Genomic DNA, 115,343 nt, shown 5'->3' on the forward strand with positions numbered 1-115,343 from the left:
GGTCGCCCGCGTCGTCTGCGAGGAGAAGCACATGGGTTCGCGGGCGGTGGCCCTGGTGTGCCGGGACACGGAGGCGGCGCACCGGCGCTTCGGTGTCGCGCCCGGCCCCACCGGCTCCCTCTACACCCGCACCGGGCGTCCGTTCTTCGACGACGGGTCGGTCACGGAGGAGATCCTCGGCCGGATCCGCGCCGCAGCCGACGCGGCCGGACTCTGGGACGAACTCGGCACCGACTGGCTCCTGCTCGACGCCGAACTGCTGCCCTGGTCGCTCAAGGCCGGCGGTCTGCTGCGCACCCAGTACGCGGCCGTGGGCGCCGCCTCCGGCGCGGTGTTCCCGGGGGCGCTGGCCGCCCTGGAGCGTGCGGCGGAGCGCGGCGTGGACATCTCCGGGCTGCTCACCCGGCAGCGTGACCGCGCCGTTGACGCGGCCGCGTTCACCGACGCCTACCGCCAGTACTGCTGGACCACCGAGGGCCTGGAGGGGGTGCACCTCGCCCCGTTCCAGATCCTCGCGGTGCAGGGCCGCAGCCTCGCCACGCTCCCGCACGACGAACAGCTCGCCCTCCTGGACCGGCTGGTGGAGAACGATCCGACGGGCCTGCTCCGGACCACCCGGCGCCGGTACGTGGACACCGGGGACCCGGAGTCGGTGCGGGCCGGTGTGGACTGGTGGCTGGAGATGACCGGCCGGGGCGGCGAGGGCATGGTCGTCAAGCCGCTCGGCGCGATGGCACGCGACCCGAAGGGCCGGCTGGTCCAGCCCGGCATCAAGTGCCGGGGCCGCGAGTACCTGCGGATCATCTACGGTCCCGAGTACACCCGCCCCGACAACCTGACCCGCCTGCGGAACCGGTTCCTCAACCACAAGCGATCCCTGGCGATCCGCGAGTACGCGCTGGGCCTGGAGGCACTGGACCGCCTCGCGGACGGCGAGCCGCTGTGGCGGATCCACGAGGCGGTGTTCGGGGTGCTGGCGCTGGAGTCGGAGCCGGTCGACCCCCGGCTGTGAGGCCTGCCCGGCGCCCGGTTCAGCCGAGCAGCCGGAGCCGGTGGGCGCAGGCCCCGACCCGGACCGTCTGCCCCCAGGTCAGCTCCAGGGCGTCGGTCTCGATGCCGTCGCCGAAGGCGATCAGACGGTCCGACTCGACCGTGAGCGTCAGGGACGCCGAGGCGGTCAGCTCGCCTGCTACCAGGGAGGTCCCGGTCACCGGCGAGGGCCAGGCCTCCCGGACGAACCACAGCAGGCGGTCCTCGGTGGGGGAGGGCAGCGACAGCCGGGCGCCGCGCTCCTGCCACAGGGAGCGCAGCCAGCCGGTGGCACCCGTGCCGGTGCCCACCAGCACCCCGGAGGAGGCCTGGGCCTCGACGACACCCCCGTCGTTCTCGAGGCCCAGGCGGTATCGGGCGGTCTGATGACCGGCGGTTCCCAGATAGATCTCGTTGAGCGCCACGAGCCGCTGGGTGTCGTCGGCCACGGCCTCGACCATCGTCAGCTCGTCGGCGCCGGTGGCCTCGAACGAGGCCAGGAGCGTCGCCGTGTGCTCCGGCCGGTGCCGTACCAGCACGCCGGGGTTGCGGCCGGGGTCGGTGTCGATGCCGATCACCGGCTGGCCGTCCAGGTACTTGGCCACGTTCGCCACCAGCCCGTCCTGGCCGACCACCAGGACCACGTCCTCGGGTCCGAACAGGAAACGGTCCAGGTCGGTCCGCTCGACCCGGGCCTGACGCCAGGCCAGCGGAATCGCCGCGGTCACCTCAGCCAGTGCCCGCCCGGTCCGGCGGTGCCGCTCGGCGACCTCCTCGATGTCCCGCCCCCGGGTGGAGAGGAAGAAGGCGGCCTGCCCGTGGGTGCCGTGGTGGGCCACCAACCCCTCGTACTCCGTGGTCCGGTGCACGAGAACCACCCGGGGCGCGAGGCTCACGACACCGCCTCCGTCGGCCGGCCGGCGGAACTCGCCGGGCCGCCCGCCCCCGACTCCACGACCCACCGGCCGGCCACGCCTTCCACGGCGGCCCGGTGCCCCGCCGCTTCCTCGGACCCCCGGCGGCCTGTGTCGCCGGGGCCGCTCCCGGTGGGCCGGTGCGCCGCAGGGTTCGTGGGCCGCCGGGGCGGCGTGCCTGCCGGGGCCGCCCCGGTCGCGGGCCGCTGGGGCGTGGTCACGACCCCTCCGGCGAGCCCAGCTTGGCCAGCAGTCCGGTCAGCACGTCCGGCGAGACCGTCACGCTGTCGATGCGCGGCAGGTTCTCGGCGAGCCGCGTGCCGGTGAGGGCGTGCAGTGTGGCCACGTCCACCTCGCCGTGCACCCGCAGCCAGGCCGCCTGGGCCGCGGCCCGGGCCTCGCCGGTCTCCCGGACGCCCGCCGCCTCGGCCCGCGCGAGCGTGACGGCCCGGGCCGCCTCCGCCTCGCCCAGCTTCACCGTGCGGGCCGCCTCGGCCTCCGCCAGCCTCACCGACCGCGCGGCCTCCGCCTCCGCGCGCACCGCGTCGGCCGCCGCGTGCTCCTCCGCCTCGCGCCGCGCGTTGGTGCCCCGCTGCTCGACCAACTGCTCCTCGCGGCGGGCGAGTTCGATCTGGCTGGCCAGCTCGTTCTCGGCGATCGCCCGCTCCCGCTCGACGGCCACCGCCCGTCGCTCGTAGGTGGCGCGGTCGGCCTCCTGCTGGATCTGCTCGCGGGCCGGGGTGCGCAGGGCCCGCTCCACCTCCGGTTCGGGCCGCAGGGCCATCACCCGCACGGCCACCACCTCGATCCCGGTGGCCGGCAGCCGGGGCTCCGTGCCGAGGCCGTCGGCGATCCGCTCCCGGACCGCCGCCACCCCGTCGGCCAGCGCAGCCGCCAGCGGGGTCCGGGCCAGCACGGCCAGCGCGTGCTGCTGGGCCGTCTCGGTGAGCAGGGTGCCCAGCTGTTCCAGCGGGGTGCCGCGCCAGGCTCCGGTGCCGGGGTCGATCGAGAAGTCGAGGCGGGCGGCGGCCAGCGCCGGGTCGCCGATGCGGTAGGTGACCGTCGCCTGCACCGCCACGTCCTGGAAGTCCGCCGTACGGGCGTGGAAGGTCATCGCCAGTTCGCGGTCGTCGACCGGTATCTCGGAGATCGCCGCGGTCAGCGCACGGAACCAGAAGCTGATGCCGGTGCCGTCGTGCAGCAGCTTTCCGTCCCGGTGATGTCTGATGTGCGCCGTCGGGGTCCCGCGCAGGTGGCGCCGCCCCAGCCGCCGGGTGATGTCGGCCATGAAGTCCCCCTCGTGATTTAGAGTCAATATGACAATAATCGTGCCCGGCGCGTTTGTCGTCAAGAGGACGACAACAAGATTCGGTTGACCTGAGGGTGAACCCGGTCCGCGATGGTCAGGATGGAGTCATGGGATTCCATGTCGACTCCGAAGCCGGGCGGCTGCGCCGCGTCATCCTGCACCGGCCGGATCTGGAGCTCAAAAGGCTCACCCCCAGCAACAAGGACGCCCTTCTCTTCGACGACCTCCTGTGGGTGCGCCGGGCCAGGGCCGAACACGACGGCTTCGCGGACGTGCTCCGGGACCGCGGGGTCGCCGTCCACCTCTTCGGCGACCTGCTCACCGAGACGCTGGCGATCCCGGCGGCTCGCACCCTGGTCCTGGACCGGGTCTTCGACGAGAAGGAGTACGGCCCGCTCGCCACCGACCACCTGCGCGCGGCCTTCGAGAACCTGCCCGCGCCCCAGCTGGCCGAGGCGCTGGTCGGCGGCATGACCAAGCGGGAGTTCCTGGCCGGGCACGCCGAGCCCACCTCGGTCCGCTTCCACGTCATGGACCTCGACGACTTCCTCCTCCAGCCGCTCCCCAACCACCTCTTCACCCGGGACACCTCCGCCTGGGTCTACGACGGCGTCTCCATCAACGCCATGCGCTGGCCGGCCCGGCAGCGCGAGACGGTGCACTTCGAGGCGATCTACCGGCACCACCCGCTCTTCCGTGGCGAAACGTTCCGCGTCTGGTCGGAGGGGCAGGCCGCCTACCCCTCGACCATCGAGGGCGGCGACGTCCTGGTGATCGGCGGCGGCGCGGTCCTGATCGGGATGAGTGAGCGCACCACCCCACAGGCCGTGGAGATGCTCGCGCACAAACTGTTCGCGGCGGGCTCCGCGCGGACGATCGTGGCCCTGGACATGCCGAAGCGGCGCGCCTTCATGCACCTCGACACCGTGATGACGATGGTCGACGGCGACACCTTCACCCAGTACGCCGGGCTCGGCATGCTCCGCTCGTACACCATCGAACCGGGAAGCGGGGAGAAGGAGCTCAAGGTCACCGACCATCCGCCGGAGCACATGCACCGTGCGATCGCCGCCGCCCTCGGCCTCAGCGAGATCCGGGTCCTGACCGCCACCCAGGACGTGCACGCGGCCGAGCGGGAGCAGTGGGACGACGGCTGCAACGTCCTCGCCGTCGAACCCGGTGTGGTCGTCGCCTACGAACGCAACTCCACCACCAACACCCACCTGCGCAAGCAGGGCATCGAGGTGATCGAGATCCCGGGCAGCGAGCTGGGCCGGGGGCGGGGCGGTCCGCGCTGCATGAGCTGCCCGGTGGAGCGAGACCCCGTATGAGACCTCGTACGAGACCCGTGGGGACCCTGTATAGAAATGTGAAACATCGTATAGACTTCCAAAAGTCACCGCGTCGACCCCTACTGCTGGAGCGCCCCCATGGCGACAGTCCCGACCGCCCTCGCCGGCCGCCACTTCCTCAAGGAGCTGGACTTCACCGAGGAGGAGTTCCGCGGGCTGGTCGCGCTGGCCGCCGAGCTGAAGGCGGCCAAGAAGGCCGGGACCGAGACGCGGTACCTGCGCGGCAGGAACATCGCGCTGGTCTTCGAGAAGACCTCCACCCGCACCCGCTGTGCCTTCGAGGTCGCCGCGGCCGACCAGGGCGCCGTCACCACCTACCTCGACCCCTCGGGCTCGCAGATCGGGCACAAGGAGTCGGTGAAGGACACCGCCCGGGTGCTGGGCCGGATGTTCGACGCGATCGAGTACCGGGGGCACGGACAGGGCGTCGTGGAGGAACTGGCCGCCTTCGCCGGGGTACCGGTCTACAACGGCCTCACCGACGAGTGGCACCCCACCCAGATGCTCGCCGACGTGCTCACCATGACCGAGCACTGCGACAAGCCGCTCAGCAACATGGCCTTCGCCTACCTCGGCGACGCCCGCTACAACATGGGCAACTCCTACCTCGTCACCGGCGCCCTGCTCGGCATGGACGTGCGGATCGTGGCCCCCCGGCTGCTGTGGCCGGACGGCACCATCGTCGAGCTGGCCGAGCGGCTCGCCGAGGCGTCCGGCGCCCGGCTGACGCTCACCGACGACGTGAAGGAGGGCGTGCGGGGCGCCGACTTCATCGCCACCGACGTATGGGTGTCGATGGGTGAGCCCAAGGAGGTCTGGGACGAGCGGATCGCGCTGCTCGGCCCCTACGCCGTGACCATGGACGTGCTGCGCGCCAGCGGCAACCCCGACGTCAAGTTCCTGCACTGCCTCCCGGCCTTCCACGACCTGGGCACCGACGTCGGCCGGGAGATCTACGAGCGCCACGGACTGACCGAGCTGGAGGTCAGCGACGAGGTGTTCGAGTCCGAGCACTCGGTCGTCTTCGACGAGGCGGAGAACCGGATGCACACCATCAAGGCGGTGCTGGTGGCCACGCTCGGCTGACCGCCGCCGTATCGCGCAGGCCTCCACCAGGCCTTATTCTGTCCGGCGGCCCGGCGCCACCCCTGCCGCGGCCGCCCCGGCGACCGACCCGGATCGCACCCGCACCACCAGAAACGAGCACCACCCGCATGCCCCGCATCAAATCCCCCCACCTGCTGGTGGCCGAATCCGGCGCCGACCGCGCGGGCCACGGCCTCCGCCGCACCATGGGCCTCTTCCAGCTGCTCTGCTTCGGCATCGGCGCGATCGTCGGCACCGGCATCTTCGTCGGGCTCTCCGACTCGGTCGCCCAGGCCGGCCCGGCCGTCGTGGTCTCCTTCGTCCTGGCCGCGATCACCTGCGTCTTCACGGCCCTCTCCTTCGCCGAGCTGGGAGGCGCGATCCCGGTCTCCGGATCGTCGTACTCCTTCGCCTACGCCGGTCTCGGCGAGTCCACGGCCTTCCTGGTCGGCTGGTGCCTGCTGCTGGAGTACGGCATCTCCATCTCGGCCGTCGCGGTCGGCTGGAGCCAGTACGTCAACGAACTGCTGCACAGCCTCACCGGCCTCCAGCTCCCGCACGCCCTGTCCGCGGGCCCCGGCGACGGCGGGATCGTGAACCTCCCCGCGGTGGTCGTCATCGCGATGGCCGCCGTACTGCTGGTGCGCGGGGTCCGGGAGAGCGCCCGGGCGACCGCCGCGATGGCGGCCGTCAAGCTCGTCATCCTGATCATCTTCTGCGTGATCGGCTTCAGCGCCTTCAAGGACGGCAACCTCGTGCCGTTCTCCCCGGCGGGGCTCGGCGGCATCGGCGCCGGCACCACGGCCGCGTTCTTCTCCTACATCGGCTTCGACGCGATCACCACGGCCGGCGAGGAGGCCAAGAACCCGCGCCGGGACGTCCCGGTCGCGATCCTCGTCTGCATGGGCGTGGTCACGCTGCTCTACTGCGCGGTCGCGCTGGCCGCGACCGGCGCCATCGGCGGCGACCAGGTGGCCGGACGCCCCGCGGCCCTCTCCTACGTCGTCAACCAGGTCACCGGGTCCACGGTCGGCGGCGGCGTGATCGCCTTCGGCGCGGTCGTCGCCATCGCGTCCGTCGTCCTCGCGGTGATGTACGGCCAGACCCGCATCCTCATGTCCATGTCCCGGGACGGGCTGATCCCGCGCGTCTTCGAGAAGGTCTCCCCGAAGACCGCCACCCCGGTCGCGGGGACCCTGACCGTCGCGCTCGTCTTCGCGCTGCCGGCGGCCTTCGCCTCGCTGGACGCTGTGATGAACCTGTGCACCATCGGCACCCTCGCCATCATGGCCGTGGTGAACATCGTGGTGATCGCCCTGCGCCGCCGCGAACCGGGCCTCGCCCGCACCTTCCGGGTGCCGCTCTACCCGGTCGTGCCGCTGCTGGGCGTCGGTTTCTGCCTGTACCTGATGTACGAGACCGGGTGGACGACCTGGATCCAGTTCGCCGTCTTCCTGGCGGTGGGTCTGCTGGTCTACGTCGGCTACGGGCGCCGGAACTCCACGCTGGCCCGGCCGGAAAGCGGTGCGGTCACGCCGGACGCCACTGACGCGGTACTACAGGAAGCCTGAACCACACCGCCTTGCCGGACTCGGTGGGGCGGTGCCCGCAGGAGGCGCTGAGGGCGCGGATCAGCAGCAGACCGCGCCCGCCCTCCTCCATGGGGTCGGGCTCCTCGATCACCGGACGGGTGAGGTGGCCGGGCGGCGCCGGGTCCGGGTCGTGCACCTCGACCTTGCAGCCGCCCGGCATCAGCTCGACGACCAGCTCTATCGGCCCCCTGCCGGCGGTGTGCTCGACGGCGTTGGCGACCAGTTCCGCGGTGAGCAGCTCGGCGGTGTCGGGATCCGCCGCGTGGTCGGCCTCCTCCATCGCCGAGCGCACCAGGGCACGGGCGACCGGCACGGCCGCGACGGTGTGCGGCAGCGCGATGCGCCAGGAGGCGGCGGAAGGTGGTTCGTACACGGCGATTCCGTTCATGGCGCAGGCGATCACTGCTTGTCCTGCTTTCAACTGTAGGAATGGTACGGGTCCCGTCCCGAAGCCCTTCGGCGGGCCCCGGGCGGGACCTTCGTCCCGTCAACGGGCTGCTTACCCACCCCGGCAGGCCGTCCTGCACGAGCGGCCGGGCTGTTACCGCCTTATTGACGCGCTGTGACCTTGTGACCGGACACGCAGGCGCAGGAGCCCCCGGCGACTGCGGGGGGCTCCTGCGCGAGCGGCGGAAATCAGGCGAAGTCGACCACCCCCGCGGTCAGTGTCGCGCCGCCCGCCGGATCGATCAGGATGAACGCGCCGGTGCGCCGGTGCGCCGCGAGACCGCGTAGGCGTCCAGCGCCACCGGCTCGGCGCCGCGCAGGGTGATCCGGCCCAGGTCGTTGGCGGTGAGCTCGGCCGCGCCCGCCAGGTCCCGGACGATCGCCTTGACGGTCCGCGTGGTGTGCCTGAGCAGCACGCCGGTCGCCGACCCGGAGCGGCCGGTCGGCCAGATGGCACGCGGCCGCCGTGACGTCCCGGGTGAGCACGGGCGCCCCCGGCCCGGCCGTGATCATGTCGCCTCGGGACACGTCCCGCTGGTCGGTCAGCCGTACCCCGATGGACTGCGGGGCCGCGTAGTGCCGGACGTCACCGTGCCGGATGACGTACCCGGGAAGCGGGCCGGTGCGTCGGCCGCGTCCGCGGCGACCGGGACGCTCCCCGGGAACTCCGGCAGGGCCGGGCCGTCGTGCCGGTCCACGGCCGTGGACCGGTGGACGACGTTGTCGCCGACCAGCGCGGAGACCGGGATCGCGGTGACCTCCCAAAGCCCCGGCTCGGCGGTCTGCCAGGTGCAGCATGACGATGGAGTCCTTGCCGCCGGAGAACAGGATCACCCACCGCTCGAACTCACCCGCCACCTCGCGGAAGATGTGGACCGCCTCGGACTCCAGCGCGTGCAGGTGGGAGAGGGCGAAGCCGCTCATGCCAGCCCCCGCTCCACCAGCAGCGCGTGCACCGCGTCGGCCGACTCCTGCGGGTCTGGTCCTGGGTGCGCAGCACCAGCGCCGGGTCGGTGGGCGGCTCGTACGGGTCGTCGACACCGGTCAGCCCGGTCCGCCGGCCCGCGGCCTGCCGGGCGTAGATGCCCTTCACGTCGCGCTCGCCGCACACCTCGACCGGGGTGGTCCTCCCGGGAGAAGCCGAGGCCGGCCGAGAGGAAACGGCGTATCTCGTCGCCGTCGAGGACCTCCACGCGGTGTCCCTGGGCCCTGAGCCGATCCCCCGGGAGCCGGGCGATCGTCCTCTTGGTAAGAAGTCTGACAGGAGTGGTCGAGGAAGCTGAGGTTCGGCTGAGTGACTCGCGGTCCGCAAGAGGTCACGGAGTCCTGTAATGAACTTTTCGCAGGCGACCGCCCGTTCACGGTTCGCCCCCCCGTTCACTCACAGACCGACGAAGGCACCGCCCGCGTCCCGCAGCCGTTCGTGCAGCGCCCGGAAGACGGCGGCCGAACGGGTGCCCGGCCAGTCGGCGGGCAGCAGGCTCGTCGGCAGCCCGGGGTCGGTGTACGGCAGATGGCGCCAGGAGTCCAGGGCGAGGAGATAGTCGCGGTAGGCGTCCTCGGGCGGGGTGTCCGGCCGGTGCTCCCAGCCGCGCAGCACCGGTTCGTGGTCGTCGAGGAACCGCTCGTGCTGCTTGGCGATCGCGGTCAGGTCCCACCAGCGGGCGACCGCCTCGGTGGTGGGCGCGAACCCGAGGTGGTCGCCGCGGAAGAAGTCCACGTACGGATCGAGGCCGAGCCGGCGCAGGGTGTGCCGGGTCTCCTCGAACAGCCGGGCCGGGGCGATCCACACCCCGGGGGCGGCCGTGCCGAAGCCGAGTCCGGCGAGGCGGGAGCGCAGCACGTGCCGCTTCTGCCGTTCCGACTCGGGCACCGAGAACACCGCGAGCACCCAGCCCGCGCCCTCGGGTGCCGGCGCCGCGTACACACGGCGGTCGCCGTCGTCCAGCAACTGGCGGGCTTCGGCCGGGAGTTCGTAAGCGGCGGCGCCCTGCGCGGTACGCGTCGGCGCCAGCAGGCCGCGCCGTTTCAGCCGGGACACCGACGACCGTACGGAGGGCGCGTCCACGCCGACCGCGGCCAGCAGCCGGATCAGCTCGGCGACGGGCACCGGGCCGGGCAGGAAGCGACCGTACGCGCCGTAGAGCGTGACGATGAGGGACCTCGGGGCGTGTTGCTCGGACACGTTGATCATTTTAGGTCCCCGGCATCGCTGCTGGTCACCTCGACTGCACGCCTGAATGTGAGTCAGGATTGCGGGGGAGGGGACCGACGGGTGTCCGCGGGGCCGCCGGGGTTCGGTTCGCGCCCTCCCGCGGCGGGTCAGGCGGCGACGGCGAGCCGTCCTGCCGGGCCGCGGTGCGGCTCGGTCACGCTGCCGTCGGGGCGCAGCTCGCCCGTGTCGTCGAAGACGATCGCCCCGTCGCACAGCAGCGTCCAGCCCTGCTCGGGGTGGGCGGCGACGATGTGCGAGAGGCCGCGGTCGGCCGTCGCGCTCGGGAGCTGGTGGGAACACATGGCGCACCTCCACGGGTCTGCCTCCGGCACGGTCGCCGACCGGCATGACCAGACCATGCTCCCGTCGTGAACGCCGCGGAACCACCTGCCGCGACCTGTGACAACACACGGACAACTCCCGGACGCTCCCACGACGGTCGCCGCGCGTCCGCGACGCGGCCGGCGGCTCCGGCCCGGCGGGGACGCGCCACCGAAGGGGTGATGGTCACGCTTCCCGGGCGGGGCGCCCGGTATCCAGGGCATGCCTCACACCACCACCACCTGGGAGGGATGTCATGCCCCTACGCCCTGTCCTCGCCGCCGCGGCCCTCGGTTCCGCCGCCCTGCTCTGCGCCGCCGTGGTACCCGCGACCGCCGCCCCCGGGGCTCCCTCGGAGTCCGTGACCGTCTACTCGAACGGCCGTCTCACCGACGACGGCACGGTCACCCTCTCCGGCACCTACACCTGCACCGATGCCATCGGCCCGGTGTTCGTCAGCTCGTCGGTCAGCCAGGAGTCACCGAATCACCGCCACGGCGTCGGCGGCACACGGGCCGTGTGCGACGGCGTCGAGCACCACTGGGCGAACACCGGCGTGGTGACCTCGGAGAAGCTGAAGCCGGGCGCGGCCGATGTCGAGGCCACGATCATGGAGCTGCGCCCCCAGGGCGGCCTGCCGCTGCCGTTCTTCCACGCCGAGCGGCGGCAGGACGTCACCCTCGACAAGGCCTGAGGCGCGATCCAGGACGGCCCGGCACCTCGCCGGTGCCGGGCCGGACCGTCGTACGGATCAGCGGGCCAGCAGCTCGCGCAGTGCGGAGACGACCTGCTCCGGTGCCTCCTCCGCCATGAAGTGCCCGCAGTCCACCGTGTGGTGCTCGAGGTCCGGTGCCCAGGCCCGCCACAGTGCGGCCGCGTCGTAGCCCAGAGCGGCGCCCCAGTCCTGCTGGAGCACGGTCACCGGCATACCCAGCTCGGTCCCGGCGGCACGGTCGGCCAGGTCGTGCTCGGTGTCGATGCCGGCCGAGGCCCGGTAGTCGGCCACGATCGAGGGGACCGCCGCCCGGCAGGCCGCGAGGTAGTCGGCGCGGACGCCGGCGGGGATCGCCGAGGGGTCGCGGGTCCACAGGTCGAGGAAGTGCCCGAAGAAGAGGTCCGGGGCGGCACCGATCAGCTGCTCGGGCAGGCCCGGGGGTTGCGCCATCAGATAGAGGTGGAAGGCGACGGCGGCGGTGCTGCCGTGCAGCACCTCCCACATGTCCAGGGTCGGCAGTACGTCGAGAAGGGCCAGGTGCGTGACGGTGTCCGGGTGGTCCAGGCCGGCCCGGAAGGCGACCAGCGCGCCCCGGTCGTGCCCGGCCAGCGCGAACCTCTCGTGGCCGAGGGCGCGGGCGAGCGCCACGACGTCGGCGGCCATGGTCCGCTTCGCGTACGACAGCCCGTCCGCGTCGGCCGGCTTGTCGCTGGCGCCGTAGCCGCGCAGGTCGGGACAGAGCACGGTGTGAGCGGAGGCGAGGTCGGCCGCCACCCGCCGCCACATCAGGTGGGTCTGCGGGAAGCCGTGCAGCAGGACGACCGGACTGCCGGTACCGCCGACCGACGCGTGCAGGGACACGCCGTCGGCGACGGGGACACGGTGCGCCACCGAGACTCCCGCCCGCGAATCAGCAGTGGATCAGTAGGCGATGCCGGGGTGGGACGCGATGGAGCGCGGGCCGGGGCCGCCGGGTGTCCGGGGCGGTGTGGGGTGGGATCTACCGTGGGGTTGGTGAGGATGGATCAGGTCGGCTTCGGGGTGCTCGGGCCCGTGGTGGCCGAGCACGCCGGTGTCCCGCTCGCGCTGAAGGGCCCCCGGCACCGCGCGCTGCTGGCCCGGCTGATCGTGGCGCGCGGAAGGGTCGTGCCGGTGGCCCGTCTGGTCGCCGACCTCTGGGACGAGCCGCCGCCCACCGCCCTCGGCACCGTCCGCACCTTCGTCGGCGACCTGTGCCGTGCCCTCGAACCGGACCGCCCGTTCCGCGCCCCGGCCCGGCTCCTCGTCACGGAGGGACCCGGTTACGCCCTGCGTGCGCGGGCGGAGACGGTGGACGCCTGGCGGTTCGAGACGGCCGTCGAAAGCGCCCTACAGCAGCAGCCCGTGCGGGCCGCGCGGGGGCTCCATGAGGCACTGGAGCTGTGGCGGGGACCGGCCTACGCCGAGTTCGCCGACGAGGACTGGTGCGGGGCCGAGCGGGCCCGGCTGGCCGAGCTGCGGCTGCGGGCGGTGGAGCAGCGCGCCGAGGCGCTGCTCGCCGGCGGCCGGGCGGCCGAGGCGGTGCCCGACCTGGACGCCCACCTCACCGGGCACCCCTGGCGCGAGGAGGGCTGGCGGCTGCTGGCGCTCGCCCTCTACCGGACCGGCCGCCAGGGCGACGCCCTCGCGGTGCTGCGCCGGGCCCGCGCGACCCTCGCCGACCAGCTGGGGCTCGACCCCGGGCCCGCGCTGCGCCGACTGGAGGCCGGCATCCTCGCGCAGGACCCCGCCCTGGACGCGGAGCGAGAGGCCGCGGCGGCCCGGGTGTGGTCCCGGGCGGCCGCGGCGTACGACCGTACCGTCGCCGCGGGCGCCCGGGCCCGGCTCGAATCGACCGTGGGCCTGCTGCGCACTCTCGCGGTGACCGGCTCCGGCGGACTGGCCGCGGCCCGCGAACACCGCCTCGCGGCGATCACCGCGGCCGAGGAGTCCGGCGACCCGGAACTGACCGCGCGGGTCATCGGCGCCTACGACGTCCCGGCGATCTGGCCCCGCTCCGACGACCCGGCGGCCGCCCGCCAGGTGGCCGACGCCGCCGAACGCGCGCTGGCCCGGCTGTCCTCGGCCCCGGCCCAGGACGCCGCCCGCTGCCGGCTCCTCGCCACGATCGCCCTGGAGTCACGCGGCACCCGGTCGGCCCGTGCCGCGCGGGCCGCCACCGACGCGGAACAGCTGGCCCGCGGCCTCGACGATCCGGCGCTGCTCGCCTTCGCCCTCAACGGCGTCTTCATGCAGTCCTGCCCCCGGACCGGCCTCGCTCCGCGCCGCGACGCCCTCGGCACCGAACTGATCGCCCTGGGCGCCCGGCACGGCCTGGTCACCCACGAGGTGCTCGGCCATCTGATCCGGGTGCAGGCCCGCGCGGGCCTCGCCGACCTCACCACCGCCGACGTGCACGCCGAAGCGGCCGACCGGCTGGCCGACCGCCACGAACTCCCGCTGGTCCGCGTGTTCACGGACGGATACCGGGCGCTGCGGCTGGCCGCGACCGGACACCCGGGCCGCGCCGAAGCCGCCTACCGCGAGGTCGACCGGCTGCTGGACGGCCCGGGCATGCCCGGAGTGCGCGCCGGACTGCTCCCCCTCGCACTCCTGTGTCTCCGGATCGCCGGGCGGCCGTACGGCATCCGTGCGGCCCTCGAACCGGCCGCCGGCTGGGGGCCCTACCTCCCGTGGATCCGCCCGGCTCTCGCCCTCGCCGCCGACGGAGCGGGGGCGGCCCGCGACGCGCTGCGTGAGCTGCCCGAGCCGCCGGCGGACCTCGTGCAGGAGGCGCTGTGGTGTGTCGTGGCGGCGACCGCCCTGGCGGCCGGCGACCGCCCGGCCCTGCGTCGCTGCCACCAACGGCTGCGCCCGGCCGCCGGGCAACTCGCGGGCGCGGGAAGCGGGTTGCTGACGGCCGGCCCGGTCGACGACTGGCTGACCGCGATCGGGGAGGGGTTGCGCCGGGCGGCCGGCCCGTGACCCCTCACCGCGGACTGCACACCGTCCGTGGCGCCGCTCTGCCGGGCGCGCCCTGCGCGTCCTGCACCCGCTGAAGGTCCCGCAGCAGACCCGCGATGCCGGGGTCCTGACCGGCGGCGACCCGGGCGATGGTCTGCAGGACGGCCTCGTAGAAGGCGTCCCGCACGGCGGGCGCCATGACGTCCGAGGCGTCCAGGCAGCGCGGGCCCTCCCGGAGCCGGGAGGCGATCTCGTGTTCGACCTTGTGGTTCTGCGGAGTCACCTGCCGGTTCGCCGAGAAGAAGTCCGCCGACGCGGCCCACTCCTGCTGGCCGTCCCTGGAAGCCAGCCGTCGGACCAGCTCACGGGCCTGGGGACGGTCGCTGAACAGTGCCGCGAAGTCCCCGGTGACCTCATGGGCCCGCACCTGGCCGCCGCCGGGCAGCAGCGGAGCGGAGTCCGTCAGGTCCGCGTGCGGCGCCTCGGTCTTGTAGAAGGAGCGGGCGAACGACCCCTGATGCTCCAGACCGCAGCCGCCCCAGCCGTCGAACAGCAGCCCGTCGCTCTCCGGGGTGCCCCGGTGGTCGGTGAGCAGGGCGTGCCGGGCCCTGGTCCGGTCCTGCCCGAGCAGCCCGGCCCAGGCCTGCCAGGCGGAGCGCACGGCGGTGCTCCGCCACCACGGGGTGTCGCCGGTGCCGAGCGCCCACCGCTCGTAGGCAGCCGGGCCCGCCCGTTGCAGCACGAGGTCCTCGATCCAGTCCGTGCCGGGCCAGCCGGAGGCGCCGTCGTCCCCCATGCCGATGCACCAACTCCGCAGCGGAGCGGGCGAGTCGGCGGGCGTCCTGCCCTGCCGGAACCAGACGATGCTCTTCAGGTCCGCCTTGACCGGGACCCAGTACACGGACGTGGAGGCGGTGCCGGTGGCGTTCCACGGCGCGCCGTACTGCTCCGGGTCGTACAGCCCGTTCAGCGGCTTGAGACGGTTCTGCCCGGCGTACTCGGCGAGTTCACCGATACCCGGCATGATCACGATGTCCGGGGGCTCTCCCGACTGCACCTTGGAGAGCAGCACCTCGCGCTGGGCGGCGGTGCCCTGATAGCGGAAGGGGATCCCGAAGTCCCGCAGCACGGTCTCGAACTGTTCCGCCTGCTCCCCGGTCCAGGTCCCCAGGATGGTCACCGGCTCCCCGTCGTCGTGCCGTGCCCAGGCCGCCACCAGGCCGCCGGCGGCGATCAGCAGCAGGACCACGAGTACGACCAGCACCTTGAACCGCCGGGTCATCGCCGCCTCCAGTAGTCGCTGTCCAGCCGGAGCCCGAGGCCCAGCGCGGGCAGGACGACGACCAGCAGGCCGCCGACCACGGTGCCCCGGTACATCCGGTCCGTCCAGCCGCCGTCGGTGAGTTCCTGCCGGACCTCCTCCGACTTCTGTGCGACGCTCTGCTGCGCCGCGGCCAGCCCCGGGCCGGTGTGCCGGGACCGGGACACCTCGGTGATCCGTCCGAGGTCGCCGAGCGCCCTGTCCAGGCGGCCCTCGGTCGACGCCGTCGTCAGCAGCGGGAACACCGCGAGCAGCACGGTCAGGACGAACGCGGCGAGCAGATAGGGGTTCCAGTCGCGGCCGCACCGGTCGCGCAGTACGAACACCGCCGACAGCAGGGTCGACGCCATGACGGCCAGGGCGAGTTCGGCGAGCCACCAGCCGGCCCGCTGCCACCGTCCCATGGTGGCCGTGGTCTCCGCGTGCCGCATCTGGACCCGCTGCAGCGCGTCGAGGCGGGGCGCGAGACCGACCGTGCTGCGGGTGAGCAGCGAGTCCGCCTCGTCGAGTTTCTGTTCCCGCATCAGCGGCTGGTCGCGGTACATGGACGTACCCAGGCCGAGCGAGTTGCCGTAGGTGGCGAGCAGGCCGTTGACCGTGCCGAGGTCCTGGTCCGTGCGGTCGGCGATCCGGGACAGGCCCTGGTCGGCGGCGGACAGCTGGGACCGGTAGGTCTCGCCGGAGCCCGGCACGTCGACCAGGTGCGCCGTCACCAGGGCGTGCGCCTCCTGGTCGGCCCGCAGCGCCGCCAGCCGGGTGGCGGCCAGCCCCTGCACGGCCGGCGCCTCACGGGCGGCCAGGGCCGCGGCGCCGCGCTGGGTCTGCCGGTAGGAGAAGAACAAGGAGGTCGAGGCCACGGCCGCGCACAGGAAGAGCACCAGCAGATGCGTCTCCAGCAGCCGTCGGGTCCGCCGGCCGCTCAGTCGCCCGCGCCAGAACGCGGCGGGGGAGTACCGCCGTGAGAAGGCTGTCCACACGGTCGTCACAGCAGCTTCTCCCCGCAGACGATGCAGTAGCGGGCCTCACCGCCGGCCCGGCTCCGGCAGCTGCCGCAGCGCGGGCCCGGCGGTGCGGCGGCGACGTCGGCCACCGGTGCGCCCGGGTGGGAGCCGGCCCGCAGGATCATCGGGCCGAGGGTGCCGGTGTCCACGGTGCGCAGCCGGATCCGTCCCTCGGCCGCGTCCTCGATGTCGGCGACCGTACGGATCTCGTCCAGCACCCAGTCCGTGCCGAACCGGGCCGCCAGCTGGGCCGCCTGCGCCAGGCACTCGCGGGCGGTGTCGGGCCGGTGTCCCTGGAGCGCGGTGAGCCCCTCGCGCAACGCGCCGCGCATCCGGGCGGTGGCGTTGAGACTGCGCACACTGCCACCGCCCGTCGGACCCGGCGGCGCCGACTGCCGGGGATGGTGCCAGCGGGCGACCACCGGCGCGTGGACGCCGTCGACCGAGACCATGGCGAACTGCAGCTCGGTCTCCAGCGGGTCGTCCGCGGCGTTCGCGACCAGGGTGAGCAGGTAGTCGCGGCTGCCCTGCTCCCACTGGTGCGTGGGGAAGCTCCAGCAGTGCGGCCGGTCGGGCTCGGGCAGCCCCACCAGCCGGTGCGGCCGCGGCGCCTTCTCGCTGAGCGAGACCTGGCGCACCGAGGGCCGCAGGGTCACCTCGATCGCCAGCTGGGACGGGCCCACCCGGCGCAGTCGCGCGATGGCGTCGGTGATCGCCCGGCCGAGGCCCTCGTCCACGAACTGGGCCGTACCGTGGAGCCGTTCGGCGATGGCCAGCAGCGGATCGGGATTCCAGTCGGCGCCCACCGCGAACACATCGCAGGTGAACCTCCCGGCGCAGGCGTCGAGTTCCTCCTCCAGGCGGGTCTCGCCGCCGGCGCTGCTGCCGTCGGTGATCAGCACCAGGTGCGGTACGGACAGCGGCCGGTCGGCGAGCAGCGCCCGCGCCTCGGCGGCCCAGGGCGCGTATCCGGCGGGACGCGGACCGTCCCGGTGCAGCGGCAGCGAGCCCATCGCGAACGCGGCCCGGCGCCGCTGGTCCTGGTCGGCGACGGCCCACCTGTCGGCACCCCGCGGATAACACAGGACCGGCTCGGGTCCGCTGCCGAGCACGGCGAAGGAGATCCGGTCGGGCAGGGCGCGCAGCGCGGCCGGCAGGGCATGGCGCACGGCCGCCCGACCGGGCTCGGCCACGTCCACGGCGATGATCACCGCGAGTTCGACCGCGGGCAGGTCGGTGGGGGCGCGGTCGGCGGTGACGTCGACCCGCAGATGGGCCTCGATCTTCGCACTGCGGTGCGGGCGCCGGTCAGCGTCGAGATCGACGTGGAGCCGGACACCGGGCCGCGGGGGCCGGGTACGGCCGCTCATGTCCTCCGTCACCGTGCCTTCCCTTCGTTGCCGGGGACGTCACCCGTGCGGTGCCCTGCGACCGCGTCGCGCCGGGTGGTCCGGTCGTGCGGTTGCGTGCGGATCAGATCCGGGTCTGCGGTCGTACCGCGTGCACGAGGTCCACGAGGTGTTCGTGGGCGGCGGCCGACTCCCGGTGCCGGGCGGCCAGTTGCCGGTAGAGGGACTCCAGCCGCCTGCGCTGCTCGCGCTCGGGCGGGGTGAGACGTCTGAGCCGGCGGGCGTCGAGCCGGCCGGCCCCCGTGCCCGGGGCGCCGGTCCGGTCGCTCTGGTGGTGCAGCGCGTCCAGCTTCCATTCGTGCAGCTCGGTCCGCAGCCGCAGCGCCTCGTCCTCGGACAGGCTCGGTTCGCCCGCGCCCGGTCCCCGGCCCACCAGACCGGGCAGTTCGGCCAGCGCCGAGTCGACCTCGGCGGGCGCGGGCAGCGGAGCGAAGTGCTTCGGTGACGGACCGGCGGCACCGGGCAGCCGGGCCGCGCGGATCCGCAGGGAGGCGATCCGGGCGACGGTGTGGTCCAGGGTGCCGGGCCCCACCCGGGCAAGGACGTCGAGGGCCGCTCGCCGGTCGCCCGCGCGCAGCGCCAGCCTGGCCAGCCCCAGCGCGGCACCGCCGTGCGCGGGGTTGCGGGCGAACACCGCTTCGTACAGCTCCCTGGCGGTGGGCCCGTTGCCGCGGTCGCCGAGCCGCTCCCCGCAGTAGGCGAGGGCCAGCTTGGGGGCGTACTCGCCGGGCAGTTCGAGGTGGACCCGCAGGAAGTGGGTCTGGGCGTCGGTGACCTGGTGGGGCGTGTCGTGGAGACCGGCGTGCCGCAGCGCCAGCAGCGCGCGGTGCCACTCCAGCCGCCACCTGCGCACCGCGGACGGTCCGGGAATGGAGTCGGCGGTGTCCAGCTCCGCCTGGGCCAGCTCCAGGTCGTCCCGGGTGTTGCGGCTCAGCAGGACACGCACGTTGTGCAGGCAGATCTCCACCGAGGCCGGTTTCTCGTCCTCCTGGTCGAGGAGCAGCCCGGGGTCGTAGCCGCTGCTGACCTCGAACCGCGCGGTCTGCGGGTCGCCCGGATAGCGCCGCGGCACCGGCAGACACCCGGCGATCTCGGTGGGCGTGGGGGTCCCGAGGTCCAGTGCGGGGGCCACCGGCGGCGCGTACCGGTCGCGGCGGGGCCGCTGCAGCCAGTGCCCGATGCCCGGCACCGTGCCGAGCCGGGCGCCGAGCAGCTGCGGGGACGGACGGAAGTAGTCGGACGGCTCGGGCGGGTCGCTCTTGCCGCGCAGCGCCCGGATCTCCCGTAGCGCGCCCCGCAGCTGGCCGGCCATCTCGCGGGCGTCGGCGAAGCGCCGGCCGGGGTCGGTCCGCACGGCGCGCTCGACGACCTGCCAGAACGAGCCGGTGCCCAGACCGGGCACCTCGTCGACGGCCCAGTGGGCGAGTTCGCGCAGGGTGACGCCGACGGTGTGCAGGTCGTGGGCGACGGTGGGCAGGCCCGTGAACGCGGTCTCGGGGGCCATGTAGTCGGTGGTGACGTGGGCGGGCGGCCGGCTCTGGCCCTCCTCGCGCATTCCGCCGAGGTCGATGACCTTGACGCCGGCCCCGTGGTGCACGACGTTCGAGGGCTTCATGTCCCCGTACACGAAGACCCGTTCACCGCCGGCGTGCAGATGCACCAGCGCTTCGAGGATCTGGCAGCCGTACGCCGCCACGTGCTCGATGTCGAGCACCGACTCGCCCCGCCGGGTCTCCTCGACGACCTTCTCCAGGGTGCCGTCCCCGACGTCGTCCATGACGATGTAGCCGCCGGTGATCTCCCCGGTGCCGTCGCCGCGGGCGACGAAGTCGCGGATCTGGACGATCCGGGGGTGGCGCATGGCGACCAGGTTGCGGCGCTCGACGTCGGCGAGCCGGGCGCCGTCGTGCTCGTAGCGGTTGAGCAGTCCCTTGACGGCGACGACGTCCCCGAGATGGGTGTCCTCGGCGAGGTAGACCCAGCCCTGGCCGCCGTGATCGATGGCCCCCATGATCCGGTACTGGTCGCGCAGCAACTCGCCTTCGGTGAGCTCGGGTTCGTACGAGTACCGCTCGCCGCAGGCCGGGCAGTACCCGGAGAGGGGCACCGGGCCCTCGGTGTAGGGCGGGGCGAAGGTGATCCCGCAGTCGGCGGCCGAGCAGCCCATGCGCACGCGCAGCGGCGTCGCGGCACGGACCAGGCGGGCCTCGACGGCGCGCGGCGCGCGGTCGGGGAGCCTGAGGAGGTCGCGGGGGCCGAGGTCCCGCGGGTCCTCGGGCAGGGCGGGCAGGAAGGGGCCCTGTACCGCGCGGCCGCACCGGTCGCACCAGCCGGTGGGCAGGACGGAGCCCTGGCAGGGGGATCCGTCGAAGTTCCGGTGCGGGCAGCCGGTCACCCGCCGCTCGCCCTCGCCCTGGTCCGTGCGGCGCTCGCGCATCACCTGCCTCCCTGGCGGTCCAGGTCGGCGCGCAGGGTTCTGAGCAGCGCGCGCAGCGCCGGCAGCTGGCGCTGCGGGTCCGGTAACGCGCTGGTCCGGCGGAGCTCGGCCCGGCGCAGGTCGGCCGTCTCGGTGACGGAGCCCAGGGAGGCGCTGTCGACGACGTCGCGGCGGATCGCGTTGCCGAACTCGGCGAGTTCCAGCCGGCCGAGGAGGGCGTCCGCGTGCCTGAGGAGTGCGGGCCGCAGCAGGTCGTCGCGGGCGGCGTTCCAGCCGGTGCCGCCCTCGTGCCGGAAGACGAGCAGCAGCCGGAATCCCAGCGCCCCCAGCCGCGCGAGCAGTTCGAGCAGCGGGCCGGGCTGCGGATCCTCGTCGAGGCCGTCGACCACGACCGTCGCGGGCCGGGCGGGCGCGGGGGTCGCGCCCGCCGGGCGCCGGGCGGTGCCGAGCAGCCAGTCCCAGTACGCGAGGTACTCGCCGACCGGGAAGGAGATCCGGCCCAGCGCGTGGTCGGCGAGGTGCGGTCTGCTGTCACCGCCGCGATGGACGACGTCGGCACGGTGCAGCAGATGGCGCAGCGAACGGTCCTTGCCGCTGCCCGGGGGCACCACGGTGATCTTCACCGGGTCCTCGTCCGGATCGTCCCACCAGCGCTCCAGCCGCTCCCCGAAGGCGTGGTCCCAGGCGTCCGGGCTGGTCAACTCCTTCACGACGGGCGAGAGTCCGGCGATGCGGTCGACCGGGACCAGATAGGAGAAGGCGAGCCGGTTGCTCTCGGGCAGCAGCTCGCCCAGATCCCCGCGCCAGCTGACGACGAGGCCGACCACCCGCACCGGACAGCCCTCCCGGGGCCGTGTGCACACGGCGGCACCGCTGAACCCGGCGCGCACCACCTCCGCCTTGGTGACGGCGTCGAGCTGCACCCGCTCGCCGCTGGCGCCGCCGATCCGGCCCCACAGGCTCATGCCGTCGTCGAAGCCCTCCGCGTACCCGGTCGCGTACACCTCCGTACCCGCCCGGAGCGCGGGTTCCAACGGCGCGGGGCGTGCCCGCGGGCGCGGACTGTCGAGCCGTAACACGGCGACGTCCTCGCCATGTTCGCCCTCCGGGAGCCAGCCGCCCGCCATGACCCGGGCGGCCACCGGTTCCAGGGCGCTGTTCTCCGCGAACTCCAGCCACATCACGGCGTCCGGACGCCGCACCACGTGTGCGCAGGTCAACGCCGTGTGCTGGTCGACGAGTACACCGGCCCCGCAGACGGGGCCGTGCGCGTCCTCGCGCCGCAGCCTGAGTCTCCAGTCCGCACGCAGTTCCCCCATGCTGCCTCACCCTACGCGCGGGGCATCGCCCGTCCCTAGACTCATGACCAGGTTGGATCGGTCAAACAACGGAAACCGGCGGTGTGTTGTCATGGGGGATCGGGAACCGATCGGTCTCGCGGAGGCCATCGGCACGGTGCGTGCGGAGCTGGCCAGGGCTCAGGCGGAGGGCGCCGAGAGCGACTGGCGGTTCAGCGTCGAGCAGGTGAGTCTGGAGTTCTCGGTGCAGTTCCACCGGGCCGGCGAGGGCGGTGCGGGGCTGCGCCTGGGGGTCGTCGAGGCCCGGCTGGGCGGCTCGGTCAGTCATGACTCCACGCACCGCGTCCAGGTCGACCTCAAGCCGCTGCCGCGCCCCGACGGCCGCCACCACGAGGTGAGCCGGTAACCGCGGTCCCCCGGAGCGCCCGTCAGGGGACCACGTCCGGGGGCAGGGCGTGCATCCCGGAACCCGGCCTGCCCCGGTCCACGGGGCTCGGACCTGTGTGTTCGCCCCTTTTTCAGCCCTGACACGGGCGGTGTCCAGGACGACGCGGGTGACGTCGACGAGACCGGCGTCGTCGAGCCGTGCAGCACTGCCTCGTACAGGCGACCCCAGACACCGGCACTCGACCAGGTCAGGAACCGGCGGTGCGCGGTCGACTTCGATATTCCGGAGAAGGACGGCAGTTGGCGCCATGCGCAGCCACCGACCAGGATGCAGACGATGGCCGCGAACAGCGTCTCATCAGGCGTGTCCTGCGTTCCGCCGCCCTGCGGCCGCACCACGTTGGACACGGTCTCAGTCACTGGGCGACTCGGCCCGCTTCAAGGGGGATGGCCTTGCACACGCGGCTTGCCGCCGCAGCCGTCAGCGCCGTTCTCGTCGGCCTGGCCAAGGCCCTCGGCCGCTGACCAGCGGACCAGCTCACCAGGAACGCGCGGAGTTTTGGCAGACGGACAAAGGGATCGGTGGCGCGCCCCTGGGAGCACCAGTGCGGGGAAGGGCCCTCGCACCGGGCCGGCAACGAGGCGTCGTCATGGCGCGGCCCGCACCGGTCCCGTTACCCAGCACCCCGGGCCGGTGCCGAATCCGCACGGCTGGGGGATGAGGGCACCATCTGCACGTACCGGTTGACCGACACTAGCTACAGCCTTACAGTAGTGTCACGAGGAGGAGGAAAGGAGCGTTTCGACGGCTCATACGCGCACTGACGTTGCATTCCGGGCGCAGGGGGATGTGCCCCTGCGTGGTTGGCTGTATCAGCCCGAGGGGGTTGATTCGGTTCTGGACTCGCTCCCGCTCCCCCGAACCAACACGGCCAAGCCATTGCTCGCCCTAGCGACCGCTACCGAATATGCGGCTCAGTGCGAACGGCTGTCGGAGTACGGAATGATGTTGACCTTGGGGTCAACCCAAGTCGAGGGAGGTCTCGCATGGTGCAGTGGATCGCTACAGAGCGAATTTCCGGACTGGTTCCGGCTCCAGGAGGACTGGCCTTTGTCCAGGACCTCTTGAACTCCTCTTCTGACGGCCTGGAAGGTTCCAGACACACTCACGATGATCTTCTGTCCGACATCGTATCCGCGCGGAACTGGCTGAATTCGGCGGGAAGGGCACTGGCCGAGTCCTCGGGACTCGATTTCTCACTGCCCTCGTTGCCTGAGGAAGACCTCCCGGCCCTCAAGGAACTGCGAAGCGAGCTCCGTCTACTCGTTTCCGGGCAAGCAGACGCAGACGCTGATCGATCCGCTCCTCCGTCCCGACTTCGCTCGGCCGCGGTGACAGTAGCGACGACCTCGGGCCCTACGTTCGTCACCCTGCCGAGCGGATACGGCTGGCACTGGGTAGCTTCTGCGGTTCTTGCGGAATCCTTCAACGCACAGAAGGAGGGTACGTGGCGACGGCTAAAAGCTTGCCGAAATCCCGTATGCGTAGCCGTGTTCTATGACCGGACACGGAACAACATTGGGGTCTGGCACAGCCTCCGGTCATGTGGCAACCCGGCCAACCTACGCGCCTCGCGGGCCCGCAAGCGGGCGTCCGCGGAAGATCGAGCCATCTGAATTTCTAGGCTTCCGAGCAAATAAAATCGGCATATCCGGCATCCACTGCATCAGCCTCCAAGGCGCGTACACGCCCAGCTCATTCGGCGACGGCACCACGTCAACCCAACCGTGTGGACATACGGATCGCCGGTCACGCCCCTGACGTCGGCGCAGTGGCATGAAGATCCACCGTACGTATCGCATGTTCTGCGTGTCCTCATCACCGCTCGGCCACCCCGGCCTAATGGCCCGAGGACGATTCCAAGCGCCTTCACCTCAGCGCCAGGATGACTGACGATCCGGATGCGGGCCAGGTCCAGGACTATTCCACTTGTGGCACCGCGCTTTTACCCCTCGCGCGTCTTATCAATCACTGATCCATCTGGCAGGCCTGTCGAGTGCGTCACTTTTCCGTTGTTTCGATTCTGGCAGCGTTATTTTCTCGCATAGCCGTTGCGCCGCAGTAAGTCATCACCAAAACCATCGATCACTCATCAAAAAGAGGTAGTCATGTCCACGAACAGCGCTCTCGCGTACGAGGTTTTCACCGCCGACCCGATCCCGCTGAACGTTCCTGAACTCGTCCCCAACGGCGACCGGCGGATGTTCTCGCCCCTGTCCGTCACGCTCATCCACGGCGAGCGCGACGCCGTACTGGTCGACCCGCCCATGACCACCGTTCAGGGCGAGGCGGTCGCTCAGTGGGTTGAGACCAGCGGCAAGAACCTGACCCACATCTTCGTGACCCACGGTCACGGTGACCACTGGTTCGCCGCCAACCTCCTGGCCGAGCGGTTCGGCGCCCAGGTCGTTGCGACGGAGGGCACGATCAAACAGATGCACCACAACGTGGCGATCCGTGCGGGCTTCTGGGACAAGCTCCTCCCCGGCCAGATCCCCGACTCTCCCGTCACGGCTGTCACCGTGCCCGACAACCGCTTCACGCTCGAAGGCCGTGAGATGGTGATCGTCGAGGTCGGCCACACTGACACCGACGACACCTCCGTCCTGCACGTCCCCGACCTGGATCTCGTGGTCGCCGGCGACGTGATCTACAACGGCGTGCACCAGTTCCTGGTGGAAGCCAAGAACGGCGGCCTGGATGCATGGCGTCGCGCCATCGACACCGTCGAAGCCCTCCAGCCCCGCTGGATTGTCACCGGTCACAAGAACAAGGCACTCGACGACGACGCGACCCGCGCCATCAACGAGACCCGGCAGTATCTCAACGCCGCTGATGAGCTGCTCCCCCAGCACGACAGCGCTCTCGGCTTCTTCAACGCCATGCTGGAACTGTTCCCCGAGCGCCTTAACCCCGGTGCCCTCTGGAACGGGGCGGTCGCCCTCTACTCCTGAGCTCCTGGTCGCGGACAGCGGCCACGGGAGTGCCATGACGTCCCGGCTTTGAGGCCGTCTCATCCCGGATCCACCGGCTTGATGTATGTGAACAGCTTCTCCGGAACCGAGGAAGCGCCTTGTGGCCAGCGATGATGGGAGTTCTTCCCGCTTCCAGGACAGCAAGGCACTTCCGGACCCGGATGCGAGCTCCACGGTGCGCCGGACGGGTGCCAGAGTCATCGATTAATGCAGGTCAGAACGCTGTGCATGCGTCGCGTCCTTTGTAGTTCCTTGGGTCAGTGATCATTGACCGTTCAAAGGGGAACCTTATGCTCCGCTGGCTTCGGACATGATCCATCGTCGGATGAAGTCCATAAAAGCGTGGGAGCACAGATGTTTCAGTCAAAACGACCGGGCTGTGCGGACTCGTGGACGGCAAGGGCCCGCGCGGTGCAGCCATGGCCGCAATCCGCAAGATCCACCTGCTCGCCGCACTGGAGCACGCCACCGGCCTGGTCCTGGCCCAGCTGGTCGTCGCGGGAAAACCGACGAGATCACCTGCTTCCAGCCCCTGCTGGAAGACGTCTCCGACCTGGCCGGGGCCATGTCACCAGCGACGCGATGCGCACCCGGCGAGAGCACGCCGACTACCTCCTCACCCAGGGCGCCCACTGCATTGTGATCGTCAAGGGCAACCGGAAGAAGCTGCGCCACCGACTCAAGTCCCTTCCTTGGAAAACATCCCACTGCAGGGACGCACCCCGAGGCGTCGGCCAGGGCCGCTCAGGAATCCCCCGGATCAAGGCCGCCACCGTGAACAGCCTCCTCTTCCCCGGATCCCGCCAGGCCGTCCAGATCAAGTGCCGACGCACCGACCACGACACCGGCAGGACCACCGTCAAGACCGGCTGTGCCGTCGCCAGCTTCCTGGCCGCCGACCAGGCCATCGCGCCCCGGCTCGCCGAACTCGTCCGCAGCAATGGAAGACCGAGGCCTTGCATCATGTCCGCGACATCACCCTCGCCGAGGACGCCTCCCAGCTGCGGACCGGCAACGCACCCCGCGCGATGGCCACCTGGCGCAACCTCGCCATCGGAGCCCTCCGCATGGCCGGAGTGAAGAACATCGCGGCCGGACTCCGCCACAACGCCCGCGATCCTGGCGGCCCCCTCGCACTCCTTGACCTCGATCACGAACCGGACGCCACGCGACTAGGCCGAATCCCTGCTCCAATGACGAGCACCCACCGTTACCACCGACTACGGAACAGAGCCTCCCATGGGCAGACCCACTTCTCCTCCAAGCACCGGCCTTGGGCCTTGACCTCACATGTGATGGGTGTCACTGGGCGGGCATCGAACTTTGTTCTCTGGAGGGCGTCTTGTGGGTCGCAGAGACACCCTGTGAGTGGAGTTGTTGTGGATCTCAAGACTCGTGGCCACGGCGCGGATGCGGCCGCACATGCCTTTGGAACAGCGATGGCGACGTCGGTAAGCGTCGTTCTGTCCGGCGAGTCTGAGCAACTCTTCATGATCATCCCGCTGACCGGCTCATCTGCGTCCCAAGCGCAGGACAGACCGGTCCGGGTGCGCGCACTGCGAGGCAGTGAGTCCAACGATTTTGCTGAGGTACTGGGCGCTGGCCTCGGCGCGCCACCCGTGATCATCTCCAGTGCGTACACGCCGGCCGTTCTGGACGCACAGGAGGCCACCGCCTACCTGGCCGAGATCGACGGGGTCGCTGTGGCTGCAGGCTTGGGGGTCGTGGCTGAGGGCCACGTGGGACTCATCAACATCGCCACACTGCCGCGGTACCGCCGGCGCGGTCATGCCCAGCTCGTGATCGAGAGGATCTTGAGTGACGGGCGAGCCGCCGGCGCGCACACGGCTTACCTCCACGCAAGCAACGAGACGGTGAGTCTCTTCGAGAGTGTCGGCTTCCGTATCACGGAAAAGTGGACGTCGCTGACCGCCGTCTGACCGACGCCTCGGTGGCACGGCCCCCGTCCCGCGGTTCCGTGGCCATCAGTCGGCCCCCCGTAAGTGGAATCCGGCTCTGTATGCAAACCCGTACGGATCTCTTCGCATGACTTTGTACGCCAATGACAGGACAGGAATGCCTCTCACGACATCGCGGCGCGCACGCACGAGCCTCGCGCAGTTCCCGGCGCGTAAGCGGCATGATCACCACCCTTGCACGGACTGGACGAACTCCACCCCGGCACGCACCCCCGTCTTCGTGGGCCGGGAGGTCGAGCTGGCCGAGTTGGTGCAGGCCGCCCGCGCCGCGGAGGGCGGCGACTCCCAGGCCGTGCTCGTGCGCGGAGAGACAGGGGTGGGCAAGACACGGCTGGTCGAGGAACTGCTGAGGACTGTCGAGACCGGGGCGGCCGTCGTGGCGGTCGGAGGTTGCGTCGAGTTCGGGGGTGACAGCTTCCCCTTCGCGCCGTTCTCCGAGATTCTGCGGACGCTGTGGCAGCACTTTCCGGACGAGGTGCTCGCGGCGAGTTCCGGCCGGGAGGCGCTGCTGGCGCGAATCCTGCCGGACCTGGACGTCCCGGCACTCGCTGCCCAGGACGATGACGTGACACGGCTGTTCGCCCTGATCACCCGCATCCTGGAGCGCCTGGCGTCGGAGCAGCCGCTGGTGCTGGTCATCGAGGACCTGCACTGGGCCGACGCCTGCACCCGCGAGCTGCTGGGCTCCCTGATCTGCACCCGGCGCACCGGCAAGCTCCTGATCGTGGGGACCTACCGGACCGACGACGTCCGCCGTGGACACCCGCTGCGACCACTGCTGGCAAGTCTGGGCCGCCTCCGGTCGGTGCGCCGCGTGGACCTGTCCCGGTTCTCCCACGATGAGGTCACCGGGCAGCTCACGGGCATCCTCGGGGCCCCGCCGGACCCGGACGTGGTGGACGACATCTTCGCCCGCTCCGACGGCAACGCCTTCTTCGTCGAGGAGCTCGCCCGCGCCTGCCGCGACGACGTCGGCAACGGACTCGACGACCTGTGGGACGTCCTGCTGACCCGATTGGATTCGCTGCCGGAGGCCAGTCAGCGGATCGTGCGCACGGCGGCCCAGGGCGGCGCCGTGATCGGGTACCCGCTGCTAAAGGCCGTGGCGGGCCTGCCCGAGGATGCGCTGATCGACGCTCTGCGCGCGGCGGTCCTCGCACAGATCCTCGTTCCCGAACCGAACGGCACGGACTACCGGTTCCGGCACTCGCTGATGCGGGAAGCGGTCGGCGCGTCACTGCTGCCCGGTGAACGGGCGCTGATCAACCGTCAGTACGGCGAGGCGCTGGAGGCCGACCCCTCACTCGTCAGCACCGAGGAGCTGACCGGTCGCCTCGCCCAGCACTGGCACGCGGCCCAGGACGAAGTGAAGGCGTTGCACATGACGGTCGCGGCGGCCGAGGAGGCGCGGAACGGGGATGCCCTCCTCGCCGAAGGGCGACGCGACCCGGAGGCGCACGACCGGCTGACCCGTGCGCACGCCACCGCCACCGCCACCGGGCCGGAGCGCGAGGATACAGCCGGCCCGGCCTCCTCCTACGGACTCACCCCGCGCGAAACCGAGGTACTGGGACTGGTGGCCCGCGGATACAGCAACCGCCGCATCGCGGAAGAGCTGGTCATCTCGCAGAAGACCACCAGCCACCACGTTTCCAGCATCCTCGCCAAGCTCAGTGCCTCCGGCCGCACCGAGGCCGCGGCAATCGCCTATCAGCACGGACTCCTCCCGACTCCCACCTCGTGACACCGGATCCAGTTGTATACAACAAGCAGCCCAGTCCCGCGATCTGTGGAAACGGTGCGTTGAGGTGCCCCTACCTGTGGCGTCGGCGCGCGTTGTGAAACAAAGCCAGCTGGCCCGCCTCTCGGCCTTCCGACCCGGTGGGCGGCCGGCAGGCAAGGAACAGCCTGAAGAGGTGTTCGGCCGCATCAGAGCTCATGACAAGTCGCTCGTCAGAATGACGGACGCCGAGGGGGCCGGAGCCCACTGCCATGTCGGCGATCAGCGGTATGCATGGGGGAAGATTTTCGACTGGCTCGACGATCGAACGCCTGCCAAAGCGCGCCAACCATGATCTGGCCGCTGACGGAGCAAAGACTGGTACTCCCTTGCCTCTGGCATGGAAGCTGACAACTGGCGCCTGAAGGTTTCGGCGGTTGATCCACGAGGAATGCTTCTCGTTTCAGGAGCGACAGCGAACGCCTCTGCGCCCGGTGATGCCCTCCGACGCGGCTGAAGAAAGGCCGGCTCCCGGTACTGCTCCTGCGCTCCCAGGGGCAACGTCAGCCGCCACATCTGGTTGGACCGACCGACCGCGTCCGCGACCTGCCCTCGTGCCTCAGCCAGACGGGCAAGCGCTGCGGTCCTCGCAGCCGGATCGTCCGCCATCAGTCCGCACGCCCAGCCCAGACGCTCATCCCATGCACAGGCGTCGTCCGCACCCGTACCTGCCTCGACAGCCACGCAGGAGACCACCCCCCAGCGCAGCCAGCTCGCTCCACCCGGCGCTACTGGCAGACGCAACAGCCCTGAGGCGCAACGTCCGTGAGCAGGAAACCGTCGGCTCGACCTCCTTCAGCCCACGTCACCACGAAACGGGTGCCCCCCCAACTACGCCAGGCGCCCTGGCGCGTTCCGGGCTTTACACCGTCGTCGATGTCCGCGCGACGCATCGATTTCCACAGAGTCAACGCGTGCGTTCCGGCGTCGGCAGCCACCTGCTCGACCGTTACGCCCGGACCGGGTTACTCGCGTGACTCGCACGACAACCTCGCGGAACTCTCGCGGACAAGGCTTGGGTACAGCGGCATCCTTCCCACCCGCCGTACAGGACAAGCCAGTTCAGATTTCACCCGATCGTGCGGCAGATCGGCTAAGTTACCGGTATTGCGGCTACGGGGTGGTTACACACCACTGCTCGGGCCAGATGGGGAAGAATCCCTAGGTTCGCTATCCGACGTAGAGCGGAGGGCGGTCTATCGTGTTGAAATAGATAAGGAGTTATCCCCATGTAAGAGGTGGCTGTCGTTGGAAGGATTGATACGCAGAGCTTGCGCATGACGCACCGCGTGTTGGAAGGCTCATCGGTCCCCTCGCGTCGTCCGTGCAGGCTTACGCCCGCCGCACAGTGTCTCTCATATTTGCTCCGGAGCTGGAGGGCTGCAGCAGTTGGGAGCAGGAGGTCCTGACAAAGGCGTTGCACGTGGCGGTGCGTGATCAGGCAGGTGGCGAGACCGAGGAAGGCTTCGTGGATGTCGTCGCGTCGTTCCCATCGGACCCGCAAGTGGCGGAAGCCGTGCAGCCACGCGATGGTGCGTCCGACCACGTTACCGGAAAACGCCCAGGCCGGAGCCGTGGGGTTGGCCTCGTTCGGCGATGACCGGGCAGGTGCCGCGCTGCCGCGGCGAGCGGCAGTACTTGTCGTGGTCGTAGCCGCGGTCGGCGAGGATCGCGTCGGGCCGGCGTCTGAGCCGGCCGGTGACGCCGGCTACGGCCGGGACCATGTCCAGCAGGGGCGGCAACTGGGTTACGTCGTTACGGTTTCCGCCGGTCAGCGACGCTGCAATCGGGATGCCCTGCCCGTCTGTGAGGACGTGGTGCTTGCTGCCGGGCCGTGCGCGGCCGACCGGGCTCGGACGGCTTTTTGGGCCGCGTCGGACTGCCCGGACGTGGGAGGAGTCGATCACCGCCCGGGACCGGTCCAGCTTCCCTGTGGCTCGCAGCTACTTCAGCAGCACCAGGTGCGGATCGTCCCACAGGCCCGCGTCGTTCCAGGCCGCCAGGCGCCGCCAGCAGGTCGTGCCCGAGCCGAAGCTCCACTCCTGCGGCAGGTTCTCCACTGGATTGCGGTATGCAGCACGAACAGGATGCCGCAGAGGGCGTGCAGGTCAGGAACCCGTGGCCTGCCCTCGACCGGCCTCGGACCAGGTTTGGGCAGCAACGGCTCGATCAATGACCACAGTTCGTCCGACACGACCCAAGGCCGCGACTGTCTCCTCCCCACCACCAGACCCACGAGCAATCAGACCGACAGTCACGTGATCGACAGCTTCTGTCAGGACCTCTAAGTGCACCTCCAACCTGCCCTTGCGTGGCCTCACGTAGGCACGGTGCTTTCCGAACAGGATGGAGGTGCCGCTGGACCAGCCCCGACCGCCAAGTCAGAGCAGGAGGGGTGCGCCGGCACCCCCCGACATGTACTGCCTATGCCCGACACTGATGAGGAATCCGTGACCCGAAGCGAGCCTCTGGCTGACATGCGCGACATGTACATGGCATACCGTATGTTCTGCCGAGAGTTCCGCCGACGACCGACTGCTGCCACTCGCAGAGACACTGGCGCTGACTGACGTCTACACGGAAGAAGAGCAGCACCACGACTCCCTTGTCTCTCGGGTACCGGCCGGGGCAAACCCCATGGCACAACAGGAGACTCAGCGCTGGAGGGAGCCGCTGTTCTTACCGCTCGGCGAGGACACCTCACAGAGGCGCGTGGGTCCTTCCTGTTCTCGCTGGAGCGGCCCCGGCCTAGTCGGCACAGCCAACGCTTTCGGCGGACTAGCCAGGTCGGCACGAACTCCGTCCAACTTAACAAGCCGGACGTCAACGCCTGGCTGGTACCACAGAAGCAGGGCATACATGGCACATTCGTCAGCCTACGTCGGCAGCGGCGTAGCGGCAGCTCCCTTCCGGGTGCTCGGACCGCTTGAGGTGAGCGGCGAGTCGGGGGCCGTATCCGTGGCATCGGGGCGCCAGGAGATCGTCCTCGCGGCCCTGGTGCTCGAGTTGAACCGGGTGGTGGAGACGACCCATCTGGTGGATGTCATCTGGGCTCACCACCCGCCGAAGACCGCACGCGCCCAGGTACAGATCTGCATCTCCCAGCTCCGCAAAGCACTTTCGGACGGGGGAGTTGACGCCACCATCGAGACCCGCGCTCGTGGCTACATCCTGAAGGCTCCGGAAGGCGCGACCGATCTCGGCAACTTCCGGCGCCTGGTGACAGAGGCGGATGCGCTGGCCCGTGACGGTATGAAGGCGCCTGCGGTGGAGGCGCTTCGCTCAGCGACGGGCCTGTGGCGGGGGCGGTGCTTGGCCGGTGTACCCAGCGAAGTCCTGGCCGGCACGGCAGCGCAGTGGGACGAGAGCCGCCTGGTGGCGGTGGAGACCTGCATGCGGCTGTCGCTGGAGCTGGGCCGTCACGAGTACCTGGTCGGTGAGCTGATGCAGCTTGTCGCCGACCATCCGCTGCGTGAGCGGCTGCGGGGGTACCTCATGGTGGCGTTGTATCGCTCGGGCAGGCAGGCGGAGGCGCTCGACGCCTACCACCAGGGCCGCGTGTTGCTCACCGAGGAACTGGGCCTGGACCCGGGCAGGGAGCTGCGAGACCTCGCGCAAGCGATCCTGACCGATGACCCTGGTCTGGCATTAGCTGAACAACCCGAATCGCGAGCCGTCGTGGCGACGCAAGCCGCTCAGTCGGCGCAAGAACTTGGTGCCGATGCCGACCCCGTCGTCACCCCTCGGCAACTGCCCGCCGACATCCTCGATTTCGTAGCCGACGACACGATCGTTTCGGCGCTCTGCGACGCCGTTACGGAGGGTATGGGGATAGGGCCGCTCCGCGTGACCTTGGTACTCGGCAGACCCGGTGTCGGCAAGAGCACTTTGGCCACCCACGTGGCGCACCGACTGGCAACCGAGTACTTCCCGGACGGCCAGCTCTACTGCGATCTTGGCGGACTGGGCGGCCAACCGGTTGATCCGGCCCAGGCCTTGGGGCGATTCCTGCGAGCACTGGGCATACCCAGCGCGGCCATCCCCGACTCGCTCGACGAGCGCGCGGAGATGTATCGCAGCCTGCTGGCCGGTCGCCGGATCCTGGTATTGCTGGACGACGCGGTGAGCGAGTCGCAGGTGATGCCGCTGTTGCCCGGAACCGGCAGCAGCGGCGTGCTGGTCACCAGCCGCGGCCTGCTCACGGCGTTGCCGGGTGCACGCCGGTTCGACTTGGAACCGCTGAGCACGGAGCTGGCCCTCCGACTGCTTGGACGGATCATCGGGGAGCACCGGGTCGAGGGTGAGGCCGAGGCGGCGCGGGTCCTTATACGGTTGGTGGGCGGGTTGCCGCTCGCGCTGCGTATCATCGGGGCGCGTCTGGCCGCGCGCCCGCACTGGTCATTGACCTCCATGTGGAACCGGCTTGAGAACGAGCACCGCAGGCTGGACGAGCTGACACACGGCGAGCTGTCGATCCGGGCAAGTCTTTCACTCAGCTATGGCGCCCTGGCGCCGGCCGACCGTCGGCTTCTGTGCCTGCTCAGCCTGGCCGAAGGAACGGTGATTCCGAGCTGGCTGGGTGCCGCCCTCGCCGGTGACCCCACGTTGCGCCCCACCGACCTCCTGGAACCGCTCGTCGACACGCGGCTGCTCGACATCACGGCCATGGACCAGGGCGGTGAGACCTGGTACGGACTGTCGCTCGTGGTGCGGACGTTCACGCGTGAAAGGCTGGCCGCGGAGATTCCCGAAGCAGAACGTGTCGAAGCGGTGCGACGTATGGTGGGTGGCTGGATGGCACTCGCTGAGCGGGCGACCAAGGAGATCTACGGCGGCGGGTACACACGTGTGTCCGGCCAGGCCGAACGGTGGTATCCGCCGGAGAACGTGGTGCGACGATGCCTCCGTGACCCGCTCGGATGGCTGGAGAGCGAGCAGACCAACCTTGTGAGCGCAGTGGAGTTCGCGGCCCGGTTCGGGCTGGACGAATTGTGCTGGGAGCTGGCCACCAGTCTGGTGACGCTGTTCGAGACGCGTGGGCGTTTCGACCTCTGGGAGCGCACGCATCGGGTAGCGCTGACGGCGGTACAAGAGGCCGGCAACGAACGAGGTCAGGCGGCGGTTCTCGGCTCTTTGGGGAGCCTGCACCTGCACCGGAGGGAGTACGACGCGGCAGGCCCATACCTCAGCGCCGCTTTGGGGATGTTCGAGCGCATCGGCGAGGCGCGGGGCCAGGCGCTGTGCCTGCGTGATCTGGCGCGCATTGAGCGGCGCCATGGTGACGACGATCGGGCCATGGCCCTTTACGAGACTGCCGAGCGCAATTTCGTGCGGGTGAAGGACGTCATCGGTCGCGCGTATGTGCTTGGCGACATGGCGCGCATCACAATGCAGCGAGCAGATTTCACGCGAACCCGTACATATATTGACGAAGCCCTCGGCATCTTCCGGTCGATCGGCTCCGACCGTGGCCAGGCCCTCGTACTGCTGCGGTTGGGCCAGATGCTGATGTACCAACAGCAGTACGAGGCGGCGGAACGGACCCTGCTGGAAGTTCTCGCCATGGTCAGGGCGAGCGGCGATCTGGTCGGGGAAGGGTATGCGCTGCACGACCTTGGCCGGGTCAATGTCGATCTGCGTCGCGAGGAACAAGCCATCGAGTACTACTCGCAATCGGCGAGGGTTCGGGAGCGGATCCTGGACCACAGCGGGGCCGCTGCGGTACGGGCTGACATCGTTGCCATCCTTGACAGGCCCGTGAAATCACTCAGCTGACACCGTCCGGCGCCCGACAACCTCCTGTCGGACACCTCAGTTCTCCTTCGATGTGGCCATTGGCGTTCTCTCAGTGGTGATCATTCCCAGACGCCATTGAGCTCTTTCCAACCTCCCCTGTCAGCTGGAAATTTGTGATGACAGACAAATGAAGTCGCTGGTAGACGGGCTTTCGGCCAAGAGAACCGTGTCCACCAGAGGCTTCGCATGCTTGTCTGCCCGTCCGGCGTGGACGTGTCCAGCTCCACCCTGCGCCTCCTCGCCGCTCGTCTGAGGGAGCACCGCCGCGCTCTCGGAACCCGATGGCGCGCCTGAACGCATGCCGACTGGCCCTGCTCATCCTCGCCCACCTGCGTAACGGCCAGCCTTCCGCCCAGCTCGCGGCCGGATTCGGGATCGGCACCACCACCGCCTACCGACACCTCACTGAGGCCGTCAACCCCCTGGCCGCCCTCGCCCCCACCCTCACCGAAGCCGTATCAGCGGCGTCGGCGAAGGCGTACGTGATCCTGGACAGGACGCTCCTGCCCATCGACCGAATCGCCGCCGATCGCCCGTCGGTCTCACCTGCCTTGGCCGGCGCCGTCCACGACGTCCGGGCCGCGCGCGAGCACGGCATCATCGAGGCACTCGCCGAGGCCGGCATCACCTGCTGGGCAGACAGGGGCTACCAGCGTGCAGGCGGGACGGTCCGTCTCGCTTACGGCGGCCGATGGGACAACCTCTCCATCGGTCAGCAAGCCGTCAACCGGTCCCACGCAAAGATCCGCGCACTGGTCGAACAGGCCATCGCCACCCTCAAGTCCTGGCGCCTCCTTCGCGAACTCCGCTGCCCGACGGCCCGGATCACGAGTCTCGTCCAAGCCGTCCTGGTCCTCCCCCTCGCCGCCACGGGCCGGGATCGACCCGCAGCATCCACCAGGTCCGTCATGCGGCCTCGGTCGTCCCAGCCCGCAGACGAACGTCGAAGGACGTCGTAGCCAGGGTCCTACCAGACGTCCGTGACGCAGCGCCGATCGGCCGTCGCCACAAGTCGGAATGGGTTCATCGAGGATGAAGGCGGCTCGGGCGATGTCGCCGGTCCGGCTGGGGCTGAGGGTGACATGTTGCAGGGCCCGTCACCGTTGTCCGGACCCGGCTGCGGCGCGTTCGCCGCGGGCGCGGACACCTCTGACCAGGTTGGGGGGTGGTGCGCGTGTCCGCGTGCAGGGTCTGCTGGACTGGCTTTTCGGGCGCCGGACCGGGGCAAGGATGCCGATCCCCGCGTCGATGCGGCCCTTGCCGGCGAGGGTGGCAGACAGTCGGCGGCTGCCTTGTACAGCGCGGGCAGTGCGTGGATGCGTGCGGTGGTGATGTCGGGGCGGAGCCGGGCGCGACGCCGGAGACTACAACGGGGTGCCGTCCGGGCGGACAGGAATTGCACGTTGCCGTCGAAGGCCCTGCGTCTGCGGCGGAACCGCAGATCGTTGCCGTTGCCACCATTCCCGGCGAGGCGGTCGGACTCGATCAGCGTGCCATTGAGTGTCACGTGCGCCGGGCCCTCGCGTCGGCAGCGGACCGGGACCTGGTGCAGGTCGGGAGCCAGGCCGGCGAGGACTCCTGGAGGTAGCGGTGGCCTGTGCCCCGGGAGACGCCGACGTCTCGGGCCAGGCAGTGTCCCAGCCGCGCTCGCGAAACCAGCGCAATACGAGCACGGCCTGGCGGAACGGGCCGAGTGCGAGGTTGCTGCGCGGGCTGCCGATGCGCCGTCGTTGTGCGGCCGGCGAAGGGGAGGTGCCGGCTCTCTGCGAGCGACTGCCGCCGAGCTCAAGCAGCGTGACCTGCCAGGCTGCCGCTGACAATGACCCGCCCCCGCACGTCACACTCGGCTCCAGTCCCATCGGCGGTCTCTCCCGCACCGCACGCATGCCCGAGCTATCACCGTCTTATCCCGGCTCTATCTGCCATGGGAATGGCGAGTCGATAGGGCGACGCCGGAGATTGGGTCCTGCCGACCTCGGCGCCCCTTCGGCAAGTCCCTCAAGGAGCAGCCCAATGACCGTAGTGACCCGACACCGCGGTGACGCCTGCCTCGATGGGCCCCATACCGACGGAAATTGTTGACGATGCCGGTCCGAGCAGGAATCGCTGCAGTGCAATCACGGCGTGTGGACGGCAACGCTTTAACGCAGTTTTCCGTGCCGGATCGACCAAACCGAGTCAGGTGATCATGAACCCGGAATTCTACTCGCGCGTTGCCGACGAATTCGGCGAATATACCAGTGGGGGGCTGCGCACCGACGTCTTTCCGGACGGTGATCCGGAGACTGCGTTTGATGAGCTGGCGAGGGGCCTGGGCGGTCCGGACGGCCGACTGGTCGACGTCGGCTGCGCCGACGGGCGCAGCCTGCTGAGGATCGCCCCGGCGTTCGGAAGCGTGCTCGGCATCGACATGTCGCCGTCGATGCTGGAGTCCGCCGAGCGGAGGCGCGAGGGGATGGGGTTGGGGCACGTCGGGTTCGAGCGACGTGATGCAGCCCGTACCGGCCTTCCTGACGAGGTGGCTGACGTGCTCACGTCCCGACGAGGGCCGCTGTTCCTGGGCGAGTTCCGCAGGGTGCTCAAGCCCGGCGGTCATCTGATCTACATGGGCATCGGCGAGACGGATGCCCGCGAGCTGAAGGAGACCTTCGGCCGGGGCCAGCTCTACGGCCGCTGGGACGGCAGACCGGTGATGGACGAAGTGGTGGCGGAGCTCACCGGGGCCGGTTTCACGGTCGTGCTGGAGAAGGCTTTCCGGACCGAGGAGTTCTACCACTCGCCGGTCGAACTCGACACGTTCCTGCGGCAGGTGCCGATTTTCGAGGACTACGACACGGAGGCGGACCGGGTTCCGTTCGAGCGCTACGTGGCATCGGCAGGCAACGATCGTGGTGTCCGGCTCGACCGGCACTGGTTCGTGGTCCAGGCGAGGAGGACAACATGACGGTCTTCGACGACCTCGAGTCCGAGGTCCGCAGCTACAGCCGGCTGTGGCCTGTCGTGTTCGACCGCGCACAAGGCAGTCGGCTGTTCTCCGAGGACGGCCGGCCCTACCTGGACTTCTTCGCCGGTGCGGGTGCACTCAACTACGGTCACAGCAATCCCTTCCTCAAGCAGGCCCTGGTGGACTACATCGTCCGGGACGGGGTCTCGCACGCGCTGGACATGTCCACCGTGGCGAAGCGGGACTTCCTGGAGACCTTCCAGGACGTCGTCCTGACACCGCGAGAGCTGCGGTACAAGGTGGCGTTTCCCGGTCCGGGCGGTGCCAACGCGGTCGAGGCGGCACTGAAACTTGCCCGGCGGATCACCGGCCGGCAGTCGGTGGTGAGCTTCACCAACTCCTACCACGGGATGACTCTGGGGGCCCTCGCGGTCAGCGGCAACGCGACGAAGCGTGCGGCCGCCGGCGTGGCTCTGACCCTGACGACGGCCCTGCCCTACGACGGCTATCCGGGCACAGGGGAATCCGGCCCGCACCATCTCGACCGGCTGTTGTCGGACCCGGGCAGCGGGCTGGACCGGCCGGCGGCCGTCATCGTGGAGACGGTTCAGGGCGAGGGCGGGCTGCGGGCCGCCGACACGGACTGGCTGCGCGACCTCGCAGAGGTGTGCGAACGGCACGAGGTGCTGCTCATCGTGGACGACGTCCAGATGGGCTGCGGCCGCACTGGGTCGTTCTTCAGCTTCGAGGACGCCGGGATCACCCCCGACCTGGTGTGTCTGTCCAAGTCCATCGGAGGGTTCGGCCTGCCGCTGGCTCTCACTCTCATCCGGCCGGAGCTGGACGTCTGGAAACCGGGCGACCACAACGGGACGTTCCGCGGTGTCAGCGGGGCATTCGTGACCGGAGCGCAAGCGCTGCGCTCCTACTGGAGCGACGGGACGCTGGAGAAGTCCACCCGCGAGCGGGGGGAGCGGATCGCTGCGGCCCTGGGTGCCATCGCCGACGAGCACCCCGAGGCGGGCCTGGAGGTCCGGGGCCGGGGATTCGCAGCCGGGCTGCGAATCCCCACCCTCGGCGCGGCCCGCGCGGTGTGCGTCGCGGCCTTCGAGAACGGCCTGCTGATGGAGACCTCCGGCGCGGCCGGCGACGTGGTGAAACTGCTGCCCCCGCTGACCGTCAGCGACGACGACTTGGACGAAGGTCTCGACATCATCCGTACCTGCGTGGACTCGGTACTCGAGCGGAGCAACTGAGAGGTCAAGGCTGTGCCAGGAAAAATTCCCGAAGTCGACCTCGAGGCGTGGCGCAAGGCGTCCGACGCCGAACGTGCGCTGATTGCCGAGAGGTTGGACGCCGCGCTACGCAACACCGGAATGTTTCTCGCGTCGGGGCATGGTGTGCCGCGAGCGGTGATCGACGACTTCCGGGACACCGCGAAGCGGTTCTTCTCCTTGAGCAAGGACGTCAAGGCCCGATACGCCATCGAGGCCGCGTACGACAGCGGGTGGCTGGAGATGCATCCCCCCGGCGGGGTCGGTGTGCCGGAGAGCGAGGCCGAGGACGCGCCGAGCGCGCCGGATCTTCACGAGTCGTTCTACATCGGGCCCGGCCACCGTACCGGCGACGAGCAGCGGGACCGGTTCAACTATCCGGCGAACCGCTGGCCAGTCGAGCTGCCGGAATTGCAGGCGGCGGCGGATGTGTACACGACGCACATGGTGCGGGTGATGCAGGCGGTCAACGAGGTGCTGGCCGTCACGCTGGGGCTCCCGGAGGACTTCTTCACCTCGCGGGCGCGGCGGGCGACGTGGACGCAGAACGCCAGTTGGTACCCGTCGTATTCGAGCATCGGAGGGGTCGCCCCCGGTCAGTTCCGCAACGGACCGCATACCGACCTGGGGACCGTCACGTTGCTGAGCCGGCAGCGTGGTGTGGGTGGGTTGCAGGCGTGGGACGACGAGGGCTGGTTCTCCCCGCCATACAGCCCGGACTCGCTCGTCGTCAATCTCGGTGACCTGATGGAGCGGTGGACCGACGGTCGCTGGCGGGCGCTGAAGCACCGTGTGCTGCCGCCCAGCCCGGCGGCTCCGGACGAGGAACTGCTCTCGCTGGTCTTCTTCTTCGAGTCCGACCCCGACACCCTGATCGAGCCGTTGGCCGTTCCGACCGGTGGCGGCCGGGGGCTGTCGCCGGTGTACGCGCGGCGGAGCGTCCTGGAGAAGCTCGGATTCTCGCCCGACTCCGTCCCGGGGGCCGAGGCATGAGCAGAATCGTCACCGTGGTGTCCGGAGGAATCGACTCGGTCACCATGGCGCATCACCTCGCCGCCGAGGGCCACGACCTTCAGGTGCTGGCCGTCGACTACGGTCAACGCCACCGCAAGGAGCTTGAGTTCGCCGCCGCCGCCGCACGACGGCTCGGCGCGCCGTACGAAGAGGTCGATCTGCGCTCGCTGAGTGGCGTCATGCGCGGATCGTCGCTGACAGACCCGTCCGTGGCGGTGCCCCGCCCGGGCCGGCCGGTCGACGGCAACCCGAACATCGTGCCCAACCGCAACGCCGTGTTGCTGTCGGTGGCCTTCGCGCTGGCAGTCACCGTACGGGCCGATGCCGTCGCTTTCGGCGTCATGGCCGAGGACGTCGGTCCGTCCGACACCTCGCCGGAGTTCCTGCGACTGTTCCTCGCGATGGAGCGGGTGGCGACCAGGGGTTCGCTTTCGCCTGAGGCCGAGCTGCTCGCTCCGCTGATCGAACTGCCGAAGACCGGGGTCGTCGCTCTCGGCGAGAAGCTCGGCGTGCCCTGGGACCAGACCTGGACCTGCTTCCGCGGTGAGGACATCCACTGCGGCGCGTGCGCGGCGTGCGTGGAGCGGCGCGGAGCCTTCGCGGACCTCGGCATCACGGACCCGACGACCTACCGCGAAGCGTGGACACCGCGTTAACCGGTGCCGGCCACCTCACCGGTGGCCCCGACATGGAAGGAGACGGTGCCGCGTGGAACCGGAACTCGTAGTCAACGAGATCTTCGGCCCCACCGTCCAGGGCGAGGGCCGGTCGCTCGGCCGCAGGTGCGCGTTTTTGCGGCTCGGCGGCTGCAACCTGTCGTGCAGGTGGTGCGACACGCCCTATACCTGGGACTGGACCGGAGCGGGCGACTCCGGGGTCGCGTACGACCCCCGTGAGGAGTTGCACCGCCGTCCCGTCCGCGAGGTGGCCGAGGAACTCCTCAAGTTCGGCGTCGAGTTGATCGTCATCTCCGGTGGGGAGCCGCTCGGCCAGCAGAACCGACTGGTCCCGCTGGTCGAGCTGCTCACGGCGCGAGGTCTGGAGATCGAGATCGAGACCAACGGCACACATGCTGCGGATCCGGCCCTGGTGGCCGCCGGAGTCCGCTTCAACGTCTCGCCGAAGCTGGCCCACTCCGGCGACGAGGCGCATCGGCGGATCGTGCCGGACGCGCTGAGAAGCCTCGCGGCGACTGACGGCACCACGTTCAAGTTCGTCTGCCGCGATGCCGGAGATTTGGATGAAGTGGCGGCCCTGGTAGAGGAGTTCGGCTTCGACTCTGTCTGGATCATGCCGAAGGGGCAGACGGGCGCCGAGGTGGGCCGGCACATGGCCGAGCTGGCCGACGCGGTGATCACACGGGGCTGGAACCTCACCACGCGCCTGCACACCTTGTTGTGGGGCGACACGCGAGCTGTCTGAACGCCCGATGGAATCAAGTGAGAAGGACGAACCGGAAATATGACGTTGCGCATCACGAAGAAGTTCGAGTTCTCCGCCAGCCACCGGCTCTCCGGCCTGGCCGAGGGACACCAGTGCTCTCGGCTGCACGGCCACAACTACGTCGTCGAGCTGGAGCTGAGCGCCGATCTCGCCGAACTGACGCCGACGGGGTTCGTCCGTGACTACGGCGAGTTGGTCCCCTTCAAGTCGTGGCTCGACCAGACGCTCGACCACCGTCACCTCAACGACCTGGTGGACAAGAACCCCACGGCCGAGAATCTCGCGGTGTGGCTCTACGAGCGCTGGTCGAAGGAGTTCCCGGAGCTGACCTGCGTGCGCATCTCCGAGACCCCCAAGACCTGGGCCGAGTACCGGCCCTGAACAACCGGCCGGCTGACGAGAGCAGCCGCCCGTTCATCGGATTCGAGCAACGGCCGTACCGGTCGGACTGGAGAGGTGTCTGAATGTCTGTGACGACGTGGATGCAGGAGGATGACGTCGACTCGGAGAAGCCCCGAGAGGAGGACCCATTGGTCGGACTCGCCCGGCAGCTTCTGAAGGAGATAGGGGAGGACCCCGACCGTGACGGGCTGCGCGACACACCGGCGCGGTTCGCCCGTTGGTGGCGCGAGTTCATCAACTACGAGCCGGGTTCGGTCGGCACCCTGTTCGAGTCGGTCGGCACCAGGCAGCTGGTGATCGTCTCGGACATTCAGGTGTGGTCCCTGTGCGAGCACCATCTGTTGCCGTTCAACTGCTCGGTGACGATCGCCTACCGGCCGACCGACCGGCTGCTGGGCCTGTCGAAGTTCGCCCGGATCGCGCATCGGCACGCGCACAAGCTCCAGGTCCAGGAGCGGCTGGTCTCCGAGATCGCCGAGGCCGTCACCGCGCTCAGCGGGACGGAGGACGTGGCCGTCATCGCCAGGGGCGAGCACCTGTGCATGACGATGCGCGGCATCAAGGCGGCCGCCCAGATGACCTCGACGGCCTACCGCGGGGCCTTCGGCGAGGACGCCGGGCTGCGGTCCGAGATGTTCAGCCTGCTGCGTCCCTGAAACCGATCCGCACCCTTGAGACCTATCCGGGGCCGATGCCCTGGCCCGTACCGGGTCGCTGCCGCGGCCCCGAGGAGCATGTGCCATGGAAATACCATCGGTGTCAGGAATCGGACGGATCGCCACGTGGCCCTCGGGGCAGGAAACGCCGATGACCCTGCTCCGCGAACCGGCCGCCGCCGGTGAGTCGATCAGGCAGAGCATCCCGATCGGATTCCGCCAGGACCGGGCCGAGGACGACGGGACCGGCGCCGCGCCCTTCGGCCGACGACTGCGCGACCTGCGACTGCGGAGCGGACTGTCCCAGAAGCAGCTGGCGCGCTCCAGTACGCTCAGCGTCCGAGCGATACGTGATTTGGAGAACGGGAGGGTACGCCACCCCAGGGCGGACTCCCTGCGCCTGCTCGCCGACGCTCTTGGACTCAGCGCCCCCCAGATGGACCGGCTGGCGAACGACCACTCGCCCGGCTGCCCGGCGGGAGCCATCGAGCCGGCCGTGAGCGGCCCGTTCATCGGCCGGGAGCAGGAGCTGGCGGCGTTGACGACGATGCTCGGTGTCGAGCACCACCGCTTGATCACGATCACCGGGCTCGAGGGCGTCGGCAAGACCCGGCTCGCACGGGAGGTGGCGCAGGCACTGGAGACGGCCGAGGACTCGACGGTTTTCTGGCTACCCCTCGACGACGACCGGCTCCGTAGCGGAAAGGCACCGGCGGGGGGCCCGGACCAGCCCACGTGGTGGCGTGAGGTCGTGCACCGCGGGCGCGACAGCGGACGGCGCCTCGCCGAGATCATCGGGGAGGCGAACAGCATCCTCGTCCTCGACGGTGCCCGGCCGGAGGACGAACTGACGTCCATCACGGCGCATCTCCTGGCCGTCTGCCCCCGGCTGCGGGTTCTCGTCACGACGAGAAATCCCGTCGGCATGCCCCCCGACACCCTCTTCCCCCTCGCGCCTCTCCCGGTGCCCGCGTCGGACATCGAGCCGGCGGATCTGGACGGCGTCGCGTCGGTGGCCCTGTTGCTCGCGCAGACGAAGCGCATTCGACCGGCCTTCCGTCCCGACCCGCACGTCCTCACGGACGTCGCCCGGATCTGCCGCGCGCTCGACGGCCTTCCCGCCGCTCTCGAATCCGCCGCCCACTGGGGCTTGATCTACTCCCCGCGGCAGCTCGCCCGTCAACTCGCCGTCGAGCCGCTCACCGTCGCACGACGGCCCCTGGGCGGCCCTCAGCGGCCGGACGCCTACGCGTCGGTCCACCACACCGTCGCAACGCTGAGCAGCCGCCAACGCGACCTGCTGTCGACCATGTCCCACAAGCCGTCCCGAGAGAATGACGGTTACTGGTCGGTGGCGGAGGTGGCGGACGAGATGGGCCTGCCGGCCGCGGACTGCGCCGATGACATCTACCACCTCGTCATCCTCGGCATCCTCCGCCGCGTCGACCGTCACGACGTGGCGATGTTCCGCGTGCTCAACATCGTCGGCATCGTCGGACAGGACGCGATCGCCGGGCCGAACGACATCGCAGGACAGCACACAGCCGCGTGAACTGGAAACCACCAGAAAGGACCTGACCAGTGCGCCTCTGCACTCTTCGCACCGAGACCGGTGAGGACGTCGGCGTGTCGGTATCGGGCGGAATCGCCGTACTGAGCCTCATCAACGCGACCGAGGGAACCAACTACGGCCCCACCCTTCTGGACATCATCCAGAAGGGCGAGGCCGTAGCGCTCGCGGACACGGTCGCCGCCCTGCCCGACCCCGGGGTGCATGGCGTGCGGGCCGAGCCGTTGTTCGGGCCGCTGTACCGGTGCCCGCCGAAGCTGTGGGGCGTGGGTCTGAACTACGTGCGTCACGCTGACGACCTAGGCGTCCTGCAGCCGACCGACGCCCCTGGCTCCTACCTGCGGCCACCCTCCACGGTCATCGGCTACGGCGACGACATCCTGCTCCCCGACCAGTCGCAGCGCGTCACCGCCGAGGCCGAGCTCGGCGTGGTCATCGGCACCACCTGCCGCGACGTGCCGGCTGAGGACGCCGCGTCCGTCATCTTCGGCTACACCAGTGTCCTGGACATGACCGCCGAGGACGCGATCAGGGTCAACTCCCGTCACATTCCGTGGGCGAAGGCCTTCGACACCTTCTGCAGCCTCGGACCCTGGGTCGTCACCCCTGACGAGATCCCGGACCTGTCCGCCGTGCGGATCTCCACCGTCGTCAACGGGCGTACGATCGCGTCCAACCAGGTGTCCGCGATGAAGTTCGACCCCTATTGGCAAGTCGGTTACTTCTCCGGCGGCATGCTCCTCGAAGCCGGATCCGTGATCGCCACGGGTACCCCAGGCGCCGGCGTCATCCACGACGGAGACACCGTGGAGGCCCTTGTCGAGGGCGTCGGCCACCTCCGCAACACCGTCAGGCTCAAGGGGATGCGTGAACTCGACCGCTGATGGCGGTGGTTGAGATATCGCAGCGTCCAGCGGCTCCGGCCCTTGCTCGTCGGGTCCAGGCTGAACTCCAAGAACGGTTCGGTCCCGGCGGCCTCGCTGGGAACGGTGCAGACGGGCTTGAGAACCTTGGCGGCGTTGTCCCAGTCCTGGCGAGCCCAGTACCGGATGCTGCTGCGAATCAACGTTGATGGCGCCCACAAGACAACCGGGTGAACGCGGTCCAGCGGGCGGGCCACTGCGTCATCGGAAATTGTTCGGGCTTTCGGCCTCGGACTCCACCGCCCGGCCCACACTGGCCGCGCTGGACGAGGCCGTTCTGGCGAAGTTCGCAAAGGTGCGGGCGACGGTGTTCACCGACGCCTGGGGCGGGAAGCATCCGGCGATCGTCCGGCTCTGGGAGATCCGCAAGGCCGTCCGGGCCCGGGAACAGTTCCCCGCCGACCGGGCCGCCCCTACCGGCTGAGTTCCACCGTTCGCTTGACCCCAGCTTGGCCGGGTGACGACTCACGAACGCGTCACCCTCGTGTGTCGAGGCGATCACGTCCCCTACCGTGGCGTCAGACGGCCGCTCACCATGTTCACCTCCGAAGGAAACTGCCGTGCCGCACACCAAGACCTCGGACGGAGTCCGCATCGCCTACCAGGTTCGCGGTGACGATCCCCCGCTCGTGTTGCTCGCCGGCCAGGCGAACGACCACCACTGGTGGGACGGCGTCCGCGACGACTTCGCCGGCTCCCGGAGCACCGTTACGATCGACTATCGTGGCACGGGTGAGAGCGACAAGCCTCACCTGCCCTATTCCACCGAGCGGTTCGCCGACGATGTGGTCGCGGTCCTCGACGAACTGGCCGTGGAACGGGCGGACGTGTACGGCACGTCCATGGGCGGACGCGTCGCCCAGTGCCTGGCCGTCCGCCACCCCCGGCGTGTGCGTGCCCTGGTGCTCGGATGCACCTCGCCCGGCGGTCAGCACGGCATCGAGCGCAGCAGTGAGGTCCGCAAATCCCTGATCCAGCCTAATCCGGTCGAGGCGCGCCAAGCTCTGCTGAAGCTGATGTACACCCCGGCCTGGCTCGCGATGCACCCGGGTCCCTACCACACGCTCGGTGACCGGAGCATGCCGGCGTATGCGCGGCGCGGGCACCTGGTCGCGAGCGACGGGCACGACGCGTGGGACGCGTTGCCCGGCATCGTCGCCCCGACCCTGGTACTGCACGGCACTGACGACCTGCTCAATCCCACCGCCAACGCACCGCTCCTGGCAGCCCGCATCCCGGGCGCCAGGCTGGAGCTGATTCAGGGCGCCCGGCACGCGTACTTCGAGGAGTGCCGCGATCACGCCAGCCCACTCGTCCTCGAATTCCTCGACCAGAAGGTGCCCCTCCGATGACCCGCGTCGATGATCTGCCCGTTCGGGACGAACTGCGCGGCCAAGCCCCGTACGGCGCTCCCGGACTGGATGTTCCGGTACGCCTGAATGTCAACGAGAACCCCTATCCGCTACCGGAGCCACTGGTGCGGGCGATGGCAGAACGGGTGCGAGAGGTCGCGGGCGGGCTCAACCGTTATCCGGACCGGAACGCACTGGAGCTGCGGGCCGGGCTGGCCAGGTACGTGACCCGCGTCACCGGTCATCCTGTGGACGCTCGGCGGGTGTGGGCTGCCAATGGGTCCACCGAGGTGATCCAGCAACTGTTCCAGGCGTTCGGCGGCCCGGGCCGCCGCGGCCTCGGCTTCGAGCCGTCGTACACGATGCACGGGTTGATCGCCCGTAACAGCGGAACGACATGGATATCCTGCATGCGGGACGAAGGCTTCGGCATCGATCTGCGCGCCGCGCGCGAGGCTCTCGCCGAGCAACGACCGCACCTCGTCCTCATTACCTCTCCGAACAATCCGACCGGTGCTGCCGTCCCCGCGAAGACCGTGCTCGAGTTGTACGACACGGCGCAGGAGGCCCGTCCATGCATGGTCGTCGTGGACGAGGCGTACGGGGAATTCTCCGACCTGCCGTCCCTGGTGCCACTGGTCGAGGACCGCCCCCACCTCGTGGTCACCCGCACGATGTCCAAAGCCTTCGGCGCCGCGGGGCTGCGTGTGGGTTATCTGGTCGCCGACCCTGCCGTGGTCGACGCTGTACAACTCGTGCGGCTGCCTTATCACTTGTCGTCCATTACCCAGGCACTCGCCATGGCTGCGCTTGAGCACACCGACACACTGTTGGCCTATGTGGAACAGCTCAAGGACGAACGGCGGCGCGTCGTCAACGAGTTGACAGCAATCGGCTATCATGTCGACGAATCCGACGCTCCCTTCGTGCAGTTCGGTCCCTTCGACGACACCCACCGGGCGTGGCAGGCCATGCTCGACCACGGAGTCCTGATCCGCGACAACGGTGTACCGCGTCGACTGCGCGCCTCCATGGGGACACCGGCAGAGAACGACGCCTTTCTGCAGGCGGCCCGCGCGGTGTGGAAGGAAACGACGGCGGGGGCAAGCACCCCCCTGTGATTTCAAATGCCCTTTGTCACGCCGCGTGAGCGGTGGGAGGCGCGGCCTCGTAGGGTCCGACCGTCGTGCAGGAGTGTCCGGAGGACGTTGACGCGGCGGCGGGCCAGGGCGAGGACGGCCTGGATGCGGTGCTTGCCCTCGGAACGTTTACGGTCGTGGAACCGGCGGGAGTCCTCGCAGATTCGGATGCTTCGCCGTCGGTCGCGGCACCGGGCCTCGACGGCCGGTTGAGCCAGGCGGCCTGCTGGTTGAGGGCCGTCGCCTCCCTCGACAGCGCCTGCACCAGCCGGGCGGTCGGTTTCTCCCCGGGCGGCTTGTGTGCAGGCGCCCGGCAGCCTCCAGAGCGGTTCGGCGAGATGGCCAGCGCGCCGGACCCTGCGGTTCGGCAGCCAGGTCTCGAACCGCTTCTTGCCTGGCCGGCGCAGCGCGGCGGTGTCCGGTAGCCGGGCAGCAGCATGAGTGTCCGGGCCGACGAACCGCACTTTTCGCAAAGACCCAAGAAGCACGGCATGAATGTCCAGGCCATCACGCGTCCGGACGGCACCCCATTGTGGTCCGCACCGGCCACACCAGGACGCACCGACGACCTGGCCGCGGCCCGCACCCACGGCACCGTCCAAGCCTGTCTCACCGGCCAGATCCTCGCGGGTGCTGCGGTCCCGTGCGGTAACCGATCACTCGGGGGTGATGGACACGATGATTTCGTTCTTGACCTCGGCCAGCCGGTCGACGACTTCACGTGAATTTGTGCCACAGACGGACGCGATCGCGATCGCATCCTTTGCTTGCCTGGGTTGCCTGATGAGTTCACCCGGACGGTAAGGCGCCGTGAGCTGAAGCAGCCACTCGGCCTGCGGAATCACGTCGAACCCACGAAATCGCCCCAGCCTCGGCGGGTAGATCATGGACCAACCGGTCGCCGGCTGGTCCATACTCGCCTTATTACCGCCATCCGGGACAGCGCGCCCGATCTGCGGCAAGATGCTGGCGAAAAGCAGCGAAACCCCATGGCGATACCGAAATGTAGTGTCTATTCCGGCACCGCCGGGGCGGCCGGCCAACTCGCAGAAAACCGCCCTCCCGCGGTCATCGAGAAACGCTTCGAGGTGTGTGGCGCCACTGAACCAGGAGATGCACGCGAGCACCGCGCGGTTGAAGTCCAGCAGGACTTCGAGGTCCGGTCCGTCGTCGAGGGTGTGCGACCGGACCTGCCCATTCAGCGGAAACGTTTCATGCGAGTCCAGGTACTGCGAGACGGAGACAGCAACAGGCACACCGTTATTGACGACGCTGTCGATGTGGAACTGGCGGCCCGCGATGAATTCCTCGGCCTCGTAGCGGTCTGGACCGGCGAGTCCCTGTTGTTGCAAGCGCATCAGCTCGTTCTGGTTGCGGACAATGTGCACGTCCAAAGAAGAGGAGCCGAGGACAGGCTTGACAGCGATGTGACCGAACTTGTCGAGAAGCTCTGCTGCCTGCACGGGTTCGGATATTTCCATGAATTCCGGAACTCGGATTCCGTGCGACGAGAAGTGGCGCTTCATCGCCACCTTGTCGCGGAGCAGCAGCGTCTGCTCCGTGCCCATGCCGCCGACGCCCATGGTCTCGCGCAGGCGCGCGGCCGGCAGCAGCAGCCGCTCCTGGGTCGCCACCACCCAGTCGAACTCGAGGTCACCGACCAGTTCCGGCAGCGACCCCGCGAGCTCGCCGGTGGGGTGGATGTCCACCGGTATGCAGCGGTCCACCTGACCGGGGGGCATCCGGGCGAGGTCGCGAGGTCGCGCGAGCAGCGTGACGTCGTATTCGTCCTGAGGGAAGAAGGGGCTGCCGTCATCGTGGCGGTAGGAGTCGTAACCGACATGGCTTACCAGGGCTACCCGTTGACGAGTCACTGCACCTCCGAATTCACGGCACGACGGGTATCGACTCCCGGCACCTGTTCCGACGTCATTGTTCTGCTGCTGATCGCCAGGTGCGCCAGCCCGGAGGCGAGAGCGAGGGCCACGGCCGCGAGAGCCAACAGTGCCCCCGGCCCCAGCGCCTGGACGACCACACCGCTGGCAGCTGCCCCGACGGCTCCGCCCAACGACATGAACGAACTGATCCACGACTGGGTCTCCGCAGCCAGGTTGTCCGGCGACAGATCACCGACCGTCGCCCACAGGGCCACGAAACTGGGCCCGACGGCCATTCCCATGATCGCCGCGGCTACGATCAGGATCACGGTCCAGGTGAAGCTGGCCGCCGCCACCAGCAGGGTTCCCGCGGACAGCACGGCCAACGTGACGGGGAACGTGGCCCGGCTGGCCCTCCCGACCGGCAGGGCTCCCAGAGCTAGGCCGCCCGCCATGCTGCCCACCGACATGCAGCTGAGGAGCACTCCGCTCATCAGCGGTGCGTCGTGCTGCTGAGCCCAGGCGGGGAACGCCAGCTCGATCGCGCGGACCGCCACGAAGAAGGCCACCACCGCCACCATGGTCCGGCGCACCGCCTGGTCACGCAGCGGGCCCAGCCAGTGGCGCTCCGCGGACCGCGCCTGACTGTGCTGGTGCGGGAGCTTGCGGGAGAGCAACAGGAGAGTCGCGCTGGTGGTCAGCAGCGCGGAGGCGGCGAGGCCGGCCCACGGCGCCACGGCCACCACCAGAAAGGCGGCGATGGTGGGACCCACGATGTATCCCACGTCGGTCAGCACGGCGTCCAGCGACAGGATCGACCTCCGGAGGTCGTCCGTCGTCATCGCGCGCCACATCAGCCGGGTCACGATGTAGATGGGTGGGAGCGACGCCGACGCGGTGAACGCGCAGACCAGCGTGGTGGCGAACGACCCATGTGTGCTTTCGTTCCACACCAGGACGGCCAGCGCGCCCAGATGCGCCACGAGCCCCGGTAACATCACGGGGGTGTAGCCGCAGCGGTCCATGAGCCTGCCCCTCAAAGGGACGGTGGCACCGGCCAGCGCGGACACCGAGACCACCACGGCTGCCTGACCGAGACCCCGATAGTGCGCGACCTCGAGCAGGAGAGCGACCGAAGAGATACCCGGCTTCAGCTTGCCCGCGACAGCGGCGAACAGGGACGAGCCGAACCTGGGCAGAGCGAACAGCTCCCGGTACAGGGACAAGAACTTCATCGGGATCAGCAGACCGGTTCGATCACAGGTTTCACGGTGTCGCGAACCGCAGCCATGCGCTGGATCAGTGTCGGGCGGTCCGGCGCGGAGACACTCACCCTGAGCGGAATGGTCGGGATGCTGGTGGTCGTCGGCACCAGGTCACCCGGACGGTAGCCGACCACCAGCTTGTCCACGCCGGGCAGTTGCTCCACCTTGTCCAGTCCGCGGATCTCTACCAGACGACCGGCCGGCCCATCATTGCGAATGGCGTTGGCGCCGCAGTAGCTGTCGAACTTCACCGGCTCGGTCGCGATCCTCGGCGCCTCACCCAGGCGGACGGCCAGGCTCTGGCGATGTGGGTCGAGATCGCTGTGCGCGAGCCACGCGTCGATCATGGGGTACGCGGGCAGCCGGGCGCCCAGTTCGATGAGGTGGGGCTCGCCGGCCGACATCTTGATCTCGGTGTGACTGGGTCCCAGACGCACGCCGAACGTGTCGAGCACCCGCCGTACGTAGTCGACGGCGGTCTGCCAGTCGGGGTCGTCCCGGGAGATCTGCGCCCACTCCCAGTACGGGAACGAGTAGTCCCGGTCGTCGGGTTGCCGGTACTCCCAGATGTCCAGGACGTGGTGCGTGCCGTCGTGCGAGAAGAAATTGACGCCCAATTCCCGCCCGCGCACGTACTGTTCGACCAGCCAGGCCTCGACCCGCCTTCCGAAGTGGTCGGTCCGGTGCAGGGTTGAGAGGTCCTCGGCGTCCCCCGGCCCGCTCAGCAGCCGGATACCGTGCGCCCCAGCCCCGGTCGTGTGCTTGGCGATGGCCGGGAAGCCCACGTCGCGCGCCGCACGGGCGATGTCGGCCGCATCCTCGACCATCACGTAACGGGGAATACGGACTCCCGACCGCGCCGCGGTTTCCCGCATCGCCGACTTGTCCCGGCGGGCGAGGGCCAGCCGCGCACCGTTGCCGGGCAGGCCGAACTCCTCGGCCAGTGTGTCGGCCTTGTCCACGGCAACGTCGTTGGCGGGTACCACCGCCCGGATGTCGGCGCCCAGTTCGGCGAGCTGCGTCCGGATGTCGTCGAGTTCCGCGGCGTGCAGACTGACCGTGTCACCGACGGTGTGGTCGGGGTACCGGGTCCGGAGGTGCTCGCCGGGCATCGTGTACACGGAGATCACGGCCATTCCGCGCCCGGCCACCTGGGGCTTGAAACCCCTGCCCGGCCCGCAGGGGTCCATAAGCACGACAGCGGGCGTTCCGCTGAGCGAGCTGGTCATGATGCTCCTTGCGTCTTCTCGTCGAATGCGGCGGGGACTGTGCTGCTCTGCATGCCAAAGGCGCCTCACATCGTGGTGCCCGCCGCGTCCTTCGTGCCGTACTCGTGGGAGAAGTAGCCGGTGGACAACTTCGTCCCATCGCTCACGTGCGAGCCTTCCTGAACCTGGTAGAGCGAGTTGAACTCCGCCGCCGCGATCGGGAGTCGCCACTGCCCGGCCTCGCTGCGTACGACCCTGGAGGCACGGCCGCGCACGAGCTTCGCCGTCGGCTCGTTGTGCGCGGCATGCGGACCGTAGTAGATGGGAAGGGCGTCGGCCGCGCGGTAGGACGGGATGAAAACGCGGCGGTACCTGTCCGACAGATTCTTCTCCGACGAGTGCAGGAGCAGGGGGTGGATGAACACCACCGATCCCGCGGCCCCCTCACAGTCGACGATCGCCGATTCCTCCAGGCCCACGTCGGCGGGGGACGAGACCTTGCCCACGAAGTATCCCTCCGCCTCGTGCTGGAGAAGGCCGTGCCGGTGTGAACCGGCGACCACCCGCAGACAGGCGTTCTCCCGGGTCGCGTCGTCGAGATAGATCAGCGTGGCGACCAGGTCGGTGTTCGTGTGCGGGTAGAACGCGAAGTCCTGGTGCCACTCGACGACACTGCCCACACGCGGCGGCTTCACGTTGAGCTTCGAGTACTGCAGCACGATGTCCGAACCGATCAGCTGCTCGACCGCGTCGAGGAGCCCGGGGTCCTCCGCGATGTCGGCGAAGAGCTCGTCCCTCGAGGTCGGGGCCCAGATGCGGCGAGCCTTGGAGCCGTCCTCCGGCTCCGCCTCGGCCACGCCGGCGAGGTTCGAGGGGGCAAGCAGGCCGTCGACCACGGATCGTGCCTTCTCGATCAGTTCGGTGTCGAATATTCCGTCGACGACGCAGAACCCGTTCTCACGGTAGAAATCTACCTGACTATCACTGAGTATGCTGGCCATCGAGTAACCCTTTCCTCGTCGCACCCTTGCGGATCCCGCAGACCCTTGCGATCCAATTCCTACACGTCACGGCCACACACCGCAAGGCATCCAATGCTGCCCGCAGAGGCAGTTACATCATGTGATGCGCACTTTTCTGCCGGGCTTCTGCCGCGCTTCTGCCGCTGATACGAATGCGTTTCTTCGTTACTGTCGACACGACCTTTCCCCGTACTCCACCGCCCGAGGTATTGAATGTCAGAGGCATTGCCGAAGCCACGGTCGATCGTGCTCGGCGGGATCGGCGCCGATGCCCATTCGGTGGGTCTCACACTGCTGAAACACGCCATCACGGAGGCTGGCCACGCAGTCTCTTTCATGGGCACGCAGAACAGCCTAGACGACTTTTTCAGGCATGCGGCCAACGCCGATGTCGTGATGATTTCGTGCATGGACGGTCATCTGCGCCATTACCTGAAGCGGTTTCCGGACCTCATGCTCAAGCATCCTGACATCGATGCACTCTGGTATGCCGGTGGAAACCTGGACGTGGGCAGTTCCGAGCGGATACGTGGTGAAGCGCGTCGACTTGGCTTTAGGCGGATCTTTCCGACATACGTCGATATTCCGACAATCCTCTCCGTGCTGACCGAGGATCTCTCGACCAAGTCTCCGGCGGTACGCGGCACACCGGTAGCCGTCTCCTGGCCCACCCATCCGGGCACCGCGCCGCCCGACCAACGACTCACCGAAGAGGAGCTGAAGCAACAGCGGCCCGCGGTGCTGGAGTCCTGGCCGACCGGTTCGCGTGCGCGGGACCTGGCGGACAACGCGGCCTTCCTGCTCCGGCAGCCGTCCTTCACTCGCGCGCACGCACCGGGTCCGCGAGGGGAGCGACCGTTCCTGGTGCAGCCGCGCTCAGGCGTGGCGATTGCCGCCGAGCAACGCGCGGCCTTCGTGGCCCTGCGTCGGGCCGGCGCGGACGTGCTGTCCTACCAGATCGATTCGCTCACCAGGAACAACGAATACCGCAAGGCCGGCGACGCGATCGCGGAGAGCCGGGAACGCGGTGCCTCCACGCTCAACGGATTCCCCATGGTGAATCACGGGGTCGACGTTCTCCGCCAGGTGATATCCGAGGTGAGGACACCGCTGCAGACCCGACACAGCACCCGCGACCCACGGCTCCTCGCCGAGATCTCATGCGCCGGCGGCGTCACCGGTTTCGAGGGTGGCGCGATCACGTACAACATCCCTTACTTCAAGGACTACTCGCCGGCCCAGTCACTCCAGAGGTGGCAGTACGTCGATCGACTGGTCGGTCTCTACCGTGAGAAGTTCGGTGTCGTCATCGACCGTGAATTCTTCGGCACCCTCACCGCGGTCCTGATCCCACCCAGTCTGGCGATCGTCGTCAACTTGATCGAGGCCATGCTGGCGGCCGGCCAGGGCGTGGGCTCCGTTTCACTCGGATACGCCGAACAGGGAAACCGATCCCAGGACATCGCGGCGATCAAGGTGCTGCGCGAACTGGGCCAGAAATATCTGGCGAACCTGGGATATCCGGGAGTTCAGGTGAACGTCGTGTTCCACCAGCACATGGCGGCGTTTCCACAGGACCGGACACGGGCGACGCAGTTGATCGTGGCCTCTGCGGCCACCGGCCGGCTGTCCGGTGCTTCGCGGCTGATCGTCAAGACACCGGTCGAGGCGACCACCATTCCGTCGGTGTCCGACAACCAGGAGGGCCTGCAGCTGAGCCGCCTGGGAGCGTTGGAGTCGAACAACATCGAGGTGGACGAACGGACGGTCCACGAGGAGGCGACCGTCCTGCGCGCCGAGGTGGACCAGATCCTCGAGAGCGTCCTCATGGCCGGCGACGGCAGCCTCACGGAAGGCGTGGTGAAGGCATTCGCGCGCGGTTATCTGGACGTACCCTTCTCCCCCAGCGTCTACAACCGTGGCGAGGTACTGACGGCCCGAGACGTCCGGGGTGCGGTCCGCTACCTGAACACCGGCCGGCTGAGGTTCTCCTCCGATGTGATCGAGTTTCATCGGAGTCGCATGAGCGAGCGCCGCAGGACGGAGCAGCCGCCCGTGCGAAGCGAATGGCAACTTGTCGAGCGTGACGTGCTGCAAATCCCATCGGGCCGTTATCGCAAGTGGCCGCTCGATGCGTGAAATGCACTTGATCGCCGACCAAGTCGCACGGCTCTCCCCATAGAAATGGATAAAGTCACGATGGCAACTGAATTCACGATCCCGGAGTTCACGATCTCCGACGCGGCGGCCTCAGCACTGCTGGCGCGGGAAATCGACAAGGAAGCGCCTCTGGACCGGTGGCCGACGGAGACTTTCCCGGCGGCCGGTACGGAGATCCTGGCGCTGCGTGACGAGATAGTGTCAGCCATCCGTAAGGACGCGGGGGGCGTCGTCGTGCGAGTCGCCCCGGAGGGACTCAGCGACCACGACATCAGCACCCTCTACTGGAATTTCTTCACGGTGCTTTTCCGCCCGGTTCCGCAGTACAGCTCCGGCGAACTCATCTATCCCGTCGAGGTCAAGGCCGGTGCCGCGGCCACCAGCCATTACTCGAACTCCAACAAGACGGGAAACTATCACACCGACGGCACCCTGCTGCCGCAATTGCCCGACGTCGCCTTTCTGTTCGGCCTGTCGTCCGCGACGGGCGGAGAGACGCTGCTGATGGACGTCGAAAGCCTGGTTCGGGAACTCACCCGGATCGATCCGGCCCACGTCGCCGAACTGAGCCGGCCCGTGCCATTCGACGTCAAGGACCAGATGGCCGGCGTCAAGATCAAACGGCAGCCCGTACTGACGCGGACGGACAACGGCTACGACCTGCGTTACGTCCGCATGTACGTAGAGCAGGCATTTGCCGCCGAGGGCACACCGATTCCGCCGGCGCTTCTTGCGGCCATGGACGCGTTCGACCAGGTCTCCGCTGCCGCTGCGGTGGACGCGGAAGCCGTGCTGCTCGAACGTGGCGTCGGCCTTCTGTGGGACAACCGGCGAATTCTGCACGGCCGCCGGCCGTTCCAGGAAACCACCTCGAACCGCAGGCTGCGCCGCATCTACGGCGTGTACGAAGACGGACGAGCCAACTAAGTCGAAGCGAAGGAGTGGGCACCGCATGCCACGTACAGTTGATCTCTCCCGCCCGCTGGAAACGGGTATGCCGCACGCGCGCACGATCCAGGCCCCCGAATTCACGCCCACCAGCACATGGGCGGACGACCGGATGCGGGTCATGCGACTGAACATACCGACCCATATCGGCACCCATGTGGATGCTCCGTCGCACTTCGTCGAGGACGGCGCCACGCTCGACCAGTTGCCCGCGTCGACGCTGGTCGGTCGGGCGTACTGCATCGAGGTGCTGCGGGACGAGCCCGTTCCGATCACGGCGGCCGACCTGAAGTCCGCCGTCGACCTCGAACCCGGTGACGCCCTGCTGATCCGCACCGGCTGGGACGACCGCTACGGCGAGCCGGCCTATGTGGACAGCCACCCCTACCTCGCGGTCGACGCGGCCCAATGGGCCGTGGACACAGGGCTGCGCCTCATCGGCATGGACACGATCAGCCCGGATCTTCCGATGAGCATGCGCCCGGCCGACTTCCCCTACGACGTGCACCGCACACTGCTGGGCGCCGGCACGCTGATCGTGGAGAACCTCGTACTGCGCGAAATCCCGGACCGGTGGACCACGCTCTTCGTCGGTGTGCTCAACGTCCGCGGCGGAGACGGCGCACCCGCGCGGGCGCTGGCCGTGCTGGACGACTGAACCTTTCAGCAGCACCGCCCGCACGAACGATGTCGAGCGCCGGCCTGCGAGCCCTTTCGCCCGGCGCCCCTATCCAGGAGCGAGATCCATGCCCACCCTTTCTCCCCCCTCCCTCATCTGGCTCCGATCGGAACGCGATCACACCTCGGTCGCCGCGGCCGACCACGCGAGCGTGGGGGACCTGACCGCGGCGGCGGCGGACCTCGGTGTCCAGCTGCGCACGGCCACGGTCGACGACCTGGTCGTGAGCCAGACGGGAGAGACAGCGGTCGTGCGGGTGCGGGGCGAGAGCGTGGACCCGTGCGACACCTTCTTCCACACCGGCTCGGTCGGCGGGTCCACCCAGGCGGCGGACGCCTGGCGCCTGTTGAGCACCATCGGGATCCTCGAGGCCGCCGGGTTCATGGTCACCGTGCCCGCCGTTCACTCCATCACCTGGACCGACAGGACGGTGCCGCTCCTGAGTTTCGACTTCGGCGAGGTGCGCACCCTCCCGTCGGTGCGGCTGTGCACCCGCGAGATCGAGGTCCATCGGGACCGGCTGCGCGTCGCCGACTGGGGGTTGGAGTTCCCGGTGGCGGTGCGCCCGGCGGTCCGCCGGCCCGGCGACCGGGTCTTCGTCGCGGAGAGCGAACGCAGGCTGACCACCTTCCTGCAGTTGGCGGGCGCGTCCGAGGTGACCATCCTCGTGCAGCCTTGGCTCGGAGAACACGTCGTCGAACACTCCGTGGTGTGTGTCGACGGCGAGCCGACCGGTCTGGAAGGCACGCTCGCCGAGCGGCTCTCCGACCCCGCGAGGTCGGTCGCGAGCGCGCTCAAACTCGCCTACGTCCGGGTCGGGTTCGTCCAGGACGCCGATCGGTTCTGGCTGTCGTACGTGGACTGCACGGGCTTCGCACCCGACGCCGACGCCGACGCCGTCGAAGTCCAACTCGTCGCCTACCGCGAGGCGTTTCATCGGTTCCGTGCCGCAAGCGACGCGGTTTCGGCCTCGGCAATCGGAGTCTGAGCATGACGACAGTGGACGACAGCGATGCGATCACGATGTTCTGGATCCGCTCGGAACGCGCGAGCAAGTCACCGAATCCCTATGACGCCCCGATCAACACAGGCTACGACGAAGCCGCGCACGCGGCAGGCATGCGGCTGACCCGGATCAGCGTCGACGACGTCGTCGTGGGCACCATGAAGGACGCCGGCGCCTCGGTCCGCGTGCGCGGTGCGCTCGTCGCACGGGACAGGGCCTTCTTCCACACGAAGCTGGTCACGTGGCCGGTCGACCGGTACGACTACTGGCGGCACCTGACGACCTACGCCGCTCTGTCAGCGGCCGGGTTCTTCACGACCGTCCCCGTCGGGCTCAGCCTGATCAACAACGAGAAGACGCTCACTGCGCTGCAGCGCTTCGGCAGTGAGGTGTCGCGGCTGCCGTCGGTGCGCCTGTGTACCCGCGGATACGACCGGGACCATCTCGACTGGTGCACCGCCTCGATGCGCGCGAGCGACATCGATTTTCCCGTGGTGGTCAAACCCGCCAGCTGGGGCGGCGGCAACGGTGTGTTCGTCGCCACCACCATCGGGGAACTGGACGCCGTGCTCACCTGGGCGGCCGCCACCGAGCTGACGGTCGTGATCCAGCCGTGGCTGGGTCGGGACGTGGTCGACTACCGCGTGCACTGCCTCGACGGTGAGCCGCACAGCGTGCTGACTCGCGCACTGCGCGGCGACGCGCTTGCGGGCAACCTCGCCCAGGGCGGCACGGCCGAATGGACCGGCATGCCCGATGCGGTGATCGCCCCCGCGCGGGCGGTGGCCCGTGAGATCGGGCTGCCGTACCTCTGCGTCGACTTCCTCCGTGCCGGCGGCCGATGGTGGTTCTCCGAGATCGAGGTCGACGGCGGGCCGCCGGACCCGGACGTCAACAAGGTCCGCTTCGGCTCCTACCGCTCCCGCTTCGACACGTTTGTCAGCGAACTGCGAGTCGGCAGCGCAACCTGACCAGGGCAAGGTCTGCTCATTCCTTTTCCCAGTCGGTCCGCGTTTCCTCAAGAGGCGTTTTCTCCCGTCACCACGCGCCTTTCTGCCGGGCTTCTGCCGCTGACGGACAGGCATTTTTCAGCTAGGTTCGAAACACTGTTTTCCCATACTTCTCTGCTTGAGGTGTTCAATGTCAGAGACATCGCCGATGACTGCCGAGGACGGGCAGGCATCCGCAGTCGAAATCCTGGACTGCACGCTCCGTGACGGCAGTTATGCCGTGGACTTCAAATTCACCGAAAGCACGATCAAAAGCGTTCTGACCGGTCTTGAAAGAGCAGGTGTCCGGTTTATCGAGCTGGGGCACGGGCTGGGCCTCAATGCCGCTGAGCGCACGGCTCATCCCACCCTTGTCTCCGACGCACGGTGCTTCGGCATCGCGTCCGAGACGCTGACAAGCGCGAGTTGGGGGATGTTCTGCATCCCGGGAATCGCCGAGCTGGATCACCTGAGGCAGGCCGTGGCCGCCGGCATGCAGTTCGTCCGGGTCGGCGTGGACATCTCCGCCGTCGCACCGGCCGAGGCATTCCTCGCCCTCGCCAAGGACCTGGGCATCACGGCGTTCGTCAACCTCATGAAGACGAACGTACTCGAAGTCGACGGTGTCACGGACGCTGTCCGGCAGTGCGCGGAATACGGCGCCGACACCGTCTACCTCGTCGACTCGGTGGGTGGTTACCTGCCGTCGGATGTCACAGAGCTTTTCGAGAAGGTCGGTCAGTCGGTGACGATTCCGCTCGGCTTCCACGGGCACGACAACCTGAGCCTGGCCAACGCCAACGCGCTCGCGGCGGCGTTGAGCGGCGCCCGGTTCGTCGACACGACGCTCGACGGCATCGGCCGCGGGGCCGGCAACACCGTGACAGAGACGTTCGCGGCTACCCTGCATGCCCAGGGCTGTCGCGATACGTACGACTTCCGGGCTCTCGCGGAGCTGAGCGAGTCCGTCGTCCGCCCGTTGGAGCGACTGCACGACGACCGCACGTACCAGCTTGTCGGCGGCATCACGCGCACGCACTCCAGTTTCTTCCCGCTGATCAGCAGGTGCGCGAAGATCGCGAACGTCGACGTCTTCGAGCTGATGGCCGCGGTCGCCGACATCGATCGGGTCCACCCCGCGGAGGCCATGGTGCTCGAGGCCGCCAACGCCATGGCCGCGCGCTAGTCGTCGTTACGGAGAGGAGTTTCGGTGGAATCGAACGGACCGGTGGTCCTGCTTATCGACCCTGCCGACAGCAGGAACGGACGCGCGTACAAGGCCGCCGTACGGGATCTGGGATTCCACGTTGTCTCGCTGTCCACGGGCCCGTCGTCCACGGCCGCGGATCTGCCCGTCGACCCCGACGGCGAGATGTCGCTCCGGTGCCGCAACGCAGACGATGCCGTCCGGCAGGTCCGTGCCGCCGGGTTCGACCTGCGGGCCGTCGTCCCCTCCCGTGGGTCGACCCTCCACCTGGCCGACGAGATCGCGGCGCGGCTCGGCCTGCCCGGAAACGACCCCACTCTGAGCTGGGCACGGCGGAACAAGGCGGCGATGCGGGCCAGGGCCGCACAAACGGGGGTCCGCGTTCCGGAGTTCCGGCTGGTCGACTCTCTCGATGCGGTCGCGGAGGCCGCCCGGGACATCGGCTTTCCCGTCATCGTGAAGCAGACGATGGGCTCGGGCTCCTACGGCGTCACGGTCGTCGGTGACGCGGCGGATCTGGACGAGGCGGCCAAGGAATTGGCAGTGGATTGGCACGACCGACCGGTCACCGAATGGTTGGTGGAGCAATACGTACGCGGGCGCGAGTACGCGGTGAATTTCTGCAGCGCCGACGGCGAACACCGGCTGATCGACATCTGGGAATACCGGCGGCCCGACGATCGCGACTACGATTTTCCCCTCTGGGACATCGTGCAGATCGACGATTCCCATCCCGACTACGTCCGGGTCGAGCGGTTTTGCAAACAAGCGCTTGACGCGTTCGGCATCCGCTATGGCCCCGGCCACATCGAGGTCAAATGCAATGATGACGGGGACGACGTCCACCTGATCGAGCTCGCGGCCCGGTTCTCGGGCGGCCCCGCCGTACCGCTGTGGACGAGACACTCCGATCTGCGACCGTTCCACGACGCCGTGGAGTGCTTCCTCGGCCGCCGTCCGAACATGATCGACGGGGATCACGGGTTCCGTGCCGTGCTCGGCTCCGTCGTCATTCGCAACGACGACGCCCCCGGCACGCTGGTGGCCATACACGGGCTGGACGAGCTACGCGCCCTGCCGGGCGTCGCCGACGTGCTCGTGGAGTTCCGGCCCGGGGATCATGTGCCGACCACCAACCACAACATGTGTATTCCGGTCAGCGCCTCGGTGCACGGTCCGGACCGGGCGACCGTGCTCCGCACCTTGGCCGTCGCACGGGAGGCGGTCAGGCTGGAGATCACACCCGACCCCGCCGCGCTGACCGTCGGATGAGCGTGCCCGGCGCCGTGACCCCGTCGTGGCGCCGTGCACGCCACCCGGGACGGGATGTCGTCGCGGCCGAGGAGTTATCAGCGGACTCCGACGCGGACCATGGTGACAGCGTGGGCGGCGTGTCCAAAGGGGGCGCCTGTGATCCTGATGCGGGACCGGTTGGACGTGCTGTTCGAGGACGAGGATTTCGCGGCGCTGTACCCGCGTGATGGGCGCCCTGGGCTGCCGCCTGAATACTCCCTCGGCGTGGAGTTGGACGATCCCAGGTTTGATCACTCGGTGCTGTGCGAGTTCCGGGCCCGGCGGGACGCGGCCGACCGGCTGCCGCATGTGATGCTGAACCGGCTGGTCGAAGCCGGGCTGCTCAAGGCTGGATGCCACCCACGTGCTCGCCGCCGTCCGCAGGCTTAGCCGCCTGGAGTTGGTTGGCGAGAGCCTGCGGGCTGCACTCGAGCAACTCGCCCAAGCAGCCCCGGACTGGCTGCTGCCATGGGCGGAGCCGGAGTGGGACAAGCGCTACGGGCGCAAGGCCGAGATCGGCACAGTTCCTGATGGGAAGGCCGGGGTGACCGCCCTGACCGAGGCTTTCGGCCGGGACGGATGCAAAGTCCTCGCCGCCACCTTTGCGCCCGACACCCAGCCCGCGCTGGGCGAGTTGCCGCAGGGCCAGCGTGTTCACGGCACCTTTGATCCGGTCCAGCTTCGCTTCACCGTCCGGGCCGGGAGATTCCTTCCACTTCCATGTCCCAGTAGCCCGCCGCGGGCCCAGAGGCCCAGAGAATCCCAGAGATGCCGCCACGCCCTTGTCTGACCTGCTGAGCGGCAGGTCAGACAGGGTGTGGCGGCATCCGCATGTCAGATGTCGCGGAAGATCTCGATCTGTGCCCCGACCGTGTTGAGGCGTTCCGCGAGGTCCTCGTAACCGCGGTTGATGACGTACACGTTGCGCAGCACCGACGTGCCCTCGGCCGCCATCATCGCCAGCAGGACGACGACCGCGGGGCGCAGTGCCGGCGGGCACATCATCTCGGCCGCGCGCCAGCGGGTCGGTCCCTCCACCAGTACCCGGTGCGGGTCCAGGAGCTGGAGGCGGCCGCCGAGGCGGTTCAGGTCGGTGAGGTAGATCGCGCGGTTGTCGTAGACCCAGTCGTGGATCAGGGTCTTGCCCTGGGCGACCGCCGCGATGGCCGCGAAGAACGGGACGTTGTCGATGTTGAGGCCGGGGAACGGCATCGGGTGGATCTTGTCGATCGGCGCCTCCAGCTTGGAGGGGCGGACCGTGAGGTCGATCAGCCGGGTACGGCCGTTGTCCGCGAAGTACTCGGCCGTGCGGTCGTGGTCGAGCCCCATCTCCTCCAGGACCGCGAGCTCGATCTCCAGGAACTCGATGGGCACGCGACGGACGGTCAGCTCCGACTCCGTCACCACCGCCGCGGCCAGCAGGCTCATCGCCTCGACCGGGTCCTCGGAGGGGGAGTAGTCCACGTCCACGTCGATGTGGGGGACGCCGTGCACGGTCAGGGTGGTGGTGCCGATGCCCTCGACCCGGACGCCGAGCGCCTCCAGGAAGAAGCAGAGGTCCTGGACCATGTAGTTGGAGGACGCGTTGCGGATGACGGTGACGCCGTCGTGCCGGGCGGCGGCCAGCAGCGCGTTCTCGGTGACCGTGTCCCCGCGTTCGGTCAGCACGATCGGGCGGTCCGGGCGGATCGAGCGGTCGACCTGGGCGTGGTACTGCCCCTCGGTCGCCGCGATGTCCAGTCCGAACCGGCGCAGCGCGATCATGTGCGGCTCGATGGTCCGCGTACCGAGGTCGCAGCCGCCGGCGTACGGCAGCTTGAAGTGGTCCATGCGGTGCAGCAGCGGGCCGAAGAACATGATGATCGAGCGGGTGCGTACGGCGGCCTCCGCGTCGATCGCCGCCATGTCGAGGTCGGCCGGCGGCACCAGCTCCAGGTCGATGCCCTCGTTGATCCAGCGGGTCCGCACGCCGATGGAGTTGAGCACCTCCAGGAGGCGGTACACCTCCTCGATCCTGGCCACCCGGCGCAGCACCGTGCGCCCCTTGTTCAGCAGCGAGGCGCACAGCAGGGCCACGCAGGCGTTCTTGCTGGTCTTCACGTCGATCGCGCCGGACAGGCGGCGGCCGCCCACCACCCGCAGGTGCATCGGGCCCGCGTAGCCCAGGGAGACGATCTCGCTGTCCAGGGCTTCACCGATTCGAGCGATCATCTCAAGGCTGATGTTTTGGTTGCCGCGCTCGATACGGTTGACAGCGCTCTGACTGGTGCCGAGCGCCTCCGCGAGCTGTGCCTGTGTCCAGCCGCGGTGTTGCCGGGCATCACGGATGAGCTTGCCGATGCGTACGAGGTAGTCGTCTGCCATGAGGTTGAGGTTATCTCAGATATGAGATGGTGCCCGGTTGGGGGGTCCGTTCGGGTGATGCCTCGTCAGCGTGGGCGCACCGTACGCCGGCCCGGCCTCCGCGAGTGCCGGGCTCTCGCAAATGTCCCGGAATGTACCGATCTGACAGATTTTCCGACACGCCGAGCCTCCGCCTTGTGGGGGACCCGCGCCTCGGGGCGGGGGCCGCGGACGGCGCCGCGGGGTGGACCGCCCGGTCTCCGGCCCACCCCGCGGACGTCACCGGCGGCGCTCCCTGGAGGTGCGGCGCCAGCCGAACGGTCCGGGCAGGTCCATCGACGTCGTCCGGCGTCCCGTGCTGCTGTGCGTGTGCCGGGGGCCGTGCCTGCCCCCGGTGGTGATGGACCAGGAGTGCCGATTGATGTTGAGGCGGACTCCGGGCAGGATCCGGAAGCTCTTCCGGAAGGTGAGCGGCATGACTGCGACTCCTTTCGTTCCCTTCCCGGCTACCCCCGGTCCGTGAACTGATGGGCCGGAAACCCGGATTCACTCGCGGACGCCCGTTCCGCACCCGCCGGCCCGTCCCTCTGGGGCCGGCTCCGGACACGCCGCGGGGGCGGCGGGGCGGTCCGGGCATGACCATCCGGCGCCTGTGTACTAGAGTTATCTCGACATCGAGATATCTGCCCAGGCGCACCGCAGCCGCCATCTCTAGTAAGGCATGCCTAACTTAGTCTGACCTTACTGGATGGGCCAAGTCGGCGTGGCGGCACGATTGACGGTGGTACGCGCACATCAATGAAGGAGACTGTCGTGTCGGCGAACAGCTTCGACGCCCGCAGCACGCTGCAGGTGGGCGACGAGTCGTACGAGATCTTCCGGCTGGACAAGGTGGAAGGCTCGGCTCGCCTTCCGTACAGCCTGAAGGTCCTGCTGGAGAACCTGCTCCGCACGGAGGACGGCGCGAACATCACCGCCGACCACATCCGTGCCCTCGGCGGCTGGGACTCGCAGGCCCAGCCCAGCCAGGAGATCCAGTTCACGCCGGCCCGCGTGATCATGCAGGACTTCACCGGCGTTCCCTGTGTCGTGGACCTCGCCACCATGCGCGAGGCCGTGAAGGAGCTCGGCGGCGACCCGGCGAAGATCAACCCGCTGGCCCCGGCCGAGCTGGTCATCGACCACTCCGTCATCGCCGACAAGTTCGGTACCCACGAGGCCTTCGCGCAGAACGTCGAGCTGGAGTACGGCCGCAACCGCGAGCGCTACCAGTTCCTGCGCTGGGGCCAGACGGCGTTCGACGAGTTCAAGGTCGTCCCGCCGGGCACCGGCATCGTCCACCAGGTGAACATCGAGCACCTGGCCCGCACGGTCATGGTGCGGGGCGGCCAGGCGTACCCCGACACCCTGGTCGGCACCGACTCGCACACCACCATGGTCAACGGCCTCGGCGTGCTCGGCTGGGGCGTCGGCGGCATCGAGGCCGAGGCCGCCATGCTCGGCCAGCCGGTCTCCATGCTCATCCCGCGCGTCGTCGGCTTCAAGCTGACCGGTGAGCTCAAGCCCGGCACCACCGCCACCGACCTCGTCCTCACCATCACCGAGATGCTCCGCAAGCACGGTGTGGTCGGCAAGTTCGTCGAGTTCTACGGCGAGGGCGTGGCGGCCACGAGCCTCGCCAACCGCGCCACCATCGGCAACATGTCGCCGGAGTTCGGCTCCACCGCCGCGATCTTCCCGATCGACGACGAGACCCTCAACTACCTGCGTCTGACCGGCCGCAGCGACCAGCAGGTCGCGCTCGTCGAGGCGTACGCCAAGGAGCAGGGTCTCTGGCTGGACCCCAAGGCCGAGCCCGACTTCTCCGAGAAGCTGGAGCTGGACCTCGCCACGGTCGTCCCCTCCATCGCCGGCCCGAAGCGCCCGCAGGACCGCATCGTCCTCGCCAACGCCGCCGAGCAGTTCAAGACCGACGTGCGCAACTACGTCGACACCGCCGACGAGGCGGGCAAGGAGTCCTTCCCGGCCTCCGACGCCCCGGCGTCCACCAACGGCGTTCCGACCAACCCGGTCACCGTCACCGCCCCCGACGGCTCGACCTACCAGATCGACCACGGCGCGGTCACCGTCGCGGCCATCACCTCCTGCACCAACACCTCCAACCCGTACGTCATGGTCGCCGCCGCGCTCGTCGCGAAGAAGGCCGTGGAGAAGGGCCTGACCCGCAAGCCGTGGGTCAAGACCACGCTCGCCCCGGGCTCCAAGGTCGTCACCGACTACTTCGACAAGGCCGGGCTCACCCCCTACCTCGACAAGGTCGGCTTCAACCTCGTCGGCTACGGCTGCACCACCTGCATCGGCAACTCCGGCCCGCTGCCGGAGGAGGTCTCCAAGGCCGTCAACGACCACGACCTCGCGGTCACCTCGGTCCTCTCCGGCAACCGGAACTTCGAGGGCCGGATCAACCCCGACGTCAAGATGAACTACCTGGCCTCCCCGCCGCTGGTCGTCGCCTACGCGATCGCCGGCTCGATGAAGGTCGACATCACCAAGGACTCCCTGGGCACCGACACCGACGGCAAGCCGGTGTACCTCCAGGACATCTGGCCCACCGAGGCCGAGGTCAACGAGGTCGTGGCGAGCGCCATCGGCGAGGACATGTTCAACAAGTCCTACGCCGACGTCTTCGCCGGCGACGCCCAGTGGCAGTCGCTGCCCATCCCGACCGGTAACACCTTCGAGTGGGACGCGGAGTCGACGTACGTCCGCAAGCCCCCCTACTTCGAGGGCATGGCGCACGAGCCGTCCCCGGTCTCCGACATCGCCGGTGCCCGCGTGCTGGCCAAGCTCGGCGACTCGGTGACGACGGACCACATCTCGCCCGCCGGCGCCATCAAGGCCGACACCCCGGCCGGCAAGTACCTCACCGAGCACGGTGTGGAGCGTCGTGACTTCAACTCCTACGGCTCCCGCCGAGGCAACCACGAGGTCATGATCCGCGGCACCTTCGCCAACATCCGCCTGCGCAACCAGATCGCGCCGGGCACCGAGGGCGGCTACACCCGCGACTTCACCCAGGCGGACGCGCCGGTGGCGTTCATCTACGACGCCTCCCGCAACTACATCGAGCGGGGCATCCCGCTGGTCGTCCTGGCCGGCAAGGAGTACGGCTCCGGCTCGTCCCGCGACTGGGCCGCCAAGGGCACCGCGCTGCTCGGCGTCAAGGCCGTCATCGCCGAGTCCTACGAGCGCATCCACCGCTCGAACCTGATCGGCATGGGCGTGCTCCCGCTGCAGTTCCCGGAGGGCGCCACCGCCGAGTCCCTCGGCCTGACCGGCGAGGAGACCTTCTCCTTCACCGGTGTCGAGGAGCTCAACAACGGCACCACGCCGCGCACGGTCAAGGTCACCACCGACACGGGCGTCGAGTTCGACGCGGTCGTCCGGATCGACACCCCCGGTGAGGCCGACTACTACCGCAACGGCGGCATCATGCAGTACGTGCTGCGCAGCCTGCTCCGCAAGTAGCCTTCAGGGGCCTGTGAGGGCCGCGTCCCCGGTCAGCCGGGGGCGCGGCCCTTCGCCGTACCTGGGCGCCGGCGCCGCGGAACATCGCCGGGCCTCAGGCGGAACACAGCGTTCCCTCAGCGCACCGGCACAGACTTGGTACACGTCTGCCACCGCAGGGGCCCGAACCGGCCGAGTCCGCGCCCCGCACGCGCCGATGCCCAACCGGATGCCGCCCGGCCCCGCGGACTCCGCCACGACCCGGACCCGCACCGGTGTCCCGGCGGGCGGCTCGGGCCTCGGCCTGGCCGTCGCCGCGGCGATCACCACGGCCCACGGCGGTCGCCTCGGGGTGCGGAGCACCCCGGGCCGCACGGAGTTCACCCTCGAACTGCCGGTCTCCGGCCCGCCGTCCACCGGCACGGCAGGACGCGCCCGCCCGGCCTCCGTCGAGGGGGTCTGCCGGGCGGGCGCCGACACAGGGCGCTGACGCAGGGCGCCGGGCGGTCGCACCGGGCGCGACGGAGCAGCCGGAACGACCCGGTGTCCGCCTCGCCCGCGCCGGGTGTCAACGGCGTCGGTGCCCGCCGTCAGGACGTCAGTCGTAGGGGTTGATCGACGTGGCGGACGTGCTGCAGTTGTCGAAGGTCGTGTCGCGGCAGACCGTCAGCCAGAGGCTGTGGATGCCGCCGTCCAGGCTGCCCGGCAGGCTGCCCCAGGTGGTGGTGGTGCCGCACCCGGCGCTGTTGAAGTGGTTCGGGAACTGGAAGCCCGGTACGGAGACGTGGAAGAACACCGGGTGGGCGTCGCAGGACGTGTCGCTGAGCTTCACGTTGCGCAGGGTGAAGGATTCCGAGCCGGTCCAGTCGACGGTGAGCGAGGCGGAGGCGCCCGTGGTGCTGGCGCTGAGCGTGTCGTTGTCCGCGGCGCCGGCCGTCCCGGGCGTGAGCCCGAGGGCCGCGGCCGCGAGGCCGGTGACGACGGCCGCGATGGCACGCTTCTTCATGAGTTCTCCCGTGTGTTCGAGCGCGTGGTCGGTCTGATGCCCGGCGTGAGGTGTTCGCTCCGGCCCGGCCGCAGCAGGCTGTCGGCGCGGCCGGGAACCTGCCAAGGAGTTCCGGCCGTCCTGGGACGCCGGGACGCCGGGGGCGCGCTGAGGTGCCGCGTCACGGGGCTGCTGGGACATGCCTGGGACGCCGGTCGCGGCGCCGCGACCGCGGAGGGTGCGCCGGCGTCCCGGAACGGCGGAGCCTTTCCGGCCGTTTACAGCCGCCCTCGTCCGCGCTACCGTCTCGGAGGGTGGGGTGGGAGCGCTCCCATAATTTTCGGCGGACCGGAACCCGCCGAGGTGCCGGGCCCGCTTCCGCCCCCGCCCCCCGACTCCTGACGGAACGGCTCCCCGGCGGTGCCGGCGTCTGCTCTGGGCGGACCCGGGTGCCGGTGCACACCGGGTCCGCGAGCCGGGCAGGGAGGGGGGTGGGGCGCCTGCCCGGAGGGGAAGTGGCTCGAACTGCCGCGTGCCTGCTGTGCTGTTCGGCTTGTGTCGACGCTGTGGCACACGACAACGTTGTCTGATGGTCCTTTCATGACTCTACCGCCCCAACCGACAACGATGTCAAGCCACTTCGCGTAGCCCGACCGGGTGAACAGGGTTGGTGCCCGTCGCGGACGTGCGGTCCCATGCGGTCTTCCGTGCTACGGGTGGCGCACGTTACTGTCCCTGCGGCTTGTGCGACCTGTGGTACGCGACCCGTCCGAAGGAGGAGGGGCCGCGTCATGCGTTTCTGTCCCATGTCTCTGCTGCTGGCCGCGGTGCTCGCGGCCGGCGGTGCCACCCCCGCCCTCGCGGCGACCGCCGGCGGGCCACCCGAACGAGCCCCCGAACTGGTCAAGGACCCCACGGCGTACGTGGATCCGCTGATCGGCACCAAGAACGGCGGCGACACCTTCCCCGGCGCCGTCGTGCCGTTCGGCATGCTCTCCTGGAGTCCGGAGAACACCAGAGGCGACGCGACCAGAACCGCCGCGCCCGGCGGCTACCAGTACGACGCCACCCGCATCCGGGGCTTCAGCCTCACCCACATGTCCGGCACCGGCTGCGCCGGCGGCAGCGGCGACATCCCCTTCTTCCCGTACGCCGGTGACGTCACCTCGTCCCCGGCCAGCGACACCAAGGACGCCGTCTACGCGTCGGACTTCACCCATGCCGACGAGACCGCCGAGCCCGGCCACTACAAGGTCGGCCTCGCCTCGGGTGTCACCGCCGACCTCACCGCGACAGCCCGCACCGGCTCGGCCCGGTTCACCTACCCGGCAGACAAGCCCGCCTCGTTGCTGATCCGCACCGCCAACTCCGAGGTGGGTTCGGCCGGTTCGACGGTCACCATCGACCCGGCCACCCGGACCGTCTCCGGTTCGGTCACCTCGGGGAACTTCTGCGGCTACCTCGATCCGGAGGGCCAACGGTCCTACTACACGCTGTACTTCACCGCCCGCTTCGACCGCGCCTTCACCACCGCCGGCACCTGGCAGGACGACCGGCTCAGCCCGGGGTCCACGGCCGCCGCCGGTTCCACCGGCGGCTTCTCGTCCGGCGGGCGGCCGGTCGCCGGCAAGGGCGCCGGCGGATACGTCGAGTTCGCGCCCGGCACCGGCCCGGTGAACGTCAAGGTGGGCATCTCGTACGTCAGCAGGTCCGCCGCCGAGGCGAATCTGCGGGCGGAGAACCCGCCGCGGCGCTCCTTCGACGCCGTCCGTGACGCCGCCCGCCGCGCCTGGCGCGACCGCCTCGGTGCCATCCGCGTCGGGGGCGGTACGGACGCCGACCGCACCACCTTCTACACCGCCCTCTACCACTCGCTCTTCCACCCGAACGTCATCAGCGACGCCGACGGCCGCTACCGGGGCAGCGACGACAAGGTGCACCGCGTCGGACGCGGCCACCGGGCGCAGTACGGCACCTTCTCCGGCTGGGACGTCTACCGCGACCAGGTACAGCTCCTCACCCTGCTGGACCCCGGCACCGGCTCGGACATCGCCCAGTCGCTCTACGAACTCGCCCGGCAGAACGGCGGGATCTGGGACCGCTGGCTGCACGGCGCGAGCGGCACCCACGTCATGAACGGCGACCCCTCGCCCACCGCCCTCGCCGGCATCCGCGCCTTCGGCGGCACCGGCTTCGACCTGAAGGGCGCCCTGCGCTCGCTGGTGAAGGCGGCCACGGTGCCGACCGCACAGGACCTGTCGGCGGCGGGCAAGCCGGTGCTGTCGGCCGGTCAGCGCCCGTCCCTGGACAAGTACCTGGACAAGCACTACATGCCGTCCGTCTCCAACGCGTGGGGTGGCGCCGCCGAGACGCTGGAGATGTCCACGGCCGACTTCTCCCTCTCCCAGCTCGCCGCGGCGGCGGGGGAGAAGGGCATCGCGGCCACCTTCGCCGACCGCTCCCAGTGGTGGCAGAACAACTTCAACGTCGCGGCCGGCCCCACCGGCGGCTACATCGCCAACCGCAAGGCGGACGGCAGCTGGGTCACCGGCTTCACCCCCGCCACCGGGAACGGGTTCGTGGAGGGCACCGCGGCCCAGTACACCTGGATGGTCCAGCACGACCCGGCCGGGCTGTTCGCCGCGATGGGCGGCACGGACCGGGCCCTCGCCCGCCTGGACGACTTCTTCCACCACAGCGACGGCAGCTGGGCCCTCACCGGCGGCGGCGACAAGTCCGCGCTGGACAACGAGCCCTCGATCAACGTGCCCTACCTGTACGACTACGCGGGCGCCCCGTACAAGGCCCAGGAGACCGTCCGGGCGGCCATGACCACGCTCTGGTCCACCGGTCCCGGCGGCATCCCCGGCAACGACGACCTCGGCGCCATGTCGTCCTGGTACGTCTTCTCGGCGCTCGGCATGTACCCCCAGGTTCCTTCCCGCGCCGAACTCGTCCTGGCCTCACCGCTGTTCGAACGGGTGGAGATCGACCGCCCGGGCGGCAACGACATCTCGATCCACGCCCGGGGAGCGGCAGCCGACGCCCCGTACGTCCAGTCCCTGAAGGTCGACGGCCGCACCAGTGACCGCCCTTGGCTGGACAGCTCGTTCGTCCGGGACGGCGGCCGGCTCGACTACACCCTCTCCGCCACCCCGAACCACGCCTGGGGGGCGACCTCCGCCCCGCCGTCCTTCCGCCAGGGCGAGCAGCCGTACCAGATCGGTGTCGGGCCAACCACCGCGACCCTCGCCCCCGGTGACAGCACCCGGGTCGCCATCCGCGCCCTGTCCCTCACCGGCGGCACCGGCCCCGAGGTCCGCTTCCGGGTGCGGACCCCGGACGGCGTCAAGGCGACCCCGGCCGAGGGCACGGTGACCGACGGCGCGCAGCAGATCATGCTCTCCACCACCTCCGGCACCCCCCAGGGCTACTACGACGTCCAGGTCACAGTGACCTCCGCCGGCACCTCCTACGCCCAGCCGGTCGCCCTGACCGTCGCCGCCCCGGGCACCCTCCTCGCCGCCTACGACAACACCGGTGTCTCGGACGACACCGGCGACCACGACGAGGGCGACTTCGACGGCGGCGGCTGGAGCTACTCCCGCCAGGCCCTCGCGGCGGCCGGCCTCACCGCGGGCGCCCAGGGCACGGTCGACGGCCTCGCCTACACCTGGCCGAACGCGCCCGCGGGCCGCCCGGACAACGCGACGGCAGCGGGCCAGACCATCGAACTGGCCACGCCGGCAGGCAGGCTGTCCTTCCTCGGCAGCGCCACCAACGGCAACCAGTCCGCCCGGGCGACCGTCACCTACACCGACGGCAGCACCGGCACGGCCGACCTCGCCTTCACCGACTGGACCGTCGGCGGCGGAGGCGGCACCGTCCAGTACGGGAACGAGACGGTGGCGAGGACCGCGTACCGCAATGTCGCGGGCGCCGACAAGGACCCCGTGGCCACCTACGTCTTCGCGACCCGGCCGTTCGAGGCACCGGCCGGCAGGAGCATCAAGAGCGTCCGGCTCCCCGACAACACCGACCTGCACGTCTTCGCCCTGGCCACCGGCTGAGACGGAGCGACGCAAGCAACGCAAGGGGGGCGGGCCCGAACGGGCCCGCCCCCCTCTGTTCCGCCGCCGTCGTCTCAGGCCAGCAACTCCACCTCCGACAGTGTCGAAGCGCCGTCCAGGACGAGCCGGTAGTGCGCGTACGTCCCCGGTGTGCGGACCGTGAACGCCCGGGTCTGCAGGTTCCAGGGGAAGGTCTCGCCCGACCGCCGGTCCACCGTGCGCCAGTGGGCGCCGTCTGACGAGGCCTGGAGGGTCCAGCCCGTCGGGGCGCCGGCGCGGTCGGCCGGCGAGGTGAGCGTGTACTGGATCCCCTTGACCGGCCGGGTCACCGGCAGGTCCACCGAGGTCACCGCCTGCTCCGTCGCCGAGGTGTTGTCGAACAGGGAGCCGTCACCCTTCAGGACGTCCGCACGCGGGGTCGGGACCTTGTCGTCCTTGGCGATCGACACCGGTCCCGCGCCCTTGCCCGTGCCCCACGTCGACGGTTTGGGGCCCATCGTGAAGTCGACGACCCCGCCCTTGGAGATGAGCGAGTGGGGGAGCGAGGTCGACGTCCAGATACGGCCGTCGACCCGCACGCCCTGCACGTAGACGTTGGCGGCGCTGTTCCGCGGCGCCCGGATCACCAGGTCCCGGCCGTTCTCCAGGTGGACCGTCGCCTTCTTGAACAGCGGGGAGCCGATCGAGTAGTCGCCGCTGCCCATCGCCAGCGGGTAGAAGCCGAGGGCCGAGAAGAGGTACCAGGCCGACTGCTCGCCGTTGTCCTCGTCGCCGTGGTAGCCCTGGCCGATCTCGCTGCCCAGGTAGAGCCGGGAGACCGCCTCACGGACGTACGCCTGGGTCTTCCAGGGTTCGCCGGCCGCGTCGTACATGTAGATGACGTGGTGGGCGACCTGGTTGGAGTGGCCGTACATGCCCATCCGGACGTCCCGGGCCTCGGTCATCTCGTGGATGACCCCGCCGTAGGAGCCGACGAAGTCGGTGGAGGCCGTCTCGGGTGTCGCGAAGTACTCGTCCAGCTTGTCCGCGAGCCCGGACCGGCCGCCGTACAGGTTGGCCAGGCCCCGGCTGTCCTGCGGAGCCGTGAAGGCGTAGCCCCAGCCGTTGGTCTCGGTGTAGTCGTACCCCCACACGCGCGGGTCGTACGACGAGGAGTCCACCCGCCACTTGCCCTGGGCGTCCCTGCCCTGGAAGAAACCGGCCTTGGAGTCGAAGAGGTTCACGTAGTCCTGGGCGCGGTTGAGGAAGTAGTCCGACTCCTCCTTGTAGCGCTTCTCGCCGGTCTTCGCGTAGAGCGCCTTGCCCATCTGGGCGATGCCGTAGTCGTTGACGTATCCCTCCATCGCCCAGGACAGGCCCTCGCGGGTGTCGTCGCTGGTGTAGCCGAGGAAGGGGGAGGTCGACATGCCCTTGCGGCCCACGCCCGAGGAGGGCGGGACGACCGTCGCGTTCTTCACGGCCGCGTCGTAGGCCGCCTCGGCGTCGAAGTGCACGCCCTTGACGTAGGCGTCCGCGAACGCCACGTCCGATGAGGTGCCGGTCATCAGGTCGGCGTAGCCGGGGGAGGACCAGCGCGAGGTCCAGCCGCCGTCCTTGTACTGCTGTACGAACCCGTCCACCATCTCGCCCGCCTGACCGGGTGTCAGCAGGGAGTACGCGGGCCAGGTCGTGCGGTAGGTGTCCCAGAAGCCGTTGTTGACGTACACCTTGCCGTCCACGATCTTCGCGCCGGTGTGCGTCGGGGTGTCCTGGCTGATCATCGGCGAGAACGGGGAGGCGTACTGGTACTTCGAACCGACCTTCTCGAAGCCGGAGTTGGGGTACAGGTACAGCCGGTACATGCTGGAGTAGAGGGTGGTCAGCTGGTCGGCCGTGGCTCCCTCCACCTCGACCTTGCCCAGCAGGTTGTCCCAGACCTTCTGCGCGCGCGCCTTCACGGTGCCGAAGGAGCTGCCGTCGGGGATCTCCCGGCGCAGGTTGTCCGCCGCCTGGTCGACGCTGATCAGCGAGGTGGCCAGGCGCAGTGTGACGGTGTGGTCGGAGCCCGCGTCGAAGCGCAGGTAGCCCTTGACCCCGCTGGAGTCGCCGCCCGTCACCGGCTTGTCGAAGACACCGTAGACGAACAGGCGGGTCGCGCCCGTCGACAGCCCGGACTTCACATCCGAGTAGCCGGTGACGACCCCGTGCTCCTTGTCGAGCGTCAGGCCCGCCTGCTCGGTGACGTTGTCGAAGATCACGCTCGCGTCGTCGCCCGGGTAGGTGAAGCGCAGCGCGGCCGCGTGGTCGGTCGGCGTTATCTCGGCCTTGAGTCCGTTCTCGAACGTGACCCCGTAGTAGTACGGCCGCGCGGTCTCGTTCTCGTGCCGGAAGGCAAGCTCGCGCGCCTCGCGGCCGGTGTCCGGGGTGCCGGTGGCGACGGAAGGCATCATCTGGAAGGTCTGCCGGTCGCCCATCCAGGGGCTGGGCTCATGGCTGGCGCTGAACGCCTGGATCGTCGGCAGGTTGTCCGCGTTGTTGGCCCGCGCGTACTCGTACAGCCAGCTCTCCGAGGACGCGTTGGTCACCGGCGTCCAGAAGTTGAATCCGTGCGGCAGGGCGGTGGCCGGGAAGTTGTTGCCGCGCGAGAAGCTGCCGCTGGAGTTGGTGCCGCGGGTGGTCAGCGCGTAGTCGGACAGATGCGCCTTGGGCTTCTCGGGGGCGACCCGCCCGATGTTCACGTCGTCGATCCAGCCGCGGAACTTGGCAGGGCCGGCCGGCGAGTCGTAGCCCACCAGTATCCGGTCGACGGTCTTGCCGGCCGCGACCGAACCGATCACCGAGGATACGTCGTTCCACTGGTTGACGTACAGCCCCTTCGCCGCGCCCTGGCCGCGCGGTGAGAGCGCGAACCCGTGGCTGTCCACCGCCCCGAGGCCGCTCAGATAGGTGCCGTCGGTGAACGCCAGGTCCACGGAGACGTTGGTGGCGTCGTAGTCGAGGTCACCGTCGGCCATCGAGGGGAAGATCCGGTACGACAGGCGTGTGTCGCGGCCGACCTTCACGTTCACGTCGAAGACCTTGTTGTACGAGTAGGCCCGCCCGCTCGCGGTGTGCCGCCCCGCGTAGCGCAGCGCGTGCGTCCCCGTGAAGCCGGCCCGGGCCTTCGCGGTCGGCGACCCGCTCGGGCCCTTGTCGACCAGCGAGAGCATCTCCTGGGGGACCGGGCCGCCGCTGCCGCCCGTGGAGAACTGGACGTCGGCGATCTGCAGGATGCCCGACGCGCCGTTGTTCTTCGTGACGTCGAGCCGGAAGTGCTGGTACTCGGCGGGCGTCGCGAGGTCGTAGGACCGGGTCTGGAAGCGTTCGGTGAAGCCCTCGCCCGTGCGGGTGTCGACGGTCTTCCAGTCCTTGCCGTCGGTCGAGCCCTGCAGGGTCCAGTCGGCGGGGTCGCGTTCGGCGTAGTCGTTCGCCGAGGTGACGGCGTACGTCACCAGCTTGATGGGCTTGTCGAAGTCGAACTCCGCCCAGCCGGTCGGCTCGAAGGTGAGCCACTTGGTACCCGGCTCACCGTCGACGAGGTTCTCCTTGACCTCGCCCGCGCCGGTGTTCTCCCCGCTGGCCCGCATGTCGGTCACGTGGTCGGTGACGTTGCCGGGGATGCCGGTGCTGTAGCCGCCGTCGACGCCCGAGGAGCGCGGTGCGCCGGCGGGGTCGGTGTCGACGGTGTCGGTCCAGTCCGGTGACGGATCGCCAGACTCGAACGATGATGCGAACTGTGTCGCGGCGGCCGGTGCCTTGGCCGGCAGGGCGACCGCGGCCCCCTGGGATCCCAGGGTCATGACTACGGCGGCCGCGATCACGACCGCCGTACCAGATCTGTGTCCTGTTCTTCGCTGCGTTCTCCGCTGCATCACCACGGGTACCCTCCCTGCCACAAGAGACAACGTTGTCAGACGCGTGGCGCAGGAACCAGTAGGTGGTCAAGTGGTCGGTGATGTCAAGGGTGTTGGCTGCGGCATTCAGGGGTCTATGTCGGCTCTTTTTCCGGCAAGCCGTACACACCTCGCTCAGATTTCCGACAGGTCTCAACTAGGAAAAGACCCTTGTCCAACCTTGCATTCGATCTTGCCCCGCTGGCGGGAAGTGGACTATACCTGTCGGCGTTTCCTGAGTGACTTACTGCACGGCCCAGCACTACCCGACCGCGGTGCCGGGAGGATCCGGTTCACCGCCTGAGTCCTGGAGAGGGCGAGGACTTGAGCATGGGATCCACATCCGCAGCCAGTCATGGTTCCGAAGGCGTCGGCCGCCGCGATCTGATCAAGAGGTCAGCCGCACTCGGCCTGATCTCGGTCCCCACCGTCGGATTTCTCTCCGCCTGTGCCAGCAGCGGCGGGGGCGGCCAGTCGAAGGACAAGGCCGGCAAGAAGACGGCCAAGAACCCGCTCGGCGTCAACGACACCGCGAAGATGGAATTCGTCCTCTTCGACGGCGGTTTCGGCAAGGAGTACGCCGAGGACGCGGTGAAGATCTACAGCAAGGACTTCCCGAAGGCCAAGGTCAAGTTCTCGGCCACCCAGAAGATCCAGTCCACCCTGCAGCCCCGCTTCAACCAGGGCACCCCGCCGGACCTCATCGACAACTCCGGCGCCGAGCAGATGGACATGGGCGTGCTGGTCGGCAAGAAGCAGCTGGCCGATCTCACCCCCCTCCTCGACGCGCCGTCGTACGACGACCCGAACAAGAAGGTCCGCGACACGCTGCGCCCCGGCATCGTCGAGATGGGCCAGTTCGACGGCGACCCGGTCTGGATCATGTACTACGCCTACACGGTGTACGGCGTCTGGTACTCGCAGAAGGCCCTGGACTCGCTGGACGCGGAGTACCCGCAGACCTGGGACCAGATGCTCGCGGTCTGCGAGAAGGCCAAGAAGAAGGGCATGGCCGGCTGGACGTACGCGGGCAAGTACCCGTACTACGTCCCGTTCTCGCTGTACCCGATGATCGGCAAGGTCGGCGGCGTCGAGGTCCTGAACGCGATCGACAACCTGGAGCCCAACGCCTGGAAGCACCCGGCCGTCAAGGCGTGTTTCGAGGCGTACTACGAGCTCTACAAGAAGGGCTACATCCTCAAGGGCACGCCCGGCCTGGACCACATCCAGTCGCAGACGGCCTGGGCCCAGGGCAAGGCGCTGTTCATCCCGAACGGCTCCTGGGTGGAGAACGAGTCGGCGAACGTCATCCCCTCCGACTTCAACCTCGCCGTCTCCGCGCCCACCGGCATCGACAAGAACGACAAGATGCCGTTCGGCACCATCTGGGCCTCCGGCGGTGAGCCGTTCATCGTCCCGGCCAAGGCGGCTAACGCCGAGGGCGGCATGGAGCAGCTGCGCATCATGCTCAGCGAGGCGTCCTCCAAGAACTTCACGTCGAAGGTGAAGTCACTGACCGCCTACAACGGCGGCACCGACGGCATCACCCTCACCCCGGGCCTCACCTCCGGTGTCGCCGCTCTGAAACTGGCCGGCTCGAATGTGGTCAACCCGCGGCTCCAGGACTGGTACGTGCAGCTCCAGAAGGAGAAGATCGGCGTGGCCGGCCTCGGCGAGATGATGGCCGGCCGGCTGACCCCGGCGGAGGCCATCAAGAAGATCCAGGGCTATGCCGACGAGGCGGCCAAGGACAGCTCGATCAAGCACTACAAGCACCAGTAATACCCACCTTCACGGCACCGGAGTGGCGATGCAGCACGGCAAGTACCGGTTCATTGTGGGGTTTCTGGCGTTGCCCCTGGGACTGTACGCGCTCTTCGTGGTCTGGCCCTTCATCCAGTCCATCTACTACTCGTTCACGGACTGGACGGGCCTGAGCCCCGAATTCAAGATGGTCGGCCTGGACAATTACAAGAGGATGTTCCACGACGACATCTTCTGGAAGTCCTTGCAGCACAGCTTGATGTTCGCGGTCGTGCTGCCGCTGGTGACGATCAGCCTGGCGCTGTTCTTCGCCTTCATGATCAATGTGGGCGGCAGCAGGAGGAAGGGCGGCCCGGTCGTCACCGGTGTCCGGGGCTCTTCCTTCTACAAAATCGTCTACTTCTTCCCACAGGTGCTGTCGATCGCGATCGTCTCGCTGCTGTTCGCCTTCGCGTACAACCCGGACAGCGGCGCGATCAACTCACTGCTCCGCGGAATTGGTCTGGACAATATCCAGCCACTGTGGCTCGGTGACCCGAGCCTGGCGCTGTGGTGCGTGATGGCCGTACTGGTCTGGTCCACGGTCGGTTTCTTCGTGGTCCTCTTCTCGGCGGGCATGGCGTCCATTCCCACCGATCTCTACGAGGCGGCCCTGCTCGACGGCGCCGGCCGCGCGACCACCTTCTTCCGCCTCACCCTGCCGCTGCTGTGGGACACCGTGCAGTCCGGCTGGGTCTACATGGGCATCCTCGCGCTCGGCGCCGAGTCGTTCGCAGTCGTACAGATCATGACGACAGGACCGGGCGGGCCCGACTATTCGACGACCGTGATGGTCCTGTACGTGTACCAGAAGGCGTTCCGGGACGGTCAGGCCGCCTACGCCACCACCATCGGCGTCGCCCTGCTGGTCGTCACGCTCGCCTTCGCGGCGATCGTGATGCGGCTGGGCCGTCGCGAGCGGCTGGAGTACTGAAGCGATGACGACGACCGAGACCGACGCCCCGATGCCGAGCGGCCCGGACGTGCCCGTGGCCCGGACCGAGGGCCCCGCGCCGAAGCCGTCCCGGCGCCGGCGCGAGGGCGGGATCCTGAACGTCTTCTCCCACGGTGTACTGATCCTCTGGGCGATCATGGTGGTCATGCCCCTGGTGTGGGCGGTGATGACCTCCTTCAAGGACGACAGGTCGATCTTCAGCTCGCCCTGGGCGCTGCCGGACGCGCTGCACTTCGACAACTGGTCGCGGGCATGGACCCAGGCCAACATGAGCGACTACTTCCTGAACACCGTCCTGGTGGTGGGCGGTTCGCTGATCGGCACGCTGGTGCTCGGCTCGATGGCGGCCTACGTCCTGGCCCGCTTCGACTTCCCGGGCAACCGCTTCATCTACTTCCTGTTCATCGGCGGCATGAGCTTCCCGATCATGCTCGCGCTGGTCCCGCTGTTCTACGTCGTCAACAACATGGGCCTGCTGAACACGATCCACGGCCTGATCCTGGTCTACATCGCGTACTCGCTGCCGTTCACGGTCTTCTTCCTCACGGCGTTCTTCCGCACCCTGCCCACCTCGGTGGCCGAGGCCGCCTTCGTCGACGGCGCCTCGCACACCCGGACGTTCTTCCAGATCATGCTGCCGATGGCGAAGCCCGGTCTGATCAGCGTGGGGATCTTCAACTTCCTCGGGCAGTGGAACCAGTACATGCTCCCCACGGTCCTCAACACGGACCCGGACAAGCACGTCCTCACCCAGGGCCTGGTCCAGCTGGCGGTCAGCCAGGGCTACAAGGGCGACTGGTCGGGTCTGTTCGCCGGTCTGGTGATGGCGATGCTCCCGGTCCTGGCGGCGTACATCATCTTCCAGCGCCAGGTGGTGGCCGGCCTGACGGCGGGCGCTCTCAAGTAACCGAACGTTTGCGCTCCGAAAGGAGCGCGAGACTGTTCCCCTCCGCGGCTCCGCCGCGCGGGCGCGACCTGCCACGACGCGTCCCTCACCCGCTCACGGACCCCGTCCGGCCCCGCCGGCCAGTGGCCTGGACGTGTCGAACGCATGTCCCTCAGGCATCCCCCGAACCGCCAACGATTTCTGTCAAGGACTTGACGTCGGTAACCCGTTCAGCAGAGCTTGGAGTTCATAACTTGTAAGTGACCCGGTTCCAGCGATGTGACGCGGGTCACGTTGGCGGCGCCGTGGCCGCCTCCGATGGCGGGAGTGGATGGGTCGATGGAGACTCCGGGGTCGCAGTCGTCGCTGCACCGAGCCAACCTGGAACGTGTCGTACGGGCCGTACGCCTGGCCGGATCGCTCACGCAGGCGGAGATCGCGCGCACGACCGGCCTGTCGGCGGCGACGGTCTCCAACATCGTGCGCGAGCTCAAGGACGGCGGAACCGTCGAGGTCACGCCCACGTCGGCGGGTGGCCGCAGGGCCCGCAGCGTGAGTCTGAGCGGTGACGCCGGCATCGTCATCGGGGTGGACTTCGGTCATACCCACCTGCGCGTCGCGATCGGGAACCTCGCCCACCAGGTGCTGGCCGAGGAGGCCGAGCCGCTCGACGTGGACGCGTCGTCCAGCCAGGGCTTCGACAGGGCGGAAGAGCTGGTCAACCGCCTGATCGCGGCGACCGCCGTGGACCGTTCGAAGATCGCCGGCGTGGGTGTCGGCGTCCCCGGTCCGATCGACGTGGAGTCCGGCACCCTCGGCTCCAGCGCCATCCTGCCCGGCTGGATCGGCGCGAGACCGGCCGAGGAGCTCAGGCTCCGGCTCGGCGTGCCCGTGCACGTGGACAACGACGCGAACCTCGGCGCCCTCGGCGAACTGGTCTGGGGCAGCGGCAAGGGCGTGCGTGATCTTGCTTACATCAAGGTCGCGAGCGGTGTCGGCGCCGGCCTGGTGATCAACGGCAAGATCTACCGGGGCCCGGGCGGCACGGCAGGCGAAATCGGACATATTACACTCGATGAGTCCGGCCCGGTCTGCCGTTGCGGCAACCGCGGCTGCCTGGAGACCTTCGCGGCGGCCCGCTACGTGCTGCCCCTGCTCCAGCCCGGCCACGGCACCGACCTGACCCTGGAAGGCGTCGTGCGGCTGGCCCGGGACGGCGACGCGGGATGCCGTCGGGTGATCTCCGACGTCGGCCGGCACATCGGCAGCGGTGTGGCCAACCTCTGCAACCTGCTGAACCCGAGCCGGGTGGTCCTCGGCGGCGACCTCGCCGAGGCCGGAGAACTGGTCCTGGCGCCGATCAGGGAGTCCGTGGGGCGCTACGCGATCCCCAGTGCCGCGCGGCAGCTCTCGGTGCTTCCCGGCGCGCTCGGCGGCCGTGCGGAGGTGCTCGGGGCGCTCGCTCTCGCGCTCAGCGAGATGGGCGATTCGACCCTTTTGGACGGCACCTCGCCCGCCGCTGCACCTGCCTTCACTTAGAGAACGAATGGCGCCGTTGCCATCTCGTTAAGTATTTACTTCTTGACGCCGCACTCGCGGCCGAGTTGACTTCCAGCCACCTCGGCCGCAGCGTTGCGGCCCTGTCAGGGAGGCACCCCCAATGAACGCAACGATGCGTAGAGTCGTGATCGGCACCGCCGCGGTTTCCATGGCGCTGTCGCTCGCCGCCTGTGGCAAGGCCGGCGATGACAAGAAGAGCGACTCGAGCAGCAGCTCCTCCGGTGGTAGCAAGACCATCGGCCTGCTGCTTCCCGACAGCGTGACCGCGCGCTACGAGAAGTTCGACAAGCCGTACTTCGAGGCGAAGGTCAGCTCGCTGTGTGCCGACTGCAAGGTCGAGTACGCGAACGCCGCCGGTGACTCGGCCAAGCAGGCCCAGCAGGTCAGCAGCATGATCACCAAGGGCGTCAAGGTCATCGTGATCTCGTCCCAGGACGCTGCGGCCATCAAGTCCTCCGTGCAGGCCGCTGTCGACAAGGGCATCAAGGTCGTCGCGTACGACCGCCTCGCCCAGGGCCCGGTCTCGGCCTTCGTCTCCTTCGACAACGTCAAGGTCGGCGAGCTCCAGGGCCAGGCCCTGCTGGACTCCCTCGGCTCCAAGGCGACCAAGAAGTCCAAGGTCGTCATGATCAACGGTGACGACGCCGACCCGAACGCCGCGCAGTTCAAGGAAGGCGCCCACAAGGCGCTGGACGGCAAGGTCGACATCGCCTACGAGCAGTCCGGCCTGTGGAAGGACACGACCGCCGCGCAGAAGGTCAAGGCCGCCATCACGCAGCTCGGCGCCAAGAACATCGCCGGTGTCTACTCCGCCAACGACGGCATGGCCGGTGGTATCGCCACCACCCTCAAGGGCGCCGGCATCAGCGGCATCCCGCTGACCGGTCAGGACGCGGAGCTCGCGGGCATCCAGCGCATCGTCGCCGGCACCCAGTCCTCCACCGTCTACAAGGCGTTCAAGCCGGAGGCCGAGGCCGCCGCCACGATCGCGGTGGACCTGCTCCAGGGCAAGGACATCGCCTCGCTCGCCACCAGCACGCAGACCAGCGGCTCCGGCGACAAGGTGCCCTCGCAGCTGCTGACCCCGGTGTCGGTCACCAAGGCCAACATCAAGGACACCGTCATCGCGGACAAGCTGTACACGGTCGCCGACATCTGCACCGCCGAGTTCGCCAAGGCCTGCAAGGCCGCCGGCCTGCAGTAGTCCGGCGCCCCGGAGCCACCAGGCTCCGGCCGCCAGCGCCCGGGTGCTCGCAGTACGACACCCGGGCCCCGGCCGCCCGACGGGCCCTGCCCTTCCGCAAGGTGCCCCGTCCGTCCGGCGGTCTCGCGAAACCCCTCCGACGCCCGCTCCGGCCCTCATACCCCGCTGCCGGAGCGGGCGTCGGACGGACCCGTTGCCAAGCGCAGCGGATTCGCGCATGTTCATCTTGTAAATCGCGTGCGTACACCGAAGACAACCCGAGGTGACCGCACGCCCCTCCGCGCCTGATCACCAAGCGCGGCATCCCCGCCGGTCAGGCGGCGAAGGAGATGGTTCACGTGTCCGCTACGCCCGTGCTGGCGTTGCGCGGAGTCTCCAAGCGATTCGGTGCAGTCCAGGCACTCACCGATGTCGACTTGGAGGTCCACGCCGGAGAAGTGGTCGCCCTGGTGGGCGACAACGGCGCCGGAAAGTCGACCCTGGTCAAGACGATCGCGGGTGTACATCCCATCGATGAGGGCGTCATCGAGTGGGAGGGCAAGCCGGTCCACATCAACAAGCCGAACGACGCCCAGGGCCTGGGCGTCGCGACGGTCTACCAGGACCTCGCCCTGTGCGACAACCTGGACGTGGTCGGCAACCTCTTCCTCGGCCGTGAGCTCCTGCACCGGGGCGTCATCGACGAGGTCACGATGGAGAAGCAGGCTCGCGAACTGCTGAGCACGCTCTCCATCCGCATCCCGAGCGTGCGCATCCCGATCGCCAGCCTCTCCGGCGGTCAGCGCCAGGTCGTGGCCATCGCCCGCGCCCTGATCGGCGACCCCAAGGTCGTCATCCTCGACGAGCCCACCGCCGCCCTCGGTGTCGAGCAGACCGCGCAGGTCCTCGACCTGGTCGAGCGGCTGCGCGAGCGCAACCTCGCCGTCATCCTGATCAGCCACAACATGGCTGACGTGAAGGCGGTGGCGGACACGGTCGCCGTGCTGCGCCTGGGCAGGAACAACGGCTCCTTCCCCGTGAAGAGCACCAGCCATGAAGAGATCATCGCCGCGATCACGGGCGCCACGGACAACGCCGTGACCCGTCGTGCGGAGCGTCGCACCCCGGAGGCGGCAAAGTGAGCGAGACGTCGAACAAGACCGTGCAGGGCGACGAGTCGCCCGACGAGTCGCCCCAGATCGAGAAGTCCGCGGCCGCCGAGGCTGCCGCGGCCACCGCGACGGTGGCCCCTCCCGCCGAGGACCCCACGGCCGCGCCGGTCGCGGTCGTGGACCCGCGCCTGCTGGTCCGCGAGGAAGGCCTCAAGGGCTACCTCACCGAGTTCAAGCGCAAGGTGAAGGGCGGCGAGCTGGGCTCGCTGCCGGTGGTCATCGGTCTGATCATCATCTGGACGATCTTCCAGGCGAAGAACAGCCTGTTCCTCAGCGCCGACAACCTCTCCAACATCAGCTACTTCCTCTCGGCCACCGGCATGCTCGCCATCGGCCTGGTGTTCGTGCTGCTGCTGGGTGAGATCGACCTCTCCGTGGGATCGGTCAGCGGCCTGGCCTCCACTCTGTTCGCGGTCTTCGCGGTCAACCACGGGATGAACCCCTGGCTGGCCCTGGTCCTCACGATCATCACGGGCGTCGGCATCGGCGCGCTGCACGGCTGGTTCTTCGCCAAGATCGGTGTACCCGCGTTCGTGGTCACCCTGGCCGGCTTCCTCGGCTGGAACGGTCTGATGCTGTGGCTGCTGGGCGACAGCGGCACCATCAACATCCCGTCGGACAGCGGTCCGGTGCACATCCTCGGCCAGAGCTCCTTCTTCATGGACCAGGCCATCATCGGGGCCTACCTGCTGGCCGGCCTCGGTGTCGTGCTGTCGGCCGTGGGCCAGTTCAACGAGCAGCGCCGGCGCCGTGCCGCGGGCGTGCCGTTCCGTCCCACCAGCGAGATCCTGGTCCGCGTCCTCCTCCTCGCCATCGCGTCCTTCGTGGCGGCGGCCGTGCTCAACAACGCGTCCGGTGTCTCCAACGCGCTGGTGATCTTCCTCGCCTCCCTGGTGATCGTCGACTTCGTGCTGCGTCGCACGACCTACGGCCGCAAGGTCTTCGCGGTCGGCGGCGGCATCGAGGCGGCGCGCCGTGCCGGTATCAGCGTGCCGATGGTCCGGATCACCGTGTTCGCGATCTCCGGTGGTTTCGCGGCGATCGGCGGTATGTTCTTCGCCGGCCAGACCGCCAGCGCCACGCTGAACGCCGGTGGCGGCAACACCCTGATGCTGGCCATCGCGGCCGCGGTCATCGGTGGCACGTCGCTGTTCGGCGGCCGGGGCTCGGTGTGGTCCGCCCTCCTCGGCATGCTGGTCATCCAGTCGATCCAGACCGGTCTCGACCTGCTGAACATGAACACCTCGATCCAGTACATGATCACCGGTGGTGTTCTGCTCGGTGCGGTCGTCATCGACTCGGTGTCCCGCCGGAGCCAGAAGGCGGCGGGGCGCGGATGACGCCCTGAGCTGTCCGACCGTGCCCGGCACTGTCCAGTGCCGGGCACAGTCGTGTCATAGGAAGGGCTGTGGATGGGTACAGCCGATCGCGTGACCTATGACCCTGGGGCCGGAGTCGTTCCGTCCGGGCGGAACATTAGACTCGACTGGCCCGGCAACAGCTCGATCAGCTCTACTGCAAGGAGGCACGGGTGCCGCTGCTGACCCGTATCAGGGGACCGCGCGATCTGGACCGGCTCAGCCCCGAGGAGCTGCTCCAGCTGGCAGGGGAGATCCGGAGCTTCCTCGTGGAAGCGGTGTCCAAGACCGGTGGACACCTCGGTCCCAACCTGGGCGTGGTCGAGCTCACCATCGCCCTGCACCGCGTCTTCGACTCCCCGAAGGACAAGGTGCTGTGGGACACCGGCCACCAGTCCTACGTGCACAAGCTGCTCACCGGACGGCAGGACTTCTCCCGGCTGAAGCAGAAGGGCGGCCTGTCCGGCTACCCCTCGCAGGCCGAGTCCGAGCACGACGTCATCGAGAACAGCCACGCCTCCACGGTCCTCGGCTGGGCCGACGGCATCGCCAAGGGCAACCAGCTGCTCGACAACGACCACCACGTCGTCGCCGTGATCGGTGACGGCGCCCTCACCGGCGGCATGGCCTGGGAGGCGCTCAACAACATCGCCGCCGCCAAGGACCGCCCGCTGGTCATCGTCGTCAACGACAACGAGCGGTCCTACGCGCCGACCATCGGCGGGCTCGCCAACCACCTCGCGACCCTGCGCACGACGGACGGGTACGAGCGGTTCCTGGCCCGGGGCAAGGACCTGCTGGAGCGGACCCCGGTCGTCGGCAAGCCCCTCTTCGACACCCTGCACGGCGCGAAGAAGGGGCTGAAGGACTTCATCGCCCCGCAGGGCATGTTCGAGGACCTCGGGCTGAAGTACGTCGGCCCCATCGACGGCCACGACATGGAGGCCCTGGAGTCGGCCCTCGCCCGGGCCAAACGGTTCGGCGGGCCGGTGATCGTGCACTGCCTCACCGAGAAGGGCCGCGGCTACCAGCCCGCCCTCCAGGACGAGGCCGACCGCTTCCACGGCATCGGCCCCATCCACCCCGACACCGGCCTGCCCGTCAAGGCCTCCGGCGCCGACTGGACTTCCGTCTTCGGCGACGAGATGGTCGAACTCGGCCGGGAGCGCGAGGACATCGTCGCCATCACGGCGGCCATGCTCCAGCCGGTCGGCCTGAAGAAGTTCGCCGACACCTTCCCCGAGCGGATCTACGACGTCGGCATCGCCGAGCAGCACGGCGCCACCTCGGCGGCGGGCCTGGCCACGACCGGACTCCACCCGGTCTTCGCCGTGTACGCCACCTTCCTCAACCGCGCCTTCGACCAGGTGCTCATGGACGTGGCCCTGCACAAGTGCGGGGTGACCTTCGTCCTGGACCGGGCCGGCGTCACCGGCACCGACGGCGCCTCCCACAACGGCATGTGGGACATGTCGATCCTCCAGATCGTCCCCGGCCTGCGGCTCGCCGCCCCGCGCGACGCCGACCAGGTCCGTGCCCAGCTCCGTGAGGCCGTCGAGGTCGACGACGCCCCGACGGTCGTCCGCTTCTCCAAGGGCGCGGTCGGCCCCGCCGTGGCCGCCGTCGGCAGGATCGGCGGCATGGACGTGCTGCGCGAGCCCGGCACCGACACCCCGGACGTGCTGCTCGTCTCCGTCGGCGCCCTCGCCCCGATGTGCCTGGAGATCGCCGGCCTCCTCGACAAGCAGGGCATCTCCACCACCGTCGTCGACCCGCGCTGGGTGAAACCGGTGGACGAGGCGATGGCCCCGCTGGCGGAGCGCCATCGCGTCGTGGTCACCGTCGAGGACAACAGCCGTGTCGGCGGTGTCGGCTCCACCATCGCCCAGGCCCTGCGTGACGCGGGCGTGGACGTGCCGCTCCGTGACTTCGGCATCCCGCCCCGCTTCCTGGACCACGCGTCGAGGGCCGAGATCATGGCGGAGATCGGCCTGACGGCGCCGGACATCGCCCGCCAGGTGACAGGCCTGGTGGCCAAGCTCGACGGTCAGACGGCGGACGTCGGTTCGGTGGAACCGGCGAGGGACTGAACCTCGACGCGCCCCGACGGGGCGCGGGGGACTGCGCGACCGGCCACGTACGGCGCGCAGCCCCCGGCGAAACACGAACCACTCCGATGGGCCGGTTCCGCTCACCTCCGGTGGCGGGACCGGCCCACGTGCGTGAACCTGCCTTTGCCGGGCATACGCATCCCCGGCCCTCTCGATCATGTCGAGGACGACAAACGTGGGAGGTAGGCACGTGGCCAGGACGCTCTTCAGGACCAAGAACGTCGAACAGTCCATCAAGGACACCGAGGAACCGGAGCACGCGCTCAAGAAGTCGCTGTCCGCCCTGGACCTCACGGTCTTCGGCGTGGGTGTCATCATCGGCACCGGCATCTTCGTCCTGACCGGCACGGCGGCCAAGAACAACGCCGGCCCCGCCGTCGCGCTCTCCTTCGTCGTCGCCGGCGTGGTCTGCGGCCTCGCGGCGCTGTGCTACGCCGAGTTCGCCTCCACCGTTCCGGTGGCCGGCTCGGCGTACACCTTCTCGTACGCCTCGCTCGGCGAGTTCCCGGCCTGGATCATCGGCTGGGACCTGGTGCTGGAGCTGGCGCTGGGTACGGCGGTGGTCGCCGTCGGCTGGTCGGGGTACATCCACTCACTGCTCGACAACGCGGGCTGGCACCTGCCCGAGTACCTCAGCGGCCGGGACGGCGCCCACGGCTTCGGCTTCGACATCCTCGCCGCCGCCCTGGTCCTCGCCCTCACCGCGATCCTGGTCGTCGGCATGAAGCTCTCCGCCCGGGTCACCTCGGTCGTCGTCGCCATCAAGGTGGCCGTCGTCCTGGTCGTCATCATCGCGGGCGCCTTCTTCATCCACAGCGGCAACTACGAGCCCTTCGTCCCCAAGGCGCAGCCGGTGCCCGCGGGCGGCAACCTGAAGGCTCCGCTGATCCAGCTGATGTTCGGCTGGGCACCCTCCAACTTCGGTGTGATGGGTATCTTCACCGCCGCGTCGGTCGTCTTCTTCGCCTTCATCGGCTTCGACGTCGTCGCCACCGCCGCCGAGGAGACCCGCAATCCCCAGCGGGACGTGCCGCGCGGCATCATCGGCTCGCTGATCATCTGCACCGCGCTGTACGTCGCCGTGGCCATCGTGGTGACCGGCATGCAGAAGTACAGCGCACTGTCCGTGGACGCCCCGCTCGCCGACGCGTTCAAGGCCACCGGGCATCCCTGGTTCGCGGGCCTGATCAGCTTCGGTGCCGCCGTCGGCCTGACCACCGTGTGCATGATCCTGCTGCTCGGCCAGTCCCGGGTGTTCTTCGCGATGAGCCGGGACGGGCTGCTGCCCCGGTTCTTCTCGCACACCCACCCGAGGTTCCGCACCCCGTACCGGCCGACCATCCTGCTGGGCGTCGTCATCGCGATCGTCGCCGGCTTCACCAGCCTCAGTGAACTCGCCGAACTGGTCAACATCGGTACGCTCTTCGCCTTCGTCGTCGTCGCGATCAGCGTGATCATCCTGCGCAGCAACCGGCCCGACCTGGAGCGGTCCTTCCGTACCCCGTGGGTTCCGGTGCTGCCGGTCGTCTCCGTGCTGGCCTCGCTGTGGCTGATGCTCAACCTGCCCGCCGAGACCTGGCTGCGGTTCGCCATCTGGATGGTCATCGGCTTCGTCGTCTACTTCCTCTACGGCCGCTCGCACAGCCGCCTCGCGAAGGGCGAGCGGACTCCCGCCGACGCTCCGTGACCGGCAGGCTCGCCGCTCCGGCCCCGTATGTCCCGTCCGGGTGGGACTGCGGGGCCGGATAGCGTGCTCCCCATGCTTCTCGCGCCCCTCGCCCCGCCACGGTCCGTAGTCGCAGGGAAGGGGTACTGGACGCGGCTGCTGCCCCTGCTCGCCGTCCTGGCCTGCGTGACCCGGGCGCCGTCCTTCCTCCGGGCGCTGTGGAACCCGGACGAGGGCTACCTCGCCGTGCAGGCACGCATGCTGGCGCGCGGCGGGCAGTTGTACGAGACGGTCGTGGACCGCAAGCCGCCCCTGCTGCCCTGGCTGTACGAGGGGGTGTTCGCGGCCTTCGGGTCCGGGTCGCTCACTCCGGTCCGGATCCTCGCCGTGCTCGCCCAGCTGGCCACCGCGGTACTGCTCGCCTCGATCGCCCGGCGCCGCTGGGGCGACCGCGCGGGGCGTACCGCCGGAGCGCTGTACCTGCTGGTCTCCGTCGGGCTCAACCCCGAGGACGCCCAGGCGGCCACGTTCGAGGTGTTCATACTGCCCGCCACGGCCGCCGCGATGTGGTGCGCCGACCGCCGCCGCTGGGGCGCCGCCGGTGCGGCCGTCGCCTGCGCCCTGCTGACCAAGCAGACCGGCGGCGCGGTCCTGCTGCCGGTGGTCTATCTGCTCAACCGGCACGGCGGTCCGCGCGCGAACCTGCTCCGGCTGACGGCCGGCATCGCCCTGCCCGTACTGGGCGCGGCCCTGCTCACCGACCCGGCCGGCTTCGCCTTCTGGACGGTCACCGGCTCCGGCGCCTACGCCTCCTTCACCGGCTCCGAACTCCATGTCCTGGTACGGGCGTTGACCAACACCGCGATCCTGGCCGCGGCCTGTGCCGGCCTGCTCCCGCCCGTCGCGCGCGGCCTGCGCCTGGCCCGGACCGGCGCCGCCGACCTCTGGCTGTGGCTGGGCGCGTCCGCGGTCGCCGTCACCGTCGGCTTCCACTTCTTCGGCCACTACTTCCTGCAACTCACCCCGCCGCTGGCGCTGCTGGCCACGGCCGCGCTGCAGATCCTGCCGCAAGAGCGGACCGCGGCCGCCGTCCGTACCTCGGCCTGCGTCTGCGCCCTCTTCCTGACCTGGGGGCTCCTGGCTCCCCGCCCCGAGCTCGCGCACGCCCAGCGGCTCGCGGCCGCCCTCGCCCAGCGCACCCAGCCGGGCGACCGGGTGCTGGTGTGGGGCATGCACCCGGAGACGTACTGGCTCGCCGACCGCACCCCCGTCACCCGCTACCTCACCGCCGGCCTGCTCACCAATTTCAGCGGCGGCCGGGACGGTCCGCAGGTGGGCGAGAAGTACGCCGTCGAGGGCACCTGGCCGGTCTTCCGCGCCGAGCTGGCCGACCGGGCACCGGCCCTGGTGGTCGACGACTCCCGGGGCAAGCCGTACGGCCCCGACCACGTCCCCACCCTGCGCCGGCTGCTCACCGCCGACTACGAACGGGTGGACGAGGTGGACGGAGCGGTGCTGTACGCCCGGCTGCCGCAGGAGTAGATCCACGACATGGCCGACCTCGTCCGGGCCCGGTCCGGTGCGGCTGCGATCGCGGCCGGGTCGGAATTCGTGGTCCGGCGGGGCCGGTTCAGTGCAGCAGGGCGCTGGGGCCGATCACCTCGGCACCCAACGCGGCCACCCGGCTGCGCAGTTCGCGGTCGGCGGTGACCACGAGGCGGGGGCGGCCGGGGTCCTCGGCGGTCAGCTCGACGATGCGGTCGTCGCCGCTGCCGGACGCCGGTTCCACCCGGACCCCGGGTACCGACGTCACTCCGCGGGCCGCGCCCTCGACGACGAGCACCAGTTCCACCGGGGTCGGGCGGCCGGGCAGGCCCCGCTCGGCCAGCCGGTCGCGCAGTCGCTCGGCGGCCCCCTTGCGGTCCCGCCACCAGCCGTCCGGCCGTGACCCGACGACGTTCGCGCCGTCGACGATCACCAGCAGGGAAGCTTCGTCATCCATACCCCCAGCGTCGCACGCCCGGGGCCGGGGCACTGCCCCGGACGACGACCCGCTTAGAGTGAAGCGGTGAACGGCGATTGGCTCGTGCGGGGCCGGGACGGCCGGCTCAGTGTCTATCTGCCGTCCGGCGACTCGGTGCTGTGCCGGGCGGAGCGTGGTCCCGGCGGTCCCTGGGGCATCCCCCGGAAGATGGGCGGCGAACAGCGTCTGCACCCGGGCTTCACGGTGGGTCAGGGCGCCGACGGATATGCCCACCTGGTCGCCTGGCGGCCCACGGTGAAGGGCGAGTCGGGGCTGGTCCACTCCACCCACTACCGTCCGCATCTGGCCGCCCTGGACTGGCAGTCGACAGGCCACCCCAACAGGAAGGGCGACGTCACCGGTGCCCCGGCCGTCGCGGTGGACGCGCGGGGCCGGGCCCATGTCTTCGTCCGCAACCGGGGCCGCGGGGTGAGCATGGTCGCCCAGAAGGAGAAGGGCGGCTGGGAGCCGTGGCGTGACCTGAAGGGCCGGCTGGTCGAGGACGGGCTCGCCGCGGTGACCGGTGAGTCGGGGCGGGTGGAGGTGTACGCGGCGACACCGGGCGGGATCCTGTACTGGCGCCAGGAGACGGCGGGGAAGCCGCCGGTGCTGCTGGAGGCGCTGGAGGCCCCGGTCCGTCCGGGCACCCTCGCCGCCCTCGCCACCTCCGCCGAGAGCACGACTCTCTTCTACAGCGACGAGGCCGGTGACCTGTGCGCCTGGCGTCCCGGCGGCAAGCCGTACACGCTGCTGCCCTCCGCCGGCCCCGGACCGGTCGCCGCGGTCCGCTGCGAACTCGACGGGCACGACTGCACGCTGCTCGCCCAGCGCTCGGCGAGCGGCCGGGTGGCGTTCGCCGCGTACCCCACGCAGGACGAGCGGGCCGGGGCCTGGTGGACCGAGTCGGGACCGCAGCTCCCGGCCGACGCGACGATCGCCCTGACCACGGACGAGGACGACCGGGTCACCGCGGCGACCAGGTCGCCGTCCACCGGACGGATCCTGCTCACCCGCCGCAAGGACGAACCGGGGCTGGCGCTGGAGGCCTGGCGCGAGGTCGGCTGAGCGGGCCGGGCGGATGGAGGGACATGCCGTCGGCCCTGGACGGTGACTGCGCGGACGGCGAGGAGAACATATGGACGGGCGACATATGATGAGCGCCGTTTCAGCCAATCCGTACGCATGACGCGGCGGCTTCAAGGGAGTGCAGCGGGCCATGCGGAAGAAGTCCTCAGATCGCGCGGGTGCCGTCCGCGACGCCGGTTCCGGCTCGCGTGGTCCGGCCGGGCCCGGCCCCGCCCGCGGGGACTGGCTCACCCTCGGCAGGGACGGCCGGCTCAGCCTGTACGTGCCGACCGAGGGCGGACTGCTGTGCTGGACCGAGGACACGATGGGCGGACCGGACTGGAGCGGGCCCCGCTTCGTTCCCGTCGCCGGGCTGACCCACCTGGCCGTGGTCCAGGGCGCGGACACCTACGTCCACTTCCTCGGCCGCAGGGAGCGCACCGGCGCGGACGGGACGCGCAGGGTGGACATCGTGCATGCCACGCAGTACCAGACGGGGCTGGCCTTCACCGACTGGCGTTCGCTGGGCAGTCCGCATCCGGACCGGGAGCAGGGGCTGCTGCTGGGGCCGCCGTCGGGCGCGGTCGCCTCGGACGGCAGGGTGCACGTCTTCGCCCGGAGCGCACACGGCGACCTGGTGCTGCGCCGGGAGACACCGAGCGGCAAATGGGGGGCCTGGGAGAGGCTGAAGGGCGGCGGCATCAGCCCGTGGCCCGTCGCGGTGGCCCTGGCGAGCGGGCGGATAGAGGTGTGCGTCGACGCCGAGAGCGGTGTGTTCGTCTGGCGGCAGCACGAGCCGGGCGGTGACTTCGTGGGCCCGCGCGGCTTCGCGCTGCACTCCTCGCCGGGTACCGTCGCCGCGCTGGAGACCGGCCGGGACCAGGCCACGTTCTTCTGGTCCGACACCGAAACCGGCGCCGCCATGTCCTGGCGGGCGGGGGGCTGGCCGGCCTCCCTGGGGGGTTCGGCGACAGCGCGGCCGTACGCGACGCTGCGCGCCTCGCTCGACGGTTACGACTGCCTGGTCCTCGCCTACCGGGACCAGGACGGACACGCGGTCCTCGGGGTGGGCGGTGACGAGGACGAGGGCAGCGGCATGTGGTGGTACGCCCTGACCGAGCCCTGCGAGGGCTCGCCGGCGCTGGCCCGGGACGGCCGCGGCCGGGTGGTCGTGGCACTGGTCGGCCCGGACGGCACACCTCGGGTGGCCCGGCAGGAGGCCGGCGCGGGACTGAGCATGGGGCCGTGGCAGGACCTGTGACGAGGCTTCGGCCAGGTCCCGCGGCAGCTCCGGGCTGTGCTCAGCCGCCCGTCGCCGGCGACTTCTTGGCGGACTCGGGGATGTCCGAGCCGGTGCGGATCGCCTTCCAGAGCGTGTTCGCCTGAGGCTGGGCGGCCACGACCCGGTTCGGGTCGACCTTGTCGTACGCCACCGGAAGCATGATCGTCTCCATGGTGGAGGGGTTGACGCCGTTCAGGCTGCGGCCGAACTCGGCGAGCTTGGTGAGTGAGGCGAGCTCGGAGTCCGTGGTGAGCGCGGCGGTGAGCTTGTCGGCGATCTTGTACGCCTTCACCGGGCTGCCCAGCAGGTCCTGCTTCTGGATCTCCGCGAGCAGGGCGATCATGAACTGCTGCTGCAGGCCTATGCGGCCGAGATCGCTGCCGTCACCTATGCCGTGCCGGGTGCGGACGAACTCGAGGGACTGGGTGCCGTTCAGCTTGTGGGTGCCCTTGGCCAGGTCGAGGCCGCTGGAGGAGTCGTGGATGTCCTGGTCGACGGTGACGGTGACGCCGCCGATCGCGTCCACGAGACCCTTGAAGCCGGCGAAGTCGACCTCGACGTAGTGGTCCATGCGGACCCCCGAGATCTGCTCCACGGTCTTCACGACACAGGCGGGACCGACCTGGGAGTAGATGGAGTTGAACATCACGCGCTTCGCCGAGGCGGCGGTGGATCCGTCCGCTTTGGTGCACTTGGGGCGGGTCACCAGGGTGTCGCGGGGGATGCTGACCGCTACGGCCTTCTTACGTCCCTGTGGTATGTGCAGCACCAGGGCGGTGTCCGAACGGGCGCCGGAGACATGACCCGTGTGCAGATCCGCGTTGGCGCCCGCGCGTGAATCGGAGCCCAGGATCAGGACGTTCTGTCCTGAAGTGGGCAGCTTCTCCGGACGGTCGTCGCCGATCGCCTTGTTGATGTCGACGCCCTTGATGTTGCCGTCTATGCCGCTGTAGAGCCAGTAGGCGGTGCCGCCCACGGCCAGCAGCAGGACCAGGAGCGACGCCAGCACGATGCGGCCGCGGCGCCTCTTGCGGGGGGCCGGGCCGTCCTGTCCGCCCTCGGCGGTTGTGCGGGCACGTCGGTTTTCGGTCGTGGCGCCGTGCGTCATCGGATGCGGTTCCTCTCCTCACGAGCTCCGCTGCCGCGGAGTTGCGGGGCCCGGGTGGGGGAGGCCGGCCCAACTGGTACGAGCGATGCAGAGGAGAACTATAGGCGTCCTCATGACCTGGCATTAACCGGGGTTGGACGGCTGCTGAGTCGGCGATGAACACCACATTAAGGACGCTTGACCATGGGTTAATGTCAGTTAAGAATGTGTGGAACCTGTGACCTCCGGTGGAGGGGGCTCATGCCTGAGGCCGCAGGGGCGGCAGTTGTCGACGCAGCAAGGGGGCTGTGGGTCTGCCGGGTCAGGGGGGTGTCGCCCAATGAGGCCTTCTCGACGGGCTCATTGGGTGAATTGTCTCGGTAGGAGTAAGGGTGGCGGATCGTCCGCGTCTGAGTATTGTTGTCCCTTTTCAGGATGTTGAGGCCTACCTCGCCGAGTGTCTCGAATCGATCGCGTGGCAGTCGTTCCGCGATTTCGAGGTGATCCTCGTCGATGACGGATCCACCGACCGCTCGACGCGCATCGCCGCGGAGTTCTGCGCCGCCGACCCGCGCTTCCGGCTGATCCGGCAGGAGTCGCAGGGGCCCGGACACGCCCGGAACACCGGCCTGCGGGCCATCCATCCGCGTGCGGAGTTCATCGCCTTCGTCGACGGCGACGACGTCATTCCCGAGTACGCCTACGAATTGCTGGTGCGCACCCTGGAGGAGTCCGGTTCGGACTTCGTCTCCGGCAACGTGCAGATGATGAACTCCACCAAGAAGTGGCAGTCGCCGCTGCACAAGACTCCGATGCAGAAGGACCGCCGCGGCACCCACATCACGAAGTTCGACGCGCTCATCTACGACCGGACCGTGTGGAACAAGCTGTTCCGCCGGTCGTTCTGGGACTACCACTTCATCGAGTTCCCCGAAGGCGTCCTCTACGAGGACTCCTGGGTCAACATGTACGCCCACTTCCGGGCCGCCAAGGTGGACGTCGTCACCGACGTCGTCTACTTCTGGCGGCGCCGCGAGGGCGGTGCCGCTCCCTCGATCACCCAGCGCCACACCGAGCTGTCCAACCTGCGCGACCGGGTCTCCGCCGTCCAGTCGGTGAGCCGCTTCCTCGCCGGACGGCGCTCCCGGGCGTACGAGGAGAGCAAGCGCAAGTACGACCTCGCCTGCCTCAAGTCCGACCTGATGCTGCATCTGAAGGTGCTCCCCGACGCGGACGAGGAGTACCAGCAGGCGTTCGTGGAGTGGGCCAACCAGTTCCTCGACGAGGCCGATCCCACGATCATCGACGAACTGCCGGCGGACGCCCGGGTCAAGTGGCTCCTGGTGCGTGAACGGCGGCTGCCGGAACTGCTCGAAGTCGTCCAGTTCGAACGGCGCGGCGGCCCCATGCCCGTCCAGCGGCGGTTCCGCCGCTACCTGAAGTACCCCTACCTCGGCGACCGCGGGGTCGGTCTGGACAAGAAGGCCTACCGCCTCGACAAGGAGTTCTCGCTGCACGGGGCGCTCGGCGACGCACGCTGGAGCGCCGACAGCCATCTGCTCAGCCTCAGTGGCACGGCATATGTCCGTTTCCTCAATGTGCACAAGAAGCACATGTCGGTGAAGGCGATCGCCCTGCGCAACAAGAAGCAGGGGCGCCTGGTGATCACCACCGCCAAGTCGACCTACGCGCCGCAGGCCACCGAGCACTCCAACCAGAATCGTTACTGCTACGACTGGGCCGGCTTCGAGGCCCAGATCGACACCACCCGTCTCAAGCACAAGGGGCAGTGGGTCGAAGGCACCTGGGACGTCGCCGCCGGAGTGCTCAGCCGCGGTCTGTTCCGCTACCGGGGCATCGACCGGGGCGGCGCCGGGACCGCGGCCAACCCGCCGTACCGCTACGTGGACAAGAACACCCGCGTACTTCCCCTGTTCCTGCAGGGCAAGCTCAAGCTACGCGTGGAGGTCGTGCGCTGCCGGATCACCGGCCACCGCGTGAGCGGCGACCAGCTGGAGCTGACCGGCGTGTACCTCGGGCCCAAGGTGCCCGAGTGGGGCAAGCTCCGGGTCACCAGCATGAGCGGGGCCGCCCGGCACGACGCGTGGGTTCACTTCAGGCCCGGCGGCGAGGGCTGGTGCACGTTCACCGCCCGGATTCCGCTGCGCGTCCTGGTACCGGGATTCCGGGCCGAGGCACAATCCGGCGCGGGCATACCCGAGTCCTGGAACATGGGCAGCAACGGCTGGAAGACCACCTTCCACGTCGAGGGCCGCAAGATGACCATCTATCCGGTGGTCTCCGAGGAGACCGCGGACGGGCACTACCGCGTGCCCGCCGCGCTGCAGACCCGCGAGGGCGACCGGGAGATCGTCGTCCACCGCAACGGCTCCGGCTACCTCGTACTCTTCGAACGCGCGACCCTGCCCACGGCCACCGACTTCGGCTGGCACGAGGACGGCTCGCTGGAGGTCGCCGGCCGCTACCTGGCCGCGGACCGGATGTCGGCCGAGGAGTACCGGGCGGCGCACCTCGTGGTCCGCTCGCGTGCGCACGGTGCCGAACGCACCGTCCCGCTGGAGTGGGACGGCAACAGGTTCCGCGCCCTGCTGACGCCCGCCGCCATGCGGACGCTGGCCGGCGACATCCCCCTCGCCGCCGGACGCTGGGACTTCTTCCTGCGCCGCCAGGACCTGTCCTCGGTGGCCCGCGAGGACCGCCTCGAAGACCTCATGGTGAAGATCGAGCAGGATCTCATCGCCGCCCTCCCACAGGACTACGAGGCGGACGAGCGCCGCTACGAACTCCAGGCCGAGGCCTACGACCGGCTCTCCGTCCTCGTGCACTCCGCGATGCCGGACCACGCCCGTGGTCCCTACCGTCAGAAGTTGCTGCGCACCAAGGCCTACCCGGCCGCCCGCCGGAACAAGGTACGGCCCGCGGTCCTCTTCGACGCCTTCAAGGGCACCCAGTACTCGGACAGTCCCCGTGCCCTGCACGAGGAACTGGTGCGCCGCGGTGTCGACGTCGAGCACCTCTGGGTCGTACGCGACGACCAGGTCCAGGTCCCGCCGACGGCCAGGCCGGTGCGCATGTGGTCTCCGGAGTGGTACGAGGCCCTGGCCACCAGCCGGTACGTCGTGGCCAACAACCACCTGCCCGACTGGTTCCAGAAGCGTGACGGACAGATCGTCGTGCAGACCTGGCACGGCACCCCGCTGAAGAAGATCGGCCACGACATCGAGGCCATCCACTTCGCGGACCAGCGCTACCTGGAGCGGGTCGAGAAGGAGGTGCAGAACTGGGACATGCTGGTCTCGCCCAACAGCTTCTCCACGCCGATCCTCCAGCGCGCCTTCGGGTTCCCGGGAGAGATGGTGGAGTGCGGGTACCCGCGCAACGACATCCTGCGAAGACCGGGTACCGAGGGGCAGGAGCAGGAGATCCGGCGGCGCGTCGGAGTGCCCGACGGCAAACGGGTCGTGATGTACGCACCCACCTGGCGAGACGACCAGTTCTACGCGCCCGGCAAGTACAAGCTGGACTTCCGTATCGACCTGGAGGACGCCCGCGCCCGGCTGGCTGCCGACCACGTCCTGCTGGTGCGCCGCCACCCCAACGTGGTGGACCCGGTGCCCGGGGCCGGCGACGGGTTTGTCCTCGACGTCTCCGACTATCCGGACATGGCCGATCTGTCCCTGATCACCGACGTGATGATCACGGACTACTCGTCTCTGATGTTCGACTACGTCAACACCGGACGTCCCATCCTGTTCTTCACCTACGACCTCGACCACTACCGGGACACCCTGCGCGGCTTCTACTTCGACTTCGAGCGCAGTGCGCCCGGCCCCCTGGTGTACTCCTCCGCGGACCTGGTGACGGCCATCCGTGACATCGACCGCATCCAGGACGCCTACGCGGAGCGCTACCGCTGGTTCCAGCGTGAGTTCTGCGACCTCGACGACGGCTTCGCCTCCGCACGGCTCGCGGACCGGATGCTGATCGCGGGCGGCGACCTGACGGCCGAGGAAGGGCGGGCGCCGGCCGTGGGCTCCATGGACACGCGGCACCAGGGACGTGCCATGACCCCGGTCCGGTGGCACGCCCAGAGCTGGTTCGCCCCGCAGCGGCAGCCGGCGCGGCCGGCGGCCGGCACCGGCCGGCCCGTGAACGCACTGCCGGCCCAGCCCGGGCCGGCCGACGACCGCGCCGCCCGGAGCAGGGTCGCCGAAGGCATGGGCGTATGACGGCGAACGGCCGCACCGCCCCAGGACCGCGCCGGTGAACACACCTGGGGGCCCCGGCGCCGCCGTGGGCCGCACAGGCCTGCGCTCAGTCCGTGCGCACGCGCAGCAGCAGCGCGTAGTGGTCCGACGCGCCGGTGTCGCGCACCGTGCAGCGGACCGTGGACAACCCGGTGAACAGATAGTCGAACTTGTGGCCGGAGACATGCGTGCTCCGGCCCGCCCGGGAGGACGCGGAGGACTGGTCGCACTCCCGGTGACTGGAATACGGACCGGACGGCCACACCCACGAGTAGGGGTTGGCCGCGCCCGGCGGATTCACGTTGAGATCACCGCCGTACACCGTGCGCCGCGCCGCCGCCGCCGCGGCCAGCGTCTTCAGCTGGTTGTCGCGGAACTCCCAGCCGGGGTGTGCCGCGTCGCTGTGCCGCGGGCTCAGATGGGCGGTGCACACCCGCAGGTCGTGCGCGGCGACGGTGGCGCACAGGATGCCCCGCTGCACCCCGACGGTCGGCTGCTGCGAGGACACCGAGGCGACGGCGGACAGCCGGTAGGCGGAGAGGATCGCGAAGCCGGCGGTGCCCGCCCCGGGCGTGCCACACCGGACCGGTGCCGTCCGCCCCGACGTGTCACGCCGCGCGTAGGCGTGGAACGCGGTGTGCCAGGACCGGCCGAGTCCTTCGCGTACCGACTCCAGTTCGGTGGCGCAGGTCTCCTGCAGGAAGATCACCCGTGCTCCGGCCCGCGTGGCGAGCTCGTCCAGCTCGCGCCTCTTCAGCGTCCAGCCGCCGGTGGCCGCACAGCCCCACTGCTGGACGCCGCACATGTTCCAGGTCGCCACGGTCAGCGCCCGGGACGAGGCGTAGGAGTGGTCGGGCCGGTAGGTCTGGAGCACCGTCACCGCGGTGGCCAGCCCCAGCAGGGCGGCCGCCGCGAGGGCGAGCCGGCGCCGTCGGCGGTCCGGGCGGCCGGGCACGGACGAGGAGGAAGCGGGATGCACCACGACATGATGGCCGACCCGCCGACCGGACACCACACGACGAGACGGAAAACGCACCATGTCTGAAGCACCCGTGAAGGGCCGCCAGGTGATCCGGGGGATCGACGCCTCGGGCGGCTACCCCGTGGAGTACCGGTTCGCCCACGCGCGGGGCGGCAACCGGCACCTGACGGTCGTCTTCGCCAACATCTACGCCCCGGACGACTACGGCTGGGCCACCGGCATCCTCGACAACCTCCGCTCCAACATCCTCTGGATCCGCGACAGGTTCGACGCCGGGAACACCTACTACCTCTGCAAGGACATGGACTTCGGCGTCGCGCAGTCCGTGATCGGGCTGATCTCGAACGTGATGAAGGCCCTCGGCCTCACCCCGGACGACGTGACCCTGTGGGGCAGCTCGAAGGGCGGCAGCGCCGCGCTCTACTTCGGGCTGCGCTACGGCTTCCGCAACATCGTGGCCAGCGTCCCGCAGTTGCGGATCGGCACCTTCGTGCGCGACGTGTATCCGGACACCGGCCGGCACATGCTCGGCGAGGAGATGCCCGAGGACGGCGTCCGGCTCCTCGACGCGGTCCTGCCCGACCTCCTGGCCTCCGGCGCCAACCAGGACGCGCACCTCTACCTGGTGTCCTCGCCCCAGGACGAGCAGTACGCCAGCCAGGTGGAGCCGTATCTGGGGCTGCTCCAGCGATACCCGAACTTCAACTTCGTCTTCAGCGAGTCCCCGCACATCACCGACCACGGCAAGGTCACCCAGCGCAACACACCCCCGCTGCTCGGCATCGCCTACCTCCTCGTGGAGGGCATCAGCCCACGCCTGGGCATCACCCGCCACGGCTACGAGGAGCCCGACGCGGACCGGTCGGGTATCACGTCCTTCCTCGCGTCCACATCGGTCGTCCAGGACGGGCTCGCGGCGCCGGTCGTCACCGTGCCGGTCGAGCACGGTCCGCTGCCGACGACCGGCGTTCTCGTCGGCAGCGCCCCCGGGGCGGTCCGCGTGAGCATCTGGGAGAACGGCAGGTACCTGGCCTCGGCACCCGTCGCCTCCGACGGCGGCTGGACCTGGCAGCGCCGGGAGCCGTGGCGACCGGGCGAACACACGCTGCGGGTCTTCGCCGTCGCGTCGTCGGGCCATCAGTCGCGGCGCACCGAGGTGAACTTCACCGCGTCCGAACAGGGCGCGGCCCACGGCGAGGCACCGCAGTACGACACCCTGGAGCCGGTCGTCCAGCAGACCTACATGGCGCTGCCGCCGCCGATCGTGCACACACCGGAGCCCCACCAGGAGATCCTCGGTACCCAGGTCCGCTTCACCGGCGCCTCCAACGCCGCCGTCCGGGTCGGCTTCCGGGAGAACGGGGCACCGCTGGGCTTCTGCCCGGTCGGTCATGACGGCCGCTGGCTCTGGGACGCCGACTGGAACTGGGCGGGCGGCACGCACACCGTCGAGGTGTTCGCGGCCAATGCCGCGGGCGAGGAGTCGCCGTCGGCCTCCGTCACCTTCGCCGTCATGCGGACCCCCGGCCACTGACCCGACACACCTCAGGAAGGGATGTCACCCATGCCCCCAGCACCCTCGAACGGGAGGCAGCTGCTCACCGGTATCGAAGCCTCGGGAGCGTTTCCGGTCGAGTACCGGTTCGCACATGCCCAGAAGGGCAACCGGCACCTGGTCGTCGTCTTCGCCAACTTCTCCGCACCGGCCGACTACGGCTGGTCCAACGGGGTGTTCGACAAACTGCGCGCGAACATCCTCTGGATCCGGGACAGTTTCGCCGGGAGCCAGAGCTACTACCTCTGCAGGGAGATGGACTTCGCCCTGGAGCAGTCCGTGATCGGGCTGATCTCGAAGGTGATGACCGCCCTCGACCTCACCACCGACTCCGTCACCCTGTGGGGCGGTTCGAAGGGGGGCAGCGCGGCCCTCTACTTCGGCCTGAAGTACGGCTTCAGGAACATCGTCGCCATCGCGCCCCAGTTGGCCGTCGGTACCTATGTGAAGACCGTGCATCCCCGCGTCGCCCGCTTCATGCTCGGCGAGGCCGTGCCGGAGGAGAACGTGCGGATCATGGACGCGCTCATCCCCGACCTGGCGCGCTCCGGTGTCCACCGCTCGGCCAACATCTACCTGGTCTCCTCGCCGCAGGACGACCAGTATCCGGTCCAGGTGGAGCCCTACCTGGGTCTCTTCCAGCACTACGAGAACTTCAACTTCGTCTTCAGCGACTCGCCGCACATCGCCGACCACACCCAGGTCGCGGGCCGCAACGTCCCCCTGCTGATGGGCATCGTCAACTTCCTGATCGACGGCATCGCCCCGCGGCTGGGTTTCGTGCGCAACGGTTTCGAGGAGCCGGACCGGGACCGGTCCGCCATCGACTCCTACCTGTCCGCCACCGCCACGGTGCGCGGCGCCGACTTCCCGGCCCCGGTGGTGACGGCACCCGCGCCGAGGTCGCAGGTCCGCCGGGACGCCGTGCGGTTCACGGGGCGTGCGGCGGGTGCCCTGCGGGTGATCGTCTGGGAGCACGGCAAGTACCTCGGGCAGAGCGATGTCGGCCCCGACGGCACGTGGTCCTGGGAACTGGGCAGAGCCTGGAGCAAGGGCGAGCACCCGGTGAAGATCTACGCCGTGGACGCGGTGGGCTACCAGTCGGGCCGCACCGAAGTCCGCTTCACGGCCGTCGACTCCGTGCCGGGGCCCGTCACCCCGACGAGTCCCGGCGCCCCGGCGCCGATGGTGTCGACGGTGGGGCCGAGTGCCACGGCGCCGGTGGTGCTGGAGCCCGTGGCCCATGAGCAGGTCCTGGACTCGCACGTCGTCTTCAGCGGCTCCGCCGCGGGCGCCGTGCAGGTGGGATTCCGGGAGAACGGGATGCTGCTGAGCGGCGCGCCGGTCGCCGCGAACGGCGGCTGGACGTGGGAATCGGGGTGGCCGTGGAGCGAGGGCCCGCACGTCGTCGACGTCTTCGCCGTCGACGGGGCGGGCACGGAGTCCCCGGTGACCCGGGTCCCCTTCACCGTCATGAACGTCTCCGCCGCGGCGGCGTCACCCGTGTCCTACTACGGCGGCTCCTTCTGACAGGGGCACGAGCACGGAAAAGGGGCCTTCCGCGGTACGCGGAAGGCCCCTTCGCTCCCGGGGTGTTACGCCGGGACCGAAGCCACGCCGGGCGCCAGGAACTTCTTGCCGTTCACGCGGCCGGAGACACCCTCGCGGTCCAGGTACGGCGTGATGCCGCCCAGGTGGAAGGGCCAGCCGGCGCCCGTGATCAGGCAGAGGTCGATGTCCTGTGCCTCGGCGACGACACCCTCGTCGAGCATGAGCCCGATCTCCTGGGCGACGGCGTCCAGGACGCGGTCACGGACCTGCTCCTCGCTGAGGACCACGTCACCCTGCTCGAGCAGCGCGGCGACCTCCGGGTCCAGCTCCGGCTTCCCGCTGTCGTAGACGTAGAAGCCGCGCTTGCCCGCCTTGACGACGGCCGCGAGGTTCGGGGAGACGGTGAAGCGGTCCGGGAAGGCCCGGTTGAGGGTCTCCGAGACGTGCAGACCGATGGCGGGACCGACCAGCTCGAGCAGGACGAGCGGGGACATCGGCAGGCCCAGCGGCTCCACCGCCTTCTCCGCCACCTCGACCGGGGTGCCCTCGTCGATGACGTTCTGGATCTCGCCCATGAAGCGGGTGAGGATGCGGTTGACGACGAACGCCGGGGCGTCCTTCACCAGCACCGCGGTCTTCTTCAGCTTCTTGGCGACGGCGAAGGCGGTGGCCAGCGCCGCGTCGTCGGTCCGCTCGCCGCGCACGATCTCCAGGAGCGGGAGGATCGCGACCGGGTTGAAGAAGTGGAAGCCCACGACCCGCTCGGGGTTCTTGAGCTTCGACGCCATCTCCGTCACCGACAGGGAGGAGGTGTTCGTCGCCAGGATCGCGTGCGCCGGGGCGACCGCCTCGACCTCCGCGAACACCTGCTGCTTGACGCCGATCTCCTCGAAGACCGCTTCGATGATGAAGTCGGCGTCCGCGAAGCCCTCGGCCTTGTCCAGCACACCGGTGACCAGTGCCTTGAGGCGGTTGGCCTTGTCCTGGTTGATACGGCCCTTGCCGAGCAGCTTCTCGATCTCGGCGTGGACGTAGCCCACACCCTTGTCGACGCGGTCCTGGTCGATGTCGGTCAGCACGACCGGCACCTCGAGGCGGCGCAGGAAGAGCAGCGCGAGCTGGGAGGCCATCAGACCGGCGCCGACGACACCGACCTTGGTGACCGGACGCGCCAGGTTCTTGTCCGGCGCACCCGCCGGACGCTTGCCGCGCTTCTGCACGAGGTTGAACGCGTAGATGCCCGCGCGCAGTTCACCGCCCATGATCAGGTCGGCGAGCGCCAGGTCCTCGGCGTCGTAGCCCTGCTGGAGGTCGCCGTTCTTGGCGGCGGCGATGATGTCCAGGGCGCGGTAGGCGGCCGGGGCGGCGCCGTGCACCTTGGAGTCCGCGATGAACCGGCCCTTGGCGACGGCCTGGTCCCAGGCCTCACCGCGGTCGATCACCGGACGCTCGACCTCGATGTCGCCCTTCAGCACCTGGGCGGTCCAGATCAGCGACTGCTCCAGGAAGTCGGCACCCTCGAAGAGGGCGTCGGCGATGCCCAGGTCGAAGACCTGCTGCCCCTTGAGCTGCTTGTTCTGGTTGAGGCTGTTCTCGATGATGACCGAGACGGCCTTGTCGGCGCCGATCAGGTTCGGCAGCAGCGCGCAGCCGCCCCAGCCCGGCACCAGACCGAGGAAGACCTCGGGCAGCGAGAACGCCGGGATGGCCTTCGAGACGGTCCGGTACGTGCAGTGCAGACCGACCTCGACGCCACCGCCCATGGCGGCACCGTTGTAGTACGTGAAGGTCGGCACGGCCAGGCCCGCGAGGCGCTTGAAGACCTCGTGGCCGCCCTTGCCGATGGCGAGCGCGTGCTCGTGCTCCTTGAGGAGCTCGACGCCCTTCAGGTCCGCGCCGACCGCGAAGATGAACGGCTTGCCGGTGATGCCGACACCGACGATCGTGCCGTCGGCCGCCTCCTTCTCCACCTGGTCGATCGCGGTGTTGAGGTTGGCCAGCGAGGCCGGGCCGAAGGTGGTCGGCTTGGTGTGGTCCAGGCCGTTGTCCAGGGTGATCAGCGCGAAGCGGCCGGCCCCGGACGGCAGGTCGAAGTGGCGTACGTGCGCCGACGTCACGACCTCGTCGGGGAACAGGTCGGAGGCCTGCTTCAAAAGCTCGGCGGTGCTGCTCACTTGTCCCCCTCGAAGTGCGGGTTCTCCCAGATGACCGTCGCGCCCATGCCGAAGCCGACGCACATGGTGTTCAGGCCGTAGCGGACGTTCGGGTGCTCCTCGAACTGGCGGGCCAGCTGCGTCATCAGACGCACACCCGAGGAGGCGAGCGGGTGACCGAAGGCGATGGCGCCGCCGTACTGGTTGACGCGCTCGTCGTCGTCCGCGATGCCGTAGTGGTCGAGGAAGGCCAGCACCTGCACGGCGAAGGCCTCGTTGATCTCGAACAGACCGATGTCGGAGATGCTCAGCCCGGCCTGGGCGAGCGCCTTCTCGGTGGCCGGGATCGGGCCGTAGCCCATGACCTCGGGCTCGACACCGGCGAAGGAGTACGACACGAGCCGCATCTTGACCGGCAGGTTGTTCTCACGGGCGAAGTCCTCGCTCGCGATGAGCGAGGCGGTGGCGCCGTCGTTCAGACCGGCCGCGTTACCGGCGGTGACCCGGCCGTGCACACGGAACGGCGTCTTGAGACCCGACAGGTTCTCCAGGGTGGTCCCGGGACGCATCGGCTCGTCGGCGGTGACCAGACCCCAGCCGGTCTCGCCGCCCTCGGGGTTGGTCCGGCGCACCGAGATCGGCACCAGGTCGGCCTGGATCTTGCCGTCGGCGTACGCCTTGGCGGCCTTCTCCTGCGAGCGCACCGCGTACTCGTCCGCGCGCTCCTTGGTGATCTGCGGGTAGCGGTCGTGCAGGTTCTCGGCGGTCATGCCCATGAACAGCGCCGACTCGTCGACCAGCTTCTCGCTGACGAACCGCGGGTTCGGGTCGACGCCCTCGCCCATCGGGTGGCGGCCCATGTGCTCGACACCGCCGGCGATGGCGATGTCGTACGCGCCGAAGGCGACCGAACCGGCGACCGTGGTGACGGCGGTCAGGGCGCCGGCACACATGCGGTCGATGGAGTAGCCGGGCACGGAGGTCGGCAGGCCCGCGAGGATGCCCGCGGTACGGCCGATGGTCAGGCCCTGGTCACCGATCTGCGTGGTCGCGGCGATGGCGACCTCGTCGATCTTCTTGGTGTCCAGCCCGGGGTTGCGGCGCAGCAGCTCCCGGATCGCCTTCACGACGAGGTCGTCGGCGCGGGTCTCGTGATAGATGCCCTTCGGGCCCGCCTTGCCGAACGGGGTACGGACGCCGTCGACGAAGACGACATCCCTGACGGTACGAGGCACGATTGGCTCTCCTCCAGGGTGCGGGATGGCACTGCTGCGATGCGCTGAGCGCGCTCAGGCCCCATGCTACTTGTGAGTAACGTGACTGCCCACCCCTGGCGGGCGGAGCGGCGAAGGTCACACGCACCGAGGCCGTGAACGTGGTGGTCGCGCTGTTCCCGCTGGTCGTGCCGTCATGCAACGTTGGCGTGATCTCGACGTCCGTCCCGGTTCCGTTTCCGCACCCCTGCCGGGTGCGGACCGGCCAGAGCCTGTCCGGCGGATCACGCCGGGACGCGGGGCCTGCCACGCCCTTGCCCGGAGGGGCCCCGGCGGCGTTGTCGCCGGTCGTCCACCGTCCCCGGCGTTCGACCGGACTCCGCTCACCGGCGCCGATGAGGCGCCGTCGGCCTACCGCGCCCTGATCCGCCGGACCGGCGCTACTAGGGCGTGTTGCGAAAGTCCCGTCTGCGGTGCGACGCCGTGCACGCACGCTCGCCGCACCGGGCGAAGGCCCGAGTACATCCCGTACGAGGCCTTCCGCCCGGCACGCCGGGAGCACGCACCTGACGCCGCACGGCCCGCCCTCCGGGCGAACGACGGGACTTTCGCAACACGATCTAGGCGGTCAGCGCCGTCACCAAAGCCGCCGTCACCTGCTCCACCTGCCACGGGCGGGCGCCGTAGCCCGCCAGAGCCACCGCCACCGCCTCGGCGTCGACGGTCTTCGGCGGCTCCCAGCAGAGCCTGCGCACCGTGTCGGGCGTGATCAGGTTCTCCTGGGGCATGGTGAGCTGTTCGGCCAGTGCGGTCACCGCGGCCCGCGCGGCGGACAGCCGCGCGGCCGCCGCGGGGTCCTTGTCCGCCCACGCCCGTGGCGGCGGCGGACCCGTCACCGGCTGACCCGGCAGCGGCAGCCCGGCGTCCGGCAGGGCCTTGGCCCGGTCCACCGCCGCCTGCCACTGCTCCAGCTGCCGTCGTCCCATCCGGTGTCCGAAGCCGTTCAGCGCCGCGAGGGCGTGCACGTTCGCCGGAAGCGCCAGCGCGGCCTCCACGATCGCCGCGTCACTGAGCACCTTGCCGGGCGACACGTCCCGCTTCTGCGCGATCCGGTCCCGCGTCTGCCACAGCTCCCGCACCACACCGAGCTGCCGGCGCCGCCGCACCTTGTGCATTCCCGACGTCCGGCGCCAGGGGTCCTTGCGCGGCTCGGCCGGCGGCGCGGAGGCGATCGCGTCGAACTCCTGCCGTGCCCACTCCAGCTTCCCCTGCCGGTCCAGCTCCTTCTCCAGGGCGTCGCGCAGATCGACGAGCAGCTCGACGTCGAGGGCCGCGTACCGCAGCCACGGCTCGGGCAGCGGCCGGGTCGACCAGTCGACGGCGGAGTGGCCCTTCTCCAGGACGAAACCGAGGACGCTCTCGACCATCGCCCCGAGCCCGACCCGCGGGAACCCGGCGAGCCGCCCGGCCAGCTCGGTGTCGAACAGGCTGCCGGGCATCATGCCTATCTCGCGCAGACAGGGCAGGTCCTGGGTGGCCGCGTGCAGCACCCACTCGACACCGGCCAGCGCCTCGCCGAGGCCGGACAGGTCGGGGCAGGCGACGGGGTCGATCAGCGCCGTGCCGGCGCCCTCGCGGCGCAGCTGGACGAGGTAGGCGCGCTGCCCGTAGCGGTAGCCGGACGCGCGCTCGGCGTCGACGGCCACGGGGCCGGAGCCGGCCGCGAAGGCCGCGACCACGCGGGCGAGCGCATCCTCGTCCGTGACCACGGGCGGAATGCCCTCACGCGGCTCCAGCAAGGGAATCGGCGCCCCCGTCACAGAAGATCCGGCCTCGTCCGGGGGAGTGCCCCCGGTGGTGCGCAGTGAACTGTCTGCTGCGGTGTCTTGGGCGTCGGTCACATGTCAAGGGTATCTGTGTGTGGACGGCGCCCGTCGACGGAACGTTCCGTCGACGGGCGCCGGGGGGTCGTAAACCAGTCAGCTCGGTGAAAGATCAGGTCCACGAACGGGGGACGTCGCCGTAAGACGTGACAGCGGATCAGCGGCCGATCCGGTTCACGTCGCTGAACGGTGGAGTGCGGGATGAACGGACGGTCAGTGGATGATGCCGGTGCGCAGGGCGACGGCGACCATCCCGGCGCGGTCGCCCGTGCCGAGCTTGCGGGCGATCCGGGCCAGGTGGCTCTTGACGGTGAGGGCGGACAGACCCATCGAGACACCGATCGCCTTGTTCGACTGGCCCTCCGCGACCAGTCGGAGCACCTCGACCTCACGGCCGGAGAGCTCGCGGTAGCCGCCCGGGTGGCTCGGGGCACCCGGGGGGCGGCGGTGCATACGCGCGGCGGCGGAACCGATGGGCGCGGCGCCCGGTCGGGTGGGGAGCCCGATGTTGGTGCGGGTGCCGGTGACCACGTAGCCCTTGACCCCACCGGCCAGGGCGTTGCGCACCGCGCCGATGTCGTCGGCGGCGGACAGGGCCAGGCCGTTGGGCCAGCCCGCGGCGCGGGTCTCGGACAGGAGGGTGAGGCCGGAGCCGTCGGGGAGGTGGACGTCGGCGACGCAGATGTCTCGGGGGTTGCCGATGCGGGGACGAGCCTCCGCGATGGACGAGGCCTCGATGACGTCGCGCACGCCGAGCGCCCACAGGTGGCGGGTGACGGTGGAGCGGACGCGCGGGTCGGCCACGACCACCATGGCGGTGGGCTTGTTCGGGCGGTAGGCGACCAGGCTTGCGGGCTGCTCAAGGAGAACGGACACCAGGCCTCCTGGGGTGGGGGACGGGGCCGGCTTGTGGGGAAGAAGCCGGGACGAACCGTGCTTTCAAGGTCACAGTCGTCTTCGGCATCAAACCCGTCCGCCTTTAGAGAATGATCACGATTTAGTGAGCAATAATTCGCGCAAATCGGACATGCGATCGATCATCCGAAGATCGAATCGGTTCGGCCTGTTGTCGTACGGGACAGAAAGTGGCCGTATCGACAAAGAGATGGTCAACGAGGGGTGGGTCGCCGGGGTCCGGGTGAACGGGTCTCCCGTTCGTGACGGACGGGAGACCGGACGCGGTGTCTAGCGCGCCTGCGGGTCACGGCGCTGCGGCAGCGTGACCACCGACGCGTCGCCGGGAGCGGCCGGCGGCAGTCCCGCCACCTGTGCCAGCAGGTCGCACCAGGAGGTGAGGTGCGCCGCGGTGTCCGGGACCCCGGCGCGGCCCTCCCGGGGCGTCCAGGAGGCCCGGATCTCGATCTGTGAGGCGGCCGGGCGTTCGGACAGCCCGCCGAAGTAGTGCGAACTCGCCCGCGTGACGGTCCCGCTCGGCTCCCCGTACGACAGACCGCGCGCCTGGAGGGCACCGGTGAGCCACGACCAGCAGACGTCCGGCAGCAGCGGATCGGCCGCCATCTCCGGCTCCAGCTCCGCGCGCACCAGCGTGACCAGCCGGAACGTGCCCCGCCAGGCGTCGTGCCCGGCCGGATCGTGCAGCAGCACCAGACGGCCGTCGGCGAGGTCCTGGTCGCCGTCGACGACCACTGCCTCCACGGCGTACGCGAACGGGGCCAGACGCTGCGGTGCGGGCGTCGGTTCCACCTCGACCTGCGGCCGCAGCCGGGCGCCGCGCAGCGCGTCGACCGCGGCCCGGAAGGCCGGTGGCGCCGTACTCCCCTTATGTCCTTCGCCCTCCTCGGTGCCTTTCCCCTCGCCCGTTCCGCCAGCGCCGTCCGACAGTCGTCCCTGAGCCGCAGCCATGCGGGGAAGAGTAAGGGGAACGACGCCTTCGCGCAGGGAGAGACACCACCTAAGGGCGCGGTCACGCCGGGTCCGGGGCCGTGCGAGACTTGCCGTCGTGAGTGCGAACGGTAGCCCCGCGGGCCAGCAGCCGACAGCGACGTACGACAGTGCCTTCCTCAAGGCGTGCAGGCGTGAACCCGTGCCGCACACCCCCGTGTGGTTCATGCGGCAGGCCGGCCGCTCGCTGCCGGAGTACCGCAAGGTGCGCGAGGGCATCCCCATGCTGGAGTCGTGCATGCGGCCCGAGCTGGTCACCGAGATCACGCTGCAGCCCGTGCGCCGGCACAACGTGGACGCGGCGATCTACTTCAGTGACATCGTCGTGCCGCTCAAGGCGATCGGTGTCGACCTCGACATCAAGCCCGGCGTCGGCCCGGTCGTCGCGCACCCGGTCCGCACCCGCGCCGACCTCGCCCAGCTCCGCGACCTGACCCCCGAGGACGTCTCGTACGTCACCGAGGCGATCGGCATGCTCACCCGTGAGCTCGGACCGACCCCGCTGATCGGCTTCGCCGGCGCCCCGTTCACCCTCGCGAGCTACCTCGTCGAGGGCGGCCCCTCGCGCACGTACGAGAACGCCAAGGCGATGATGTACGGCGACCCGGAACTCTGGGCCGACCTGCTGGACCGCCTCGCCGACATCACGGCCGCGTTCCTCAGGGTCCAGATCGAGGCCGGCGCCTCCGCCGTCCAGCTCTTCGACTCGTGGGCCGGCGCGCTGGCCCCCGCCGACTACCGCCGCTCGGTGCTCCCCGCCTCCGCGAAGGTCTTCGGGGCCGTCTCGGGGTACGGCGTCCCGCGCATCCACTTCGGCGTCGGTACCGGCGAGCTGCTGAACCTCATGGGTGAGGCCGGCGCGGACGTCGTCGGCGTGGACTGGCGCGTCCCGCTCGACGAGGCCGCCCGCCGGGTCGGGCCCGGCAAGGCGCTCCAGGGCAACATCGACCCGACCGTCCTGTTCGCGGGCAAGGACGCGGTGGAGGCCAAGGCGCGCGAGGTGCTCGACGCGGCCGCCGGCCTCGAAGGCCATGTCTTCAACCTCGGCCACGGCGTGATGCCGTCCACCGACCCGGACGCGCTGACCCGGCTGGTCGAGTACGTCCACACCCGGACGGCCCGCTGACCCGGTCCGCTACCAGCCGTGCCGGGGCCGGGCCCGTCTGCCGAACAGCAGGCCGCGCGGTTCCGGCGGCGGGGGCGTGCCCGGCTTGAGCGGCCAGGCCAGCAGCATGCCCACGAGGAAGCCGACGATGTGCGCCGCGTATGCCACCGTGCCGGCGTCCGAGACGCCCTCGCCGGACGAGTACACGGCCTGGAGCACGAACCAGAAGCCCAGCACCAGCCAGGCCGGCAGCCGCAGGGGCAGGAAGACCAGGAACGGGACCAGCACCCAGACCCTGGCCCTCGGATAGAGGACGAGATAGGCGCCCAGGACGCCGGCGATCGCGCCGGACGCGCCGATCAGCGGGTCCGCCGAGGTGTCGTTGAGGAGCGCGAAGCCGTAGCCGGCCGCGTAGCCGCAGACGACGTAGAAGAGGAAGTACCGGACGTGGCCCATCCGGTCCTCGACGTTGTTGCCGAAGATCAGCAGGAACAGCATGTTGCCCAGCAGATGCAGCCAACTGCCGTGCAGGAACATCGCCGTGAAGACCGACAGCACCGGCGACTTGTCGTAGGCGGGCGGCCCGACGACACAGCCGGGGCCGTTCCGGCCGACCCCCACGGTGCCGGTGGGCACCAGCCCCGGCATCTGATGGTGGATCAGCTCCCTGGGCACCGCGGCGTAGTGGTCCGTGAAGGCCTGCAGATGGCACAGCTGGGCCAGATCGCTGCTGCCGGCCACCGAGCCGGATATGCCGGGCATGAACAGGAAGACGAGGATGTTCGCGGCGATGAGCGCGTACGTCACGTACGGCGTGCGCCGCACCGGGTTGACGTCATGGACGGGGATGACCACAGCTCACTAGTGCCCAGGGCGGGGGCGCCCGAAGCGTGAGGCGGCCCGGTGAACGTCGGCGCGCGCGGGTGCGTATGTCCTTGCGACCGATGAGCCTCGGGCGAGGTTCCAGGCGACGTGAGGACCAGGCGATGAACGAGCGGGTTGCTTCTCAGGGGTTCCCTCCCATGCAGGCCATGCCGGACGGCGAGGCGGAGATCTCCCTCGTCGTGCGGCTGCCCTGGGAGGACGTGGCGCGGCTCGGTCAGGAGGCGGGACGGCTGGCGGCGCAGATGCAGCGGCCGGTGACGCTGGACGAGGCGGTGAGCAACCGGCTGCGGTCGACCCGGCCGGCGGCGCACGCGGCGCGGCCGGGGACCGAACCGCAGCCTCCGGCCACCGCGCCGGGTGGTGCGGGGGTGACGTCGTTGCCGCGGATCAGCGGGACGGCCTAGCTAGGGCGTGTTGCGAAAGTCCCGTCTGCGGTGCGACGCCGTGCACGCACGCTCGCCGCACCGGGCGAAGGCCCGAGTACATCCCGTACGAGGACTTCCGCCCGGCGCGACGGGAGCACGCGCCTGACGCCGCACGGCCCGCCCTTCGGGCGAACGACGGGACTTTCGCCACACGCCGTAGGACGCGGTGCGGGTGCCCGGGCACTGGTCGCGTCCACGCGGCGGTGGCCGCACGTCGGCACAGCCCCGCGCCCCCTACCGGGCGCTCACCTTGACCGCCGCCTTCCGTGCCGCCACCAGTACCGGGTCCCACACCGGCGAGAACGGGGGCGCGTAGCCCAGGTCCAGGGCCGTCATCTGTTCCACGGTCATGTTCGCCGTCAGGGCCACCGCCGCGATGTCGACCCGCTTGGCCGCGCCCTCCCGCCCCACGATCTGGACGCCGAGAAGGCGGCCCGTGCGGCGTTCCGCGAGCATCTTGACGGTCATCGGGCTGGCGCCGGGGTAGTACCCGGCGCGGCTGGTGGACTCGATGATGACCGTCTCGAACCGCAGGCCCGCCCGCAGCGCGTCCTTCTCGCGCAGGCCGGTGCGGGCGATCTCCAGGTCGCAGACCTTGCTCACGGCCGTGCCGACGACACCCGGGAACGTGGCGTAACCGCCGCCCACGTTGGTGCCGATGACCTGGCCGTGCTTGTTGGCGTGGGTGCCCAGCGGGACGTACTGCTCCTGTCCCGAGACCAGGTTCAGGACCTCCACGCAGTCGCCGCCCGCCCAGATGTCCTGGTGGCCGCGGACCCGCATCGCGAGGTCGGTGAGCAGGCCGCCGCGCTCGCCGACGGGCAGGCCCGCCGCCCGGGCCAGGCTCGTCTCCGGGCGGACGCCGATGCCGAGGATCACCACGTCCGCCGGGTACTCGCCGTCCTCCGTGGCCACCGCGCGGACACCGCCGTCCTCGCCGGTGAGCACCTTGGTGACCTCGGCGTCGTTGACCATGGTGATGCCGAGGCCCTCCATCGCCTCGTGCACCATGCGGCCCATGTCCGGGTCGAGCGTGGACATGGGCTCGCTGCCGCGGTTGACGACCGTCACCTCGTAGCCCCGGTTGATCATCGCCTCGGCCATCTCGACGCCGATGTAGCCGGCGCCGACGACCACCGCGCGACGGCCGTGCGTGCGTGCCAGCGTGTCGAGCAGCGCCTGGCCGTCGTCCAGGGTCTGCACGCCGTGCACCCCCGGCGCGTCCACGCCCGGCATGTCGGGACGGATCGGCCGGGCGCCGGTCCCGATGACGAGTTTGTCGTACGGCGTCCAGGACTCGGCGCCGGAAGCGAGGTCACGCGCGCGTACCCGTTTCCCGGCCACGTCGATCCCGGTGACCTCGGTGCCCATCCGCAGGTCGATGTCGCGCGACCGGTGCTCCTCGGGCGAGCGGGCGATCAGCTCGTCGCGTTCCGCCACGTCACCGCCGACCCAGTAGGGGATGCCGCAGGCCGAGTAGGAGCTGAAGCGGCCGCGCTCGAAGGCCACGATCTCCAGCTCGTCCGGTCCCCGCAGCCGGCGCGCCTGGGACGCCGCGGACATGCCCGCGGCGTCCCCGCCGATCACCACCAGTCGTTCCCGTCCACCGCTCATGTCCATGCGAACACGCTACGGCGCGGCGGAATTTCGGGCTTCCTCAGGTCTCCCCACCGGGCGTGCGGCGCCGGCGGACGACCCGCCACCACAGGAACGCGGCCAGGGCCGCCAGGGCGGCGAACGGCAGGGCCGCGCCCAGCGCCAGGGCGATCCAGCGCAGCATGGTGACGAAGACGTGCCAGCCGCCCGCCAACGCGTCCACGAACCCGGGCGTGTCGTCCTTCGCGGCCCTCGTCACCGGCGTCTCGGTGAGCGACAGGGTGATGGTGGCCAGGCCGGTGCGGTCCTTCAGGGACGCCTGCCGGGCGAGCAGCGCCTCCAGGTCGGCCTCCCGGCTGCTCAACTCCCCTTCCAGGGTGACCACGTCACTGAGCTTGGTGGCCCGGTCCATCAGCTCCCGGACCCGGGCCACACTGGCCCGCTGCGACGTGATGCGGCTGTCCACGTCCACCACCTGGTCGGTGACGTCCCGGGCCTTGGCGGTGCGGTCGAGGAGCTTGCCCGCGCCCTGGAGGTCGGTGAGCACCTCGTCGTACTTCTCGGTGGGGACCCGCAGGACCACGCGGGTGCGTTCACGGCCCTGGGAGCCCCGGGTGGTGGTCTCGTCGCCGACATAGCCGCCGGCGTTCTCGGCCGTGGTGCGGGCCTCCTCCAGGGCCTTGGGCACGTCCTTGACCTGCACGGTCAGGGAGGCGGTACGGATGATGCGGTTCACCGTGAGCGTGGGGGCCCTGTCGGTGTTTCTGCCGGCGCTGTCCTTGGCGCCCGCCGAGCCCTGCGCCGCCTCCTGGGGCGCGGCGGCGCCCACGGCGGACTTGGCGTCGCCGGAGTCGCCGGCGGAGCTGCCGTCCGCGCTGCATCCGGTCAGGACGAGGGCGGCGGCCAGCAGGAGGCCGGCGAGGACGGGTCGTACGGGATGTCGCATGGTTCCCCCCGGGGGTGGTGATTACTGACGCTCCTTCGACGCCGGGGCGGTGCGGCACGTTTGGACGCGACGGTCCCGATGCGGTCACGGTCCGGACGCGCCCCGGTCACCGGGCCGGGTCGGGAGCGCCGGTGGCGTTTGAGAGAGTGGGCTCATGAGCGCAACGGACACGGGACAGGTCATCGTCGTCGGTGCCGGGATCGCGGGGCTCGCCGCGGCCCACCGGCTCCTGGAGCGCGGCCTGCGCGTGACCGTGCTGGAGGCCTCGGAGAGAGTCGGCGGCAAGCTGCTGCCCGGCGAGATCGCGGGCGTACGGGTCGACCTGGGCGCCGAGTCGATGCTGGCCCGCCGGCCCGAGGCGGTCGCCCTCGCGCGCGAGGCGGGTCTCGGCGACCGGCTGCGGCCACCGGCCACCGCCACGGCCATGATCTGGACCCGGGGCGCCCTGCGTCCCATGCCCAAGGGCCATGTCATGGGCGTTCCCGGCACCGCCGCGGCGCTGTCCGGCGTGCTGTCCGAGGAGGGCCTGGCACGTGTCGAGCGCGATGCCGAGCTGCCCCGCACCGAGGTCGGCGACGACGTCGCGGTGGGGGAGTACGTGGCCGGGCGGCTGGGCCGGGAGGTCGTCGACCGGCTGGTCGAGCCGCTGCTCGGCGGGGTCTACGCGGGCGACGCCTACCGCATCTCGATGCGCTCGGCGGTCCCGCAGCTCTACCAGGCCGCCAGGACGCACGACTCGCTGACCGGGGCCGTCCGCGAGATCCAGGCCAAGGCGGCCGCCAACCACCAGACGGGCCCGGTGTTCATGGGCATCGAGGGCGGCGTCGGCACCCTGCCGCCGGCGGTCGCCGCGTCGGTGCGGGCGCGCGGGGGCGAGATCGTCACCGGCGCCCCCGTGACCGAGCTGCGCCGGGTGGCACCGGGCGCGTCCGGCGACCTCGACCGCGACCGCGCGGGGGCGGACGGCCCGCACACCGGGTGGCGGGTCGTCGCCGGCGGCCGGGTGCGGTACGCGGACGCCGTGGTCGTCGCCGTCCCGGCGCCCGTCGCCGCCGGCCTGCTGCGCGCCGAGGCGCCCGCCGCCGCGGCCGAACTGGCCGCCGTCGAGTACGCCTCGATGGCCCTGGTCACCCT

At 69.8% G+C, this 115,343-nt stretch carries 83 protein-coding genes and 8 pseudogenes (2 of these 91 cut by a window edge); 55 read left to right on the forward strand and 36 right to left on the reverse strand.

Translation table 11 applies throughout. From position 1 onward, the window contains the following. Nucleotides 1–1,012, forward strand: the 3' portion of a protein-coding gene (locus ACZ4O3_RS00995) for a polynucleotide kinase-phosphatase (protein WP_467720713.1). 1,532 nt of this gene lie to the left of the window's left edge; only the last 1,012 of its 2,544 coding nucleotides appear in the window; its start codon lies beyond the left edge, outside the window; the stop codon is at nt 1,010–1,012. 19 nt (nt 1,013–1,031) lie between these two features. Here the strand turns inward: ACZ4O3_RS00995 and ACZ4O3_RS01000 are convergent, their stop codons facing one another. Then, complete coding sequence (locus ACZ4O3_RS01000; RefSeq protein ID WP_467720714.1) at nt 1,032–1,925, reverse strand: NAD(+)/NADH kinase; 894 nt, start codon at nt 1,923–1,925, stop codon at nt 1,032–1,034. Nucleotides 1,926–2,160: 235 nt separating this feature from the next. Then, on the reverse strand, nt 2,161–3,231 hold the full coding sequence (locus ACZ4O3_RS01005; protein ID WP_467720715.1) for an SPFH domain-containing protein: 1,071 nt from the start codon (nt 3,229–3,231) through the stop codon (nt 2,161–2,163). A gap of 128 nt (nt 3,232–3,359) precedes the next feature. On the opposite strand from ACZ4O3_RS01005, the gene ACZ4O3_RS01010 reads away from it, so the two are divergent. The 3 genes from ACZ4O3_RS01010 (at nt 3,360) to ACZ4O3_RS01020 (ending at nt 7,261) form a co-directional block, all read left to right on the forward strand. Next, complete coding sequence (locus tag ACZ4O3_RS01010) at nt 3,360–4,583, forward strand: arginine deiminase (protein ID WP_362725808.1); 1,224 nt, start codon at nt 3,360–3,362, stop codon at nt 4,581–4,583. Between the two features lie 99 nt (nt 4,584–4,682). Further along, complete coding sequence (gene argF, locus ACZ4O3_RS01015; RefSeq protein ID WP_362725811.1) at nt 4,683–5,690, forward strand: ornithine carbamoyltransferase; 1,008 nt, start codon at nt 4,683–4,685, stop codon at nt 5,688–5,690. 128 nt (nt 5,691–5,818) lie between these two features. Beyond that, a complete protein-coding gene (locus ACZ4O3_RS01020; protein ID WP_467720716.1) occupies nt 5,819–7,261 on the forward strand; it encodes an amino acid permease in 1,443 nt (480 codons plus the stop codon). On the opposite strand, the gene ACZ4O3_RS01025 is transcribed toward ACZ4O3_RS01020, so the two are convergent. The 6 genes and pseudogenes from ACZ4O3_RS01025 to ACZ4O3_RS01050 all read right to left on the reverse strand — a co-directional run bounded on the left by ACZ4O3_RS01025 (nt 7,221) and on the right by ACZ4O3_RS01050 (nt 10,246). Further along, nucleotides 7,221–7,670, reverse strand: a complete 450-nt coding sequence (locus ACZ4O3_RS01025) for an ATP-binding protein (protein ID WP_362725817.1) — start codon at nt 7,668–7,670, stop codon at nt 7,221–7,223. The genes ACZ4O3_RS01020 and ACZ4O3_RS01025 overlap by 41 nt on opposite strands. Nucleotides 7,671–7,918: 248 nt before the next feature. Next, nucleotides 7,919–8,508: pseudogene (locus ACZ4O3_RS01030) on the reverse strand (hypothetical protein); the annotation flags it as partial. Between the two features lie 4 nt (nt 8,509–8,512). After that, nucleotides 8,513–8,653 (reverse strand): annotated as a pseudogene (locus ACZ4O3_RS01035) (sulfate adenylyltransferase subunit CysD); the annotation flags it as partial. Beyond that, nucleotides 8,650–8,967, reverse strand: a pseudogene (locus ACZ4O3_RS01040) (adenylyl-sulfate kinase). The pseudogenes ACZ4O3_RS01040 and ACZ4O3_RS01035, both read right to left, overlap by 4 nt. A 143-nt stretch (nt 8,968–9,110) precedes the next feature. Beyond that, on the reverse strand, nt 9,111–9,923 hold the full coding sequence (locus tag ACZ4O3_RS01045) for a PaaX family transcriptional regulator (protein ID WP_384996947.1): 813 nt from the start codon (nt 9,921–9,923) through the stop codon (nt 9,111–9,113). Between the two features lie 128 nt (nt 9,924–10,051). Next, nucleotides 10,052–10,246: a DUF5999 family protein gene (locus ACZ4O3_RS01050; protein ID WP_362731175.1), complete on the reverse strand. Its 195-nt coding sequence runs from the start codon at nt 10,244–10,246 to the stop codon at nt 10,052–10,054. 275 nt (nt 10,247–10,521) lie between these two features. On the opposite strand from ACZ4O3_RS01050, the gene ACZ4O3_RS01055 reads away from it, so the two are divergent. Next, nucleotides 10,522–10,959 (forward strand): DUF6299 family protein, encoded by a 438-nt coding sequence (locus tag ACZ4O3_RS01055; RefSeq protein WP_362731173.1) that lies wholly within the window; start codon nt 10,522–10,524, stop codon nt 10,957–10,959. A 57-nt stretch (nt 10,960–11,016) separates the two neighbouring features. Here the strand turns inward: ACZ4O3_RS01055 and ACZ4O3_RS01060 are convergent, their stop codons facing one another. Beyond that, nucleotides 11,017–11,871, reverse strand: coding sequence for an alpha/beta fold hydrolase (locus ACZ4O3_RS01060; RefSeq protein ID WP_467720717.1), 855 nt, complete (start codon nt 11,869–11,871; stop codon nt 11,017–11,019). 129 nt (nt 11,872–12,000) lie between these two features. Between ACZ4O3_RS01060 and ACZ4O3_RS01065 the strand changes: the two genes are divergently transcribed. Further along, nucleotides 12,001–13,983, forward strand: a complete 1,983-nt coding sequence (locus tag ACZ4O3_RS01065; RefSeq protein ID WP_467720997.1) for an AfsR/SARP family transcriptional regulator — start codon at nt 12,001–12,003, stop codon at nt 13,981–13,983. Between the two features lie 4 nt (nt 13,984–13,987). Here the strand turns inward: ACZ4O3_RS01065 and ACZ4O3_RS01070 are convergent, their stop codons facing one another. The 5 genes from ACZ4O3_RS01070 to ACZ4O3_RS01090 form a co-directional block, all read right to left on the reverse strand. Continuing rightward, complete coding sequence (locus ACZ4O3_RS01070; protein ID WP_467720718.1) at nt 13,988–15,244, reverse strand: carbohydrate ABC transporter substrate-binding protein; 1,257 nt, start codon at nt 15,242–15,244, stop codon at nt 13,988–13,990. Beyond that, the gene (locus ACZ4O3_RS01075) at nt 15,241–16,269 is read right to left on the reverse strand and encodes a hypothetical protein (protein ID WP_467720719.1); all 1,029 of its coding nucleotides are present in this window, start codon (nt 16,267–16,269) and stop codon (nt 15,241–15,243) included. Before ACZ4O3_RS01075 ends, ACZ4O3_RS01070 begins: the two co-directional genes overlap by 4 nt. Beyond that, a complete protein-coding gene (locus tag ACZ4O3_RS01080; RefSeq protein WP_467720720.1) occupies nt 16,266–17,666 on the reverse strand; it encodes a vWA domain-containing protein in 1,401 nt (466 codons plus the stop codon). Before ACZ4O3_RS01080 ends, ACZ4O3_RS01075 begins: the two co-directional genes overlap by 4 nt. Nucleotides 17,667–17,757: 91 nt before the next feature. After that, nucleotides 17,758–20,130, reverse strand: a complete 2,373-nt coding sequence (locus tag ACZ4O3_RS01085; protein ID WP_467720721.1) for a tetratricopeptide repeat protein — start codon at nt 20,128–20,130, stop codon at nt 17,758–17,760. Further along, nucleotides 20,130–21,449 (reverse strand): S1 family peptidase, encoded by a 1,320-nt coding sequence (locus ACZ4O3_RS01090; RefSeq protein WP_467720722.1) that lies wholly within the window; start codon nt 21,447–21,449, stop codon nt 20,130–20,132. The genes ACZ4O3_RS01085 and ACZ4O3_RS01090 overlap by 1 nt, the downstream gene beginning before the upstream one ends. A gap of 91 nt (nt 21,450–21,540) precedes the next feature. On the opposite strand from ACZ4O3_RS01090, the gene ACZ4O3_RS01095 reads away from it, so the two are divergent. Further along, nucleotides 21,541–21,834 (forward strand): trypco2 family protein, encoded by a 294-nt coding sequence (locus tag ACZ4O3_RS01095; protein WP_362713583.1) that lies wholly within the window; start codon nt 21,541–21,543, stop codon nt 21,832–21,834. A gap of 43 nt (nt 21,835–21,877) precedes the next feature. Here the strand turns inward: ACZ4O3_RS01095 and ACZ4O3_RS01100 are convergent. Next, nucleotides 21,878–22,211: pseudogene (locus ACZ4O3_RS01100) on the reverse strand (transposase); the annotation flags it as partial. 651 nt (nt 22,212–22,862) lie between these two features. Here ACZ4O3_RS01100 and ACZ4O3_RS01105 point away from each other — a divergent pair. The 4 genes from ACZ4O3_RS01105 to ACZ4O3_RS01120 all read left to right on the forward strand — a co-directional run bounded on the left by ACZ4O3_RS01105 (nt 22,863) and on the right by ACZ4O3_RS01120 (nt 28,574). Continuing rightward, nucleotides 22,863–23,492, forward strand: coding sequence for a CGNR zinc finger domain-containing protein (locus ACZ4O3_RS01105; RefSeq protein ID WP_467720723.1), 630 nt, complete (start codon nt 22,863–22,865; stop codon nt 23,490–23,492). A gap of 492 nt (nt 23,493–23,984) precedes the next feature. After that, nucleotides 23,985–24,830, forward strand: coding sequence for an MBL fold metallo-hydrolase (locus ACZ4O3_RS01110; RefSeq protein ID WP_467720724.1), 846 nt, complete (start codon nt 23,985–23,987; stop codon nt 24,828–24,830). A 1,400-nt stretch (nt 24,831–26,230) separates the two neighbouring features. Next, complete coding sequence (locus tag ACZ4O3_RS01115) at nt 26,231–26,791, forward strand: GNAT family N-acetyltransferase (RefSeq protein WP_467720998.1); 561 nt, start codon at nt 26,231–26,233, stop codon at nt 26,789–26,791. Nucleotides 26,792–27,050: 259 nt separating this feature from the next. Beyond that, nucleotides 27,051–28,574, forward strand: a complete 1,524-nt coding sequence (locus tag ACZ4O3_RS01120; protein WP_467720725.1) for a helix-turn-helix transcriptional regulator — start codon at nt 27,051–27,053, stop codon at nt 28,572–28,574. Nucleotides 28,575–30,036: 1,462 nt separating this feature from the next. On the opposite strand, the pseudogene ACZ4O3_RS01125 reads toward ACZ4O3_RS01120, so the two are convergent. Then, nucleotides 30,037–30,840: pseudogene (locus ACZ4O3_RS01125) on the reverse strand (IS5 family transposase); the annotation flags it as partial. A 629-nt stretch (nt 30,841–31,469) separates the two neighbouring features. Between ACZ4O3_RS01125 and ACZ4O3_RS01130 the strand changes: the two are divergent. From ACZ4O3_RS01130 to ACZ4O3_RS01195, 14 genes and pseudogenes are all read left to right on the forward strand, one after another. After that, on the forward strand, nt 31,470–34,385 hold the full coding sequence (locus ACZ4O3_RS01130; protein WP_467720726.1) for an AfsR/SARP family transcriptional regulator: 2,916 nt from the start codon (nt 31,470–31,472) through the stop codon (nt 34,383–34,385). Nucleotides 34,386–34,592: 207 nt separating this feature from the next. Beyond that, a pseudogene (locus tag ACZ4O3_RS01135) lies at nt 34,593–35,365 on the forward strand (transposase family protein). Between the two features lie 1,229 nt (nt 35,366–36,594). Beyond that, nucleotides 36,595–37,350, forward strand: a complete 756-nt coding sequence (locus ACZ4O3_RS01140) for a class I SAM-dependent methyltransferase (protein ID WP_362713587.1) — start codon at nt 36,595–36,597, stop codon at nt 37,348–37,350. Next, complete coding sequence (ectB, locus tag ACZ4O3_RS01145) at nt 37,347–38,606, forward strand: diaminobutyrate--2-oxoglutarate transaminase (RefSeq protein ID WP_362713573.1); 1,260 nt, start codon at nt 37,347–37,349, stop codon at nt 38,604–38,606. The genes ACZ4O3_RS01140 and ectB overlap by 4 nt, the downstream gene beginning before the upstream one ends. Before the next feature lie 12 nt (nt 38,607–38,618). Continuing rightward, nucleotides 38,619–39,617, forward strand: a complete 999-nt coding sequence (locus ACZ4O3_RS01150; RefSeq protein WP_362713571.1) for an isopenicillin N synthase family dioxygenase — start codon at nt 38,619–38,621, stop codon at nt 39,615–39,617. Continuing rightward, entirely contained in the window at nt 39,614–40,294 is a 681-nt protein-coding gene (locus ACZ4O3_RS01155; RefSeq protein WP_362713570.1) for a 7-cyano-7-deazaguanine synthase, read from the forward strand. Before ACZ4O3_RS01150 ends, ACZ4O3_RS01155 begins: the two co-directional genes overlap by 4 nt. A 52-nt stretch (nt 40,295–40,346) precedes the next feature. Beyond that, nucleotides 40,347–41,060: a 7-carboxy-7-deazaguanine synthase QueE gene (locus tag ACZ4O3_RS01160; RefSeq protein ID WP_362713569.1), complete on the forward strand. Its 714-nt coding sequence runs from the start codon at nt 40,347–40,349 to the stop codon at nt 41,058–41,060. Nucleotides 41,061–41,099: 39 nt separating this feature from the next. Further along, nucleotides 41,100–41,462 (forward strand): 6-pyruvoyl trahydropterin synthase family protein, encoded by a 363-nt coding sequence (locus ACZ4O3_RS01165; protein ID WP_362713568.1) that lies wholly within the window; start codon nt 41,100–41,102, stop codon nt 41,460–41,462. Between the two features lie 83 nt (nt 41,463–41,545). After that, on the forward strand, nt 41,546–42,139 hold the full coding sequence (gene folE, locus ACZ4O3_RS01170) for a GTP cyclohydrolase I (protein WP_467720727.1): 594 nt from the start codon (nt 41,546–41,548) through the stop codon (nt 42,137–42,139). A gap of 151 nt (nt 42,140–42,290) precedes the next feature. Next, on the forward strand, nt 42,291–43,691 hold the full coding sequence (locus tag ACZ4O3_RS01175; protein ID WP_467720728.1) for a helix-turn-helix domain-containing protein: 1,401 nt from the start codon (nt 42,291–42,293) through the stop codon (nt 43,689–43,691). A 74-nt stretch (nt 43,692–43,765) separates the two neighbouring features. After that, nucleotides 43,766–44,593: a fumarylacetoacetate hydrolase family protein gene (locus ACZ4O3_RS01180; RefSeq protein ID WP_362713563.1), complete on the forward strand. Its 828-nt coding sequence runs from the start codon at nt 43,766–43,768 to the stop codon at nt 44,591–44,593. Between the two features lie 250 nt (nt 44,594–44,843). Continuing rightward, the gene (locus ACZ4O3_RS01185) at nt 44,844–45,056 is read left to right on the forward strand and encodes a hypothetical protein (protein ID WP_467720729.1); all 213 of its coding nucleotides are present in this window, start codon (nt 44,844–44,846) and stop codon (nt 45,054–45,056) included. Between the two features lie 136 nt (nt 45,057–45,192). After that, nucleotides 45,193–45,984 (forward strand): alpha/beta fold hydrolase, encoded by a 792-nt coding sequence (locus tag ACZ4O3_RS01190; RefSeq protein ID WP_362713561.1) that lies wholly within the window; start codon nt 45,193–45,195, stop codon nt 45,982–45,984. After that, a complete protein-coding gene (locus ACZ4O3_RS01195) occupies nt 45,981–47,105 on the forward strand; it encodes a histidinol-phosphate transaminase (RefSeq protein WP_362713559.1) in 1,125 nt (374 codons plus the stop codon). Before ACZ4O3_RS01190 ends, ACZ4O3_RS01195 begins: the two co-directional genes overlap by 4 nt. 16 nt (nt 47,106–47,121) lie before the next feature. Here the strand turns inward: ACZ4O3_RS01195 and ACZ4O3_RS01200 are convergent. Beyond that, a pseudogene (locus ACZ4O3_RS01200) lies at nt 47,122–47,275 on the reverse strand (IS110 family transposase); the annotation flags it as partial. Between the two features lie 291 nt (nt 47,276–47,566). On the opposite strand from ACZ4O3_RS01200, the pseudogene ACZ4O3_RS01205 reads away from it, so the two are divergent. Then, nucleotides 47,567–47,749, forward strand: a pseudogene (locus ACZ4O3_RS01205) (transposase family protein); the annotation flags it as partial. 30 nt (nt 47,750–47,779) lie between these two features. On the opposite strand, the gene ACZ4O3_RS01210 reads toward ACZ4O3_RS01205, so the two are convergent. The 4 genes from ACZ4O3_RS01210 to ACZ4O3_RS01225 all read right to left on the reverse strand — a co-directional run bounded on the left by ACZ4O3_RS01210 (nt 47,780) and on the right by ACZ4O3_RS01225 (nt 52,474). Then, the gene (locus ACZ4O3_RS01210) at nt 47,780–48,997 is read right to left on the reverse strand and encodes an ATP-grasp domain-containing protein (protein WP_362713557.1); all 1,218 of its coding nucleotides are present in this window, start codon (nt 48,995–48,997) and stop codon (nt 47,780–47,782) included. Beyond that, on the reverse strand, nt 48,994–50,235 hold the full coding sequence (locus ACZ4O3_RS01215; RefSeq protein WP_362713555.1) for an MFS transporter: 1,242 nt from the start codon (nt 50,233–50,235) through the stop codon (nt 48,994–48,996). Before ACZ4O3_RS01215 ends, ACZ4O3_RS01210 begins: the two co-directional genes overlap by 4 nt. Nucleotides 50,236–50,240: 5 nt before the next feature. Beyond that, on the reverse strand, nt 50,241–51,494 hold the full coding sequence (locus tag ACZ4O3_RS01220; RefSeq protein ID WP_467720730.1) for an ATP-grasp domain-containing protein: 1,254 nt from the start codon (nt 51,492–51,494) through the stop codon (nt 50,241–50,243). Between the two features lie 65 nt (nt 51,495–51,559). After that, nucleotides 51,560–52,474, reverse strand: coding sequence for a phytanoyl-CoA dioxygenase family protein (locus tag ACZ4O3_RS01225; RefSeq protein WP_467720731.1), 915 nt, complete (start codon nt 52,472–52,474; stop codon nt 51,560–51,562). A 234-nt stretch (nt 52,475–52,708) separates the two neighbouring features. Here ACZ4O3_RS01225 and ACZ4O3_RS01230 point away from each other — a divergent pair, with 234 nt between their 5' ends. From ACZ4O3_RS01230 to ACZ4O3_RS01265, 8 genes are all read left to right on the forward strand, one after another. Continuing rightward, nucleotides 52,709–54,634, forward strand: a complete 1,926-nt coding sequence (locus ACZ4O3_RS01230; protein WP_467720732.1) for a methylaspartate mutase subunit E — start codon at nt 52,709–52,711, stop codon at nt 54,632–54,634. A gap of 60 nt (nt 54,635–54,694) precedes the next feature. Beyond that, nucleotides 54,695–55,582 (forward strand): TauD/TfdA family dioxygenase, encoded by an 888-nt coding sequence (locus ACZ4O3_RS01235; RefSeq protein ID WP_467720733.1) that lies wholly within the window; start codon nt 54,695–54,697, stop codon nt 55,580–55,582. Nucleotides 55,583–55,607: 25 nt separating this feature from the next. After that, nucleotides 55,608–56,261: a cyclase family protein gene (locus ACZ4O3_RS01240; protein WP_362718867.1), complete on the forward strand. Its 654-nt coding sequence runs from the start codon at nt 55,608–55,610 to the stop codon at nt 56,259–56,261. 88 nt (nt 56,262–56,349) lie between these two features. Then, on the forward strand, nt 56,350–57,270 hold the full coding sequence (locus ACZ4O3_RS01245) for a hypothetical protein (protein WP_467720734.1): 921 nt from the start codon (nt 56,350–56,352) through the stop codon (nt 57,268–57,270). Nucleotides 57,271–57,272: 2 nt separating this feature from the next. After that, entirely contained in the window at nt 57,273–58,259 is a 987-nt protein-coding gene (locus ACZ4O3_RS01250; protein ID WP_362718872.1) for an ATP-grasp domain-containing protein, read from the forward strand. 187 nt (nt 58,260–58,446) lie between these two features. Beyond that, on the forward strand, nt 58,447–59,463 hold the full coding sequence (locus ACZ4O3_RS01255; protein WP_362718875.1) for a beta/alpha barrel domain-containing protein: 1,017 nt from the start codon (nt 58,447–58,449) through the stop codon (nt 59,461–59,463). 186 nt (nt 59,464–59,649) lie between these two features. Then, a complete protein-coding gene (locus ACZ4O3_RS01260; RefSeq protein ID WP_467720735.1) occupies nt 59,650–60,756 on the forward strand; it encodes an ATP-grasp domain-containing protein in 1,107 nt (368 codons plus the stop codon). A gap of 138 nt (nt 60,757–60,894) precedes the next feature. Then, complete coding sequence (locus tag ACZ4O3_RS01265; RefSeq protein WP_467720736.1) at nt 60,895–61,167, forward strand: transposase; 273 nt, start codon at nt 60,895–60,897, stop codon at nt 61,165–61,167. A 444-nt stretch (nt 61,168–61,611) separates the two neighbouring features. Here ACZ4O3_RS01265 and ACZ4O3_RS01270 read toward each other — a convergent pair whose 3' ends face one another. After that, nucleotides 61,612–63,141 carry a helix-turn-helix domain-containing protein gene (locus ACZ4O3_RS01270; protein ID WP_467720737.1) on the reverse strand — a complete coding sequence of 510 codons (1,530 nt, stop codon included), beginning with the start codon at nt 63,139–63,141 and terminating at the stop codon, nt 61,612–61,614. Between the two features lie 258 nt (nt 63,142–63,399). Next, nucleotides 63,400–63,597, reverse strand: a complete 198-nt coding sequence (locus tag ACZ4O3_RS01275; RefSeq protein ID WP_362566498.1) for a DUF4236 domain-containing protein — start codon at nt 63,595–63,597, stop codon at nt 63,400–63,402. Nucleotides 63,598–63,933: 336 nt separating this feature from the next. Between ACZ4O3_RS01275 and acnA the strand changes: the two genes are divergently transcribed. Both acnA and ACZ4O3_RS01285 read left to right on the forward strand, forming a co-directional pair. After that, entirely contained in the window at nt 63,934–66,648 is a 2,715-nt protein-coding gene (gene acnA, locus ACZ4O3_RS01280; RefSeq protein WP_467720738.1) for an aconitate hydratase AcnA, read from the forward strand. 196 nt (nt 66,649–66,844) lie between these two features. Continuing rightward, the gene (locus ACZ4O3_RS01285) at nt 66,845–67,117 is read left to right on the forward strand and encodes an ATP-binding protein (protein WP_467720739.1); all 273 of its coding nucleotides are present in this window, start codon (nt 66,845–66,847) and stop codon (nt 67,115–67,117) included. A 108-nt stretch (nt 67,118–67,225) separates the two neighbouring features. On the opposite strand, the gene ACZ4O3_RS01290 is transcribed toward ACZ4O3_RS01285, so the two are convergent. Next, complete coding sequence (locus ACZ4O3_RS01290; RefSeq protein ID WP_467720740.1) at nt 67,226–67,633, reverse strand: hypothetical protein; 408 nt, start codon at nt 67,631–67,633, stop codon at nt 67,226–67,228. 770 nt (nt 67,634–68,403) lie between these two features. Here ACZ4O3_RS01290 and ACZ4O3_RS01295 point away from each other — a divergent pair. Beyond that, entirely contained in the window at nt 68,404–71,682 is a 3,279-nt protein-coding gene (locus tag ACZ4O3_RS01295; protein WP_362718855.1) for a GH92 family glycosyl hydrolase, read from the forward strand. A 74-nt stretch (nt 71,683–71,756) separates the two neighbouring features. Here ACZ4O3_RS01295 and ACZ4O3_RS01300 read toward each other — a convergent pair whose 3' ends face one another. Then, entirely contained in the window at nt 71,757–75,500 is a 3,744-nt protein-coding gene (locus tag ACZ4O3_RS01300) for a GH92 family glycosyl hydrolase (RefSeq protein WP_467720741.1), read from the reverse strand. 423 nt (nt 75,501–75,923) lie between these two features. Here ACZ4O3_RS01300 and ngcE point away from each other — a divergent pair, with 423 nt between their 5' ends. The 10 genes from ngcE to ACZ4O3_RS01350 all read left to right on the forward strand — a co-directional run bounded on the left by ngcE (nt 75,924) and on the right by ACZ4O3_RS01350 (nt 89,829). Beyond that, nucleotides 75,924–77,375, forward strand: coding sequence for an N-acetylglucosamine/diacetylchitobiose ABC transporter substrate-binding protein (gene ngcE, locus ACZ4O3_RS01305; RefSeq protein ID WP_362718861.1), 1,452 nt, complete (start codon nt 75,924–75,926; stop codon nt 77,373–77,375). A gap of 28 nt (nt 77,376–77,403) precedes the next feature. Continuing rightward, nucleotides 77,404–78,330 (forward strand): carbohydrate ABC transporter permease, encoded by a 927-nt coding sequence (locus tag ACZ4O3_RS01310; protein ID WP_467720742.1) that lies wholly within the window; start codon nt 77,404–77,406, stop codon nt 78,328–78,330. Between the two features lie 4 nt (nt 78,331–78,334). After that, a complete protein-coding gene (locus ACZ4O3_RS01315) occupies nt 78,335–79,258 on the forward strand; it encodes a carbohydrate ABC transporter permease (protein ID WP_467720743.1) in 924 nt (307 codons plus the stop codon). A gap of 318 nt (nt 79,259–79,576) precedes the next feature. Next, nucleotides 79,577–80,776, forward strand: coding sequence for an ROK family transcriptional regulator (locus ACZ4O3_RS01320; RefSeq protein WP_362729014.1), 1,200 nt, complete (start codon nt 79,577–79,579; stop codon nt 80,774–80,776). 133 nt (nt 80,777–80,909) lie between these two features. After that, nucleotides 80,910–82,001, forward strand: a complete 1,092-nt coding sequence (locus tag ACZ4O3_RS01325; RefSeq protein ID WP_351938180.1) for a sugar ABC transporter substrate-binding protein — start codon at nt 80,910–80,912, stop codon at nt 81,999–82,001. Nucleotides 82,002–82,330: 329 nt separating this feature from the next. After that, nucleotides 82,331–83,122 (forward strand): ATP-binding cassette domain-containing protein, encoded by a 792-nt coding sequence (locus ACZ4O3_RS01330; RefSeq protein WP_362732793.1) that lies wholly within the window; start codon nt 82,331–82,333, stop codon nt 83,120–83,122. A gap of 56 nt (nt 83,123–83,178) precedes the next feature. Continuing rightward, nucleotides 83,179–84,492, forward strand: coding sequence for a sugar ABC transporter permease (locus ACZ4O3_RS01335; RefSeq protein WP_384997063.1), 1,314 nt, complete (start codon nt 83,179–83,181; stop codon nt 84,490–84,492). 191 nt (nt 84,493–84,683) lie between these two features. Next, complete coding sequence (dxs, locus tag ACZ4O3_RS01340) at nt 84,684–86,600, forward strand: 1-deoxy-D-xylulose-5-phosphate synthase (protein WP_384996983.1); 1,917 nt, start codon at nt 84,684–84,686, stop codon at nt 86,598–86,600. A 211-nt stretch (nt 86,601–86,811) separates the two neighbouring features. Then, the gene (locus ACZ4O3_RS01345) at nt 86,812–88,308 is read left to right on the forward strand and encodes an amino acid permease (protein ID WP_362722936.1); all 1,497 of its coding nucleotides are present in this window, start codon (nt 86,812–86,814) and stop codon (nt 88,306–88,308) included. Between the two features lie 72 nt (nt 88,309–88,380). Continuing rightward, nucleotides 88,381–89,829: an ArnT family glycosyltransferase gene (locus tag ACZ4O3_RS01350; RefSeq protein ID WP_467720744.1), complete on the forward strand. Its 1,449-nt coding sequence runs from the start codon at nt 88,381–88,383 to the stop codon at nt 89,827–89,829. 88 nt (nt 89,830–89,917) lie between these two features. Here ACZ4O3_RS01350 and ACZ4O3_RS01355 read toward each other — a convergent pair whose 3' ends face one another. Continuing rightward, a complete protein-coding gene (locus tag ACZ4O3_RS01355) occupies nt 89,918–90,289 on the reverse strand; it encodes a PIN domain-containing protein (protein ID WP_467720745.1) in 372 nt (123 codons plus the stop codon). Nucleotides 90,290–90,355: 66 nt separating this feature from the next. Here ACZ4O3_RS01355 and ACZ4O3_RS01360 point away from each other — a divergent pair, with 66 nt between their 5' ends. After that, on the forward strand, nt 90,356–91,375 hold the full coding sequence (locus ACZ4O3_RS01360; RefSeq protein WP_467720746.1) for a DUF8189 domain-containing protein: 1,020 nt from the start codon (nt 90,356–90,358) through the stop codon (nt 91,373–91,375). 151 nt (nt 91,376–91,526) lie between these two features. Then, nucleotides 91,527–92,636, forward strand: a complete 1,110-nt coding sequence (locus ACZ4O3_RS01365) for a DUF8189 domain-containing protein (RefSeq protein ID WP_467720747.1) — start codon at nt 91,527–91,529, stop codon at nt 92,634–92,636. Nucleotides 92,637–92,676: 40 nt separating this feature from the next. On the opposite strand, the gene ACZ4O3_RS01370 is transcribed toward ACZ4O3_RS01365, so the two are convergent. Continuing rightward, complete coding sequence (locus tag ACZ4O3_RS01370; RefSeq protein WP_467720748.1) at nt 92,677–93,765, reverse strand: LCP family protein; 1,089 nt, start codon at nt 93,763–93,765, stop codon at nt 92,677–92,679. 371 nt (nt 93,766–94,136) lie between these two features. On the opposite strand from ACZ4O3_RS01370, the gene ACZ4O3_RS01375 reads away from it, so the two are divergent. Further along, entirely contained in the window at nt 94,137–97,994 is a 3,858-nt protein-coding gene (locus tag ACZ4O3_RS01375) for a bifunctional glycosyltransferase/CDP-glycerol:glycerophosphate glycerophosphotransferase (RefSeq protein WP_467720749.1), read from the forward strand. Nucleotides 97,995–98,079: 85 nt separating this feature from the next. Here ACZ4O3_RS01375 and ACZ4O3_RS01380 read toward each other — a convergent pair whose 3' ends face one another. Next, a complete protein-coding gene (locus ACZ4O3_RS01380) occupies nt 98,080–98,991 on the reverse strand; it encodes an endonuclease/exonuclease/phosphatase family protein (RefSeq protein ID WP_467720750.1) in 912 nt (303 codons plus the stop codon). Between the two features lie 58 nt (nt 98,992–99,049). Between ACZ4O3_RS01380 and ACZ4O3_RS01385 the strand changes: the two genes are divergently transcribed. Next, nucleotides 99,050–100,528 (forward strand): hypothetical protein, encoded by a 1,479-nt coding sequence (locus ACZ4O3_RS01385; protein ID WP_467720751.1) that lies wholly within the window; start codon nt 99,050–99,052, stop codon nt 100,526–100,528. 30 nt (nt 100,529–100,558) lie between these two features. After that, nucleotides 100,559–102,079, forward strand: a complete 1,521-nt coding sequence (locus ACZ4O3_RS01390; RefSeq protein ID WP_362728339.1) for a hypothetical protein — start codon at nt 100,559–100,561, stop codon at nt 102,077–102,079. 65 nt (nt 102,080–102,144) lie between these two features. Here the strand turns inward: ACZ4O3_RS01390 and ACZ4O3_RS01395 are convergent, their stop codons facing one another. The 5 genes from ACZ4O3_RS01395 to ACZ4O3_RS01415 all read right to left on the reverse strand — a co-directional run bounded on the left by ACZ4O3_RS01395 (nt 102,145) and on the right by ACZ4O3_RS01415 (nt 109,213). Further along, complete coding sequence (locus ACZ4O3_RS01395) at nt 102,145–104,274, reverse strand: 3-hydroxyacyl-CoA dehydrogenase NAD-binding domain-containing protein (protein WP_467720752.1); 2,130 nt, start codon at nt 104,272–104,274, stop codon at nt 102,145–102,147. Further along, nucleotides 104,271–105,488, reverse strand: coding sequence for a thiolase family protein (locus tag ACZ4O3_RS01400; RefSeq protein WP_362727149.1), 1,218 nt, complete (start codon nt 105,486–105,488; stop codon nt 104,271–104,273). Before ACZ4O3_RS01400 ends, ACZ4O3_RS01395 begins: the two co-directional genes overlap by 4 nt. A gap of 599 nt (nt 105,489–106,087) precedes the next feature. After that, nucleotides 106,088–107,368 (reverse strand): HRDC domain-containing protein, encoded by a 1,281-nt coding sequence (locus ACZ4O3_RS01405; protein ID WP_467720753.1) that lies wholly within the window; start codon nt 107,366–107,368, stop codon nt 106,088–106,090. Between the two features lie 195 nt (nt 107,369–107,563). Next, nucleotides 107,564–108,226 carry a response regulator transcription factor gene (locus ACZ4O3_RS01410; protein ID WP_123973178.1) on the reverse strand — a complete coding sequence of 221 codons (663 nt, stop codon included), beginning with the start codon at nt 108,224–108,226 and terminating at the stop codon, nt 107,564–107,566. Nucleotides 108,227–108,535: 309 nt separating this feature from the next. Continuing rightward, nucleotides 108,536–109,213, reverse strand: a complete 678-nt coding sequence (locus ACZ4O3_RS01415) for a DUF3000 domain-containing protein (protein WP_362729022.1) — start codon at nt 109,211–109,213, stop codon at nt 108,536–108,538. A gap of 97 nt (nt 109,214–109,310) precedes the next feature. On the opposite strand from ACZ4O3_RS01415, the gene hemE reads away from it, so the two are divergent. Beyond that, nucleotides 109,311–110,378 carry a uroporphyrinogen decarboxylase gene (gene hemE / locus ACZ4O3_RS01420; protein ID WP_362729020.1) on the forward strand — a complete coding sequence of 356 codons (1,068 nt, stop codon included), beginning with the start codon at nt 109,311–109,313 and terminating at the stop codon, nt 110,376–110,378. A 9-nt stretch (nt 110,379–110,387) separates the two neighbouring features. Here hemE and ACZ4O3_RS01425 read toward each other — a convergent pair whose 3' ends face one another. Continuing rightward, nucleotides 110,388–111,212: a rhomboid family intramembrane serine protease gene (locus ACZ4O3_RS01425; RefSeq protein WP_467720754.1), complete on the reverse strand. Its 825-nt coding sequence runs from the start codon at nt 111,210–111,212 to the stop codon at nt 110,388–110,390. 131 nt (nt 111,213–111,343) lie between these two features. Between ACZ4O3_RS01425 and ACZ4O3_RS01430 the strand changes: the two genes are divergently transcribed. Continuing rightward, nucleotides 111,344–111,646: a hypothetical protein gene (locus ACZ4O3_RS01430; protein WP_467720755.1), complete on the forward strand. Its 303-nt coding sequence runs from the start codon at nt 111,344–111,346 to the stop codon at nt 111,644–111,646. Nucleotides 111,647–111,901: 255 nt separating this feature from the next. Here ACZ4O3_RS01430 and ACZ4O3_RS01435 read toward each other — a convergent pair whose 3' ends face one another. Then, complete coding sequence (locus ACZ4O3_RS01435) at nt 111,902–113,287, reverse strand: FAD-dependent oxidoreductase (RefSeq protein ID WP_467720756.1); 1,386 nt, start codon at nt 113,285–113,287, stop codon at nt 111,902–111,904. A gap of 37 nt (nt 113,288–113,324) precedes the next feature. Next, a complete protein-coding gene (locus tag ACZ4O3_RS01440; RefSeq protein ID WP_467720757.1) occupies nt 113,325–114,209 on the reverse strand; it encodes a DUF4349 domain-containing protein in 885 nt (294 codons plus the stop codon). 154 nt (nt 114,210–114,363) lie between these two features. On the opposite strand from ACZ4O3_RS01440, the gene hemG reads away from it, so the two are divergent. Next, nucleotides 114,364–115,343 carry the 5' portion of a protoporphyrinogen oxidase gene (gene hemG / locus ACZ4O3_RS01445; RefSeq protein ID WP_467720758.1) on the forward strand. The gene runs 520 nt beyond the window's last position, so the window shows 980 of its 1,500 coding nt (coding positions 1–980); it begins with the start codon at nt 114,364–114,366; its stop codon lies beyond the right edge, outside the window.

The sequence above is a fragment of the Streptomyces sp. NPDC026515 genome, assembly GCF_055567595.1.

What these genes read in the sequence shown, in the direction of transcription:
- ACZ4O3_RS01005 (WP_467720715.1), bottom strand. Translation starts at nt 3,231, where the DNA reads ATGGCCGACATCACCCGGCGGCTGGGGCGGCGCCACCTGCGCGGGACC.
- ACZ4O3_RS01010 (WP_362725808.1), top strand. Translation starts at nt 3,360, where the DNA reads ATGGGATTCCATGTCGACTCCGAAGCCGGGCGGCTGCGCCGCGTCATC.
- argF (WP_362725811.1), top strand. Translation starts at nt 4,683, where the DNA reads ATGGCGACAGTCCCGACCGCCCTCGCCGGCCGCCACTTCCTCAAGGAG.
- ACZ4O3_RS01020 (WP_467720716.1), top strand. Translation starts at nt 5,819, where the DNA reads ATGCCCCGCATCAAATCCCCCCACCTGCTGGTGGCCGAATCCGGCGCC.
- ACZ4O3_RS01025 (WP_362725817.1), bottom strand. Translation starts at nt 7,670, where the DNA reads ATGAACGGAATCGCCGTGTACGAACCACCTTCCGCCGCCTCCTGGCGC.
- ACZ4O3_RS01045 (WP_384996947.1), bottom strand. Translation starts at nt 9,923, where the DNA reads ATGATCAACGTGTCCGAGCAACACGCCCCGAGGTCCCTCATCGTCACG.
- ACZ4O3_RS01050 (WP_362731175.1), bottom strand. Translation starts at nt 10,246, where the DNA reads ATGTGTTCCCACCAGCTCCCGAGCGCGACGGCCGACCGCGGCCTCTCG.
- ACZ4O3_RS01055 (WP_362731173.1), top strand. Translation starts at nt 10,522, where the DNA reads ATGCCCCTACGCCCTGTCCTCGCCGCCGCGGCCCTCGGTTCCGCCGCC.
- ACZ4O3_RS01065 (WP_467720997.1), top strand. Translation starts at nt 12,001, where the DNA reads ATGGATCAGGTCGGCTTCGGGGTGCTCGGGCCCGTGGTGGCCGAGCAC.
- ACZ4O3_RS01070 (WP_467720718.1), bottom strand. Translation starts at nt 15,244, where the DNA reads ATGACCCGGCGGTTCAAGGTGCTGGTCGTACTCGTGGTCCTGCTGCTG.
- ACZ4O3_RS01085 (WP_467720721.1), bottom strand. Translation starts at nt 20,130, where the DNA reads ATGCGCGAGCGCCGCACGGACCAGGGCGAGGGCGAGCGGCGGGTGACC.
- ACZ4O3_RS01090 (WP_467720722.1), bottom strand. Translation starts at nt 21,449, where the DNA reads ATGGGGGAACTGCGTGCGGACTGGAGACTCAGGCTGCGGCGCGAGGAC.
- ACZ4O3_RS01095 (WP_362713583.1), top strand. Translation starts at nt 21,541, where the DNA reads ATGGGGGATCGGGAACCGATCGGTCTCGCGGAGGCCATCGGCACGGTG.
- ACZ4O3_RS01105 (WP_467720723.1), top strand. Translation starts at nt 22,863, where the DNA reads ATGGTGCAGTGGATCGCTACAGAGCGAATTTCCGGACTGGTTCCGGCT.
- ACZ4O3_RS01110 (WP_467720724.1), top strand. Translation starts at nt 23,985, where the DNA reads ATGTCCACGAACAGCGCTCTCGCGTACGAGGTTTTCACCGCCGACCCG.
- ACZ4O3_RS01130 (WP_467720726.1), top strand. Translation starts at nt 31,470, where the DNA reads ATGGCACATTCGTCAGCCTACGTCGGCAGCGGCGTAGCGGCAGCTCCC.
- ACZ4O3_RS01140 (WP_362713587.1), top strand. Translation starts at nt 36,595, where the DNA reads ATGAACCCGGAATTCTACTCGCGCGTTGCCGACGAATTCGGCGAATAT.
- ectB (WP_362713573.1), top strand. Translation starts at nt 37,347, where the DNA reads ATGACGGTCTTCGACGACCTCGAGTCCGAGGTCCGCAGCTACAGCCGG.
- ACZ4O3_RS01155 (WP_362713570.1), top strand. Translation starts at nt 39,614, where the DNA reads ATGAGCAGAATCGTCACCGTGGTGTCCGGAGGAATCGACTCGGTCACC.
- ACZ4O3_RS01165 (WP_362713568.1), top strand. Translation starts at nt 41,100, where the DNA reads ATGACGTTGCGCATCACGAAGAAGTTCGAGTTCTCCGCCAGCCACCGG.
- folE (WP_467720727.1), top strand. Translation starts at nt 41,546, where the DNA reads ATGTCTGTGACGACGTGGATGCAGGAGGATGACGTCGACTCGGAGAAG.
- ACZ4O3_RS01175 (WP_467720728.1), top strand. Translation starts at nt 42,291, where the DNA reads ATGACCCTGCTCCGCGAACCGGCCGCCGCCGGTGAGTCGATCAGGCAG.
- ACZ4O3_RS01195 (WP_362713559.1), top strand. Translation starts at nt 45,981, where the DNA reads ATGACCCGCGTCGATGATCTGCCCGTTCGGGACGAACTGCGCGGCCAA.
- ACZ4O3_RS01215 (WP_362713555.1), bottom strand. Translation starts at nt 50,235, where the DNA reads ATGAAGTTCTTGTCCCTGTACCGGGAGCTGTTCGCTCTGCCCAGGTTC.
- ACZ4O3_RS01220 (WP_467720730.1), bottom strand. Translation starts at nt 51,494, where the DNA reads ATGACCAGCTCGCTCAGCGGAACGCCCGCTGTCGTGCTTATGGACCCC.
- ACZ4O3_RS01225 (WP_467720731.1), bottom strand. Translation starts at nt 52,474, where the DNA reads ATGGCCAGCATACTCAGTGATAGTCAGGTAGATTTCTACCGTGAGAAC.
- ACZ4O3_RS01230 (WP_467720732.1), top strand. Translation starts at nt 52,709, where the DNA reads ATGTCAGAGGCATTGCCGAAGCCACGGTCGATCGTGCTCGGCGGGATC.
- ACZ4O3_RS01235 (WP_467720733.1), top strand. Translation starts at nt 54,695, where the DNA reads ATGGCAACTGAATTCACGATCCCGGAGTTCACGATCTCCGACGCGGCG.
- ACZ4O3_RS01240 (WP_362718867.1), top strand. Translation starts at nt 55,608, where the DNA reads ATGCCACGTACAGTTGATCTCTCCCGCCCGCTGGAAACGGGTATGCCG.
- ACZ4O3_RS01245 (WP_467720734.1), top strand. Translation starts at nt 56,350, where the DNA reads ATGCCCACCCTTTCTCCCCCCTCCCTCATCTGGCTCCGATCGGAACGC.
- ACZ4O3_RS01250 (WP_362718872.1), top strand. Translation starts at nt 57,273, where the DNA reads ATGACGACAGTGGACGACAGCGATGCGATCACGATGTTCTGGATCCGC.
- ACZ4O3_RS01255 (WP_362718875.1), top strand. Translation starts at nt 58,447, where the DNA reads ATGACTGCCGAGGACGGGCAGGCATCCGCAGTCGAAATCCTGGACTGC.
- ACZ4O3_RS01260 (WP_467720735.1), top strand. Translation starts at nt 59,650, where the DNA reads ATGTCGCTCCGGTGCCGCAACGCAGACGATGCCGTCCGGCAGGTCCGT.
- ACZ4O3_RS01270 (WP_467720737.1), bottom strand. Translation starts at nt 63,141, where the DNA reads ATGGCAGACGACTACCTCGTACGCATCGGCAAGCTCATCCGTGATGCC.
- ACZ4O3_RS01275 (WP_362566498.1), bottom strand. Translation starts at nt 63,597, where the DNA reads ATGCCGCTCACCTTCCGGAAGAGCTTCCGGATCCTGCCCGGAGTCCGC.
- ACZ4O3_RS01285 (WP_467720739.1), top strand. Translation starts at nt 66,845, where the DNA reads ATGCCCAACCGGATGCCGCCCGGCCCCGCGGACTCCGCCACGACCCGG.
- ACZ4O3_RS01290 (WP_467720740.1), bottom strand. Translation starts at nt 67,633, where the DNA reads ATGAAGAAGCGTGCCATCGCGGCCGTCGTCACCGGCCTCGCGGCCGCG.
- ACZ4O3_RS01295 (WP_362718855.1), top strand. Translation starts at nt 68,404, where the DNA reads ATGCGTTTCTGTCCCATGTCTCTGCTGCTGGCCGCGGTGCTCGCGGCC.
- ACZ4O3_RS01300 (WP_467720741.1), bottom strand. Translation starts at nt 75,500, where the DNA reads ATGACCCTGGGATCCCAGGGGGCCGCGGTCGCCCTGCCGGCCAAGGCA.
- ngcE (WP_362718861.1), top strand. Translation starts at nt 75,924, where the DNA reads ATGGGATCCACATCCGCAGCCAGTCATGGTTCCGAAGGCGTCGGCCGC.
- ACZ4O3_RS01310 (WP_467720742.1), top strand. Translation starts at nt 77,404, where the DNA reads ATGCAGCACGGCAAGTACCGGTTCATTGTGGGGTTTCTGGCGTTGCCC.
- ACZ4O3_RS01315 (WP_467720743.1), top strand. Translation starts at nt 78,335, where the DNA reads ATGACGACGACCGAGACCGACGCCCCGATGCCGAGCGGCCCGGACGTG.
- ACZ4O3_RS01320 (WP_362729014.1), top strand. Translation starts at nt 79,577, where the DNA reads ATGGAGACTCCGGGGTCGCAGTCGTCGCTGCACCGAGCCAACCTGGAA.
- ACZ4O3_RS01325 (WP_351938180.1), top strand. Translation starts at nt 80,910, where the DNA reads ATGCGTAGAGTCGTGATCGGCACCGCCGCGGTTTCCATGGCGCTGTCG.
- ACZ4O3_RS01330 (WP_362732793.1), top strand. Translation starts at nt 82,331, where the DNA reads ATGGTTCACGTGTCCGCTACGCCCGTGCTGGCGTTGCGCGGAGTCTCC.
- ACZ4O3_RS01350 (WP_467720744.1), top strand. Translation starts at nt 88,381, where the DNA reads ATGCTTCTCGCGCCCCTCGCCCCGCCACGGTCCGTAGTCGCAGGGAAG.
- ACZ4O3_RS01355 (WP_467720745.1), bottom strand. Translation starts at nt 90,289, where the DNA reads ATGGATGACGAAGCTTCCCTGCTGGTGATCGTCGACGGCGCGAACGTC.
- ACZ4O3_RS01365 (WP_467720747.1), top strand. Translation starts at nt 91,527, where the DNA reads ATGCGGAAGAAGTCCTCAGATCGCGCGGGTGCCGTCCGCGACGCCGGT.
- ACZ4O3_RS01370 (WP_467720748.1), bottom strand. Translation starts at nt 93,765, where the DNA reads ATGACGCACGGCGCCACGACCGAAAACCGACGTGCCCGCACAACCGCC.
- ACZ4O3_RS01385 (WP_467720751.1), top strand. Translation starts at nt 99,050, where the DNA reads ATGTCTGAAGCACCCGTGAAGGGCCGCCAGGTGATCCGGGGGATCGAC.
- ACZ4O3_RS01390 (WP_362728339.1), top strand. Translation starts at nt 100,559, where the DNA reads ATGCCCCCAGCACCCTCGAACGGGAGGCAGCTGCTCACCGGTATCGAA.
- ACZ4O3_RS01415 (WP_362729022.1), bottom strand. Translation starts at nt 109,213, where the DNA reads ATGGCTGCGGCTCAGGGACGACTGTCGGACGGCGCTGGCGGAACGGGC.
- ACZ4O3_RS01430 (WP_467720755.1), top strand. Translation starts at nt 111,344, where the DNA reads ATGAACGAGCGGGTTGCTTCTCAGGGGTTCCCTCCCATGCAGGCCATG.
- ACZ4O3_RS01435 (WP_467720756.1), bottom strand. Translation starts at nt 113,287, where the DNA reads ATGGACATGAGCGGTGGACGGGAACGACTGGTGGTGATCGGCGGGGAC.
- ACZ4O3_RS01440 (WP_467720757.1), bottom strand. Translation starts at nt 114,209, where the DNA reads ATGCGACATCCCGTACGACCCGTCCTCGCCGGCCTCCTGCTGGCCGCC.